Below are 115,343 nucleotides of genomic sequence, written 5' to 3' on the forward strand. Positions count from 1 at the left end.
GCCGACGATGTACAGCTGGATCAGCCGGGTCGAGTCGGCTCCGTAGATCCAGACCAGCAGGATCGCCGCGCCGGCCAGCAGCACGATGCCGTTGGAGAAGGCGAGCCGGTCGCCGCGGGTGTGGAGCTGGCGGGGCAGGTAGCGGTCCTGCGCCAGGATCGAGCCGAGCAGCGGGAAGCCGTTGTACGCGGTGTTGGCGGCCAGGAAGAGGACGAGGGCGGTGGCCGCGGCGAGGATCACGAAGAAGAACGTGCCGTCGCCGAACACGGCGGCCGCGACCTGGGAGATCACCGGGTCCTGCACGAAGGACGAACCGACCGGGGTGCCGTGGTTGATCAGGTCCTGGGCCGGGTTCTCGGCCATCTTGACGTCGGTGGCCATGGCCAGCCCGATGATGCCGCAGAACATGGTGACGGCCAGCAGGCCCATCATCGCGAGGGTCGTCGCGGCGTTCTTGCTCTTGGGCTTGCGGAAGGCCGGGACGCCGTTGCTGATGGCCTCGACACCGGTCAGGGCCGCACAGCCGGAGGAGAACGCGCGCAGCAGAAGGAAGACGAGGGCGAAGCCCGCGAGGCCGCCGTGTTCGGCCTTGATCGTGTAGCCGGAGGTCGGGGCGTGCATGGTGTCGCCGAGGACGAGTCCGCGGAAGGCGCCCCACGCGATCATGATGAAGACGCCGGCCACGAAGAGGTAGGTGGGAATGGCGAAGAGCTTGCCGGACTCCTTGACGCCGCGCAGGTTCATCAGCGTCAGCAGCACGATGGCGGCGATGGCGCAGGACGTCTTGTGCTCGACGACGAAGGGCACCGCGGAGCCGAGGTTCTCCACCCCGGAGGCGATGGACACCGCGACGGTCAGCACGTAGTCGACCAGCAGCGCGCTGGCCACGGTCAGGCCGGCCTTGGGGCCGAGGTTGGTCGTGGCCACCTCGTAGTCGCCGCCACCGCTCGGGTACGCGTGCACGTTCTGCCGGTACGAGGCGACCACGGTGAACATCAGGACCACGACGGCGACCGCGATCCACGGGCTGAAGTGGTAGGCCGACACGCCCGCGATGGAGAGCACCAGGAGGACTTCTCCGGGCGCGTACGCCACCGAGGACAGCGGGTCGGATGCGAAGACGGGGAGGGCGATGCGCTTGGGGAGGAGCGTCTCCCCCAGTTTGTCGCTGCGCAGGGCCCTGCCGATCAGGATCCGTTTGGGCACGTCGGTCAGTTTGGACACGCTGAGGATCGTAAGGGTTCCGTACGCGCCCCACCCACCCACCACCCCCGTGGCCGCGCAATCTCCTGCTCCTGGCGGGAAAAGCCACGAAATCCTTAACGGAATCCTTGCACCGCCCCCGTCCGGAAGCCCCTCGGGACGATGTCCGAAAGGCGGCCCGGGCACTTCGCGGGACGTCGCCTTTGCCACAGTGCCCCCGGCATGAGCACACTCGAATGAGGCAACGCACCCGGCGCCGCTTAAGCTCGTCCTGGGCAACGGGAGGAACCGTTGCCCCATTGTTTGCCCGGCCAGCCGAGGAATGAGTGTGAGCAGGGTGTTTTCGCAGGTCAGCCGGACGACCAGGACTGCGAGGTAGGCGCAAGGTGCACATCGTCATCATGGGCTGCGGGCGAGTGGGGGCCGCTCTCGCGCAGACCCTGGAGCAGCAGGGGCACACGGTCGCCGTCATCGACCGGGACCCCACGGCGTTCCGGCGCCTCGGATCCGGCTTCGGCGGCCGTCGCGTCACGGGCGTCGGGTTCGACCAGGACACCCTTCGCGAGGCGGGTATCGAGGAAGCGGGCGCGTTCGCCGCGGTGAGCAGCGGCGACAACTCCAACATCATCGCCGCCCGCGTGGCGCGCGAGATGTTCGGCATCGAGAACGTCGCGGCCAGGATCTACGACCCCCGGCGTGCCGAGGTGTACCAGCGTCTGGGCATCCCCACGGTCGCCACCGTGCGCTGGACCGCCGACCAGATGCTGCGCCGCCTGCTGCCTTCGGGCGCGGAGCCGCTGTGGCGCGATCCGAGCGGAGGGGTGCAGCTCGCGGAGGTGCACACCACGCCGTCCTGGATCGGCCACAAGATCAGCACCCTGCAGGAGGAGACGGGCGTGCGCGTGGCCTTCCTCACCCGGTTGGGCGAAGCCATACTGCCGTCCTCGCAGACGGTGCTGCAGGAGGGCGACCTCGTCCACGTGATGATGCGTACGGACGAGATCGCGAAGGTCGAGGCGGCCTTCGCCGAGGGCCCCGAGGAGGGCGGTCACTGATGCGTGTCGCGATTGCCGGGGCCGGCGCGGTGGGCCGTTCCATCGCGGGCGAGCTGCTGGAGAACGGGCACGAGGTGCTGCTCGTGGACAAGGCGCCGACCGCCATCTCGGTGGAGCGGGTGCCGATGGCCGAGTGGCTGCTGGCGGACGCCTGCGAGATCACCTCGCTGGACGAGGCGGCGCTGCAGCGCTGCAACGTCGTGATCGCGGCGACCGGCGACGACAAGGTGAATTTGGTCGTCTCGCTGCTCGCCAAGACCGAGTACGGCGTGCCGCGCGTCGTCGCCCGGGTGAACAACCCGAAGAACGAGTGGCTGTTCAACGAGTCCTGGGGTGTCGATGTGGCAGTGTCCACGCCGCGTCTGATGTCGGCGCTGGTCGAGGAGGCGGTGAGTGTCGGCGATCTGGTCCGGCTCCTGCGCTTCAGCCACGGCGACGCGAACCTGGTCGAGCTGACTCTGCCGCCGGAGTCGGCGCTGGCGGGCACGCCGGTGGGGGAGGTCGCCTGGCCGGAGGACACCTCGCTGGTGACGATCATCCGCGGGCAGCGCGTGCTGACGCCGAGCGTCGAGGAGACCCTGGAGGCCGGGGACGAGCTGCTGTTCGTGGCCGCCCAGGCGCGTGAGGAGCAGTTGGAGGATCTGCTGTCGGTGCGCCAGGGCGACCCGGAGAGCTGAGCAGCGGACGTGAGCGAGAGGGGCCCGTTACCGCCGGTGGCGGTGACGGGCCCCTCTCGTTGCTCGAAGAAGTCCTGCTGAGGTTTTCCTGCTCAGAGGCTGCTCAGGGGTCCTGCTCAGAAGTCCTGGCTGCGGGCCGCTTCGGCGGCGGCGGCCTTACGGGCCTTCTCCGCCTGCTCCTCCGCCTCCATCTCGGCGAAGACGTCGATGGGCGGCGGCGCCTTGGCGAGGAAGACCCAGGTGAGGTAGACCGCCAGCAGGAACGGCGGGATCTTGAGAGCGATCAGGACCCAGCCGAACTGGGTGGTGTCGGCCCACCAGTACAGCGGGAAGAGGATCGCGCACTTGGCGAGCAGGATCAGTCCCCAGGCGTAGCTGGCCTTGGCGTAGGCCTTCTTCCGGCCGGGGTTCCGCGTGCGCCAGGAGAGGTTCTCCTTGAACACCGGGCCCAGGATGAGGCCGATCAGCGGGAGCCCCGCGAGCGTACTGATCAGGTAGGCGAGGGCCAGGCCGAGCGTGTAGATCATGCCCGGGAGGTAGAAGTCCTTGGCGTTGCCGGTCATCTTCGCGAAGACGACGCCGAAGGCCACCCCGAAGACGCCGCTGAAGGCGTGCTTGACGGTGTCCTTGCGGATCAGCCGGACGGCCACGAGCACCAGCGACACAGCCACGGCCGCGATGGCCGAGTTCGTGAGGTTCTTGTCGATGGTGAAGATCGTGACGAAGAGCAGTCCGGGCAGGACCGTCTCCACCATGCCCCGGATGCCACCGAAGGCCTCGAAGAGCGCGGCCTCGGTGACCGCCTTCGCGTCGGCCTGCTGCTGGTCGGTGGTGCGGTCCGTTTCGGACGTCGGCTTGTCGAGAGACGTCACCGGCTACTCCTTGCCGAGCGGTCGGAGTTCGTATTTGGGGTTGAACAGCACCCGGCGCCCGTGGCTCATGGAGATGCGGCCGGAGGCGATGAGCTTACGGCCCGGTTCGATGCCCACGATGGAGCGGCGGCCGAGCCAGACCACGTCGAGCGGCGCGGTGCCGTCGAAGAGCTCCGCCTCGAGGGCGGGCACTCCGGCGCGCGGTCGCAGGGTGACCGTCCGCAAGGTACCAGTGACCTTCACGATCTGGCGGTCGGTGCACTCGGAGATCCGGGTGCATCCGGACGCCTGCGAGTCCTCCTCCAGCTCTTCGCACTCCAGGTCCTCCTGGGAGCTGGAGAGCCGGTCGAGCATCCGCCGGAAGCGCCCGGACGGCCGATCGGCCTTCGGGGACTTCTCGAATCGAGGAACAGCACTCATACCCGAAGGGTACCGGTCTCCGGAGGTCCTGGACGGTGGCCGCCGTCTCACTCGAACGGATGAGGCGCGGCTCCGTCGGCGGGCCTGCGAGCCGGCTCGAAGCGATAGCCCATCCCGGGTTCGGTGACGAAGTGCCGGGGGTGCGAGGGGTCGGCCTCCAGCTTGCGCCTCAGCTGGGCCATGTAGACCCGCAGGTAGTTGGTCTCGGTGCCGTAGGAGGGCCCCCAGACCTCCTGGAGCAGCTGCTTCTGGCTGACCAGCCGGCCGCTGTTGCGGACGAGGACCTCCAGCAGATGCCACTCGGTGGGGGTGAGCCGTACGTCGCGTCCCTCGCGGTGGACCTTCTTCGCCGCGAGGTCGACGGTGAAGCCCTCGGTCTCCACGAGCACGACCGCGTCGCCGCCGTCCTGACCGACGGGCTCGGCCCGGCGTACCGCGGCGCGCAGCCGGGCCAGCAGCTCGTCCATGCCGAACGGCTTGGTGACGTAGTCGTCGGCCCCCGCGTCCAGGGCCTCGACCTTCTCGTCGGAGGTGTGCCGGGCCGAGAGCACCAGGATGGGTACCCGGGTCCAGCCGCGCAGCCCTCTGATCACCTCGACGCCGTCCATGTCGGGCAGGCCGAGGTCGAGGACGACGACGTCGGGGTGGCGTGCGGCGGCGAGCTGGAGCGCGGTGGCCCCGTCGGGCGCGGCGTCCACCTCGTACTTGCGCGCCTTCAGGTTGATCACGAGGGCGCGTACGATCTGCGGCTCGTCGTCGACCACAAGCACCCGGGTCATCGCGGTCCTGCCTTTCTGCTGTACGTGGGTCCGCGGAGGTCCCCGCGGATCATGAGGCGGCCCGTGCGGGCAGGTCCGGACCGGCCGGGACGTGTCCCGAGGCCGCCTTGAGGGTGAGGACCATGGTGAGGCCTCCGCCGGGGGTGTCCTCGGCGTCCAGCGTGCCGCCCATCGACTCGACGAAGCCGCGGGCCACCGCGAGGCCCAGGCCGACTCCGGCTCCGCGCGGGGCGTCGCCGTAGCGCTGGAAGGGCTCGAAGATCCGTTCCTTGGCCTCGTCGGGGACGCCCCGGCCGCCGTCGGCCACCCGTAGCTCGACCCGGGCGCCCAGCGCGCTGGCGGCCACGGTGACGCGTTCGCCGTCGGGGCTGTACTTGACCGCGTTCTCGACGATGTTCGCGACGGCCCGCTCCAGCAGCCCGGGGTCGACGGCGACCATGGGCAGCGTTTCGGGGATGTCCAGCTCGACGCTGTCCTCGGGGACGCCGCCCAGGGCCATGGGCACGACTTCGTCGAGGTCGATCTCGCGGATCAGCGGGGTGACGGTGCCGGTCTGGAGGCGGGACATGTCGAGGAGGTTGCCGACGAGATGGTCGAGGCGGTCGGCCCCGTTCTCGATGCCTTCGAGGAGTTCGGCCTCGTCTTCTTCGGACCAGGCGACGTCGTCCGAGCGCAGGGAGCTGACGGCGGCCTTGATGGCGGCGAGGGGGGTCCGCAGATCGTGGCTGACGGCGGCCAGCAGGGCGGTCCTGATCCGGTTCCCCTCGGCGAGTCGGCGGGCCTTCTCGGCCTCACCGACCAGGCGCTGGCGGTCCAGGACGACGGCGGCCTGGGCGGCGAAGGCACCGAGTACCCGACGGTCCTCGGCGGGCAGCACCCGGCCGGAGAGGGCCAGGGCCATGTGGTCACCGACGGGCATGTCCACATCGGCGTCCTCGGGCCGCGCGACCGGCGCCGGGCCGACGCTTCCGGCGCACGTCCACGGCTCGACGTCGCTCTGCCGCTCCAGCAGGGCCACGGACTCCATGCCGAAGGTCTCGCGGACCCGGTCCAGGATCGCGCCCAAGGTGGTCTCGCCGCGCAGCACACTGCCGGCCAGGAAGGAGAGGATCTCGGACTCGGCGCGCAGCCTGGCGGCCTGGTGGGTGCGCCGGGCCGCGAGGTCGACGACCGAGGCCACCGCCACGGCCACCGCGAAGAAGATCACGATGGCGACGAAGTTCTCGGGGTCCTGCACGGTCAGGGTGTGGGTGGGCGGGGTGAACCAGTAGTTCAGCAGCAGCGATCCCACGGCGGCGGACGCGAGGGCGGGCCGCAGTCCGCCGAGCAGGGCGGCGGCGACGGTCATGAAGAGGAAGAGCAGGACGTCGTTGGCGAGCCCGGGGCCGTTCTCCATGCCCTTGAGGAGCAGGGCGAGGAGCACCGGTCCCCCGACTCCGGCCAGCCAGCCCCAGATGATGCGGGCCCGGCCCAGCCGGGCGCCGCGGGCGATGGGAAGGCCGCGCCCCTTGGCGACTTCGTCGTGGGTGACGATGTGGACGTCCAGGTCGGTGCCGGAGTCGCGGGCCACGGTGGCGCCGACGCCGGGTCCGTAGATGTACTGCCAGGCCTTGCGGCGGCTGGAGCCGAGGACGATCTGCGTGGCGTTGACGCCCCGGGCGAATTCGAGGAGCGCGGAGGGTATGTCGTCGCCGATGACGTGGTGGAAGGTGCCGCCGAGGTCCTCGACGAGCGTGCGCTGGACGGTCAGTTCCTTCGGCGAGGCCGACGTCAGTCCGTCGCTGCGGGCGATGTAGACGGCGAGGATCTCGCTGCCGGAGCCCTTGGCCGCCATCCGGGAGGCGCGGCGGATGAGGGTGCGGCCCTCGGGACCGCCAGTGAGCCCGACGACGATGCGTTCGCGGGCCTGCCAGGTGGTGCGGATGTTGTGCTCGCCGCGGTACTGCTGGAGGTACTCGTCGACCCGGTCGGCGACCCAGAGCAGGGCCAGCTCGCGCAGGGCGGTGAGGTTGCCGGGACGGAAGTAGTTGGAGAGCGAGGCGTCGATCCGGTCCGGCTTGTAGATGTTGCCGTGGGCCATCCGCCGACGCAGGGCCTGGGGCGACATGTCGACCAGTTCGAGCTGGTCGGCGCGGCGGACGACTTCGTCCGGCACCGTCTCGCGCTGGCGTATGCCGGTTATGGACTCGACGACGTCCCCGAGCGACTCCAGGTGCTGGATGTTGACGGTGGACACGACATCGATGCCGGCCTGGAGGAGTTCCTCGACGTCCTGCCAGCGCTTGGCGTTGCGGGAGCCCGGCACGTTGGTGTGCGCGAGTTCGTCCACCAGGGCGACGGCCGGGGCCCGCTCCAGGACGGCGTCGACGTCCATCTCGCTGAACACCGCGGAGCGGTACTCGATCTCGCGGCGCCGGATCTGCTCGAGGCCGTGCAGCATGACCTCGGTGCGCGGGCGGTCGTGGTGCTCGACGAGACCGACGACGCAGTCCGTGCCCCGCTCGACCCGGCGGTGCGCCTCGGAGAGCATCGCGTACGTCTTGCCGACGCCCGGTGCCGCACCGAGGTAGATCCGAAGTTTGCCGCGCGCCATGGCCCCATCGTCTTTCCGAAACCGGGCTCTGTTCGCCGAGACCGGCGGCGGCCTGTGCGGCAGCCACCGTCGAAACTACCCCGTGGATTTCCGTCATATCGGGCGAGGGGGGCTGACACGGTCCCTTTTGACGTCATTCTGACGCCCGGGCGGCGGGGGCGCGGGCGCCCTCGTCCCTGCCCGGCGACGGAGGGTCGCGGGCGCCCTCGTCCCTGCCCGGCCGGCCGAGGGTCGCGAGCGCCCTCGTCCGTGCCTGCGGCAGCGGGGCGCCCGGTCAGTGCTCGATGATGTGCCCGTCGCTGAGCTCCAGGACCCGGTCGGCGAGGCCGAGCAGCTGGGCGTCGTGGGTGGCGACGAGTGCGGTGACGCCCTCGCTGTGGACGACGGCGCGCAGCAGTTCCATCACCGCGAGACCGGTCTCCGCGTCGAGCTGTCCGGTGGGCTCGTCGGCGATGAGGAGGGCCGGCCGGTTGGCGAGCGCGCGGGCGATCGCCACACGCTGCTGCTGGCCGCCGGAGAGCTCACCGGGCCGCTGGGCGGCGTGATCGGCGAGACCGACCAGGGACAGGAGCAGGGACACCCGCTCCTCGCGCTCGCGCGGATCGGCCTTGCGTAGCCGCAGGGGTACGCCGACGTTCTCCGCGGCCGTCAGGATCGGGAGCAGCCCGAACGACTGGAAGATGAAGCCGATCCGGTCGCGGCGCAGCTCCAGGAGCCCGTTCTCGCCGAGCGAGGAGAGGTCCGTGCCGTCGACGGTGATCCGCCCGCTGTCGGGGGTGTCGAGGCCGCCGACCAGGTTGAGCAGGGTCGTCTTGCCGGAACCCGATCGTCCCTTGAGCGCGACGAGCTCGCCGCGCGGCACCTCGAAGGACACCCCGCGCAGCGCGTGCACGGCGCCGGCGCCGGAGCCGTACGAGCGGTGCAGGTCCTCGATCCGGACCATCGGCCGCTCGGCGACGCGCACGCCGCTGCCCCCGCTCGCGGCCGTGGCGGCGGTGTTCTCGGTCATGTCGCTCCCCCGTATGTCCTTCTGTCCTTCGGTCTCCCGGCCGACAGTATGTGCAGGTGACACGGGACGGGGCAATGCCCGGGTCCGGCCGGGGGGGCGGACCCGGGCATGCGGTGCGTTCAGCGCGTTCCCCTGTCGTTCACCAGGTCGCGCAGCGCGATGTTGAGCCGGAGGACGTTGACGCGGGGCTCGCCGGCGAAGCCGAGGATGCGGCCGCCGGTGTGGTGGGCGACGAGCTTCTCGACCTGGGCGGCGTCGAGGTGATTGCGTGCGGCGACGCGGTTCACCTGGAGCTGTGCGTAGGCCGGGGAGATGTCGGGGTCGAGGCCCGAGCCGGAGGAGGTGACGGCGTCGGCCGGCACCTGGGACGGGCTGACGGGGTGGCCGGGCACGGAGTTGTCCTTGACGACGGCGGCCTTGGCGGTGGTGACCCAGTCGATGAGTTCCTCGTTGTCGGCGGAACGGTTGGTCGCGCCGGAGAGGATCAGCGAGTACCGGGTGTTGACGCTGTTGGTGCCGAGGCCGCGGGAGGGGCGGGGCTGGAACCACCTGAGGTCGGGGGCCGCGGTCTCCTGGCCCCTCTTCAGGGGCAGGTCGTAGCGCTGACCGATGAGTTCGGAGCCGACGACCTTGCCGTTGGCCGTGATCTCGGACCCGTTGGCGTGGCCGGGCATGAGTCCCTGAGCGACGCCGGTGACGGCGAGCGGGTAGATGACGCCGCAGACCAGGGTCAGGACGAGCAGGGCGCGCAGTCCCGCCCAGAGCAGTCGGGCGGAGTTTCCTACGGAGTTGTTCATGGCAGGTCAGCCGATTCCGGGGACGAGGGAGAGGACGAGGTCGATGATCTTGATGCCGATGAACGGGGCGATCAGCCCGCCGAGCCCGTAGACACCGAGGTTGCGCCGGAGCATGGAGTCCGCACCGCTGGGCCGGTAGCGGACGCCCTTCAGGGCGAGCGGCACCAGCGCGACGATGATCAGCGCGTTGAAGATCACGGCGGACAGGATCGCGGAGCGCGGTGAGGACAGGTCCATGATGTTGAGCTTGTCCAGGCCCGGATAGACCACGGCGAACATCGCGGGGATGATCGCGAAGTACTTCGCGACGTCGTTGGCGAGGGAGAACGTGGTCAGCGCGCCCCGGGTGATCAGCAGCTGTTTGCCGATCTCCACGATCTCGATCAGCTTGGTCGGGTCGGAGTCCAGGTCCACCATGTTCCCGGCCTCCTTGGCGGCCGAGGTCCCGGTGTTCATGGCCACGCCGACGTCGGCCTGGGCGAGCGCGGGGGCGTCGTTCGTGCCGTCGCCGGTCATCGCGACGAGCCTGCCGCCCGCCTGCTCCCGCCTGATGAGGGCCATCTTGTCCTCGGGGGTGGCTTCGGCGAGGAAGTCGTCGACGCCCGCCTCCTCGGCGATGGCCTTCGCGGTCAGCGGGTTGTCGCCGGTGATCATGACCGTGCGGATGCCCATCCGGCGCAGCTCACCGAACCGCTCCCGCATGCCCTCGTTGACGACGTCCTTGAGGTGGATGACGCCCAGCACCCGGGCCCCCTCGGCGTCCTCACGGGCCACCAGCAGCGGGGTGCCGCCGGCCTCGGAGATGCGGTCGGTGAGGGCCTGCGCGTCCGGGGGGACGCTGCCGCCCCGCTCCTTCACCCAGGCGACGACCGATCCGCTCGCGCCCTTGCGGACCCTGTGTCCGCCGGCGTCCACGCCCGACATCCGGGTCTGGGCGGTGAAGGCGACCCACTCGGCTTGGGCGAGCTCGCCCCGGTGGCGTGCGCGCAGCCCGTACTTCTCCTTGGCGAGGATCACCACGGACCGGCCCTCGGGCGTCTCGTCGGCCAGCGAGGAGAGCCGGGCGGCGTCCGCCAGTTCGGACTCCGTCACTCCCGCGACGGGGAGGAACGCGGCGGCCCGGCGGTTGCCGAGGGTGATGGTGCCGGTCTTGTCGAGCAGCAGCGTGGAGACGTCGCCCGCGGCCTCGACGGCCCGCCCGGACATGGCGAGCACATTGCGCTGGACGAGGCGGTCCATTCCGGCGATGCCGATCGCGGAGAGCAGTGCGCCGATGGTGGTCGGGATCAGACAGACCAGCAGGGCGGCCAGGACGATCATGGACTGCTCGCTGCCGGCGTAGATCGCGAACGGCTGCAGGGTGACGACCGCGAGCAGGAACACGACGGTGAGGGACGCCAGCAGGATGTTGAGGGCGATCTCGTTGGGCGTCTTCTGCCGGGCCGCGCCTTCGACCAGGGCGATCATCCGGTCGATGAAGGTCTCGCCCGGCTTGGTGGTGATCCTGACGACGACGCGGTCGGAGAGCACCTTCGTACCGCCGGTGACGGCGCTGCGGTCGCCGCCGGACTCCCGGATGACCGGGGCCGACTCGCCGGTGATCGCGGACTCGTCCACGCTCGCGACGCCCTCGACGACGTCTCCGTCGCCCGGGACGATGTCCCCGGCCTCGCAGACGACGAGATCACCGACGCGCAGCCCGGTGCCGGGTATCCGCTCCTCGCCGGCGCCGGTGACCCGGCGGGCGACGGTGTCCGTCTTCGCCTTGCGCAGGGTGGCGGCCTGGGCCTTGCCGCGGCCCTCGGCTACCGCCTCCGCCAGGTTGGCGAAGAGTGTCGTCAGCCACAGCCAGACGGCGATCGCCCATCCGAACCAGTCCGTCGGATCCAGTGCCGCGAGCACGGTGGTGAGCACCGAACCCACCAGCACCACGAACATCACCGGCGACTTGACCATCACCCGTGGGTCGAGTTTGCGTAGCGCGTCGGGGAAGGAGGCGAGCAGCATCCCGGCATCGAACAGCCCGGCGCCGACGCGCTCTTCGGGAGCGGGCCCGGCCGGCGTGTCCCGGTGCGGTGCGCGGGCCGGAGTGACTGTGGACATCGCGTCCTCTTGCTTCGTACGGATGGTCATGACGCCAGCCCCTCGGCCAGCGGCCCCAGAGCGAGGGCGGGGAAGTAGGTCAGACCGGCGATGATCATGATGGTGGCGACCAGCAGCCCGCTGAAGAGCGGTTTGTGGGTGCCGAGGGTGCCGACCGTCGCCGGTACGGGCCGCTGCCCGGCGAGCGAGCCGGCCAGGGCCAGGACGAACACCATGGGCAGGAACCGGCCGAGCAGCATCGCGAGCCCGGTCGTGGTGTTGAACCACTGGGTGTCCGCGTCGAGCCCGGCGAACGCCGAACCGTTGTTGTTGGCGGCGGATGTGTAGGCGTAGAGGATCTCCGAGAAGCCGTGCGCGCCCGAGTTGGTCATCGATTCGACCGGGGTGGGCAGGGCCATCGCCACGGCGGTGAAGCAGAGCACCAGGGCCGGTGTGATGAGGAGGTAGCAGGCGGCGAGCTTGATCTCGCGGGTGCCGATCTTCTTCCCCAGGTACTCCGGGGTGCGACCGACCATCAGACCGCCGAGGAACACCGCGATGACCGCCATGATCAGCATCCCGTAGAGGCCGGAGCCGGTGCCGCCGGGGGCGATCTCGCCGAGTTGCATGCCGAGCATCGTGAGGCCGCCGCCGAGCCCGGTGAAGGAGGAGTGGAACGAGTTGACCGCGCCGGTCGAGGTGAGGGTGGTGGCCACCGCGAAAATGGACGAGCCGCCGACGCCGAAGCGGTTCTCCTTGCCCTCCATCGCCCCGCCCGCGATGTCGAACGCGGGCCCGTGGTGGGCGAATTCGGTCCACATCATCAGCGCGGTGAAGCCGAGCCAGATGACGCCCATGGTGGCGAGGATCGCGTACCCCTGCCTGAGGGAGCCGACCATGCGGCCGAAGGTGCGCGTGAGGGCGGAGGGGATCACGAGGATCAGGAAGATCTCGAAGAGGTTGGAGAGCCCGTTCGGATTCTCGAAGGGATGGGCCGAGTTGGCGTTGAAGTAGCCGCCGCCGTTCGTGCCCAGCTCCTTGATGGCCTCCTGGGAGGCGACCGCGCCGCCGTTCCACTGCTGCGGCCCGCCGGTGAACTGCCCGACCTCGTGGATGCCGGAGAAGTTCTGGATCGCTCCGCAGGCGACCAGCACGAGCGCGCCGATCACCGCGATCGGCAGCAGGATCCGCACCGTGCCGCGCACCAGGTCCGCCCAGAAGTTGCCGAGTTCACCGGCACCGGTGGCCGCGAAGCCCCGTACGAGTGCCACCGCGACGGCGATGCCGACGGCGGCCGAGACGAAGTTCTGCACCGCCAGGCCGCCGGTCTGCACGACGTGGCCCATGGCCTGCTCGCCGTAGTAGGACTGCCAGTTGGTGTTCGCGACGAACGAGGCCGCCGTGTTGAACGCCTGGTCCGGGTCGATCGAGGAGAAGCCGAGGGAACCGGGCAGGGCGCCCTGGAGCCGCTGCAGCAGATACAGGAAGAGGACGCTCACGGCGGAGAAGGCGAGAACGGCGCGCAGGTAGGCGGGCCGGCGCATCTGCGTGGTCGGGTCGGCGCCGATGGCCCTGTAGATCCACCTCTCCACCCGCAGATGGCGGGTGGAGGTGTAGACGCGGGCCATGTGGTCGCCGAGCGGGCGGTACGCCAGACCGAGCGCCACGACGAGCGCGAGGACCTGGAGCACACCGGCGAGGACGGGGCTCATAGCGGGCTCAGAACCTCTCCGGGTACAGAAGGGCGAGGACGAGGTAGCCCAGCAGGGCCACGGCCACGACGAGGCCGGTCACGTTTTCGGCACTCACAGCTTCGCCACCCCCTTGGCGACGAGTGCCACCAGCGCGAAGAGCGCGATCGTGGTGACGACGAAGGCCAGATCGGCCATCGGATGCTCCTGGATGAGGTGCGGATTTCTCGGACCTCCTGAGCAAACCTCCCGCCCGCACCCTCATGACCTGCGTTGATGACTTCCTTACGGGAAGGGCCCCGGCCTTGACGGCGTCTGTACGTGCCCGATACGCGCCCCATACGCCCCCACCGCCCACGCAAAGAGCCGGTGGCCCGTACCCCTGCGAAGGGGTACGGGCCACCGGCCGGTGCTTACGGGGTGCGGGTCAGCGCACCTCGGTGATCTCGGGGCCGCGCTGGAGGCCCGCCATGCCACCGGAGAACTTGGAGCCCTCCTGCTCCTCCTGCTGAACGCCCTCGGGAACCATCTGGGCGTCGTTGGGGAGCTTGAGGACGATCGGGTCGCGCGGGGCCATCGGGCCGTCACCGCGGACGACCACGGTGTCCCGGAAGACCGTCTCCAGGAGACCGGCGGCCTCGGGCTGCACGGCGCCCTGCCCGGAGATCACTCCGCGCAGGAACCAGCGCGGGCCGTCGACGCCGACGAAGCGCACCATCTGCACGCCGTTCGCCCCGTCCGGGAGCTGTACGGGGACCTGCGCGCGCAGCTCCCAGCCCAGGGGGCCCTCGACCTCGTCGATGATGCCGCCCTGCTGGGTGATGCCGGAGGCGATCTCCTCGCGGACCTCGCCCCAGATGCCCTCCTTCTTGGGGGCGGCGAAGGCCTGCAGCTGGATCGCGCTGTCGCGCAGGACGACCGTGGCGGCGACGATCGCGTCACCGGCGACCTCTACGCGCAGCTCCATGCCCTCGACACCGGGCACGAAGATGCCGCCCAGGTCGACCCGGCCCTCGCCGGGCTGGGAGACCTCGGAGATGTCCCACGGTCCGTCGGGCCGCGGCGCCGGCGGAAGGTTCGTCCGGCGCGATCCGCTCCGGGCGTCATCGAGCCCGTCGACGACCTGCTCGGCCTCGCGCGCTTCGTCCGCCGTGTCATCGGCGGAACCACTGTTCTTGCGACGTCCGAACACGTCACTTTCCTTCCCGGTCGGATTCGACCGAAGCGTAGCTGTTCCCGCCCTGGGGAACCCCGCCCCGGACGCCATCAACATCAACGGCGGCATGACCGCCGGTGGACCCGAAGCCCCCTTCGGCCCGCGCCGAACCGGGAAGCTCCGACACTTCGTGGAAGCGCACCTTCTCGACCTGCTGCACGACCAGTTGGGCAATCCGGTCGAACCGTTCGAACCGCACGGACTCGCGCGGGTCGAGATTGATGACGATCACCTTGATCTCTCCACGGTACCCGGCATCCACCGTCCCCGGGGCATTCACGAGGGCGACTCCGCAGCGGGCGGCGAGGCCGGACCGGGGGTGCACGAAGGCGGCGTACCCGTCCGGCAGCGCGATCGACACCCCCGTCGGCAGCACGGCCCGCTCGCCGGGCGCCAGCTCGGCGGCCTCCGTGGTGACCAGGTCGGCCCCGGCGTCGCCAGGATGCCCGTACGCCGGAATCGGCACGTCGGGGTCGGTCCGGCGGATGAGGACGTCGACGGGGTGGCGCATCAGGGGTTCACCTCGAAGGCCCGGGCGCGCTTGACCTGGTCCGGGTCGGACATCGCCGCGCGGATCTCGGCCGGGCGGCCGTTGTCGATGAAGTGGTCGACCTTGACCTCGATGAACAGGGCCTCGGCACGGACCGCCACGGGTCCCTCCGGGCCGCCGATCCGGCCGGTCGCCCGGGAGTAGATCTTCCGCCCGTGCACGGCGGTGATCTCGGCGTCGAGGAACAGCACGGTGTCCACCGGCACGGGGCGGACGAAGTCCGTCTCCAGCCGGCCGGTCACCGCGATCACGCGCAGCAGCCAGTTCAGCGAGCCGAGCGTCTCGTCCAGCGCGGTGGCGAGCACCCCGCCGTGGGCGAGGCCCGGGGCGCCCTGGTGCGCGGCCTGGACGGTGAACTCGGCGGTCACGCCGACGCCCTCGCCGGCCCGCGCCTGGAGGTGCAGTCCGTGCGGCTGCCCGTCGCCGCAGCCGAAACAGTGTTCGTAGTGCGCGCCGAGCAGCTCGCCGGGTGCCGGGGCGTCGGGATGCCGGACCGGTTTCACCGCGTCGGCGGGGGGCTTCAGGGCCGCAGATGTTCCACTCACAGGCGCAGACCTTACCCGCGCGGCTACCCGCAGGTCGCGCCGTGCCAAGCTTGGGTTCATGCAGCCTCCCACCGCGCCGTTCGACGAACGTCTCACCGCACCCCGTTCGTGGTGGCTGATCGCCGCCCTGGTCGGTGTCGCCTGTGCGCTGATGCTCCTGCCGCTGGGCACCCTGCCGCTGCTCGCCGGGCTCGCGGGCGGCACCGCGCTGTCGGCGGTGGCGGTCAGTTCGTACGGCTCCGCACGGATCCGGGTGGTCGCCGGAGCTCTCGTCGCGGGCGATGCGCGGATCCCCGTGTCGGCTCTCGGCGAGGCCGAGGTGCTGGACGCCGAGGAGGCGCGCGCCTGGCGCTCGTACAAGGCGGACACCCGGGCCTTCATGCTGCTGCGCAGCTACATCCCCACGGCGGTGCGCGTGGAGGTCACGGATCCCGGGGACCCGACGCCGTACGTCTATCTGTCGACGCGTGAGCCGCAGGCGCTGGCGGCGGCCCTGAAGGCGGCGAACCCGGCCTGAGGGCTGTCCGCCTCAGGGTTCCTCGTTCGGATCCGGGGCGGTCTTCGGAGCCTCGGCGGCCGGCGGGTACTCGGTCGGGACCGGGTACGGGCTCTCGGGGCGTTCCAGCGGGGGAAGCTCCGTCAGGCGGTCCCAGGGGACCTGTCGCGCGCGCAGGTCCTTCCTGACCCGGTCGGCGAGCTTCCTGGTGTCACGCCGGTTCATCATCGCGCCCACGGCGGCGCCGATCATGAACGGGATGAGGTTGGGCAGATCGCGCGCGGTGCGCTTCATGATCTGCTGGCGCAGCTCGCGCTTCATCTGGCCGCCGAGCGCCGCGTTGACCGTCGTGGGGTGGCCGACGTCGATCCCGCGCTCCTGGGTCCAGGACGTGAGGTAGGCGGTGGAGCGCTGGGCGATGTTGCCGGGCGGGCGCAGGCCGTAGACCTCGTGCAGCTCCGCGACGAGCTTCATCTCGATCGCGGCCACGCCGGTGATCTCCGCGGCCAGCTCGGCGAGCATGGCGGGCGGTACGGGCATCATGGCCGCCGCGCCGATTCCGGCGCCGACGGTCGCGGTGGCCCTGCTGGCGCCGGCGATGAGCCGGTCGGCGACCTCCTCGGGCCCCAGGCCCGGGAAATGCCTGCGCAGCGTGGCGAGGTCGCGTACAGGGACGCGGGGAGCGATGTCGATGATTCTGTCGGCGATATGACCGATCGCCGCCTTGGCGCTCTCCCCGCCCTTGCGTACGCCCCGTTTCACTGATTTCAGACGGCCTGCCCCGGTCACGGGCTCCGTCCTGCCGACCTGTCCGGCCCTGTCGGCCGCGTCGGCCTCCGCTGCCGCCTCGATGGCCGCGACAGCTGCTTCGACTGCTTCGAGCGAGGCCGGGCGGCCTCGCTCGTCGTCCTGTTCGCCCGGCGTGGGTGGCAGGGCGGACCGCTCGGCAGGCGCTGCTACGCCCTTTGCCGGGCCTGTACCGCCCTGTTGCGCCTCCGGCGCTTCCTTGCGCCGGGAGCGCCGCTTCCGGAACGGTGTGTCCCCTGCCACGGCCGACCGGACCTCAGTCGCAGTCGCGGCAGATCGGCTGGCCGTTCTTCTCGCGGGCCAGCTGGCTGCGGTGGTGCACCAGGAAGCAGCTCATGCAGGTGAACTCGTCGGCCTGCTTGGGCAGGACCCTTACGGCCAGTTCTTCGTTGGACAGGTCTGCGCCGGGCAGTTCCAGTCCTTCGGCCGCGTCGAATTCGTCGACGTCGACGGCGGACGCCGTCTTGTCGCTCCGGCGAGCCTTGAGCTCTTCAAGGCTGTCCTGATCGACGTCGTCGTCGGTCTTGCGTGGGGTGTCGTAATCCGTTGCCATTGTCGCTCTCCCCCTCTGGGTGTCTGCGGTGTCTCAGCGCTCGTAACGCGTGAGAGGCCGGACTTGTGCCCGACCCGAGGCGGAGATTTTGCCTCACATCAAGGTCTGTTACTCAATCGACACCCAAAAGGACCGCTCGAGAGTGATCGGCTTGGGTGGCGATGGGGACCGTACACGGTCCCGGCGGCACTGTTCGCCAGCGCCACCCCGTGTACTTCCCGTGATACCGGGCCCCGAAAACCCGACTTTTACCGGTTTTCCGGTGGGATCCCTGATCACGGAGCGTGGACGGGCGAAAAATCGCTCCTGTGATCGATCACACACGGCCTCTCCGGGATCGAGTCCCGAAAATTCCGCTCAAAGCGAACAAAAATAATCCGTTCGCATCTCGCCCTTCCCAGCTTCTCAGACAGGCAGTGAGACGCGCATCACAAGACCACCGCCCTCGCGGGGCTCGGCGATGATACGGCCTCCGTGAGCGCGCGCCACGGAGCGCGCGATCGACAGGCCGAGGCCGACCCCCTTGTCGCTGCCCGTTCGCTCCGTACGGAGCCGCCTGAAGGGCTCGAAGAGGTTGTCGATCTCGTAGGCGGGGACCACCGGTCCGGTGTTCGTGACGACCATCAGGGCCTGCCCCGGCATCAGCTCGGTGCTGACCTCGACCCAGCCCTCCTCCGGGACGTTGTAGCGCACCGCGTTCTGGACGAGGTTCAGCGCGATCCGCTCCAGCAGGACGCCGTTGCCCTGGACGACGGCCGGGGCCAGCTCGGCCCGCATCTCCACGCCCTTCGCCTCGGCCTCGCCCCGGGCCTGGTCCAGCGCCCGGGAGGCCACCTCGGCCAGGTCGACGGGCTTGCGCTCGACGATCTGGTTGTCGCTGCGGGCGAGCAGCAGCAAGCCCTCCACGAGCTGCTCACTGCGTTCGTTGGTGGCCAGCAGCGTCTTGCCCAGCTGATGGAGCTCCGGCGGCGCCTCGGGGTCGGAGAGGTGGACCTCCAGCAGCGTGCGGTTGATCGCCAGCGGGGTGCGCAGCTCGTGCGACGCGTTCCCGACGAACCGCTGCTGCGCGGTGAAGGCCCGCTCCAGCCGGTCCAGCATGTCGTCGAAGGTGTCGGCCAGCTCCTTGAACTCGTCGTCCGGCCCGTCCAGCTCGATGCGGCGGGACAGGTCGGTTCCGGCCACCCTGCGGGCGATGCGGGTGATCCGGCCCAGCGGCGAGAGCACCCGCCCCGCCATGGCGTAGCCGAAGGCGAAGGCGATGACGCTCAGGCCCACGAGGGCCAGCAGCGACCGGTTGAGGAGCGTGTCGAGCGCCTGCTGGCGCTGGTGGTTGACGCAGGAGTTCATCGCCGCGTTGACGGCGCTCGGCGAGGTGCCCTCCCCCAGCAGGTTGCAGACCTCGCTGGACACATGACCGTCGACGATCTTGAACGGCAGTTCGCTGCCCACGTGCAGGGCCTGGGCCGCCAGCATGTAGATGATCGACAGCAGCAGAATGCCGGCGATCAGGAACATGCCGCCGTACAGCAGCGTGAGCCGTATCCGGATGGTCGGGCGCAGCCAGGGGTACGGGGGCTCCTGCTGCTTGGGCTCCCAGGTGGGTTTGGGGGGCGCCGACGCGGGCGGCGGGACGGTGGGCACGGCCCTCAGATCCGGTAGCCGGAGCCGGGCACCGTGACGATCACCGGGGGCTCGCCGAGCTTGCGCCGCAGTGTCATGACGGTCACCCGGACGACGTTGGTGAACGGGTCGGTGTTCTCGTCCCAGGCCTTCTCCAGGAGCTGCTCGGCCGAGACGACCGCGCCCTCGCTGCGCATCAGGACCTCCAGCACCGCGAACTCCTTGGGAGCGAGCTGCACCTCCTGGTCGCCGCGGAAGACCTCGCGCCGGTTCGGGTCGAGCTTGATCCCCGCCCGTTCCAGCACGGGCGGCAGCGCGACCGTGGTGCGGCGGCCGAGGGCCCTCACCCGCGCGGTCAGCTCGCTGAAGGCGAAGGGCTTGGGCAGGTAGTCGTCCGCGCCGAGCTCCAGGCCCTCCACCCGGTCGCTGACGTCCCCGGAGGCGGTGAGCATGAGCACCCGGGTCGGCATGCCCAGCTCGACGATCCGGCGGCAGACGTCGTCGCCGTGCACCAGCGGGAGGTCCCGGTCCAGGACCACGACGTCGTAGTCGTTGACCTCGATGCGCTCCAGGGCCGCCGCGCCGTCGTACACGACATCGACGGCCATGGCCTCACGGCGCAGCCCGGTGGCCACCGCATCGGCGAGCAGCTGCTCGTCCTCCACGACGAGTACGCGCACGGCGCTTCCTTCCTTAGAACTTCACAGCAGAACGTCACAGCAGGACTTCACAGCGGATCTTCATGTCTTCACGGCAGAGCCTCGCGGCAGAGTCCCGCCGCAGGGTCCCGCCACGTTCCGCACGGACCCGCGGGGCGTCCGGACGGACCCGTGGTCCATGATCCGGACCGCGTCCCAGCACGGTCTGTGCGGCTCCATCCTGCCCGTAACGCGTATAAACCGGCGGTAAGACGGCGCTGCCCGACCTGCGGCTTCACGGAATCCGGAGGATTTCCGGGCCAGTTGAGGTTTCTCTGAGGTTCGGGCCGGGGAGGACGAATTCACACCCGCGATCACGTCTTGTATGTGGCGTGCCACAGGCACCTCCATCCCCCGGAGAGTGCGTGATCACCCGCCCTACCGCCTCGGCGGAGGGAAACCCGGGCACACCCCCGTGCCACCGACCCACGATGAGGGGGCGCTTCATGGACGCTTTCACCGCAGGTCTGCTGCAACGCATCCAGACCACCGAGTCCGACCTCACGAAGGCACGCGAAACGGGCGACGACTTCCTCGCGGACGTCGAGCAGGGCGAGCTGGACGACCTGCTCCGCCTCGCTGCCGAGCACGGTGTTCACATCGGCGCCACAAGCGTCTGAGCCGCTACGGGAAGGCCCCGCGGATGCGCGTGCGCATCCGCGGGGCCTTCCCCCGGTTCCCGTGGCGCCCCCGGCCGGCTCAGCGGCGCTCACGGGCCGTGGGCGGCCGGCTCCTCAGTCGTGCCAGGCGCCCAGTTCCTCCAGCAGTGCCTGGAGGGGCTCGAAGACCCCCGGCGCCGCGGCCACCGTCAGCCCGCCGTCGGCGGGCAGTCCGGGGCGGCCGCCCGTCAGCGCGCCCGCTTCCCGGGCGATCAGGTCTCCGGCCGCGAGGTCCCACGGGTGGAGGCCGCGCTCGTAGTAGCCGTCGAGGCGGCCGGCGGCGACGTCGCAGAGATCGATCGCCGCGGAGCCGCCGCGCCGGATGTCGCGCAGCCGCGGGATCAGGACGCGCGCCACCTCCGCCTGGTGGGCGCGTACGCCGGCGACGTAGTTGAAGCCGGTCGACACGAGCGCCTGGTCGAGCGGCGGGGCCGGCCGGCAGCGCAGCCGGGCCCCTTCGCCGAACGCCCCGCCCTTCGCGTACGCACCGCCGCCGAGGACCGCGTGATAGGTCTCCCCGCGCATCGGGACCTCCACCACGCCCACGATCCGCTCTCCGTCGCGTTCCGCCGCGACGGAGACGGCCCAGGTGGGCAGGCCGTAGAGGTAGTTCACCGTGCCGTCGAGGGGGTCGATCACCCAGCGCACTCCGCTGCTGCCCTCCGAGCTGGCCCCCTCCTCGCCGAGGAAGCCGTCGTGCGGGCGGCGCTCGGACAGGAAGCCGGTGATCAGCTGCTCGGCGGCGATGTCCATCTCGGTGACGACGTCCACCGGACTGGACTTGGTCGCGGCCACTCCCAGGTCGGCGGGGCGGCCGTCGCGCAGCAGCGCACCGGCGCGCCGGGCCACGTCGAGGGCGAGATCGAGCAGTTCGGGCAGCAGGGGGTCGGTCACGGCTCTCCCAGGGGTGAGGGTGTCGGGGCGGAACGGGCGGGCGCTACGCGTACGGGCTGTCGGCCCCCGCGGCGGCCGGTTTGGGCGCCCGGGCCGGGCAGCAGCCCACCGGGCACAGGTCGTGGCTCGCCCCGAGGCTCCCGAGGGCGCACCGCTCGCGGCCGATTCCCTGTTCGGCGGCGGCGCGCTCCAGCAGCAGGTCGCGCACGGCGGCCGCGAACCGCGGATCGGCGCCGACCGTCGCGGAGCGGCGCACGGTGAGCCCCAGCTCGGCCGCCTTCGCGGTGGCCTCCGTGTCGAGGTCGTACAGGACCTCCATGTGGTCGGAGACGAACCCGATGGGCGCCATCACCACGGCGGGGACACCGTCCCCGTGCAGCGTCTCCAGGTGGTCGCAGATGTCGGGTTCCAGCCACGGGATGTGCGGGGCGCCGCTGCGCGACTGGTAGACGAGCTGCCAGGGATACGCGACGCCGGTCCGCTCGGCGACGGCGGCCACGACGAGCCGGGCGACGTCCAGGTGCTCGGCGACGTAGGCCCCGCCGTCGCCGTGGGCCTCCACCGGGCCGGAGGTGTCCGCAGCCGACGTGGGGATGGAGTGCGTCGTGAAGGCGAGGTGCGCGCCCTCCCGTTCCTCCGGCTTCAGCCCGGCCAGCGAGTCGAGGACCCCCTCCACCATGGGCTCGACGAAGCCGGGGTGGTTGAAGTAGTGCCGCAGCTTGTCGACGCGCGGCACGGGCAGCCCCTCGGCCTCCAGCACGGCGAGCGACTCGGCGAGGTTCTCGCGGTACTGCCGGCAGCCGGAGTACGAGGCGTAGGCGCTGGTCGCCAGGACGGCGATGCGGCGGTGCCCGGCCCGGGCCATCTCGCGCAGGGTCTCGGTGAGGTAGGGCGCCCAGTTGCGGTTGCCCCAGTAGACGGGCAGGTCGAGCCCGTGCTCGGCGAAGTCCTTGCGCAGGGCGTCGAGCAGCGCCCGGTTCTGGGCGTTGATCGGGCTGACTCCGCCGAAGAGGAAGTAGTGCTTGCCGACCTCCTTCAGCCGCTCCTCGGGGATGCCCCGGCCGCGGGTCACGTTCGCCAGGAACGGAACCACGTCGTCCGGGCCTTCGGGTCCACCGAAGGAGAGCAGCAGCAGGGCGTCGTAGGGAGCGGGATCGCGCAGATCGGACATGCGTCGATCCTGCCACCCGCCCGCGGCCGGGCTCCCACCGACACCGGCCACGGCCGCCCGGGCCCGCCTTCCGGGGCACGCGGCGGCAGGCAGGCGGGGCTCCGGGTGTCCGCTGTCGGACCTGCCGGCGCACCCGTAAGCTGTATCGGCCACGTTCACCCCTGACAACGCGTGTGACCACGCCGTAGCGGAGCCCTCCTTGCCCAGTCCCTACCGCGCGATCTTCGCCGCCCCCGGCACCAAGGGGTTCTCCTCGGCCGGCTTCTTCGGCCGGATGCCGATATCGATGATGGGCATCGGCGTGGTGACCATGGTGTCCCAGCTGACCGGCCGGTACGGGCTGGCGGGCGCGCTCTCCGCGACGCTGGCCATGTCGGCCGCCGTGGTCGGACCGCAGGTCTCCAGGCTGGTGGACCGGCACGGACAGCGCCGGGTGCTGCGCCCCGTGACGCTGGTCGCGCTGGCGGCGGTGGCCGGTCTGCTGGTCTGCGCGCAGCAGCGGCTGCCCGACTGGACCCTGTTCGTCTTCGCGGCGGGGGCGGGCTGCGTGCCCAGCGTCGGGTCGATGGTCAGGGCCCGCTGGGCGGAGATCTACCGCGGCTCGGCGCAGCAGCTGCACACCGCGTACGCGTGGGAGTCGATCGTCGACGAGGTCTGCTTCATCTTCGGTCCGATCATCTCGATCGGACTGTCCACCGCCTGGTTCCCGGAGGCCGGCCCGCTGCTGGCCGCCGGTTTCCTGCTGGTCGGGGTCTTCTGGCTGACCGCGCAGCGGGCCACCGAACCGGTGCCGCACCCGCACGCCCGGCACACCACCGGTTCGGCGCTCGGTTCGCGCGGGCTCCAGGTGCTCGTGGTGACCTTCGTGGCCACCGGGGCCATCTTCGGGGCGGTCGACGTGGTGACCGTGGCCTTCGCCGAGGAGCAGGGCCACAAGGCCGCGGCGAGCCTGGTGCTCGCGGTGTACGCGCTGGGGTCCTGTCTGGCCGGCGCGGTGTTCGGCCTGCTGCGCCTCAAGGGCCGGCCGTCCACCCGGTGGCTGGTGGGGGTGGGTGCGATGGCCGTGAGTATGATCCCCCTCCAACTGGCCGGGAACCTGCCGTTCCTGGCCGTGGCGCTCTTTGTCGCGGGCCTCGCCATCGCACCGACGATGGTCACCACCATGGCCCTCGTCGAACAGCACGTACCGCGCACCAGACTGACCGAGGGCATGACCTGGACCAGTACCGGGCTCGCCGTAGGCGTGGCGCTCGGCTCCTCGGCCGCCGGCTGGGTGGTCGACGCGTCCGGGGCGGAGGCGGGGTACGCGGTGCCCGCCGTGGCGGGAGCGCTCGCGGCCGCGGTGGCGTTCCTGGGGTACCGCCGGCTCACCGGGCCGGTTCCTACGGAAGGGCGCGGGGAAGATGACCGACACCTACGCACGGACGACGACGAGCACGTGGCGTAACTGGGCGGGGAACGTCACCGCGCGTCCGGTACGGGCCGTGTCCCCCGCCTCGGTGGACGAACTCGCCGAGGCGCTGCGCCGGGCGTCGGCGGACGGGCTGAAGGTGAAGCCGGTCGGCACCGGCCACTCGTTCACCGCGACCGCGGCCACCGACGGGCTGCTGATCCGCCCCGATCTGCTGACCGGCATCCGTGAGATCGACCGTGCGGCGATGACGGTCACCGTCGAGGCCGGCACCCCCCTGAAGCGGCTCAACACCGCCCTCGCCCGCGAGGGACTCTCGCTCACCAACATGGGCGACATCATGGAGCAGACGGTCGCCGGAGCCACCTCGACGGGCACCCACGGCACCGGCCGCGACTCGGCGTCCATATCCGCCCAGATCCGCGCCCTGGAACTGGTCACCGCGGACGGCACGGTGCTGACCTGTTCGCAGACCGAGAATCCCGAGGTCTTCGCCGTCGCCCGGATCGGGCTCGGCGCGCTGGGCGTCATCACGGCGATCACCTTCGCCGTGGAGCCGGTCTTCCTGCTGACGGCCCGCGAGGAGCCGATGGCCTTCGACAGGGTCACGGCGGACTTCGACCAGCTGGTGACGGAGAACGAACACTTCGAGTTCTACTGGTTCCCGCACACGGGGAACTGCAACACCAAGCGCAACAACCGCAGCGCCGGCCCCGCGGCCCCGCCCGGCAGGGTCAGCGGCTGGATCGAGGACGAGCTCCTCTCCAACGGCGTCTTCCAGGTGGCCTGCACGCTCGGCCGGGCGGTCCCCGCCACGATCCCCTCGATCGCCAAGATCTCCAGCCGGGCCCTGTCGGCGCGTACGTACACCGACATCCCGTACAAGGTCTTCACCAGTCCGCGCCGGGTGCGGTTCGTGGAGATGGAGTACGCCCTGCCGCGCGAGGCCGCCGTGGAGGCGCTGCGCGAGGTCAGGGCGATGGTGGACCGTTCCCCGCTGCGGATCAGTTTCCCGGTGGAGGTGCGCACGGCCCCGGCGGACGACATCGCGCTCTCCACGGCGTCGGGCCGGGAGAGCGCGTACATCGCCGTCCATCTGTACCGGGGCACGCCCTACCAGGCGTACTTCACGGCGGTCGAGCGGATCATGACCGCCCACGGCGGCCGGCCGCACTGGGGCAAGGTCAACACCCGCGACGCGGAGTACCTGGCGGGGGTGTACCCGCGCTTCGGCGAGTTCACCGCCGTACGGGACCGGCTGGACCCGGACCGGCTCTTCGCCAACGACTACCTGCGCCGGATTCTCGGCGACTGACCTCCGTACCGCCGTCTGGCGGCCGGCCACGGGCCGCGGCCGCTCACTCCCCGGTGCCCGTGCCGCCGGGAGCGGGGTCCTCCTGGGCGGGGGCGCTGCCCGTACCCGTCGGGTCGGGTGCGGAGCCGGTGCTGTCGCCGCCGGCCGTCCCGCTGGGCGCGGGCGTCGGAGCCGTACCGTCCCCGGCGGAGCCGGAGGGGCTGGGTGTGGGCGTCGGCCCGGCCGTGGAGGTTGCGCCCCGGTCCGGATCCGGGGTCGCGCTCCGTCCGTCCCGCGGGTCGGCGGCGGGAGCCGTGCCGTCGTCCTCGCCTGGCTCCGTGGTGTGCTGCTGCGGGCCGGTGCCCGGGGACGGCGCCGGGCCGGAGGAGCCGTGCTCGCCGCGCACGACGGAACCGACAGTGGTGCCCCGGCCGCCGCTCAGGTCGTTGCCGGAGACCAGCTCGAACGTGGTGATCCCCGCCATCGACACGGCGAACACCACGGCGGCGCCGATGGCCGAGCGCTTCCAGCCGCGGATGCGGGTGCCGTGTGTGGTCGCCGGCGTGAACACCTCGTCCGGCGCCGGTGCCGTCAGCCGCCGGGTCCCCTCCCCCTCCCCCGCCCCCGTGGGCCGGGTGCGGTCCGGGTCGGTGCTCACCTTGCGCAGCACGGTCGTGGCGTCCACCGGCCGCAGGATCGCCGTGGCGTCGGGGTCCTTCGGGGCGCCCGCGGCGGACGCGCCGGCGGGATCCACCTGTCGCAGGACGGTCGTGGCGTCCACCGCTCGCAGCAGCGCGGTGGCGTCGGCGGATCCATGGGGCTCGCCCGGCGCCGTGGCGTCGGATACGTGGGGCGCCACCGCTCGCAGGAGCGCGGTGGCGTCGGCGGATCCATGGGGCTCGCCCGGGGCGGTCCGCGCCCCGGAGGCCGTCGACCACGCGCCCGGGTCCCCGCCGTGACGCGGCCGGCGGGCGTGCACCGTCACCTCGCGGCCCGGATGCTTCACCTGGACCGTCACCTCGCGGATCTGCTCACCGGTGCGGCGGAAGAAGTGCTGGAAGACCGAGCCGCCGCAGGTCGCCACGATGCTCATCACTCCGGCGCCGAGAATCGTCCCGTACACGCCCAGTTGGGAGGCCGCCACGGCCGCGGCGACCGCCGCCATCGCACTGCCCGCCACCTGGGGCAGGCTCAGATCTATCCGCCTTTCTCCGGGTTGTATGTCGCTTTCCGGCTTCTGCACCATTTCCAGCCCTTGATTGACATCTCTCCCACCATGCAACAAGTAGGGACATCTGAGCGAAGCGGATAGTTCCGTTTGCGGTGGTTCTGTGAAGCAGGACACGCATTGCGGGCATCCCGTCCCCAACTGGGTATCTCCACTCCCGTGCCGCACGAGAACTCGGGCGGCGCGGCGTTCCACCCCCGTGGCCCGAATGGAGTACTGTGGCGAGCCCTGGGGCCGGACTCCCGCGCGGAAGTCCGGAACCTTCGGGAGGGGGCCGAAGGAGGCACTCGATCCGGCGGCGCCGCGGCATCGCACGGGGGCCAGCTACGAAGAGTGACGATCGGTTACTTTACGTTGCGCAAGAGGTCACCGTGTCATACCGGCGATCAAGGGCTCACGCCCGACACGCCGGGCAACACGGCAATGTTGTGGCAGGCTGCACCCGGGCAGGTCACACTCGACTAGCGGAAGCAGCGACGCACGTGACGTCGGCAGGCACCACCCGGGAGGTCCCCATGCCCGAACTGCGTGTCGTGGCCGTCTCCAATGACGGCACACGACTGGTGCTCAAGGCTGCCGACAGCACGGAGTACACGCTTCCGATCGACGAGCGGCTGCGCGCCGCCGTGCGCAACGACCGTGCGCGGCTCGGCCAGATCGAGATCGAGGTGGAGAGCCACCTCCGCCCTCGCGACATCCAGGCACGGATACGAGCCGGCGCCTCCGCGGAGGAGGTCGCCCAGTTCGCCGGGATCCCGGTCGACCGCGTCCGCCGATTCGAGGGCCCCGTGCTCGCGGAGCGCGCCTTCATGGCCGAGCGGGCCCGGAAGACCCCGGTGCGCCGTCCCGGCGAGAACACCGGCCCCCAGCTCGGCGAGGCGGTGCAGGAGCGCCTCCTGCTGCGCGGCGCCGACAAGGAAACCGTCCAGTGGGACTCCTGGCGCCGCGACGACGGCACCTGGGAGGTCCTCCTGGTGTACCGGGTCGCCGGCGAGCCCCACTCGGCCAGCTGGACCTACGACCCGCCGCGTCGGCTGGTCCAGGCCGTCGACGACGAGGCACGCTCGCTGATCGGCGAGACCGACGACGTCGCCGCGCCCGAGCCCAGTTTCCCCTTCGTCCCCCGGATCGCCCGGCTGCCGCGCGACCGGCCGCTGGACCGCGCCCTGGACCGGCAGATGGAGCGCCCCGCGCCGCCTCCGCCGCCGGAGCCGGAGGAGCGCATCGGCGGGGTCACCGCGAGCGAGCGCGATTCGCTCACCAGCCTGCTGGAGGCGGTTCCGAGCTTCCGCGGCGACATGGTCGTACCGGAAAGGCCCGCACCGCCCGAGCCCCCGGCGCTCGAACCCGCCGCCCCCGAGCCGGAGGTGGAGGAGCCGCCGGCCCCCGCGGCCTCGGCGGGCGCGGGTGCCGCCTACGCCGACGTCCTGATGCCGCGCGCGGTCGCGGGTCACCGCGACCGGCTCACCGGGACGACGGACCGTCAGGCCGAGGCGGACGGGGTCCGGCCCGGCCGGCGGGCCGCGGTGCCGAGCTGGGACGAGATCGTCTTCGGCACCCGCCGCAAGAAGCAGGACTGAGAGAGTCCGGGTGGCAGCAGCATGACGAGGGCCCGTACGCAGTCGCGTACGGGCCCTCGTGCGCTGCGGCGGGACGGGCCCGGACCGGCGGCCCCTCCGTTACCGCGGTTCGGGGCCGGTCGCGACCGGACGGGACTCGTCGCGCGTCCAGTGCGACCAGGAACCCGCGTAGAGGGCGGCGTCCGGGAACCCGGCGAGCTCCAGTGCCAGCACCTGGTGGGCGCCGGACACCCCCGACCCGCAGTAGACGCCGACCTCCCGGGCGCCCTCGGCGGCGCCCAGTTCGGTGAACCGGGAAGCCAGCACTCCGGCGGGGAGGAACCGTCCGTCCGCGCCGACGTTCTCCCCCGTGGGGGCCGACACCGCTCCCGGGATGTGGCCGCCCACCCGGTCGATCGGCTCCACGTCGCCCCGGTAGCGCTCCGCGGCCCGCGCGTCGAGCAGCAGGCCCGAGCGGGCCAGGGCCGCCGCGCCGTCCGCGTCCAGCAGGGGCAACGCGCCGGGGGCGGGGACGAAGTCCCCCTCCGCGGGGCTCGGAATCTCCTTCGTCAGCTCCCCGGTCCAGGCCGCGAGACCGCCGTCCAGCACGCGGACATCCCGGTGCCCCGTCCAGCGCAGCAGCCACCAGGCCCGCGCCGCCGCCCAGCCCTGGCCGCCGTCGTACACGACCACCGAGCTGTCCCGGCCGACGCCGGCACGGCGCATCACGGCACCGAATTCCACCGGATCGGGCAGCGGGTGGCGTCCGCCCTCACCGGCCGGACCGGCGAGCTCCGCCTCCAGATCGACGAAGACGGCGCCGGGGATGTGCCCGGCCTCGTAGTCGGGCCGGCCAGGAGGGCCGCCCAGCTGCCAACGGACGTCCAGGAGGACCGGCGGACGCGGCCCCGCCGACTCGCTCACGTATTCGGATGCGGAGATGATGGGCTTCATGCTTGCCATCCTCGCGCAGAGGCCTGCGCACGCGTAACGACCCCGAAACGGATGTTCCACCACAAACCGGACCTCCTCCGTCGAGATCCCGGAAAATGCGGCGCGGCCGGGACGCATCCCGCGCCGGGTGGTGCAAGCATCTGCACGGGGCGTACACATCCCGTACCGCACAACGGCGCGCCGGCCCCGTTTCCCCCGTACGGCCACCACGATGGTCCGAGGAGAGTGTGACGATGACCGAGGCTGCCGCCCGGCGTACACCCGGAACACCTTGCTGGGTGAGTCTGCTCGTGCACGGCCTGCACACGACCCAGGAGTTCTACGCCGGTCTGTTCGGCTGGGAGTTCGCCCCCGGCCCCGAGCAGCTCGGCCCCTACGTCCGGGCACTGGTCGACGGCAGGGAGGTCGCGGGCATCGGACAGCTGCCGCCCGACCGGCATCTCCCGGTCGCCTGGACGACCTATCTGGCCACCGACGACGCCGATGTGACGGCGGAGACGATCCGCGCCTGCGGCGGCACGGTCGGCGTCGGCCCGCTCGACGCCGGGGAGGCGGGCCGGATGGCCATCGCGTCCGACCCCGGCGGGGCCGTGTTCGGCATCTGGCAGGCCGCCGCGCACGTCGGCACCGCGCTGGCGGGCGCGCCGGGCACCCCGGTCTGGAACGAGCTGGTGACGCGGGAGACCTCGACGGTCGCCAAGTTCTACCAGGCGGTCTTCGGCTACGGCACCGAGGCGGTCGTCTCGGCCGACTTCGACTACCAGACCCTCCAGCTGGACGACCGCCCGGTGGCCTCGCTGCACGGTGTCGGCCACGCCCTGCCCCGCGACCGGGGCCCGCACTGGATGACGCACTTCGAGGTCGCCGACACGGACGAGGCCGCACGGCGGGTGGTGGAACTCGGCGGACACGTCCTGCAGCCGCCCAGGGAGGGAGCCGGCGGCCGGATGGCCACCGTCGCGGACCCGGAGGGCGCGACGTTCAGGATCGTGCGGTCGGCGGGGCGGTGAGGCGTTGCGTCCACCCGGCCTTCCACGCGTTGCCGTCGGCCGGCGGCGGTGCGTAACCCTCGTTTACGTACGGGCGGGGGCAGTTGACGTACCGACTGCCCGAGCTGCCGGCCGTAGCCTTCGAGGGACCTGGCGAACCGGGCGTGGAAGGCAGGCCTCTGGCGCATGGAACTTCACCGATTTCTCCCCGTGCAGCTCGCCCACACCGCGGCGCGCTCGCAACGGTGGCCCTGCGGGCAGCCGCGGGGCGGAGCGCGGCCAGGTGGGGGCCGCTGCCCGCGGTCATCGGGGAGGTGACGGTGGGGTTGCTGGTGGGGCCGGCTGTGCCCGCGCTGTTCGGCAGCGTGTTCTTCGAGGTGGTGCTGCCGGACTCGGTGCTGGGCCGTCTCAAGGTGGTCGGGCAGGCCGGCCTCGTGCTCCTCCTGGTGGGGCTGACGCACAGACTCCGGTCCGATGGGCGGCTGTCGTCCCGCCGGGCACTGTCCGCACTGGTCGGCGGGGCACTCGTACCGGCCCTGGCGGCGGGGGCGAACGAGCGGGGCCGGTCGGTCAGTTGCGGGTCCGGGCCCGGCGGCCGAACGCGAAGTAGAGGCCCAGCAGCACAGCGCCCACCACGGCGACGACAGCCGTGACCTTGCTCTCCGCCAGCGCGCCGACCACGATGACGACCAAGGCATAGAGGACGGGGAAGATCACGTTCGGGTTGGTGACTGCGGTCTGCGGTCGTTCGCTCATGGCGGTGTCCTCTGCTCACTTGTCGGCACGCCGTGCGTGTGGCAAGTGCGGCGTGTGAGGTGCTGAAACTCGCGTGATCATGACATCGCGGTCCGTGGGGCCGGTGGCACTTTGCGATCTCGTTGCCCAGGGCGCTCGCGCGGAACGGCCGGGAAGGCGAGGGCGACGGAACCCCGCCGAAGGACGATGGGGGGGCCGGCCAGCCGGGCGATCGGCCCGTCGGTTTCCGCGAGCAGCCGCTCGTACGTGCCCTGCTGGACGATCCTGCCGTCTCCCATGACCACGACGTGGTCCTCGTCCATCGCGACCGCGGGCGGTCAGTAGTCCTCCCACTCGTCCAGCACGTACTCCAGCACGGCGGGGTCCATCAGCGTGCTCGGCCGTACGTCCTGGCGGCGACGGTCCACGGGGAACACCGAGGCGGCCTTCAGGACCGCGTCGTCCAGGTAGTGCAGGCGCGGGGCCCTCGATGCCAGCCGCAGCGGCGGAGGCGGGCCGCCGCCCCGGGTGGCCAGGACGAAGCCCCAGTTGCCGAAGCTCGGCACGTCGACCTGGAACTCGGTGGTCGCGTAGCCCGCCGTCCCGATCGTCTTGGCGATCGACCAGAACGTCTTCGGCGCGAAGAACGGTGACCCGCTCTGCACCATCACCCGGCTCCGCGGCGTCAGCACCTGGCCGAGGAGGTGGTAGAACTCCACCGAGTACAGCTTGGCCAGCGCCGCCGAATCCGGGTCGGGGAAGTCGATGACGACCGCGTCGTACCGCTGCCGGGCCCCGCGCAGCCAGTTGAAGGCGTCGGCGTTGACCACCTTGACCCTCGGATCCTCGAACGCGTGCTGGTTGAGGTCGCGCAGGGGCTCGAAGTCGCGCGCGAGCCGGGTCATCGCCGGATCCAGTTCTACGAGAGTGACGTGCCGCACGTCGTCGTAGCGCAGCACCTCGCGCAGGGCGAGCCCGTCCCCGCCCCCCATGATCAGCACGCTGGCGCGGGAGCCGGCGAGCGCGGGGTGGACGAGGGACTCGTGGTAGCGGTACTCGTCGACGGAGCTGAACTGGAGATCGCCGTTGAGGAAGAGGCGGATATCCGGTTCGCCGGTGAAGGCGGTGGAGCGGGTGACGACGATCTCCTGGTACGGCGTCGTCTCCGCGTGCACGATCGGGTCCCGGTACATCTGCTGACGCGCGGTCACCTCCAGGTCCTCCGCGAGCGCGTACGCCGTCCCGAGCACGGCCAGGACCACCGCGACGCCGGCCAGCAGGGCGTGGCGCACCCAGCGCCGGATCTGCCGGCGGAAGATGAACACCACCACGATGACACCGGCCACCGCGTTGACCGCGCCGACCACCAGCGCACCCTTCAGCTGGCCGAACGTCGGCAGGAGCCACAGCGGGAAACCCAGGCCCCCCACCAGCGCCCCGATGTAGTCGACGGCGAACAGGTCGGCGACAGCGCTGCCCGCCTCCTGCCGCCGGATCCGCTGGAGCATGGTCATCAGCAGCGGGATCTCGGCGCCGATCAGCAGGCCGACGGCCACGGCGACCACGATCATCGCCGGCGTGTACACCTGGAGCCAGGCGAACGCCGCGTACAGGACCAGCACCGACAGCCCGCCGACCAGCGCCAGCACACCCTCCACGAGCGCGAACGCGCCCACCGCGCGGCGGCGCAGGGGTTTGGCGGCCAGGGAGCCCAGCCCCATGGCGCACACCATCACGGAGATCACCACGGAGGTCTGGAGCACCGAGTTGCCGATGAGGTAGCTGCCCAGCGCGGTCAGGGCCAGCTCGTAGACCAGGCCGCAGGCCGCGCAGAGGAACACGGCGAACAGCAGCAGGGTGCGGGCTCCCCGGGTGTGCCGGACGGCCGGAGGGCGGGAGGGCGTCGCCGTGGTCTCGCGACCCGGCGCGGTGGTGGTGCTCATCGAGGGGCGCCTTTTACGAGATCGCCGCGCCGACCATGAACCCGGTACCCAGGTACATGCCGGCCTGGACCCAGGCGGCGGGGTGCGGACGGCCGTCCTGGTCGTCCAGGACCACCGCACCCATCTGGCCCGGCGTGAACACGCCGATCACGATGCCGACGACGGTCATCACCAGTACCCCGGCCAGGCCGTACAGCAGCGTGCTGGCCAGCCCGTAGCCGAGGCCCTGCTCGGACTCGCTGGCCCCGATGGCCTTCATGATGACCAGGCCCACGGCCACGGACTGGCTGCCCAGCAGAACGGCTGCGCCGCGGTTCCGGTCGGTCCAAACCACGTGGTAGAGCTTGCCCGGGGTGACGAGGTCGAGGGCTATGAAGCCGACGGCCATCACGACGAGGCCCGCGATTCCGTAGAGCAGGGCCTGGCCTGTCGACTCGAAGATCTCGGTCACTGCGTTGCCTTTCCTGGCGGCGGGAACGGGGCGTGATCAGGTGCTGTGCGGGACGAGCGCGGGATGCGCGGGTGTGTGATCCGGGCGCTCACCGGGTGTCACTTGCCCTCGCCGGGGCCGCCGCCGCGGAAGCTCCCGCCGTCCGGGTCCGGCCAGTAGGTGAGGTGCTGCCGGTGGCGGTGGTAGCCGTTGCGGTAGTCCTCGATCTCGATCAGGCTGCCGCTCCGGTGCGGCGAGACGGTGACCATGTCGTCGCCGTAGCGCAGGAATTCCATGCTGCCGCCGGAGGCACGGTCCAGTTCCTCCCGCTCCGCGTGGATCTCTCGGGCGACCTCGCTCGGGGTGCCGGCCGGATCGAGCCAGCCCGTCCCGGTCGCGGTGTACGTCTTCCTGATCCACTCGCGCGGGACCGCGGTGTTGTCCCCGTCGCTGGAGCAGGCGGTCAGCAGGGTCGCGGCCAGCACTGCCGCCACCGTTGCGCTGACGAGTCGGGCGCTGTTCATCGGGCCTCCAGCCGACTGCACGTCGATACGATCTGGCCGTTCTGCGGATACGTGTGCCAGGTGCGCCAGACGAGCCTGGTGCCGTGCGGTCCCCCGGCCGGCTCGACGACCACGGCGGTGATCGCCCCCGGCAAGCCGGGGAAGACTCCGCACAGGCTGTGTTCGGCGTCGGTGGCCCGGCCCAGGACCCGCGCCGCCTCGGCACGGAACTCCTCGGGCGGCAGGACGCGCGTGGTGGCGCCGAACTCGTAGTCCCAGCCCGGCAGATGACGGGTGCGGGTCTCGGGCAGACCCCTCACCGCGCCCCGCAGGCAGGCCACCGTCTCCCTCACGGGACCGGCGAACACCTGGTGCGAGGCCCCCAGCAACCGCAGCCGCACGTCCAGCCCGCCGAGCGGCACCACACGTTCTGCCAGTGCCGGACGCTCCGTCAGGTCCAGCGAGAAGCAGAGTTGATCCGCGTCCGTGTCCAGGTAGGGAGCGTCCAGAGAAACGGCGTGCACACGGTCCCCCGGTCGTATTCAGCCATGATCGCGCCCGATTATGGCACGCGCGTTCGGGGTCGAGGGCTGGGGGTGCGAGGGACGGGGGGAGAGCCTGCCTGAAGTCCGCGCCCGTCAGTCGGAGGCCACCGGCAGAACGTCCGGCGAGAGCGCACCGGCGCGGGCGGAGTCGCTCGTCATGCGGCGGCGGTGGTGGCGCCGGCACAGGACCTCGTAGCCGGTCTCCGCTGCGGGGCGGCTCACGTCGCCGACGACGACCTGCTCACCCTCCACCACCATCTCGCCGCCCACCGTCCGGGCGTTGTGCGTGGCGCGGGCGCCGCACCAGCACAGGGCCTCCACCTGGAGTGCCTCTATGCGGTCGGCGAGCTCGATCAGCCGCTGGGAGCCGGGGAAGAGCCGGGTGCGGAAGTCCGTGGTGATACCGAAGGCGAAGACGTCCAGCTCCAGGTCGTCCACCACCCTCGCCAGCTGGTCGATCTGTTCCGGGGCGAGGAACTGCGCCTCGTCGACGATCACGTAGTCCACCCGGCCGCCGTGGGAGAGCAGACCGACCAGGTAGGCGTACAGGTCCATGCTCTCGGCCGCCTCGACCGCCTCCGTCACCAGGCCCAGCCGGGAGGACAGTTTCCCCTCCCCCGCCCGGTCGTCACGGGTGAAGATCACGCCCTGGAGCCCTCGCGCCGAACGGTTGTGGCCGATCTGAAGGGCCAGCGTGCTCTTTCCGCAGTCCATCGTTCCGGAGAAGAACACAAGCTCGGGCATGAGGGGTGGAGCACCTTTCGGGACAGGCGGAGCGGAAGGGGGAAGGAGGACTACGAGCGTACTTCGAGGAGCGGGACGAGCTGCTCGACGGGGGTCATCGAGCCGTGCATGCCGACCATCGCGGATTCGTGCGGCTCGTTGACGGACGCGGTGATCACCACGTCGTCACGGGCTGCCGCGACCACGTCGCCGATCCTGCCGCGCACCCGCTCGTCGATCCGCGGGCCGAACCAGCCCGCCTCGATGGCCTCGTCGCGGCCGGCCACCCAGAACTGCTCGCCGAGCACCTCGCGCCAGACGGTCAGCACATCGGCCTCGGCGCCCGGTACGGCGTAGACATGACGGGCCCGGCCCTCGCCGCCCAGCAGTGCGACGCCCGCGCGCAGCTCCCAGTCCTCGTCGAAGTCGATCCTGGACTGCTCGTCGAACGGGATGTCGATCATGCCGTGGTCGGCGGTGATGTACAGCGCGGAGCGCGGCGGGAGCTGTTCGGCGAGGCGCCGGGCCAGTCCGTCGACGTACATCAGCTGGCCGCGCCAGGCGTCGGAGTCGACGCCGAAGCGGTGCCCCTTGCCGTCGACCTCGCTGTAGTAGGTGTAGACGAGGGACCGGTCACCGGCGGCCAGCCGTTCGGCGGCGACGTCCATGCGTTCCTCGCCGGCGAGCCGGCCGAGGAACGACCCGCCGCTGAGCGCGACCTTGGTCAGCGGGGTCTGCTCGAAGGCGGGGGCGGACACCTGGGCGGTACGCACTCCGGCGGCGTCGGCCCGCTGGAAGACGGTCGGGTACGGCTGCCAGACCTTGGGCGGGGTCCACGGCTTCCAGCGGAGCTGGTTCATCAGCTCGCCGGTCTCCGGATTGCGGGTCGTGTAGCCGGTCAGGCCGTGTTCGCCCGGCGGCAGCCCGGTGCCGACGGACGCCAGCGAGGTCGCGGTCGTCGCCGGGAATCCCGCGGTGAGCGGCCGGCCGGTGCCGCCGCGCGAGGTGGGCAGGAGGGAGTGGAGGAACGGCGCCTCGTCCGGGTGCGCCTTGATCTGCTCCCAGCCGAGACCGTCGATCAGGAAGACGCAGTTGCGGTCGGCGGGGGTGAGCTCGGGGATCGCCGCGGTGAAACCGGGGACGCCCTGGCCCGCGGCGAGCGTCGGCAGCAGATCGGCCAGCGAGCCGCTGCCGTACTCGGGTACGGGGGCGGTGCCGACGGGCAGCAGTACGGGGTCGTCCCAGGCCGGCTGGGCCATCAGCGGCCGGCCGCGGCGGTCGCGGCCGTGGCCTCGGAGAGGGCCTGGGCGAACGCGAGCGTCTGGCGCACGGTGTCGGGGCCGTCGCCGGCCTCGCTGACCCGCAGGCTCAGGTCGTCGGCGGTGGAGCTTCCGGTGTAGCCGTGGTCGGCCTCGCAGTTGGGGTCGCCGCAGGCGGCGGGCTCCAGGTCGATCCGGGAGACCGCGCCCCAGCCGATGGTCAGGACGACCTCGCGGGGCAGTGTGCCGGGGACGTACTTCTCCGGGTTGGCCACGACGCGGCTGACCACGACGGAGGAGATCCGGTCGAGCTTGACGGACTCGGTGGACGTGGTGGCGTACGGCGTCGGGGAGCTGGTGTCCGCGTTCTGCTCGTCGGTGTGGCTGACGATGAAGCGGGTGTCCGTGAGCACCAGCACCGTGACGTGCCTGCGCACCTCGTTGGAGTCGAAGGTCGTCTCCTGGTGCACCAGGTACGAAGCGACCGGCTCACCGCCCACGGCGGCCTCCACCGCCTCGGCCACGAGGGCCGGGTAGTAGCCGCTGCGCTCGATCGCCGCGCGCAGCCCCTGGGTCGTCGTACCGGTCTTCGCCATACGCACCATCCTACGGGGGGCCGGTGACTGCCGGGGACGTCCTGCCGCGCCCGCCGGGCGGGGGCCGGCGGCGCGGGTCAGTAGTTGGACAGCCGGCGGGGGCCGAGGTCGGTCCGGGCCGGGGGCGGCGCGAGCCGGACGCTCGCTCCGAGGACGGTCAGTCCCTGGGTGGCGACCACGACCGGCTCCAGGGCGAGGGAGACCACCTCCGGGTGTTCGTCGACCAGCCGGGAGACCCGCAGCAGCAGTTCCTCCAGCGCGGCGGTGTCCACGGGGGCCGATCCGCGCCAGCCGAAGAGGACCGGGGCCGCCTTGATGGACCGGATCAGTTCGGCGGCGTCACGGTCGGTGGCGGGGACCAAACGGTGTGCGGTGTCGCCGAGGAGTTCGGAGGGTGCGCCGGCCAGGCCGAAGGAGAGGACGGCGCCGGCCGCCGGGTCGATGCTGGCCCGCACGACGGTGTCGACGCCGCGCGGAGCCATCGACTGCACGACCGGCCGGAGCTCGGCGGGCTTGCCGAGCAGGTCGGTCAGCTCGCCGTACGCCCGGCGCAGCGCGGCCTCGCCGTCGAGGTCCAGGCGGACTCCGCCGAGGTCGGCCCGGTGACGCAGATGGGGCGCGGTGGTCTTCAGCGCCACCGGGTAGCCGAGCCGCGCCGCCGCGGCCACGGCCTCCTCGGGGCCGGGGGCCGGCCGGGTCGGCCGGACCGTGATGCCGTAGCAGGCCAGGAGCTCGCGCGCCTCGTCGTGTTCCAGGGGCCTGCCGCGCGGATCGGGGTCCGGGCCGAGCAGGGTCTCGATGAGGGCGGCCGCGGCCGGCTCGTCGATGGTGTCGTCGAGGAACTCGGGCACCTTCCCCGGTACGGCGGTCTCGCGTCGCCACTGGGCGTACCGCACGGCCTCGGCGAGCGCCCGGACCGCGCGTTCGGCGGCGGGGTACGCGGGGATGCGGCCGACGGGGCGGGGGGCTTCGGGGCCGTCCTCGGGCGCGTCGTCGGGGGCTGCCCCAGCCGTGGTGGCGGCGGAACCGGTGCCCGTACCGGTGCCGACGGGCGGCGCCGGCGCCGCGAGGGCGGGCGGCTCCGGCGCCGGCCGCTGTTGCGCCACCGTGCTGGTCGCGGCGGCCAGCGCCTCCGCGAGTCCGCCGATCTCCACATGGACCACGGCGACCGGCTTGGCGGGGCCGGACGCCGCCGCCGCGTGCAGGGCCGTCGCCAGGACCTCCCCGTCGCCCGACTCCGCCTCGCCGTTCTCGCCCACCCACGGGATCGCCGTCACGACGACCGCGTCGCAGCCGCCGTCGGCCAGCGCCTCGGCCAGCGCCTCCCGGAAGTCCTGGGGGGTGGCCGCCGTGGTGAGGTCGATGGGCGGGCGCGGGCGCAGCCCTTCCGCCAGGCAGGCGTCGTACGTGAGCAGCCCGAGCGACTCCGAGTTGCCGAGGATCGCGACGCGCCCGCCCGCGGGGAGCGGCTGGTCGGCCAGGAGCAGTCCCGCGTCGACCATCTCCGTGACCGTGTCGACGCGGATCACGCCCGCCTGCCGCATCAGCGCGGAGACCGTCGCGTCGGGGATCCGGCTGACGGGGACCGCGTGGCCGGGCGGTGTGGAGCCGCTGTGCCGGGCGCCCTTCACCACGACCACCGGCTTCACGGCCGCGGTCCGCCGGGCGAGCCGGGTGAACTTGCGGGGGTTGCCGAGCGACTCCAGGTACAGCAGGGCGACATCGGTGTCCGGGTCCTCGAACCAGTACTGCAGGAAGTCGTTCCCGGAGATGTCGGCGCGGTTTCCTGCCGAGATGAAGGTGGAGAGCCCCGCTCCGCGCCGGTAGAGCCCGGAGAGCAGGGCGATGCCGATCGCGCCCGACTGGGTGAACAGGCCGATGCGCCCCGGGGCGGGCCGCTCGGGCGCGAGGGAGGCGTTGAGCCGGACCGCCTCGGAGTTGTTGATGACGCCGAAGGCGTTCGGGCCGATGATCCGCATGCCGTACGAGCGGGCCTGGCGCACCAGTTCGCGCTGACGTTCGCGGCCCTCGGCGCCCCACTCGGCGTACCCGGCGGACAGGACGACGAGTCCCTGGACTCCGTGTTCCCCGCAGTCCGCGACGGCCTCGGGCACCCGTTCCGCGGGGACGGCGACGACGGCGAGGTCGACGGACTCACCGATCTCGCCGAGGGAGCGGTGGGCGGGCACGCCGTCGATGGTGGCCTGGTCGGCGGCGAACGCGCTGTTCACGGCGTAGGTCCGGCCGGTGAAGCCGGCGCCCAGGAGGTTGCGCAGGACGGTGCGGCCGACACCGCCCGGGGTGCGGCCCGCGCCGATGACGGCGACCGAGCCCGGGGCGAGCAGCCGTTGCACGGAGCGGGCCTCGGCCCGCTGTTCCCGGGCGCGCTGGACGGCCAGCGACTCGGCGGTCGGTTCGAGGTCCAGGGTGAGGTGGACGGCGCCGTCCTCGAAGCTGCGCTGCTGGGTGTACCCGGCGTCCCGGAACACCTTGATCATCTTGTTGTTGGCGGGCAGCACCTCGGCCGCGAAGCGCCGGATGCCGCGCTCGCGGGCGACGGCCGCGATGTGTTCGAGCAGGGCCGAGGCCACGCCGCGGCCCTGGTGCGCGTCCTGGACGAGGAAGGCGACCTCGGCCTCGTCGGCCGGGGCCGTGGCGGGCCTGCCCTGTGCGTTGATCCGGTCGTAGCGGACCGTGGCGATGAACTCGCCGCCCACCGTGACGGCCAGCCCCACCCGGTCGACGTAGTCGTGATGGGTGAAGCGGTGGACGTCCTTGGCGGAGAGCCGGGGGTAGGGGGCGAAGAAGCGGTAGTACTTCGACTCGTCGGAGACCTGCTCGTAGAAGCTGACCAGCCGTTCGGCATCGCCCGTGGTGATGGGCCTGATGCGCGCGGTGCCGCCGTCGCGGAGCACCACGTCCGCCTCCCAGTGATCGGGGTAGGCGTGATGCGGACTCTGCTCCGGAGAGGGCTGCATGGCCAAAGCGTACGGCTCCGCCAGCGGTCGCGTGGGTGCCGGGGCCGGGGCAGTCTGAGGGTGGCCGGGCGAGGGTGCGGCGCGGTGGTGAAGGGGGCGGCGGGTCGGCCGGAGCATCGAGCACCGCATGAGAGACTGGTCTAGACAACCATTGATTCGTGAAGGGCAGAACCATGGCTGAGCGCCGCGTCAACGTCGGTTGGGCCGAGGGCCTGCACGCCCGCCCCGCTTCCATCTTCGTCCGTGCCGCCACGGCTTCCGGCGTCCCCGTCACCATCGCCAAGGCCGACGGCAACCCGGTGAACGCGGCCTCCATGCTCGCCGTGCTCGGCCTCGGCGCTCAGGGCGGCGAGGAGATCGTGCTCGCGTCCGATGCGGACAACGCCGAGGCCGCTCTGGACCGCCTGTCCAAGCTGGTCGCCGAGGGGCTCGACGAGCTTCCGGAGACCGTCTGATTCCGTCGGGCCATCACCGCGGGAATTCCCGCGCGAAAGCCGCGGCACCCTTGACCGGGAGCCGCGGCTTTTTCGTGCACGCGGAGGGCGATCAGACAATGGGCCCGGACCGAACGGCTTCGCAGCGCTGAATTCGGGCAGCAGAAAGAAAGCCCTGCGGAATGCCTGTCCTTTGTATACGGCGCACGTGTTAATGCCGGCCGCTCGGGGTGTTTACGACATGTTGCGAAGTCCTCACCCGGCCGGTGCGGGCGGCGTCCGGCCGGCCGGCGCGGCGCAGCCGGTACGCGGCGGTGGCCCGCTCGGCGTGCTGGGCGGTCAGCGCTCTGGCCCGCTCTGCGTCGCCGCGCGCCACGGCGTCCACGATCGCGCCGTGCTCCGCCCAGGAATCGACCGGCCGGGCCGGCTGCTCGATCGTGTACATCCAGGCGGTCTTGTGCCGGAGCTGGGTGAGCAGCGCGATCAGCCCGGGACTGCCGGAGGCCTGCGCGAGCGTCTCGTGGAACCAGCCGCCCAGGGAGCGCAGGTCCTCGCCCTCGCCCCGGCGGGCCCGCTCCTGACCGAGCCTCACCAGGCCGCGCAGCACTTTGAGGTGCGCGTCCGTGCGGCGGTGGGCGGCACGGGCGGCGCCGAGCGGCTCCAGCAGCGTCCGGACCTCCAGGAGGTCGGCGGCCTCCTGCTCGGTGGGCTCGGCGACGCAGGCTCCGGCGTGCCTGCGGGTGACCACGAATCCCTCGGACTCCAGGGTGCGCAGCGCCTCCCGCACCGGGACGCGGGAGACCCCGTACCGGCGTGCGAGCACCTCCTCGGTGAGCCGGCTGCCGCGTTCGAAGACACCCTGGACGATGTCGTCACGGATTGCCGTGCATACCGAATGCGCCGGAATGCGCATGTCCGAACCTCCGCCTTAATCCCCGCGAAACGCGGCCGATCGACGCCTGCCCTGCGACTCTATTGCAATGCGCTCGCATTTCCGACGGCGGGTGGAAATTCATGAATATCTTTTGGTCTCCGGCCGCCCGCGCACGCCGGTGTGCGCGGGCGGCCGGTACGCGGACACGGCGAAGGCCCCGGCGTGATGCCGGGGCCTTCGCGGGGGGTCTTCGAGGGCGGGCGTCCGGGGACCGGCCGCCTCCGGCCGGTCAGGAGGCTCAGACGGAGAGGCCGTGGGCCCGCAGGTAGGCGACCGGGTCCATGTCGGAGCCGTACGAGGGCGTCGTGCGGGCCTCGAAGTGGAGGTGCGGGCCGGTCGAGTTGCCGGTGGAGCCGGAGAGGCCGATCTGCTGTCCGGCGCCGACGCTCTGACCGACGGACACGCCGATCGACGAGAGGTGGCCGTACTGGGTGTACGTGCCGTCCGTCATCCGCAGCACGATGTTGTTGCCGTACGCCCCGCCCCAGCCGGCCTGGACGACCGTGCCCGCGCCGACGGCGACGACGGAGGTCCCGGAGGCGGCGTGGAAGTCGATGCCGGAGTGGCTCCCGGAGGACCAGAGCGAGCCGCTGGACTTGTAGCCCGTGGATACGTACGAACCGGCGACGGGAAGCTGGAAGGAGCCGAGCCGGGCGCGTTCGGCGGAGCGCGCGGCACGGGCGGCGCGCTCGCGGGCCTCCTCGGCGCGGGCGGTGGCCTTCGCCTTCGCGGCGGCCCTGGCCTCGGCCTTCGCCTTCGCCGCGGCCTTCGCCTTCTTCGCCTCGGCCTCGGCCTTCTTCTCGGCGACGTCGGCCTGGTGCCGCTGCGCGTCCGCCTGCGCGTCGATCCGGTCGGCGAGGACGTTCTCGATGGCGATGGCCTGGGTGAGGCCGGTCTCGGCGACGGCGGGGGTCTCGGTGTCCGCGGCCAGGGCCGGCGAGGCCAGTCCGCCGAGGACGCCGGTGGTGGCCAGGGTCGCGATGCCGACGGCCTTCGCGCCGCTGCGCGTCAGACGGCCCGGGGCACGGTGCTTCCCGGAGGCACGGGTGAACGCCATGGAGTGGCTGGTCCTTTCCTTCCTTCTCGCCTACCGGGTTAGCTGACGGGTTCGGAGCAGGAAGGTCTCCTACGGACTCCTCGGCCTCGTACGAGGCGCCGGCGTCCGATTCACCCCAGGGACTGCGTGGGTCCCCGGCTCCCCGGGCTCGCGCCTGACGGGGACTCGGCGATGACTGCCCGGTACGTCGCGGATGCGGCATACGAGTGACGAACAGCCGAGCCGACGCTAAGGGGGAGCACTTCCCCCCACCAAACGGACAGGCCCTTTTGTCGCGTATCCCACAGGGCAGACGGGCAACCTCTCCCCCAAAGCGGGCAAAAGCGAAGACTCTGACGGAGTCCGCTCCGTCAGAGTCTTCGCTTTGCCCCGCTATCGGGGGACCGGCCGTGCATGCGGACGCCCCCGTCGGCCGGCCGGGCCTCAGGCGTCGGCCGGCTGCGCGTCAGCCGTCAGCCGTCAGCCGTCAGCCGGAAACGACCGTCACCTCACCGATGCCGAGGGCCCTGACGGGCTCCGCGATCTGCGAGGCGTCGCCGACCAGGACCGTGACCAGCCGGTCGCCCGGGAAGGCGTTGACCACGGCCGCGGTCGCCTCGACCGTGCCGGTCTCCGCGAGGCGCGCGTACAGGTGTGCCTGGTAGTCGTCCGGGAGGTGCTGCTCGACCTGGTCCGCGAGGGTGCCCGCGACGGAGGCCGCCGTCTCGAACTTCAACGGGGCGACACCGACGAGGTTCTGCACGGCCGTCTCGCGTTCGGCGTCCGTCAGCCCTTCGGCGGCCAGGGTCCGCAGGACCTTCCACAGGTCCTCCAGGGCCGGGCCGGTGGACTCCGTGTCCACCGAACCGCTGATGGCGAGCATCGCGGCGCCCGTGGCCCCGGACGCGGAGTCCGGGGCCGAGGAGCGCAGGACCTGGGCGAAGGCCCGTACGCCGTAGGTGTAGCCCTTCTCCTCGCGCAGCACCCGGTCGAGCCGGGAGGTGAGCGTGCCACCCAGGCAGTAGGTGCCGAGCACCTGGGCCGGCCAGACGCTGTCGTGCCGGTCCGCGCCGATCCGGCCGATCAGCAGCTGCGTCTGGACCGCCCCGGGGCGGTCCACGATCACCACGCGGCCCGTGTCGTCGGCGGTGATCGGCGGGACGGGCCGGGGCTCGGCGGTGTTGCCCGACCAGTCGCCGAGGGTGTCGGCGAGCAGGGCGTCCAGGTCGATGCCCGTGAGGTCTCCGACGACCACGGCGGTCGCGGTCGACGGACGGACGTGCGCGTCGTAGAAGGCGCGCACGGCCGCGGAGTCGATCCGGGCCACGGTCTCCTCGGTGCCCTGGCGGGGGCGCGACATGCGGGCCGTGGCCGGGAAGAGCTCCTTGGAGAGCTGCTTGGCGGCACGGCGGGCCGGATTGGCCTGCTCGTGCGGGATCTCGTCCAGCCGGTTGCCCACCAGCCGCTCGATCTCGCTGTCGGTGAAGGCGGGCGCCCGCAGCGCCTCGGCGACCAGGCCGAGCGCCTTGGCCAGCCGGGAGGCCGGAACCTCCAGGGAGACCCGGACCCCGGGGTGGTCGGCGTGGGCGTCCAGGGTGGCGCCGCAGCGCTCGAGCTCGGCGGCGAACTCCTCGGCGCTCTGCTTGTCGGTGCCCTCGGACAGGGCGCGGGACATGATCGTGGCGACCCCGTCCAGGCCCTCGGGCTCGGCGTCCAGGGGGGCGTCGAGGAAGATCTCCACGGCGACGACCTGCTGGCCGGGGCGGTGGCAGCGCAGCACCGTGAGGCCGTTGGGCAGGGAGCCGCGCTCGGGCGCGGGGAAGGCCCAGGGCCTGGCCACGCCGGGGGCGGGCTGCGGGTGGTACTCCATCGAAACTCCAGTCGCGGCAGCGTCGGTCACTTGTCCGCTCCTTCGTGCACGTCGGTGTCGGTGGCGGCGTCCGCCTCTTCGGCGGTCTCGGCGGACTCGACCGGCTCGTAGACCAGCACCGCCCGGTTGTCGGGGCGCAGCTGGGCCCTGGCGGCCGCCCGGACCTCTTCGGCGGTCACGTCGAGCACCCGGTGCACGGCCGTCAGGGCGAGCTGGGGGTCGCCGAACAGCACGGCGTACCTGCAGAGTTCATCGGCGCGGCCCGCGACGGTGCCGAGGCGGTCCAGCCACTCGCGCTCCAACTGTGCCTGGGCACGCTCCATTTCCTCGGGCGTGGGGCCCTCCTCGGCGAACCGGGCCAGCTCCTCGTCGACCGCGGCCTCGATCTGCGCCACTTCGACCCCGCCGGACGTCTTGACGTCCAGCCAGCCGAGCGAGGGCGCGCCCGCGAGCCGCAGCAGCCCGAATCCGGCCGCGACGGCCGTCCGGTCGCGGCGGACCAGACGGTTGTGCAGCCGTGACGACTCGCCGCCGCCCAGCACGGTCAGTGCGAGGTCCGCGGCGTCGCATTCGCGCGTGCCGTCGTGCGGCAGCCGGTAGGCGGCCATCAGCGCACGCGCCGGGACCTCCTCGCGGACCTCCTCGCGCAACTGGCTGCCGATGATCTCGGGGAGCGTGCCGTCGCGCGGCGGCTGCTTGCCGTCGTGCGAGGGGATGCTGCCGAAGTACTTCTCGATCCAGGCGAGGGTCCGCTCGGGGTCGATGTCGCCGACGACGGAGAGCACCGCGTTGTTGGGCGCGTAGTACGTACGGAAGAAGGTCCGCGCGTCCTCGAGTGTCGCGGCGTCCAGGTCGGCCATCGAGCCGATCGGGGTGTGGTGGTACGGGTGGCCCTCCGGGTAGGCGAGGGCCGTCAGCTTCTCGAACGCCGTGCCGTACGGCACGTTGTCGTAGCGCTGGCGGCGCTCGTTCTTGACGACGTCACGCTGGTTCTCCATGGACTCGTCGTCGAGCGCGGCGAGCAGCGAGCCCATCCGGTCGGCCTCGAGCCACAGGGCCAGCTCCAGCTGGTGCGTCGGCATCGTCTCGAAGTAGTTGGTCCGCTCGAAGCTGGTGGTCCCGTTGAGGGAGCCGCCGGCGCCCTGCACCAGCTCGAAGTGCCCGTTCCCCTTGACCTGGCCGGAACCCTGGAACATCAGGTGCTCGAAGAGGTGAGCCAGACCGGTGCGTCCCTTGACCTCGTGGCGCGAACCGACGTCGTACCAGAGGCACACCGCGGCGACCGGGGTCAGATGGTCCTCCGAGAGCACCACGCGCAGGCCGTTGGCCAAGCGGTGCTCTGTCGCTGTCAAGCCGCCGGAGCCGGCCTCGGTTGTGGCCGTGTGACCCATGGGCATGTACGTCCCTTCGATCGCGATACTGGATGCTGATGTCGAGAAGTTGATTCGAGACCTGCCACTGTAAGCAAGCGCACCGGCACCTGGCGAAGTTCCCGTGTCGCGAAAGTTCGCGGGAAAGAGGGTCCCGGGCCCCTCGGGACGGGGTGCGGAACGCCCTTTGGGACGGGTCGAGGTCCGGGTTGTCAGTGGGGCGGTCCACAATGGTGCGCGTCAGAACCTGAGGTTGCCCGAACAGAATCCGTGAAGGAGTCGCAGCAGCGATGGCCCGCCGCAGCACGAAGACCCCGCCGCCGGTCGACTTCGAGGAGAACATCCTCGACATCGACGTCGTCGACGAAATGCAGGGCTCCTTCCTCGAGTACGCGTACTCGGTGATCTACTCACGGGCCCTGCCGGACGCCCGTGACGGTATGAAGCCGGTGCACCGCCGCATCGTCTACCAGATGAACGAGATGGGCCTGCGCCCGGACCGCGGCTTCGTGAAGTGCGCCCGCGTGGTGGGCGAAGTCATGGGCAAGCTGCACCCGCACGGCGACGCGTCGATCTACGACGCGCTGGTCCGGATGGCCCAGCCGTTCTCGATGCGGCTCCCCCTCGTCGACGGGCACGGGAACTTCGGCTCGCTCGGTAACGACGACCCGCCGGCCGCCATGCGGTACACCGAATGCCGGATGGCCGACGCGACGTCACTGATGACGGAGTCGATCGACGAGGACACCGTCGCCTTCCAGTCGAACTACGACGGCCAGGAGCAGGAGCCGGTCGTCCTTCCGGCCGCCTATCCGAACCTCCTGGTCAACGGGGCGACCGGGATCGCCGTCGGCATGGCGACCAACATGCCGCCGCACAACCTGGGCGAGGTCATCGCCGCCGCCCGGCACCTCATCAAGCATCCGGGTGCGGACCTGGAGACCCTGATGCGGTTCGTGCCCGGGCCCGACCTGCCGACCGGCGGGCGGATCGTGGGGCTCGGCGGCATCAAGGACGCGTACGCGGGCGGTCGCGGCTCGTTCAAGATCCGCGCCACCGTCGCCGTGGAGAACGTCACGCCGCGCCGCAAGGGCCTGGTCGTCACCGAACTGCCCTTCACCGTCGGTCCGGAGAAGGTGATCGCGAAGATCAAGGACCTGGTCTCGGCGAAGAAGCTCCAGGGCATCGCCGACGTCAAGGACCTCACCGACCGCTCGCACGGTCTGCGCCTGGTCATCGAGATCAAGAACGGCTTCGTCCCCGAGGCCGTGCTGGAGCAGCTCTACAAGCTGACGCCGATGGAGGAGTCCTTCGGCATCAACAACGTGGCGCTGGTCGACGGGCAGCCGCTCACGCTGGGCCTCAAGGAGCTGCTGGAGGTCTACCTCGACCACCGCTTCGACGTGGTGCGCCGGCGCAGTGAGTTCCGGCGGACCAAGCGCCGCAACCGGCTGCACCTGGTCGAGGGCCTCCTGATCGCCCTGATCGACATCGACGAGGTCATCCGCCTCATCCGTTCCAGCGACAACTCGGCGCAGGCCAAGGAGCGGCTCATCGAGCACTTCTCGCTGAGCGAGATCCAGACCCAGTACATCCTGGACACGCCGCTGCGCCGGCTGACCCGGTTCGACCGGATCGAGCTGGAGAGCGAGCGGGACCGGCTCGACGCCGAGATCGCCGAGCTGACCGCGATCCTCGAGTCGGACACCGAGCTGCGCAAGCTCGTCTCCACCGAACTGGCGGTGGTCGCGAAGAAGTTCGGCACCGACCGGCGCACGGTGCTGCTGGAGTCGGCCGGTTCACAGGTCGCGTCCGTCCCGCTCGAGGTGGCGGACGACCCGTGCCGGGTGCTGCTGTCCTCGACCGGGCTGCTCGCGCGTACGGCCAACGACGACCCGATCGTGTTCGCCGAGGACGCCAAGCGGGCCAAGCACGACGTGATCGTCTCGGCGGTGCCGGCGACGGCGCGCGGTGACGTCGGCGTGGTGACCACCACGGGGCGGCTGTTGCGGCTCGCGGTGATCGATCTGCCCCAGCTGCCGGACACCCATGCGGCGCCCAACCTGTCGGGCGGGGCGATGGTCGGCGAGTTCCTCACGCTGGGGGCGGACGAGGAGGTCGTCTGCCTCACCACGCTCGACGAGACCTCGCCCGGGCTGGCGATCGGCACCCTTCAGGGCGTCGTGAAGCGCGTGGTGCCCGACTACCCCGCCAACAAGGACGAGCTGGAGGTCATCACGCTCAAGGACGGGGACCGGATCGTCGGTGCGGCGGAGCTGCGGACGGGCGAGGAGGACCTGGTCTTCATCACCTCGGACGCACAGCTGCTGCGCTACCCGGCGGCGCAGGTGCGCCCGCAGGGGCGTCCGGCCGGCGGAATGGCGGGCGTGAAGCTCACCTCCGGGGCGGAGGTGCTCTCGTTCGCCGCGGTGGATCCCGCCGTGGACGCCATGGTGTTCACGGTCGCGGGCTCGCACGGCACGCTGGACGATTCGGTGCTGACGTGCAAGCTCACCCCGTTCGACCAGTATCCGCGCAAGGGCCGGGCCACCGGCGGGGTGCGCTGTCAGCGGTTCCTGAAGGGTGAGGACGTGCTGGTCTTCGCCTGGGCGGGTGCGACGCCCGCCAGGGCCGCGCAGAAGAACGGCACGCCCGCCTCGCTGCCCGAGCCCGATCCGCGGCGCGACGGTTCGGGGACGCCTCTGGAGAGCCCGGTCGCGGTGATCGCCGGCCCCGTGTAGAACGCGGGCCCGGCGGCTCCGGCGCTACGCGTCGTCGTCGCCGGGCCGGTGCACGTACCGCAGGACGCCCCACATGGATCGCTCGTGTGCGGCGTCCTGCGCCGTTTCCCGCCCCGGCTCCCCCGGCGTGCGACAGCCCTCCAGCTCCTTGCGCAGGGCCTGGGCGTCGATCCCGGAACCGATCAGCACCAGCCGGGTCAGCCGCTGCTCGCCGCGGGCCCAGGGCCTGGGGGCGAACCGCAGGAACCTGCCGACGGCGTGCACCCCGTACGCGTGGTCCGCGTCGCCCGCGCCGAAGTCGACGTAGCCCTTGATCCGGTAGAGACCGCCCGGCCGGGAGTCCAGGAACTCCATGAGCCGGCGGGGATCCATCGGCACATCGGAGGTGAAGTCGACGCTCTCGTACGCCGTGTGCAGATGCTCCGCGTGCTCCTCGCCGGCCTCCCGCGCCCGCTCCTCCAGGTACAGGTCCTCGAAGGTGAGCTGCCGCGCCTTCTCCTCACCGTCGGGCCGCAGTGCCGGGTCGAAGAGCAGCTCCGGGTCGACGCGTCCGTACGTGGCGGGCACGACCGCCGCCACGCTGCCGGTCGCCGCGACGGCCTCCCGGATGCGCGCCTGTTCCCCGTCCCCGGCCCGGTCCGTCTTGTTCAGCACGACGAGGTCGGCGACGGCGAGATGGCGGTCGATCTCCGGGTGGCGCCGACGGGTGGCCCCGAACTCGGCGGCGTCGACCACCTCGACCAGTCCCCCGTACAGGATGTGCGGGTTGTCGCTGGCCAGGAGCATCCGTACGAGCTCCTGGGGTTCCGCGAGGCCGCTCGCCTCGATGACGATCACGTCGAGGCGGGCGGACGGCCGGGTCAGCGTCTCCAGGTACGTGTCCAGTTCGCTCGCGTCGACCGCGCAGCACAGACAGCCGCCGCCCAGCGAGACGGTCGAGCCGACCTGGCCGGAGACGGTCATGGCGTCGATCTCGATGGACCCGAAGTCGTTGACGATCACACCGATGCGGTTTCCGGCGCGATGGCGCAGGAGGTGGTTGAGCAGCGTCGTCTTGCCGGATCCGAGGAACCCCGCGAGAACGATGACGGGGATCTGCTGGGCGCGGGACGGGGGCGACGCGTTCAACGGAGACCTTCCTGCGGTGTCACACGGCCGGGACCGGCTGGGGCGGGGGCGGGCCGACGTAGCGGGCCGCCGGGCGGATGATCTTCGAGTCCTCCGCCTGCTCCAGGATATTGGCGCTCCAGCCGACCACCCGCGCCGCGCAGAAGGTCGGGGTGAACATCTCGCGCGGCAGTCCGCAGAGCTCCATGACCACTCCTGCGTAGAACTCCACGTTGGTGTGCAGTTCGCGCCCCGGCTTGAGCTCGGCGAGGATCGCCTCGACCTGCCGTTCCACCTCCACGGCGAAGTCCACGAGCGGGCCGCCGAAGCCCTGGGCGATGGACCGCAGCATGCGGGAGCGCGGGTCCTCCGTGCGGTAGACCGGGTGCCCGAAGCCCATGATCCGGTCGCCGGCGAGGACGCGCTCGCGGATCCAGCCGTCGATGCGGTCGGGGGTGCCGATGGCATCGAGGGTGTCGAGGGCGCGGCTGGGCGCACCGCCGTGCAGCGGCCCGGAGAGAGCGCCGACGGCGGCCACCAGGCAGGCGGCGAGGTCCGCGCCGGTGGAGGCCACGACGCGGCCGGTGAAGGTCGAGGCGTTGAAGCCGTGGTCGACGGTGGAGATCAGGTACCGCTCGACGGCCCTGACCCGGTCGGCGTCCGGTACGGACCCGGTCAGCATGTAGAGGTAGTTCGCGGCGTGCGGCAGGTCGTCGCGCGGCTCCACCGGTTCGAGGCCCTGCCCGAGCCGGTACAGAGCGGTCAGCACGGTGGGGACGGCGGCACACGCGGTCAGGGCGTCGGCGCGGCGCCGCCCGGCGTCGATGTCGTACACGGGCCGGAATCCGGCCGAGGCGCCGAGCAGGGAGAGAGCCGTGCGCAGCCCCGCGAGCGGACCTGATGCGGCGCCCGCCCGCGCTATGGCGGGCAGGGCGTCACGGACCTCGGCGGGCAGGCGGCGCAGCCGGGCGGTGCGGGCGGCGAAGTCGGCGCGGGCCGCCGGACTGGGCAGCTCCCCCTCGGTCATGAGGTACCAGACGTCCTCGAAGCTGCGGCTCTGCGCCAGCTCGATCGCCGAGTACTGGCGGTAGTGGTAGAAGCCCTCGCGGCCCCGGACGTCACCGAGTGCGGTGTCGGTGACGACGACGCCCGCAAGGCCCCGGGGGATGTCGAGATGTGGTGTGGCTGTGGTGGTCGTCATTGCTTCCTCCATGGACCTTGCGCCGGGTGGTGTGCGTTCCGGCGATTGACCTGTGGCACCTTCTGGCATTGATTCGACTGTCCATGCTTGACTTGAGTTCTGTCAATGTTGATTGAATCAATATGGATACGGTGGACAACATGACGGATCAAGCAGACGCCGCCGGCCTCACCGGCTCCCCGGGCCCACGGCTCACCACGCGGGAGACGGCGGAACGCCTGGGCGTGAAGCCCGAGACGGTGTACGCGTACGTGAGCCGGGGCCAGCTCAGCAGCAACCGCGCCCCGGGGGGGCGGGGGAGCACGTTCGACGCGGCGGAGGTCGACGCCCTCGCGCGGCGCACCGGGCGCAGGGAACCCGCCGCCGCGGCCGGAGCCCTGTCGTTCCCGACCGGCATCACGCTCATCGGCGGGGACCGGTACTTCTTCCGGGGCGTGGACGCCATGGAGCTGGCCCGGCGATACGCGTACGAGGAGGTCGCGGAGTGGCTCTGGACCGGGGAACTCCGGCCCGGCATCCGCTTCACGGCGCCGGCCGAGGCGCTCGCCGCGGCCCGCCGGGCGGTCGGTGCGCTGCCGTCGCACTCCGGGTCCACGGACCGGCTGCGGGTGGCCGTCGTCGCGGCGGCGACGGCGGACCCGCTTCGGTTCGATTTGGCGCGGGAGGCGGTTCTGGGGGGTGCCCGGAGTCTGATCCCGACCCTGGTGGCAGCGCTGCCCACGGTCGCGGAGGGCGACGGAGGGGACGACGCGTCCGCCGGGCTGGCGCGTCAACTATGGCCGAAACTCACCGGGCTCCCGGCCGACGAGGCGTCCCTGGCCGTCCTGGACACCGCACTGGGCCTGCTGATCGACCACGATCTGGCCGCCTCCACCCTCGCGGCGCGGGTCGCCGCCTCCGCCCGCGCCCATCCGTACGCCGTGGTCTCAGCGGGCCTCGGGGTGCTGGAGGGCCCCCTGCACGGTGCCGCGAGCGGGCTGGCGCACCGTATGCTGACCGAGGTCCTGGAGCGGGGCGGAGCGGCCCCGGTGGTCGCGGACCATCTGCGCAGCGGACGCCGGGTGCCGGGACTCGGGCACCGGCTCTACACCGGCGAGGACCCCCGGGCCCGCACCCTGTTCGACCTGCTCGCCGGGGTGCCACGGGCCGCGCCCGCCCTGGCCGCCGCCCGCGACATCGTCGCCACGACCGCCCGGCACACGCCGCTGCACGCCAATGTCGACCTGGCGCTCGCCGTCCTGTCCGTCTCCTCGGGCATGGCCGTGGAAGCGGGAGAGACGGTGTTCGCGGTGGCCCGCACGGCCGGCTGGATCGCCCACGCCCTGGAGGAGTACGGGGAGCGTCCGCTGCGGATGCGCCCCAGCGGCCAGTACACCGGTCCCCAACCGCCCCAGCCGCTGCCCGTCGCCTCGCAATAGACGATTCTCTTAGCGCAAATCAGCGACGATCAGCGGGAAGCGCTGCGCGGGGGCTGCGCCGTCGAGCCGCGCACGACGAGCTCCGGCTCGAAGAGGAGTTCGTCGGACGGGACCTTGCGGCCGCCGATCTGCACGGAGAGCAGTTCGACGGCGGCCCGCCCCATGGCCTCGATCGGCTGGCGCACGGTCGTCAGCGGCGGCTCGGTGCAGTTCATGAACGCCGAGTCGTCGTAGCCCACGACGGAGACGTCCTCGGGGACCGAGAGGCCCCGGCGGCGCGCCGCCCGGACCGCTCCCAGGGCGAGCGGGTCGCTGGCGCAGATGAAGCCGGTGACCCCCTCCCCCAGGAGCCGCGTGGCCGCCGCCTGTCCGCCTTCCAGCGAGAACATCGCCCGGGCCACCCACGCGTCGGGGATGGTGGCGCCGGCCGCCTCGGCGAGCGCCCGGGCGGCGGCCAGCTTGCGCTGCGAGGGCATGTGGTCGGAGGGGCCGAGCACCAGACCGATGCGCTCGTGGCCCAGCGACACCAGATGACGCCACGCCTGCTCGACGGCCACGGAGTCGTCGCAGGAGACGCAGGGGAAGCCGAGGTGGGCGATGGCCGCGTTGATCAGGACGACGGGGATCTTGCGGTCGGCCAGCACCTTGTAATGGTCGTGCGGGGCGTCGGCCTGGGCGTAGAGCCCGCCGGCGAAGACCACGCCCGAGACCTGCTGCTGGAGCAGCAGCTCGACGTAGTCCGCCTCGGAGACCCCGCCCTTGGTCTGGGTGCACAGCACGGGGGTCAGGCCCTGCTGCGCGAGTGCGCCGCCGACCACCTCGGCGAAGGCCGGGAAGATCGGGTTCTGCAGCTCTGGGAGGACCAGGCCCACCAGGCGGGCCCGCTCACCGCGCAGCTGGGTCGGGCGCTCGTAACCGAGGACGTCCAGCGCGGACAGAACGGCCTGCCGGGTGGCGTCGGAGACGCCCGGCTTGCCGTTGAGTACCCGGCTGACCGTGGCCTCGCTGACCCCAACCTTCTGTGCCACCTGAGCAAGTCGTCGCGTCATGTGCGCAAGATTAGCGCAAGAAGCGCAAGCCGATTGCGTGGAGTGGGAAACGAGACGAATTTCGGAAAGCACCGGAATGCCCTCTACCGTTCATACGATGAGCGCCCCACCGCCCACGACCAGGAGACCGCGAAGGCTCGGCTGGCCCCAGCGGGTCTTCTCGCAGGTGCTGCTGATGCAGCTGGCCATCGCCACCGGCGTCACCGTACTCGCCACCGGCCTCTTTCTGGCACCCCTCAGCGCCCAACTCGACGACCAGGCGATGCGCCGGGCCCTGTCGATCGCGCAGAGCACGGCCGCCCAGCCGCAGATCGCCGAGGCCCTGCTCACCACCGACGCGACGCCCCATGGCCCGGTGCAGGCCGCCGCGGAGCGGATCAGGCGGGCCACGGACGCCGAGTACGTCGTCGTGATGGACCGCCGAGGGGTGCGCTGGTCCCATCCCGACGGTGCCCGGATCGGGCAGGTCGTCTCCACCGATCCCGGCAGGGCGCTCCAGGGGCGCGAGGTGATGGAGATCGACAGCGGCACGCTCGGACGCTCGGCCCGGGGCAAGGTGCCGTTGCGCGACGCGTCCGGCCACATCGCCGGCGCGGTCTCCGTCGGGATCGCGTACGACAACGTCCGCGCCCGGCTCCTCGCGGCGATCCCCGGCCTGCTCGCCTACGCGGGCGGGGCGCTCGCGGTGGGTGCGCTGGCCGCCTATCTGATCTCCCGGCGCCTGCAGCGCCAGACCCACGACCTGGCCTTCTCCGACATCGCCGCGCTGCTGACGGAGCGCGAGGCCATGCTGCACAGCATCCGGGAAGGGGTCGTCGCACTCGACCGCGGCGGCCGCATCCGCCTGCTGAACGACGAGGCGCAGCGGCTCCTCGGGGTCGGGTCCGAGGCTTCGGGCCGTCCGCTGGCCGAGGTGTTCGGCACCGGGCGGACCGCCGACGTACTGGCCGGTGACGTGGCGGGCGAGGACCTGCTGACCGTGCGCGGCAGCCGGGTTCTGCTCGCCAACCGCATGCCGACGGCCGACGGAGGAGCCGTCGTCACGCTTCGCGACCGCACGGAGCTCGAACACCTCGGCCGCGAACTCGACTCCACCCGGGGGCTGATCGACGCGCTGCGCGCCCAGGACCACGAGCACGCCAACCGGCTCCACACGCTGCTCGGCCTCCTGGAGCTGGAGCTGCACGAGGACGCGCGGGAGTTCGTCACCGAAGTCGTCGGCGTCCACCGGGCCACCGCGGAGCAGATCACCGAGAAGGTCCGTGACCCACTGCTCGCCGCGCTGCTGGTCGGCAAGGCGACGGTCGCCGCGGAGCGCGGGGTCGCGCTGCGTATGGCGCCGGGCACCCTGCTCCCGGACCGGCTCGTCGACCCGCGCGGGCTGGTGACGGTCGTCGGCAACCTGGTCGACAACGCCCTGGACGCGGCCGTCGGATCGGCCGGCGCCCTGATCGAGGTGGGCCTGCGGGCCGAGGACCGTACGGTGGTGCTGCGGGTGCGCGACAGCGGGCCCGGCATCCCGCCCGGCCAGCGGGAATCGATCTTCACGGAGGGCTGGTCGACCAAGGAACTTCCGGCGCACGGCAAGCGCGGCCTCGGCCTCGCGCTGGTGCGGCGGCTGGCCGAGCGGCAGGGTGGCAGCGTGACCGTGGCCCCCGCGGACGAGGGCGGGGCCGCGTTCACCGTCGTACTCCCCGAGGCCCTCTCCGAACCGGAATCCGACAAGGCGGGAGCGGCGCAGTGATCGAGGTCCTGGTCGTCGACGACGACGTCCGTGTCGCACGGATCAACGCGGCCTACGTCTCGAAGGTGCCCGGCTTCCGGGTGGCCGCGCAGGCGCACTGCGCGGCCGACGCGCTCGCCGCGGTCGAGGCGGGGCCGGTGGACCTGATCCTGCTCGACCACTACATGCCCGACCGCAGCGGGCTGGATGTGGTGCGGGAACTGCGCAGCCTCGGCCACCGCACCGACGTGATCATGGTGACGGCCGCGCGCGATGTCGCCACGGTCCGGGAGGCCATGCGCCAGGGCGCGCTGCAGTACCTGGTGAAGCCGTTCACGTATGCGGGGCTGCGGACCAAGCTGGAGGCCTACGCCGCGCTCCGCCACACCCTGGAGAGCGGCGGCGAGGCGGAGCAGGGCGAGGTGGACCGCCTCTTCGGGGCCCTCTGGACGGCGGGCGAGCCCGATCTCCCCAAAGGACACTCGGCCACGACGGCCGAACTCGTCCGCACGGCACTCCGCGGCGCGGAGGGCCCCCTCTCCGCCCAGGAGATCGCGGACAGCGCGGGAATGAGCCGGCAGACGGCCCAGCGCTACCTCAAGCTGCTGGAGCGATCGGGACGCGTCCGGCTGACCCTGCGGTACGGCGAGACGGGGCGCCCCGAGCACCGCTATGCGTGGGTCACCGGCGGCCGGTGACCGTGGCGGCTCGGCCGGTGACCGTGACAGCGAGGCCGTGGCGGCGGCCGCCCTGCACCTGTCCCGTGGCGAGGTGCGGGAAACCGGTCTCAACGCCGCACTCATCGCGCTCGCCGCGGTGACGGCATGGCTCGCCCCGACCTGGTGAGTCGGGGGCGGATGCCGTGAGCGCGGACGGATGCGTCAGGCGGGGGAGCTGTCGGGCACGGGCAGAGCTGTCAGGCGGGGCGAATGCGTCAGGCACGGGCGGGGCTGTCAGGCCCCGGGCGGCGGCCCTGACCGTGGGCCGAGCCGTCAGCCGCAGGCTGCGTGAGCCCCGGTCGGCGCCTCCGCCCATGCCATCCCGGCCCGGCCTCCGGCATCGAGCCTGCGGTCACACCGCTCCGGCTCCCGTCAGCGCACGCACCTCCGTCTCCGCGTGCTTGGCCTCGTCGGGCGGCTCGGCCGAGGTGACCGTGCCGGCCCAGCCGGCCAGGAAGCCCAGCGGGATGGAGACCAGACCGGGGTTCTCCAGCGGGAAGAGCTGGAAGTCCACCCCCGGGAACAGAGACGTGGCACTGCCCGAGACGACCGGCGAGAGCAGGACGAGCACGGCAGCGGGAATGAGACCGCCGTAGACGGACCACACCGCCCCGCGCGTGGTGAACTTCCGCCAGAACAGCGAGAAGATCAGCACCGGAAGGTTCGCGGATGCGGCGACCGCGAAGGCCAGACCCACCAGGAACGCCACGTTCAGATCCTGCGCGACGAGTCCCAGTCCGATGGCGGCCACCCCGATCCCGGCCGCGGCGACCCGCGCCACGGCGACCTCGCTGTACTGCCGGGAACCCGGCCGCCGGAGCGAGGCGTAGAGATCGTGGGCGACGGACGCGGACGAGGCGAGGGTGATACCGGCGACGACGGCGAGGATGGTCGCGAAGGCCACCGCGGCGACCACGGCGAACAGGATCGTTCCCCCCGTGGAGCCCTCACCACCGCCGAGGACCAGGGCGAGCAGCGGAACGGCCGTGTTGCCGGCCGGATTCGACTCGCGGACCTGTGCCGATCCGACCAGCGCCGCCGCTCCGAACCCGAGCACGATCGTCATCAGGTAGAAGCTGCCGATGAGGCCGATGGACCAGACGACGGACCGGCGGGCGGCCCGGGCGGTGGGCACGGTGTAGAAGCGCGACAGGATGTGCGGCAGGCCCGCCGTGCCGAGTACCAGGGCCAGCCCCAGGCTGATGAAGTCGACGCGTGCCGTCCAGCTCCCGCCGTAGCGCAGTCCGGGCGAGAGGAACTCCTTGCCGTGACCACTGCGGTCGGCGGCGGAGTTGAGCAACTCGTTGACGTTCCCGTGGAAGTGGACCAGGACCAGCACGGTGAGCACCACGGTGCCCGCCATCAGCAGGACCGCCTTGACGATCTGGATCCAGGTGGTGGCGCGCATTCCGCCCAGTGACACGTAGACCACCATGAGCGCCCCGACACCGACGACCGTCCAGGACCGCGCGGCGCCGCTCGTTCCCCCGAGGAGCAGGGCGACGAGGCTGCCCGCCCCCACCATCTGCGCCACCAGGTAGAGCACGGAGACGGTGACGGACGACGTCCCGGCCGCGATCCGGACGGGGCGCTCCGCCATGCGGGCCGCCACGACGTCGGCAAGGGTGAACCGCCCGCAGTTGCGGACGAGTTCCGCGACGAGCAGCAGGACGACGAGCCAGGCGACCAGGAAGCCGACCGAGTAGAGCATGCCGTCGTAGCCGTAGAGGGCGATCACCCCGGAGATACCGAGGAACGAAGCGGCCGACATGTAGTCACCCGCGATGGCGAAGCCGTTCTCCAGGGGCGAGAACAGCCGGCCGCCCGCGTAGAACTCCTCGGCCGAGCCCTGCCGGTTGCGGCTCACCCAGGTCGTGATGCCCAGGGTGACGGCGATGAAGGCGCTGAACAGCAGGAGCGCCAGGGTCTGGTGGTTCCCGCTCAACGTCCGATCCCCCGCGTCATCTCCTGGGTGTCCCAGCGCAGATCGAGCGCGGCCCGGTCCCTGCGCAGCCGTGCGTGCCGGGCGTACGCCCCGGTGAGCAGGAACGTGGTGAGGAACTGCCCCAGCCCGGCGACCATGGCGACGTTGACCGCCCCGGCCACCGGGCGGGCCATCAGGCCGGGTGCGGTGACCGCGGTGACGACGTAGGCGAGGTACCAGACGAGGAAGGCGAGGGTGGCGGGGACGACGAATCGCCGGTACCGGCGGCGCACCTCCTGGAAGGCCTCGCTGCGCTGCACCTCCAGGTAGATCTCCGCGGCACTGTGGCCCCGCACCGGTGCGGCGGCGCCGGGCGGCGCGGTGGGCGCGAAACCTCCCGTGCCGTCCAGTTCCCCCCATCCGGAGGCCAGTGCGTCGTACCACGGGTCGTCGAGCCGCATCCCTGCGGCCTCGCGCCCTGCTTCCTTCTCCACCGAACAACTCCCCTTGTCCACGGACCACTTCGGCCGCGTACCCAAGAATGGTCAGATCGGGAAGATCCCGGGCACTTCATTCCTCGGACTTCACCTCTTCAGGTGAAGGATGTCCCGGGCGGCTGTGCGATCCCTCGAACGTACGCATAGCGGACCGCCTGGGCCCGGTCTCGGAGCCCCGCCTTGGCGAACAGGTTGTTGATGTGGCTCTTCACGGTGGCCTGCGAGATGTGGAGGCTGCGGGCGATCTCCGCGTTGGACATCCCCTCGGCGATCAGGACGAGCACCTCGGCCTCGCGGGGAGTCATCCCGTCGGGCAGTTCCGGCTCACCGCCGTGAGCACGCGGCAGCGGCCCCTCGGTGACCTGCTCCAGCAGACGGCGCTGGATGGCGGGCGAGAGCCCCGCTTCGCCCGAGAGCACGGCATGGACGGCCCGTACGATCTCGTCGCCGCCGGCGTCCTTCGTCAGATAGCCGCGGGCCCCCGCCCGAAGCGCCGGGAAGAGCGAATCGTCGTCGGCGAAGGTCGTCAGCACCACCACCTGCGTGCCAGGGAAGTCCCTGCGGATGCGGCGCGTCGCCTCCACCCCGTCACAGCGGGGCATCCTCAGGTCCATCAGGACGACGTCCGGTGCGTGCTCCGCGACGAGGGCGACGGCCTCCTCCCCGTCCTTCGCCGATCCGACCACCTCGATCCCGGGCAGCAGCCCCAGCAGCATGACGATTCCCTCACGCACCACCGACTGATCGTCGGCGACCACCACCCGCGCGGTCACGCGGGCACTCGCAGACTCACCACGAAGCCCTCCTCGCCGGGACCGGCCTCCAGGCTGCCTCCCAGCAGTTCGGCGCGCTCCCTCATCCCCAGCAGACCGTAGCCGGAGCCACTGACAGCGAGGGCTCCGCCGGCACCGGCCCCGCCCGAATCGCTCACCTCCAGGGCGACCGCGTCCGGCTGGTACCGCAGTCTGATGAGCACCCTGGCCCCCGGGGCGTGCTTGCGCACATTGGTGAGCGCCTCCTGCGCGACGCGCCGGACCGTCTGCGAGGCCTCGGCGGTCAGGGTCCGCCGCTCACCCTCCACTCGGACCTCGACCGGCTCGGCCCCCACCAGCTGCCGCAGGAACTCCTCCACGGGTGACACCTCACCGCGGAGGGCGGACAGCGCCTGCCGGGTCTCCGCGAGTCCTTCGCGGGCCATGGAGCGGGCCGCGACGACCCGTTCCAGGACCTGGTCCCGGAACTCCCCCGCAGGCTCCCTCTCGATCAGCAGCCGCGCCGCCTCGAGGTGCACCAGCTGCGCCGAGAGGCTGTGCGCGAGCACGTCGTGGATCTCCCGGGCGATGCGGGACCGCTCGTCCAGCGCCGCCGTCTCGGCTTCCGCCGCCCGGGCCGCCCGCTCCTGGGCCAGGAGTCGCTGCGCGCTTCCCCGGGCCTCGGCGTCCAGACGCAGCACGTACCCCGCGAGACAGAGCCCGCCCGCGGTCAAGGCCGTGGTCCTCCAGTCGTCGCTCCCCACCACGGCGTACGCTCCGAGCACCACGGCAGCGGCCGGAACACCGGCCGAGAGCGGCAGCCGCTCCAGCGCCGCGACCGCGCAGCCGCACCAGAGCACCACCGCCGGCACGTCGGCCCCGGCCCCCTGCGCGCCGGACGCCGCCAGCAGGAGCAGGGCCAGCAGCCCGAGCGAGGGCCCCAGGCGGTGCTCCAGGGTGGTCCGGAAGAACGCCACGGCGGCCGCCGCGCATCCGGCGACGCAGGCCAGACCGCCCACCGTCTCCCACGGGCCGAACAGGCCGCCCGTGAAGGTCCCCCAGAGCATCGCGGTGAGCAGCCCGGCCCTCACGCACCACCCGATCACGGCCCGTGCTCGGGTCCGCGTCTCCCGTGAGAGCGCCTCCCTCGAAGGCCAGCTCGTCCATGCGGCGGGAGTCACACACGGTCCTTCATAGGCCGGACCAGCGCGCCCCCGGCGGGACCGGGGCTCGTGTCCTCGGCGGGAGCGGGGCCGGTCCGCGCCATCCCTGCCACCCGGAGGGCCAGCGCACCGCTGCGCACCAGCAGGGTGACCGCGAGAGCCGCCATCAGGGCCTGGCCGCCCTGGTGTATGCCCAGGGCCGCGCCGAGGCCGTACAAAGCCGCTCGCAGGACCAGTCCTCCGGTCCAGACGCAGACGGTCGCCTTGGTGCCCTTGCTCCACAGCGTGCCGTCCTCCGCGTGCCAGAGCCGGGTCGTCCAGGCCCAGCCCGCGCCGGTGACCAGTCCCACGGCCAGTTCGGCGCCCAGGACGACGACGGACAGCGCCTGATGGTGCGGATCCATGAGTCCGGGCTCGCGCAGAGCCATGACGAGCAGCACGCCCGGCAGGACCCACCAGCGGCGGTCGCCCGAGATCCGCTGGGCCGAGCACTGGCGGACCACGACGACGGCGATGACCGCGATGATCACCAGGACATTGACAGGCCCGGACATGGGCGCCTCCGTGTTGCGGGGAGTTCGTTCACCCCGACGCTACGGAAACGGCCCGCTCAGCGGATCGGCTCACGGGTGGACCACGGGTGGAGCCGTGGTCTCCACCCCAGGGTGCAGACCACGGCTCGGTCCGGCGGGATGCCGGGACGGACGCGGGCTCAGACGTCGATGCGCGAGCGGTCCAGCGTGGCCGCCGAGCTGGTGATGAACTCCTTGCGGGGCGCCACTTCGTTGCCCATCAGGAGATCGAAGACCTTCTCCGACGATTCCAGGTCGCCGATGTTGATCCGCCGCAGCGTGCGATGGCGCGGATCCATCGTCGTCTCCGCCAGCTGGTCGGCGTCCATCTCCCCCAGACCCTTGTAACGCTGGATCGAGTCCTTGTACCGGACGTTCTTACGCTGGAGCTCCAGCAGCCGCTGGCGCAGCTCGTTGTCCGAGTACGTGTAGATGTACTTGTCCTGGCCCTTCTTCGGCTGGACCAGCTCGATCCTGTGCAGCGGGGGCACCGCGGCGAAGACCCTCCCCGCCTCGACCATCGGGCGCATGTACCGCTGGAAGAGCGTCAGCAGCAGGATGCGGATGTGGGCGCCGTCCACGTCGGCGTCCACCAGCAGCACGATCTTGCCGTAGCGGGCGGCGTCGATGTCGAAGGTCCGGCCGGACCCCGCTCCTATGACCTGGATGATCGCCCCGCACTCGGCGTTCTTCAGCATGTCCGAGACGGATGCCTTCTGAACGTTGAGGATCTTGCCGCGAATCGGCAGGAGCGCCTGGAACTCGCTGTTGCGTGCCAGCTTGGCGGTACCCAGCGCGGAGTCGCCCTCCACGATGAACAGCTCGCTGCGCTCCACGTCGTCGCTGCGGCAGTCGGCGAGCTTCGCCGGCAGCGAGGAGGACTCCAGAGCCGTCTTGCGGCGCTGCGCGTCCTTGTGCTGACGGGCGGCGATCCGTGTGCGGGCGGCTGCCACCGCCTTCTCCAGAACGGCCCTGGCCTGGGCCTTGGCGTCCCGCTTGGTGGAGGTCAGGAAAGCCTTGAGCTCCTTGGCCACGACGTTGGCGACGATCCGGTTGGCCGCTGAGGTGCCCAGCACCTCCTTGGTCTGGCCCTCGAACTGCGGCTCCGCCAGCCGGACGGTCACGACCGCGGTGAGGCCCTCCAGTGCGTCGTCCTTGACGATGTCGTCCTCGGCGACGCGGAGCATCTTCGCGGACCGGAGCACCTCGTTGACCGTCCTGGTCACAGAACGTTCGAAGCCGGATACGTGCGTGCCGCCCTTGGGGGTGGCGATGATGTTGACGAAGGACTTCAGGTTGGTGTCGTATCCCGTGCCCCAGCGCATGGCGATGTCGACGACCAGCTCCCGGGTGACCTCGGTCGCCGTCATGTGCCCGACCTCGTCGAGCACCGGGACGGTCTCCTTGAAGGTGCCCTGTCCGCTCAGGCGCAGGACGTCGCAGACCGCCTTGTCCTGGGCGAGGTACTCGCAGAACTCGCTGATGCCGCCGTCGTAGCGGAACGTCTCCTCCGACTTGCCCTCTCCGTCCAGGCCCCGCTCGTCGCGCACGACGATGGTGAGGCCGGGGACGAGGAAGGCGGTCTGGCGTGCCCGCTGGTACAGCGTCTCCAGGTTGAGCTTGGCGTCCTTCAGGAAGATCTGCCGGTCCGCCCAGTACCGCACCCTCGTGCCGGTGCGGGTCTTGGGCACACGCTTGCCCTTGAGCAGCCCGTTGGCCGGGTCGAAGGGGCTGTCGGGCCCCTGCTCGGTGAACATGCCCGGAACCCCGCGCCGGAAGCTGATCGAGTGGGTCGCGCCGTTGAGGTCGACCTCGACGTCGAGCCGGGCGGAAAGGGCGTTGACGACAGAGGCGCCGACCCCGTGCAGACCGCCGGAGGCTGCGTAGGCGCCGCCACCGAACTTGCCTCCGGCGTGCAGCTTGGTCATGACGACCTCGACGCCGGACAGGCCGGTCTTGGGCTCGATGTCGACCGGGATGCCCCGGCCGTTGTCCCTGACCTCGACGGAGGCGTCGTCGTGAAGGATGACCTCGATGTGATCGCAGTACCCGCCGAGGGCCTCGTCGACGGAGTTGTCGATGATCTCCCAGAGGCAGTGCATGAGGCCGCGGCTGTCGGTGGACCCGATGTACATGCCGGGGCGCTTGCGAACCGCTTCAAGCCCCTCGAGTACGAGCAGGTGCCGCGCGGTGTAGTTGGAACCGTCTCGGTCTGCTCCGGTCAGCAGCGCAGTGGACGGCACGGACGTATCGGCGGTCACGCGGTTCGCTCCTCGCTGAATTTCATTTGGGGCCCAGTGGGTCACGGGCTCGGCTTCGGTTGCCGCTGAGAGGGTACCGAGGCCTGGTAGAGCGGGTGTAACGCCACCCTCGGAGAACGCTCACACTAGTCCAGCCTCGCATACACGTTCGATCACTCCTTGGAGTGACATGCACATCACGTTCCCTTCGAGGCATGAACCATTTAGGCTCCGGGCACGTCCTCATGAACAACCGGCAAGCCAGCCGGCGGGACCGACCAAGACAAGCAACGCGAAACCGTAGCGCCACGCAATACGGCACATTCGCCGCGAACCGGCAACAGACAGCCATCCTGAGAAGAATTTTCGAAAAATGCCACGAGCGGGAACGTTTTCGGCCTGGTTGGATGTTGACCCTGGTACGACAGCTCGTCGAGCTAGAGAAGAGGCGACGTGACTACTGTTCTGACCCCCGCGAGCCCGCTGACCGCAGCAGACCGCTGTGACCGTTGCGGCGCCCAGGCCTACCTGCGCGTCGTACTGATCAGCGGCGGTGAACTGCTCTTCTGCGCCCACCACGGGCGCAAGTTCGAGCCGGAACTCAAGAAGATCGCCGCGGAAATACAGGATGAGACGGACCGGCTGACGGCTGTGCAGGCCCAGGCCGCCGAAGAGGAACAACACTGACACCTCGCATCCACGACGAGCCAGGGGCCGGTCCCGACCGGCCGACGGGCGGCTCCCCCACGCGGGGAGCCGCCCGTTCTCGTACCCGTTCCGCCCGTGCCGGTCAGGCGGCGCCCTCCATCCACGTGAGGGCGGCGGAGACCCGCGTGTAGACCCCCGGGCTGCCCGCCCGCCCGCACCCGCTCCCCCAGGACACGAGGCCCACAAGCCTTCCCTGGGCCACCAAGGGCCCTCCACTGTCCCCCTGGCAGGCGTCGTAGCCGCCCTGGGGTTCCCCGGCGCAGAGCATCGCGGAGGCGTCGTACGAGCCGTTGACGCCCGCCGGGTAGGCCTCCTCGCACGCGCTGTCCGGGAGCACGGTCACGTCGGCGGACCGGAGCGACGACGCGTAGTCACCGTTCCCGGTCGTATCGCCCCACCCGTAGACGACCGCCGCGGCTCCGGGCTCGTACGCCGGGTCACCCGCCCCGGCCATGGGAACGACGCTGCTGTCCGGCAGCGCCTCGGCGAGGGTGAGCACCGCGACGTCACCGCTGTTGGTGGCGGGATCGAAACCGGGGTTGACCCACGTGCCGCTCACGGCGATCTCCTTGCCCCCGGTGCCGTTCAGCTCGTCCCGGCCCGAGACGACCCGCAGATCGCGGACCTGGCCGACATCGACGCCCAGCGCCTCGGGGCTCAGACAGTGCGCGGCCGTCAGGGCCTTCTTCGGCCCCACCACCACGGCACCGCAGAACTGCCCGGCGCGGGTTCCACCGAACCGGTCACGGCTGGACAGCGCCACCACCCAGGGGCTGTCCTTGACGTGAGCGGGCCGGCCTCCGATGACGATGCTGTCCGCGACTGCCGAGGCGGGCGACGCGAGCGGTATCGCGGCCGTTGCGGCGGTGAGGGCGAGAGCCCCGGTCATGGCGCGGAAGACGGTACGGGACATACCTGCTCCTGACTCTGTGATGGACGATGCCCACTCAGAGTCGTTCCGCGGACCGCGACCCGCACCCGCACGTGGCCGCCGCACCCGGTGGTCGCACACAGACCGAGGGCCCGGATCCCCACAGGATGCCGTTGGTCGATTCCAACGGCACCCCGGGGACCCGGGCCCTCGGTCTGTGCGCCTCGGCCGGCCTAGTCGAGATAGTCGCGCAGGACCTGCGAGCGCGACGGGTGGCGCAGCTTCGACATCGTCTTGGACTCGATCTGACGGATGCGCTCGCGCGTCACGCCGTAGACCTTGCCGATCTCGTCCAGCGTCTTCGGCTGCCCGTCGGTGAGACCGAAGCGCATGGAGACCACGCCCGCCTCACGCTCGGACAGAGTGTCGAGGACCGAGTGCAGCTGCTCCTGGAGGAGCGTGAAGCTGACCGCGTCCGCCGGGACGACGGCCTCGGAGTCCTCGATCAGGTCACCGAACTCGCTGTCCCCGTCCTCACCCAGCGGGGTGTGGAGGGAGATGGGCTCGCGGCCGTACTTCTGGACCTCGATGACCTTCTCGGGGGTCATGTCGAGTTCCTTGGCCAGTTCCTCCGGGGTGGGCTCACGGCCCAGGTCCTGGAGCATCTGGCGCTGCACGCGCGCGAGCTTGTTGATGACCTCGACCATGTGCACCGGGATACGGATGGTGCGGGCCTGGTCGGCCATGGCGCGGGTGATCGCCTGCCGGATCCACCAGGTGGCGTACGTGGAGAACTTGTAGCCCTTGGTGTAGTCGAACTTCTCGACGGCACGGATCAGGCCGAGGTTGCCCTCCTGGATCAGGTCCAGGAAGAGCATGCCGCGACCGGTGTAGCGCTTCGCCAGCGAGACCACGAGACGGAGGTTGGCCTCCAGCAGGTGGTTCTTGGCGCGGCGGCCGTCCTCGGCGATGATCTCCAGCTCGCGCTTGAGCTTGGGAGCGAGCTTGTCGGCGTTCGCCAGCTTGTCCTCGGCGAACAGACCCGCCTCGATGCGCTTGGCGAGCTCGACCTCCTGCTCGGCGTTGAGGAGCGGGACCTTGCCGATCTGCTTCAGGTAGTCCTTGACCGGGTCGGCCGTGGCGCCGGCGACGGCGACCTGCTGAGCAGGTGCGTCGTCCTCGTCGTCGTCGGAGAGGACGAAGCCCTTGTTCTCGCCCTCGCCCTCCTCTTCCTCACCCTTGGCGGCCTTGACTTCCTCGGCCGCGTCGTCGCCGTCGAGGATCTCGTCGTCCTGCTTGCCGGCCTTCTTGGACGCGGTCTTCTTCGCCGCCGTCTTCTTCACGGCGGTCTTCTTGGCAGCCGTCTTCTTGGCTGCCGCCTTCTTCGCAGGTGCGGCCACGGCGGCGTCGTCGGCCACCGCGTCCACGGTCTCGGCCGACGGGGCGGCCGCCGCGACGGTCCGCGTCACGGTCGGCTTGGCCGCGACGGTCTTGGTGGCGGTGCGCTTGACCGGGCTCTTCGCTGCGACGCTGCTCTTGCGGGCGCGCTTCGACGGCTCCGCGGCACTGACCATCAGCGTCACACCCTCTTCCTCGAGGATCTGGTTGAGGCTGCGCAGAACGTTCTTCCACTGGGTTGGCGGAATCTGGTCAGCCTCGAAGGCCCGACGCACGTCATCGCCGGCGATCTGCCCATCAGCCTTTCCCCGCTCGATGAGCGCCATGACAGATTCGGACTCGGCGATCTCCGGCGGGAGCGTACGGGATGTGCTGGCCGACACGAACAACCTCTCGGAACGATGGAAACGGCTTCCGGCCCGGCCCTGAGAGGGCTGGAACCGACGACCGTCGGGCTGGGAATGTACCGACGGCGCGGGCTACGCCTTAGAACTGCACAGCACACTGAACGGCTGCTGTATTCCTTCCGTGGCGGTCACCTCTTAAGTCATCGCGCTGTTTCGAGGAGTGTTACGCCCAATCCGCGTGGCCCGAGTCACACCCCGTTTGGTCACGAACGAGACAAGCGTGACATCTCTCCACAATTGTGCCGCCGGACCATGGGGGTCCGACGACACATGGCCCGTACACCCTGACCGCGCGCCGCGGTCAGTGCTCGCGCGGCGCCGGCACCACTCGCTCCACCTGCACCACGAGCAGCTGGCGCATGGCCGTCTCCGCGCCCGCGGAGTCGCCGGTCGCAAGGGCGTCGACGATCCGGGCGTGGTGGCCGAGCGATGCCTCATTGGGCCGGTCGCAGCCGGTCACCGGGCCGCCGGAAACCTGAAGTGCGGCCGAAACGATGCCGGAGAGGTGCTCCAGCATGCGGTTGCCTGCGGCCTGGATGAGCAAGGAGTGGAACTCCGCGTCGGCGCGGGCGCAGGTGATCACGTCGCCCTGCCCGAGCGCGTGCCCCATGATCTCGACCATGTCCCCGAGCCGCTGCTGAAGATCGTCGCGCTTGTGACCGGCGGCCAGCCGGGCGGCCAGAGGTTCGATCGTCCACCGGAGCTCCGCCAGCTCGCGGCGCTGATCGTCACGCTGCGGGCCGAAAGCGCGCCATTCGATGATGTCGGGGTCGAGCAGATTCCAGTCACTGACCGGCCGGACCCGGGTACCCACATTGGGGCGGGCGCTGACCAGGCCCTTGGCCTCCAGCACGCGCAGGGATTCCCGGACGACGGTGCGGGAGACCTCGAATCGCTGGCCGATCTCCTCCGGAACGAGAGGCCGGTCGGCGCCGAGGTCACCTGAAACGATCATCTGACCGAGCTGCTGAACAAGTTGGCCGTGCAGGCCGCGGCCGCGGCTGGCCGAGCCGCGCCGGCCCACCCGGCCGAGTTCGGTATCGGGATCACCCCAGGACCGGGCGGCGGCACGTTCGCCGGCCGGCGCGTCCGCGTGGGGGTAACGGTCGAGTTCGCCCGGGCCGGCGAGGCCGGTGTCGGCAGCGCGGGCGGCGGTCATCATGGCGTGCGCAAGGGTACTCACGCATCCTTTTTCGGCGCGGCTCAGCCACCCCTTGAGGTCTTTGGTGAAAAGCACACGAAAGGGTGATCGGCACTCGCCTGCCAATTGACGCCTTACTGGCGCAAATCAGGCATTTCTCATGGAGTTGTGGATCTTTATGGGTTCGAATTCCCTTCGGCGATCACCAACGCACTCTGCCGCGAAGGCTCGTGAACAGATACGCGCAGACAAGGACGGACAACGACACGGTCAGCGCCGTTCCCACGGGATGTGCCACGACCCGCACCAGCGCCAGCACCCACCGGTCTGCCTCGTGCGGCCACCGCAGCCAGGACAGTTCCCTGAGCCGGCCCGGAAGTCCGCTCATCGACCGGGCGGTCGGAGCCTTCGGCATCGCCTGGATCAGCGGAACCATCAGCACCGGAACGGCGAGTACGGCCGCGACGCCCGCCGCCGTCACCCGGAAGATCCCGGCGGCCAGCAATCCGGCCCAGGCGCAGCCGACCACCAGGCCCGACCAACTCATGGCCAGCGGCACGGCGTTCGAAGGCACCCTGACCAAGTCACCCCCGTAGACGACGCGGAGGGACTCCGCCGAGGCCAGCACGACGAACAGCGCCAGGAACAGAGCGACGCCCGCCGACACGGCCAGCTTGGCGAGGAGCAGCCCGAGCCGCCGGGGAACGGTGCCGCGGCCGGCGGCGAGCGCGGGATAGCGGAACTCGTCGCCGAAGGAGAGGGCGCCGAGCAGTCCGGCTCCCAGGGCGGCGGGCGGCAAGGGCAGCAGCGAAGGCCAGGCGACCAGCACGTGCGGCAGCGGCGTACGGCCGTTGCGGGCGAGCAGGACGGACAGCACGGCGGAGGCGACGAGGGTGACGGCGATGATCAGAGTCGTGGTCCTGACGCCGAAGAGACGGCGCAGTTCATAGCGCACCGGACGCAGCGGCCCACGCGCCGGGCGCCGTCTGATGGGCGGCGGCAGCTGCGCCCCGCCGGAGTTCGCGGCCGGCCCGGAGGCGTCCTGGGCGTCCGCAGCGCCCCTTGCGGGGGAAGCGGCGCCGGTGTCCGCGGCATCACCGAGGAGGCCGTCGCCGGGGGCGCGGGAGGCTGGGCCCGTGTCCCCGACCTCGTCGGCGAGCTGATGAACCGGAATCCGATGGCGGAAAGCCGCGTCGCCGACCTCCGCACAGCTGCTGCCGTACACGGACAGCCGGCTGCTGCTCTCCTCGGCGACGACTTCGACGGAGCGCCGGGCTACGCGTGCCTCGCGGCTGACGACCGCGGCGAGGCGGGCGGCGTGCGGGGAGCGGACCGCGACGCGGGGACGCAGACGGGTGCGGGAGAAGTCCGCACCGTCCTGGTCGGCGACCAGACGGCCGGCGTGGATGGTCACCACACGGCCGGCCGACCGCGCGGCTTCCTTGGGGTCCTGGGTGGTGTAGAGGACCGTCCCGCCCCGGCCGGCATGGGACCTGAGCATTCCGTGCAGCCAGTCGGCCTCGCGGGCGGCGAGGCCTTCCGCGGGTTCGTCGAGGATGAGCGTGTGCGGGTCGGCGAGCAGCGCGGAGGCAAGGGCCAGCCTGCGGTCCATGCCCAGGGAGAGCGTGCCGATGCGCTGGTCCCCCAGCCCGGCGAGACCGACGGCGTCCAGCACCTCGTCGGCCCGGGACGCGGGCACTCCCTGTGCGGCGCAGAGCATGCGGAGCTGCCCGCGAGCGGTACGTGCGGGGTGCCCCGGTACGTCCCCGAGGACCACGCCCACCTCCCGGGCCGGGTGGGCCACGCGATGCAGCGGCCTGCCCCGGAAATACGTGATGCCACGCCCCGGCTCGAGTTCGAGCATCAGGCGCAGGGCCGAGGTCTTGCCCGAGCCCGGTGGGCCCAGGAGTGCGGTCACGCAGCCGGATCCCGCTTCGAACGTGAGGTCGTCCACGGCGGGCGGAAGTCCGCGGTGGCGGGCACTGGTGAGTCCGATGGCCTGGAGCATCGCTTCTCTCGCAGGAGGTGAGGCCGCTCGACGGCAGGCGGTACCGCAGCAAGATAACCCGACATATCAGACTTTTCACGCAAGGGCGGATCCACGGCGTTCCGATGCTTCGCCGTACGCGGGCTCGGCAGACCACACCGGGTCAGGCGGCGGGAGCCGGCCTCCGGCGTCCGCACGCCAAGGGATCAGACCTCGGGCCGCAGCATCGGCGGATTCAGCACGGTGGCCGAACCGGAGCGGAACAGCTGGGCGGGGCGGCCGCCCTGCCTGGTGGTCGTGCCCCCGGCGGGCACCAGGAAGCCGGGGGTGCCGGTCACCTTGCGATGGAAGTTCCTCGGATCGAGCACCACGCCCCACACCGCTTCGTACACCCGGCGCAGCTCCCCGACGGTGAAAGCGGGCGGGCAGAACGCGGTGGCCAGGGAGGAGTACTCGATCTTGGAGCGCGCCCGTTCCACCCCGTCGGCGAGGATCCGGGCGTGGTCGAAGGCCAACGGCGCCTGACGTTCGCCGTCGCGCCCGTAGCCCTCCTGCGCACCGAGCAGGTCCTCGACGGGCGCCCAGCGGGCACTGTTCGCGTCCCCACCCGCCCGGGGGGCGGGCAGGTCGGGGGCCAGCGCGAGATGAGCGACGCTGACGACCCGCATACGGGGATCGCGCGCGGGGTCCCCGTACGTGGCCAGCTGTTCCAGATGGGCGCCGTTGCCGACCGCCGGATTGGCCGGGTCGTGGGCACACAGCCCGGTCTCCTCGACGAGTTCGCGCGCCGCCGCGGCACCGAGATCCTCGTCGGCCCGGACGAAACCGCCGGGCAGAGCCCATCGTCCCTGGAACGGCATCTCGCCCCGGCGGACCACCAGCGCACAGAGCGCGTGACGGCGCACCGTGAGCACGACCAGGTCGACGGTGACAGCGAAGGGCGGGAAGGTCGACGGGTCGTAGGGCGGCATGCCGTGATCATAGTCGTCTGCCTGACGATAAACACTCCCTTCGCGAGGGTCTTCCTCGCTCACCGCCCGCGGCGGAACCGGCGGTGCGGTGCCGGAATCCGGCACCGCACCGGTCTCACCGCCCGGTCCTGGTCCCCCGCCTGCCCTGAACGCGCGGCCGTGCGGTGCGGCGCCGGCCGGGCGCCGAGCCGGGACGGCCGGATCCGGGCCTCGTCCGGCGCCGCGCGGTCGCCTGGGCGCGTACGGAACGGGCCCCCGCGACCCGTCCGGTACCGTGCCCGCGCCCCACCGTCCGTGCACCGCGCTCACCGCGCTCACCGCGCTCACCGCGCAGGCAGCGCCGGAGCGTCTCCGGATCGAGGCCCTGGTTGCAGGCCTCGTGCAGCAGCTGGGCGAAGGTGTATCCGGGATCCAGCCTCAGGGCGAGGCCCAGCGCGACCCTCGCCGCCGGTTCGTCACCCGTCGACCACGAGACCCAGCCCGCCAAGGTGAGCGGCGCCGCCGCATGCTCCTCGTACGGTGCGACGCAGCGGCGCGCCAGCGCCCGCCACAGTCTCAGCGCGGACTGCGCCTCGGGCCCTTCCATCCACTCCGCGGCCCGGTCCCTGGTCTCCCGGTCCTGCAGGCCGAGGATCAACGCGGCGGCCTCTTCGTCGCCGATCAGCCGGTCGTCGTTGAGGTCGGACATGGAGGGCGTTGCCGCAGGGGCCCTTCCGAGGCGCTTCATGAGCCGGCGGGCGAGCTCCAGGGTCGTGCCGCCGACCTCCTTGCGGCTCTCCTCGTCGAGCAGCTTCGGCACCAGCGCGGACCCCGCCGCGTCCAGAGCCCGTTCCTGCTCCCGGCCTTCCGTGCCGGGCCGGGGCACCAGCCTGGCCTCCATCTCGCGCAGCGATCCCCGTACCTGGATGCCGGCGTAGGCCGCGGCCGCGGCCATCACCGAGGTGCCCTGCATGGCCAGCGGGTTTCCCTCGGCGGGGCAGCAGCGGGCGTCGGGGCAGACGTAGGACCAGAACCTGTCGCCGGAGATGCAGAGGGCTTCGAGCACCGGCACGTCCAGCGCCCCGCAGGCCGTGCGCAGCCGCTGGGCGAAGGGCCGCAGCCGCTCCATGGTCTGCCGGCCCGATTCTCCCTCTGCCGGATCCTGGCAGAGGAAGACGACGATCGCGTCGGGCCGTCCGCCACGCCGCTCGCTCCCCTTGATCAGGCACTCGGCCAGCTGCTCGGCCACCGACGGCCACTCGTGCGCGGACTGCGGGATGCCGAGCCTCAGCCGTCCGCCGAAGCGGCCACGGCCGCCGTGCAGCGCGACCATGACCACGCTGTCGTTCGGATGGAACCCCATGAGATACGGGAGGGCGTCCGCCAGCTCGGCGGGCCCTCGCAAGGTGATCTGCTGGTCGTCGGACGGTCCGGTGGGTTCGTGGTGCTTGTTCATGGGATGACCGTCCCCCGACGGGACAGATTCCGCGACCCCCTGTGGATAACTTATCCACAGGGACCGCGTGGGCGTTCGCGGTTTGTCGTACCCCTCGGGTTGCATGGGGGTATGACCCACGCAGATCGTGCAGAGCTCAGGCCTCGGCCGATTCCGTACTGGCACGCCTCGTCGGGGACGCCTCCGGCGCTGCCCGGGTGTGCGAGGACCAGTGGCGGGCCATCGAGGCGCTCGTCGCCGACAAGCGCAGGGCGCTGGTCGTCCAGCGGACGACCGGCTGGGGACAGTCCGGCGCGTACTTCGTCGCCACCCCGCTGCTGCTTGCGCAGGGCAGCGGGCCGACGGTGATCGTCTCGCCGTTGCCGGCACTGCTGCGCAACCAGGTGGCGGTCCCGGCCCGGGCCGGGATCCGATAAGCGCAGGTCGCGAACGGACGCACACACCGGGGGGAGAGCTACCCGGCCGCCACACAGGAGAGCGTTGCGGACGACGGCCCGGGCGGCGCCCCGCCCGGTCGTCGTTCGCGTCCGGAGCGGCGGTCCGGCCTGGCGGTCAGAGGCGGGAGAGCTCGTCGACCAGGTCGTCCAGGCCCAGGGAGCCTTGGGAGAGGGCGGCCATGTGCCAGGCCTTCAGATCGAAGGCCTCGCCTCTGCGCTGCTCGGCCCTTTTCCGGCCGAGCAGCCAGGCCCGTTCCCCGAGCTTGTAGCCGATCGCCTGCCCCGGCATCGTCAGATAGCGGATGAGCTGGCTCTCCACGTAGTCCGCTGGGCGGCTGCTGTGCGCGCCGATGAACTCCTGAGCGAGGACGGGCGTCCACCGCTCACCCGGATGGAACGGGGAGTCGGCCGGGATCTTCAACTCCAGGTGCATGCCGATGTCGACGATCACCCGGACCGCCCGCATCATCTGCGCGTCCAGATAGCCGAGCCGTTCCTCGGTGTCCGGAAGGAAGCCGAGTTCGTCCATCAGACGCTCGGCGTAGAGGGCCCAGCCCTCGATGTTGGCGCTGACTATGCCGACGGTCGCCTGGTAGCGGGAGAGGTCTCCTGAGACGTGTATCCACTGGGCGAGCTGGAGATGGTGGCCGGGGACGCCCTCGTGATACCAGGTCGACACCAGGTCGTACACCGGGAAGCGGGTCTGCCCCATGGTCGGCAGCCAGGTGCGGCCGGGTCGGGAGAAGTCCTCGGAGGGAGGGGTGTAGTACGGGCCTCCGCCGCCTCCGGAAGGCGCGATGCGAGACTCCACGCGTTTCACCCGGTCGGCGAGTTCGAAGTGGGTGCCGTCGAGGGCGGTGATCGCCTGGTCCATCAGGCCCTGGAGCCAGTCGCAGACCTCTTTCTCGCCCTCGATGTGCCGGCCGTGCTCGCTCAGCCGGGCCAGGGCGGTCCAGGGAGTGACCGCTCCGGGGAGGACGCGTTCGGCCTCGGCGCGCATATCGGCGAGTAGACGGTGGAACTCTGACCAGCCGTAGGCGTACGCCTCGTCGAGGTCGAGGTCGGTGCCGTTGTAGTAACGGGCCCAGCGGGCGTAACGCTCGCGGCCGACGGTGTCCGGGGCGCCTTGGACGGCGGGTTCGTACTCCTCGCGGATCCAGTCGCGCAGTCCGGCGACGGCGGCGGTGGCGGCATGGGCCGCATGGTCCAGCTCTCCGCGCAGCGCTTCGGGACCGCCGGTCGTGAACTCCTCGAACCAGCCGCGCCCCCGGCCGTCGGTGTCGGCCCATGCGTCGAGCTGGCCGGCGAAGGTGGCGGTGGAGCGGGGGGCCGCGTACAGCTCGCGCTCCAGACCGAGAGCGAGGGACTCGCGGTACCCGGCCAGCGCCCGGGGTACGGCCCGCAGGCGCTCGACGACGGCCGCCCAGTCCTCCTCGGTCCGGGTCGGCATCGCCGTGAACGCGTCGCGGACGAAGTGGGGCGGCGTGGCCATATTGCCCACGGCTCGCAGGTGCTCGCCAGCCTCGTGAACCGCGAGTTCGGCAGTCAGGCGTTCGCGCAACAGGCGGGCGCAGCGGCGCTCGGTCCCGCTGTCGGCTCCGGGCACTCGCTCAGCCTCGGTAAGGCGCGCGAGGGTCTCCCGCGCGAGGGCGGCGAGAGCGTCCGCGCCGGCCGGCGAGGTGTCGGGCAGGCGGCTGGAGCTCTCAGGCACGCCAAGGAAAGTACCCGTGATCGGGTCGAGTTCGATGAGGGCGTCGACGTACGCGTCGGCGACTTGACGAGGAAGCGAGATGTCAATCTGCGTCATGCCGTCATCCTCCCGCAGAACCCCGGCGGTCGGTCGTCGAGAGACCATGAAGACCGATCGCCGAATGCCACCGCCTCGCAGGAGGAGCTGGTGGCATTGCGAGGGCCGCTGGAGACGGATCATGCTCGGGAGCGTCTGACGGTTCAGCGGACCCCTCTCAACCAGACGCCGTGGTGCGTCAGTTGACCGGCTCTGTAACGTGGTGAAGCTCCTGGTGAACGGCGTCACGATCAAGATCCACCGCGCCCTCGCGGCCTTCGCGGATCGCGCCCGGCAGCCAGCCCGATGCCAACGGGCTCCACAGGTGACGGCGCACTCCACGCGGGCACCGCGCGATGTATGACGGAGTGAGCGGTCGGGAGCTGGCCTGTCCGGGTTCGCCGTAGGTGCCGTCGCGGCCCACGGTGAAGAGGGCGGCGGGCACGGCGCCGGGACGAGACCGGCGTAGACGGCGGAGGTGGCCGACGCGTGGGAAGGTGTTGCCGTCGCCGGCCTCGATCAGGATGCGGGCTCAGGTCGTCGCATCGATTCCCGGCATCGACTCCGAAGGCTGCGCCCTATTCGCTGCTGAGAACTGGACTGAGGCTCTGGCAGTGGGCTCAAGGTGCGCCAGCACGCCGACGGGCGAAGCGGGACGGGTACGCAGCTGCCGGCGACCACCAGGCCGACGACCCCCACGGCTACGACGAGGGCAACCTTCCACCTGTGTTCACACGTCAACTCCCCCACGAGCAAGCCGACCAACGACAACGACTGTCCTGATCATGATGCTGGGACGCACAAAGCCATGGCGGCCGGACGGTGATGGTCGGGCTGGGTCATCTCGTAGAGCGTTCCAGGGTCTACGGGATTTCAGCCCACCCTCGGAGGCATACCCGCTCGCCGCTTCAGGACAGAACCAACCATCGTCGGCCGTCGAGAAGTTCTCGTGCCGCATCGAGGTGGCCGGCATGGCAGGCCGTCTCTGTGATGACATGCAGCAGAACGTCTCGAAGGGTGTGCAGGTGCGGCTCGCCGAAGAGACGGTGCGGCCACCAGGCCAGGGAAGCGCCTGCGGCGGTGGCATTGACGATGCCGTCTGCGAGTTCGGCCTCGATTCGATATCGGGTGAGCACCTCGGCGGCCTGGACCTCTGGCCCCACCTGCCATGCGTCGCCGCCGTCGCCGAGGGACTTGATGACGTCCTCTTCGCCGTTGACCACCGCGCGGAACCAGAACCGCTCGACGTCGAGGGCGAGATGCTGGACGAGGCCCAGGCAGTTCCACCCTGAGGGCAGAACGGGTTCGCGCAGGGCGTCCGTGTCGAGGCCGTCGAGTATGCCGAGAACGTGCCGGCGCTGACCGTGCAGGAACGACAGGAGGGCCCGGATCTCGGGGTCCGAGGCGGCGGTCACTGGGCGATTTCCCAGATGTGGCCGCCGGGATCGCGGAAGCTGGCGGTACGTATGCCCCAGGGCCGGTCCACGGGGCCGTTGAGCAACGTGACGCCACGGGCAGCCAGCTCCTTGCACATGGCGTCCACGTCGGCCACCGGCAGCGTGAGTTGGAGACGGGAGCCGGTGTCCGCCTGGGCGACCTGAGCCGGCGCGATGAGCTCGGGCGCTGCGGTGATCTTCAGCAGGTTGATGATGGTGTTACCGAACTCGAAGACGGCCGAGTTGTCGTTCTCGTAGGCCACCGGCAGTCCGAAGACCTCCCGATAGAACCGCTTCGTGGCGTCGAGATCCTCCGTGAAGAGGGTGATCGCGCTGATGCCCGTGGGCCATGAGGCAGTGCTAACCATGTCTGTCACAGCTACAAAGGATCTACGAGCGGAAGAGCCACGTACAGATGTCGGGTCGAGCGGCTTCATGCGACAAGGACTTCGATGAGCCAGCGAGGTTGAAACCACTGGCGGCTCAGAGCCCCAGCCATCTTCGCTCGGCGTACAGCCGGCGGTTACGGAACGCCTCCAGCGCCCTACCCATCGACGCCGCCAGAGCAGCACCCGAGCGGCGGCCACCTTCATGCCGTCCCATGTCTCAGTGGCAAGTGGTAGAGCCCTGCACGACGGGTCGAACGCACCCCCGGCACCTGTCCGACCGCCTGGGTGGGCGTGCCGACCCGTCCGTGGAGGCGCGACGATGACATGTGGGCACTGCTGGCACAGCCGCCTGGTAGTCCGCGGTCAGCACCTCGACGGCGGCCACCTCCTTGCGGTGAGAGACCGCCTTACGCGGCCCGGCCGGTCGCACCGCCTCCCTCGGCAGCTGCCCCTCACCCGTCACGGCGAGCGTTTCCGTCCCACCCACGCATCCAGGACCGTCCGGCACGAGGGCAACATCCTCTTGTCGAGCCCGTCGAGTACGGACCCGGGCCGACCTGCTCCTGCGATTCTTTGCCGAACTCCTGTCGGACTCTCCGGGCCAGTTGGCTGGCACCCGCTCGCTCCAGCCGATGGTGCGACGCCGTCGACCTCCGCCGTGACGACTGTTCAACGCCCGAGCATGGCACCGCCATTGCTGTTCAGGAACTCACCCGTGATGTAGCGGGCCTCTGGCGAGGCCAGGAACGCAACTGCGGCCGCGATGTCGTCCGGCTCTCCTACCTCTCCGACAAGGGTCTGAGCTTGCCGTCTGGCGATCTCCTTCTCGTCAACGGGCTCGCCGAAGAACTCGGTGCCTGCGACGAAGCCGGGCACCACGACATTGGCCGTCACCCCATGCGGCCCCAACTGCTGTGCCAGCGTGTGGTTCCAAGCCAACAGGGCCGCCTTCATCGCGCCGTAGGCGCCGTTTCCCCGCAAGGCGGCGAGGGAACTGAGGGTGACGACCCTCCCGCCGGGGCGGGTCAGGCGTGGCAGAAGCGCCTCGGTGAGCAGGACTGCCGGCAAGACATTGGCATCGAAGTCCCGTCGCCACCGCTCGGCGACCTCCTTCAGGCCGCCGTCCCGCACGGGGGCGCCGCGACTGCCCGCATTGTTCACCAGGACATCGACACGTTCGGGGAGTTCACCCAGCTTCTCCTCAACGTCTTCGGGTACAGAAAGGTCGACCGTGACGACCTTCACCGGATGCGTGCCTGCGATCACCCGGGCCGCGGCGCGGAGGACATCAGCTCGTCTTCCCAGGATGGTCACCCTGTCGCCCTGCCCGGCGAATTTCGCGGCGATGGCGCGACCGATCCCGGTGCCACCGCCGCTGATCACTACCGAACGATCTGACGCGCCCATGAGTCCCCTCACCCCTGCCGCCCACGCAGCATCATGGCAGGAGTATCCGCCACCCTCCCCACGTCCGCCCCCGATGGACCACCGCACTCACATCGGTTCGAAAACTCTCACGGCCCTTGGAGTCCGGCGGCCATGGGACAGCAACTACGCATAGCGGGAGTGGAGTTCAGGTCCCTCCCGAGCGGTGGACCGGACACCGGCGAACAGGGGACGTCTCACGGCTCGTCCGTGTACTGATCCGCACAATAGTGGAATCCCTTCGCTATAGTGGAGAAATGAGTGGCGGCGGCATTTTCTCCAGCGGCCTGTCCATTGCCGAGCTGGGGTCCAGGATCCGTGGCGAGCGACGGGCTCGAAACATCAGCCTCGAACGGCTCGCCGAACTGAGCGGCGTGAGCCAGAGCATGGTGTCCGAGGTGGAACGCGGCGCGAAGACGCCGAGCGTCCTGGTTCTCGACCGCCTGGCGACCGCACTGGGCACCTCCATCGCCCGTCTGCTGGACGAACCGGTGCGTCCGGGCGTCGTGGTTCTGGCCGGTGACCGGCAACGGGTGGTACGGGACCCAGCGGGGTGGGAGCGGCGGACGCTTTCCCCCGTTCTGCCGGACATCGAGTTCGAGTTCATGCGCACCACCCTGGAACCGGGCGTCAACGCAGGAGAGTTCTCGCCACACACGCCGGGATCGCATGAGTACGTGGCAGTGGAACAAGGGCGTCTGCGGCTGACCATCGACGGCGTCACCCACCGGCTCCAGAGCGGGGACGCAGCCTACTTCCCCGGTAACCGCCGACACGCCTTCGCCAACGACTTCACCGAAGCGTGCGTGTACTACCTGGCTATGACACTGGCCCCGGCAGGCCAGGTCCACCGCCTGTCGGGAGGGCACGATGCATGACCTGCGGGCAGCAGCCCGTTCGGCAGCGGACCTCGCAGCCGAACACCTGGCGGGCGTGTCCAGGGGGCCCGTGTGGCGGCCGGTGTCCGAGGCGGACCGCACGTGGCTCACCCGCCAGTCACTGCCCACCGGCGGCCGCCCGCTGGCGGACCTGTTGGACGACGTGCGCGACCGGATCCTGCCGTACCCCATGGGCAACGGGCATCCGCGGTTCTTCGGCTGGGTCAACTCCCCGCCTTCCCCCGCCGGCGTCCTGGTGGCCCCCCTGGCCGCGGCCATGAACCCCAGCTGTGCGGGCGGAGACCACACTGGCGTTCTACTGGAGCGCACCGCCGTGCGGTGGCTGGCGGAGCTGGTGGGATTCCCCCACCCCCCGGGGGCCGGGCTACTGACCAGCGGGGCCTCCATGGCCACCATCACGGCACTGGCTGCGGCCCGCCACCGGGCATTCCGCGACCAGGGCCACGACGTGCGCGAGACCGGCCTGTACGGGCATCGCCCGATGTCGCTCTACGTGTCCGCCGAGGCGCACAGCTGTCTGCGCAAAGCGGCAGAGCTTCTCGGCCTGGGAACCCAGTACCTCCGCACCGTCCCGGTCGACTCGGCTTTCCGCATGGACACCGGCGAGCTGCGCCGTCTGATCGCGGCTGACCAGCGAGCCGGGGTGCGGCCGTTCTTCGTCGCCGCCAGCGCGGGAACGGTCAATACCGGAGCCGTCGATCCCCTGGACGACATCGCCGCGATCGCTCTCGAACACCGACTGTGGTTCCACGTCGACGGCGCCTACGGCGCGCTCGGCATCCTCGCCGCCGACGCCGCCCCCGGCTATGCCGGACTCGAAAGGGCGGACTCTCTGGCTCTGGACCCGCACAAGTGGCTTGGCGTCCCCGTTGATGCCGGCTGCATCCTCTTCCGCGAAGCGGCCGGCCCGCGCGACGCCTTCAGTCTGGTTCCCCCCTACCTGCGCGACGAGGGGGCCGGAGAGCTGGGCTGGTTCTCCGAGTACGGCACCGAACAGACCCGCCCGTTCCGGGCGCTGCGCGTATGGGCCACCCTCGCTCACCTCGGCCGGGACGGCATCGTTCACCTGGTACAGCACACCACTGGGCTCGCACGCACGCTCGCCGAGTTGATCGAAGCTTGCGACGACTTCGAGCTGCTCGCCCCCGTGGTCACTTCCATCACCACGTTCCGCCACTGCCCTCCGGGCGTCGACACAGACCGCACGGAAGCACTGAACGCGGCGATCCCGGCCGCCGTGCAACGCCGTGGGCACGCCTTCCTCACCGGCACGCGGATCTCGGGCGCCGCGGCCCTGCGCGCCTGCGTCCTCCACCCAGGCACCACGAAGGATGACCTGACCGTCCTGCTCGACGAAATCCGAGCCGCGGCGCGGGAGGTGACCACATGAGTCCTCAGTACCTGGTCGTCGACCTCGGTGGCGTGCTGTTCCGCTTCGACCACGCCCACCGCCTGCAATGCCTGGCCGATGTCTTCGCGCTCCCCGCAGATCGAATCGACGAGCTGCTGTGGCGGTCCGGGTTCGGCGCCGACTGCGATTCGGGCAAACGTGTACCCCGCGACCGGATGAGCTGGGGCTTCCACCGATCTGCGGCCCGGCGCTACCCGGGGTCGCCTCAACTGCCTGCCTGGCCACGGCGGGGGCCCGCAGCGTGCTCCTCCCGAGCGTGAAGGCCAAAGCCATAGCCAAAGCCCGGCTCTCCGCAACAGCAATCTTCGGGAACCGAAACGGCTATCCGGCGAGCGCCAAGACGAGGGGCAGTACTTGGTCTGCGCCGGCCTGGCGCAGGAGGCGTGCGCCCACCGCGAGGGTCCAGCCGGAGTCGGTGTAGTCGTCGACGAGCAGGACCGGGCCGGGGGCGGCGGTCAGGGCGGTGGCAACTGCGTCGGGCACCGTGAACGAGTCCGCCAGTGCGCGTAGCCGCTGGGCGGAGTTGCTGCGGTGCGCGGTGTGTTCGTCGGCTTGTGGGGTGTAGGCGAGGCTGCCCAGGAGGGGGAGGCGGCCGACCCTGGCCACTCCCTCGGCCAGTGAGCCGACCAGCTGAGGGCGTGTGCGGGACGGCATGGCCACGATGCCGACGGGCCGGGACACCGCGTCAGGAGTACCGCTGGCCCAGCCGCCCGGTGAACGGGCCCAGTCCGCCAGCACCGTCACCACAGCGTTCAGCACGTCGTCCGGGACGGGCCCGTCCGCCGCTGGCGCGGAAAGGAGCGGTCGCAGCCGGTTGCCCCAACCGATGTCCGACAACCTTCCCAGCGCCCGCCCCGTCAGCGCCTGCTGACCTGCGGGGATGCGGCCCTTGAGGTCCATGCCGACCGCGGCGAGGCCGGTCGGCCACATCTTGCGGGGCTCGACCTCGACGCCCGGCCGGTCCAGCTCGCCCGTCGCCGCCGCGAGAGCCGAGGACGAGACGGCGGGATCGAGCCAGGGTCCGGCGCAGTTGTCGCAGCGACCGCACGGGACCGCCTTCTCGTCGTCCAGCTGCCGTTGCAGGAACTCCATGCGGCAGTGGGGGGTCGCCACGTAGTCCCGCATGGCCTGCTGCTCCGCGGCCCGCTGCTTCGCGACCCAGGCGTACCGCTCCGCGTCATACGCCCACGGCTGCCCTGTGGCAGTCCAGCCGCCCTTCACACGCTTGACCGCCCCGTCCACGTCCAAAACCTTCAGCATCGACTCCAGACGCGAACGCCGAAGATCCACCAGAGGCTCCAGCGCCGGCAGCGACAACGGACGCCCCGCGCTCTCAAGCACATCCAGAGTGCGCCGCACCTGCTCCTCGGGCGGGAAGCCCACCGAAGCGAAGTAGGCCCAGATCGCCTCGTCCTCACGCCCCGGCAGCAGCAAGACATCCGCATGATCCACTCCACGCCCCGCGCGCCCCACCTGCTGGTAATAGGCGATCGGCGACGAAGGCGAGCCAAGGTGGACCACAAAGCCCAGGTCCGGCTTGTCGAAGCCCATGCCGAGCGCGGACGTGGCAACCAGGGCCTTGACCCGGTTCGCCAGCAGATCCTCCTCCGCCTGCAACCGGTCGGCATTCTCCGTCTTCCCCGTATAGGAAGCCACCGGAAACCCACGCTGCCGCAGGAACGCGGCAACCTCTTCAGCCGCCGCCACCGTCAGTGTGTAAATGATCCCCGAGCCCGGCAGATCCCCAAGCCGCTCCCCCAGCCACGCAAGCCGATGCGCCGCATTCGGCAGCTCCAGCACCCCCAGGCGAAGACTTTCCCGGTCCAGCGGCCCCCGCAACACCAGAGCGTCCTTGCCGCCGGTACCCAGCTGCTCCGCCACATCCGCAGTCACGCGGGCATTGGCGGTAGCTGTCGTGGCGAGCACGGGAACGCCCGCCGGCAGCTCCGCCAGCATGGTGCGCAGCCGCCGGTAGTCGGGCCGGAAATCATGGCCCCAGTCGGAAATGCAGTGCGCTTCGTCGACCACCAGAAGCCCGGTCGTCGCCGCCAGCTTCGGAAGCACCTGATCACGAAAGTCCACGGAATTGAGACGCTCCGGGCTCACGAGGAGAACGTCGGTCTCCCCGCGCTCCACCTCCCCATAGATCGTCTCCCACTCCTCCGGATTAGCCGAATTGATCGTGCGCGCCTGGATTCCTGCACGCGCCGCCGCCTCAACCTGGTTGCGCATCAACGCCAACAGCGGCGAAATGATCACCGTCGGGCCGGCCCCACGCCGACGCAGCAGAGCAGTGGCCACGAAGTAGACCGCCGACTTCCCCCACCCGGTGCGCTGCACGACCAGCGCCCGACGACGCTCCTCGACCAGGGCCGCCACGGCCTGCCACTGGTCCTCTCGCAGCCGCGCCGACCCCGCGGGGGCGCCGACCAGCTCAGCGAGAACGGTATCGGCTTCAGTGCGCAGTTCCAGAATGTCCATACCCCTATGCAACCCGATAGCGCCGACAATCCACGACTTCACCCTGCGTGGCCACGCGCTCACAGACGGTCCACAGGCCCCAGGCCGATCAGCGATGGCCGAAACCGGCCTTCCCACCCCGACTGCCACGTTTACGCAGATCAGGGCGCTGACGTCGCGGAGCAGCTGGGGACCGGTTCCGGTACGGACGCGCTCGTTCTGCGCGCTCCGCTGGACCGGGAGAGCCTGAGCCTCGGTGTCCTGCAACTGCCCCATGCCGCACGCCCGCCGGCCTGGCTCGGCGACCACTTCAAGGAGCTGCCCGGCTCGGGGATCATCTACCCCCTGACGGTCGCGGCGGCCGTGGAGGTCACCGCATACCTCCGCCCGTGCGGCCCCATCGTCGCCTCATACACCGGCCACCGAGAACGCCGACCGTGAGCAGGCCGAGGACGATCTGCTCGCCAACCGCGGCAAGGCGCTCGTGGCCGCCTCCGCGCCGGGCAGGGGTCGCGGTGGCGGCCCGGCTCCTGCGGCGGGCCGGGGCGACCGGCGTGTTTCCGCTGGTCCTCGCGGTTCGGGCGTGACGGATGGCGTCATCCGGTGCCCGGGCGGGCAGGGATATCCGTGTCATACCGGCTGATTACCGTCAGCCGCGCCAATTGCTCGTTGCCGCCTGCCGATACGCCAGGGAGAATTGGACTCGCTCCCCGCACGGTCTTTTCGCGGGCCCGGAAGGGCTGTGCCGCGGCGCGCCCTCACCCGACCCTGCCCGCATCGTGGGCGCGTATGCGAAGGGAGGACCGTGACCTTCGGATTCGCACCGTCCGCAGCCACTTCGATGTCGCCGGCCGCCGACTCCGCCAACCGCCTTGCCAGGATGCTCGAACCGGCCGAGTGGGCAGCGGCGGGCATACCCCTGCTGCGCAGCCCGCGCGAGGTGGTCAGCGGCCTGCACGCAAGGCACCGGCCGACCGCGCAGACCGCGGTCGTCGCCGTGCTCGACCACGAGGAACGCCTGACGGCCAGCGCCTCGTTCGCCCGTCGTTCGGTGACGGCGGACGGCTGGGAATTCCGTAACGCCCTGCTGGCGCACCTGCGTCGGGTGATCCCGCACGATCTCCGCCGCCGCACGCCCGTCCGTACCGCGGTACTGCTCTACTGCCGCGAGGGGGACGAGCGTTGGACGGAGGAGGACGGGGCCTGGATGTGGGGGCTGCGGGACGCCTGCACGCTGCACGGGCTGCGGTGCGGCGCGTACATCACACTGACCCGCGGCGGCTGGCAGGTGCTGGGAGAGGGACGCGGCGGCCGTCGCCCCCATTCCATGTCGGAGCCGTCCTCGCTCGCCGACACCGTTCTGGACCAGGATCCCGGCCCGCTGCGGACGGGCGGGGGCGCGGTGCAGGCGTTGCACCGCACCGCGGCTCGCTGACCCGGGCGGTGTGACCCGGCCGCCCTCAGGGGCAGCCGGGTCACCGGAGCGGTCCGGACGCACCGTCAATTCCGCCCGGGTCCGTCCGGACGCCCGCAACGAACGCACCGTCAGTCCGCCGGACCGGTCAGCCGCGCCGAGCCCGGCGTCACCACGCTCTGGCGTCAGACACCCGCACCGAGCACGGGATCAACCCCACTCAGCCCCGGACACCCGGACCGAGCACGGGCTCAACCCCGCTCGGGCTCAGACGCCCGCGCCGAGTACGGCGTCGACACGCTGCGGATCGCCGCAGACGATCAGCAGGGCTCCGGCACGACGCTGCGCCGCCGACAGCGCACGCGCGGCGGTGTCGTCGTCGCCACCGTTGACCGCGACGATCACCACCGGCCGTGACGTCAGCCGGTCCGCCGCCGCCGTGCCGGCGAAGAACACGTCGTCGCCCGCTTCGTGCTGGGCCCAGTAGGCGGCCTCGCCGAAGGAGAGCTCGTGCGTCGCCCACGGGTGCTGCTCGCCGGTGGTGAGCACCAGGATGTCGCCGGGTGCGCGGCCGGCGTCGAGCAGCAGGTCCACCGCCTCGTCGGCGGCGTCGAGCGCACCGTCGGCCGCGGCGGGGATCACCTGGAGCTGGGGTGCGGAACGATTCTCCGGCCGGGCCGCCTGGGGCTGGCCGGAGACGGGGTGCGGGCGCGGCGCCGGGGGCGCGGGCCTCGCGGGGCCGGGACCCGGACGACCGGGGCGCGGTGTGGCCGCGGAACGCGGGCCGGGTACGGGACGAGGGGTCGACGCGGTACGGCCGGTGGCCGGTGTGACGCGGGGACCCTGGGCGCTCTCGTGAATCTGAGGCTCCTCGGGGATGAGAGGCATGGGTGGTTGTCTATCAAACGCCGCTGCGCGAGGCATCGGCGGGTGGGCACATGTGCGCGATCAGAAGTCGAAGCCGAGCTGGCCCCCGCTTTCCAGTGCGGCCGCCTCGGCGGAGAAGCGGACCTTCTTCAGGTGCTGCCACCTGGGCAGCGCGTCGAGGTAGGACCACGAGAGGCGGTGGTGGGCCGTGGGGCCCCGCTCCTCCAGCGCGGCCCTGTGCACGGGGGACGGGTAGCCGGCGTTGGCGCCGAAGGCGAAGTCCGCGTACTCGCCGGATTCCGCGCCGAGCGCGGCCATCGCGGCGTCCCTGCGGACCTTCGCGATCACCGAAGCCGCGGCGACCGCGACGCAGGACTGATCGCCCTTGATGACCGTACGCACCTGCCAGGGCAGACCCAGGTAGTCGTGTTTGCCGTCCAGGATCACCGCGTCCGGTCGCACCGGCAGCGCCTCCAAGGCCCGCACCGCGGCGAGCCGGAGCGCCGCCGTCATCCCGAGCTCGTCGATCTCCTGCGGGGTGGCGTCGCCGAGGGCGTACGCGGTGACCCAGCTCTCCAGCAGCGGCGCGAGTTCCGCGCGGCGCTTGGGGCTGATCAGCTTGGAGTCGGTGAGTCCGGCGGGAGGCTTACGGAGGCCGGTGACCGCGGCACACACGGTGACCGGTCCCGCCCACGCTCCGCGTCCGACCTCGTCGACACCGGCGACGGTCTTGGCACCGGTGGTGGCGCGCAGTGAGCGCTCGACGGTGTGCGTGGGTGGTTCGTACGGCATGGCGCCAGCCAGCGTACGCCGATGACGGCGCGGGGAACACCCCGGGGCACACCTGAGCGCTCGCCCCCCGACGCCGAGCCGCTGGACGGCGGGGGGAACACGACCGGAAGGGCAACGGACGGCGCGCGGAACTCGACCGGAAGGGCAACGAACGGCGAGCGGAAAGGCACCTCGAAGGGCTCCGGAAGGGCGGCCGGAAGGCCCCGGCCGACTTTGCGGAGCGGGGCTCGGCGCCCCTGCGTCAGCGCGGCCCCGCACGGAAGAACGGCACCGCGACGTGATCGATCAGGTCGGCGATGTCCCCGTCGGTCCATTCACTGCCGCACACCTTGCTGCGATACATCATCATCGCCGGGATGACATCGAAGGCGATCCCGCACAGCGCGTCGGAGCGCACCTCACCCCGTTCGATCCCCCTGCTCACCACCTCTTTGATGAGCGCGGTCGTCGGCCCGATCACGCCGCTGAGGATCACCGACTGGAACCGCTCGGCCGTATCCGAGTCGCATTCGTGAAGGACAGCGCGCAGCGCGGACCCCGACTGGGAGAGCATGGCGTCGCGGAGCCGGCAGCACAGCTGGTAGAGGTCCTCGCGAATGTTCCCGTGATCCGGTGCGGCACCGATGGCCGGCAGGGCGCTGCGCAGCGCGTCCGCGACGAGGTCCTCCTTGGAGGGCCACCGCCGGTAGATCGCGGCCTTGCCGGTCTGGGCGCCGGCCGCGACCCCCTCCATCGTCAGTCCGCTCCAGCCGACCGTACTCAGCCCTTCCAGTGCGGCGTCGAGGATCGCGCGTTCCAGTACGGGTCCGCGGCGCCGCAGAGACACCACCGGCTGCCGGGCGGCGGCTGCCGATCGCGAAGTAACCATGAGCTTCTCTCCATCGGAACAGGTCAGCACGCCCGCACCGGCCGTCCGGCGCTCGGAACCGGGCGATCAGGGGCAGGGCGGGCGTCTCAACGGGTCGGCGCGGGACTGAGCAGGTCACGGCCGGGACGGTGGATCCGGGTTCGGCACGGCAACGAAGGATCCAGTGAACGCTTGCGTTCACTGAAGGGGACTCACTAACGTTGACGCGACAGTGAACGGATCCGTTCACTAACTCACTTGTGGGGGACCCATAGTGACAACCTCTCAGTTGCAGAAACCAAGCGCGCCGGGTGCGGCGCGACGACAAGGGCGCCCGGGGATCGCCCTGGCCGTCATCGCAGCCTGTCAGTTGATGGTTGTGCTCGACTCGACGATCGTCAACATCGCCCTCCCGCACATCCAGGATGCACTCGCGTTCTCGACGACCGATCTCTCCTGGGTCCTCAGCGCCTACACGCTCACCTTCGGGGGCCTGCTGCTGCTCGGCGGGCGGGCCGGGGACATCCTGGGCCGCCGCCGCGTCTTCATGACGGGCATCCTGGTCTTCACGCTGGCCTCGCTGCTGGGCGGTTTCGCCCAGGAACCCTGGCAGTTGCTCGCGGCCCGCGCGCTCCAGGGCATCGGCGGCGCCATCGCCTCACCGACCTCGCTGGCCCTGATCACCACCACCTTCCCCGAAGGCCCCGAGCGCAACCGCGCGTTCGGTGTGTTCGCTGCGGTGTCCGCCGGTGGCGGGGCCATCGGCCTGCTGGCGGGCGGGCTGCTCACCGAATGGCTCGACTGGCGCTGGGTCTTCTTCGTCAACGTACCGATCGGCGTGCTGATCGCCGTCCTGGCGCCGATGTACATCAACGAGTCCGAGAAGCACCCGGGCCGCTTCGACATCTCGGGGGCCCTGACCTCGACCCTCGGCATGGCCTCGCTCGTGTACGGGTTCATCCGGGCGTCCGAGGAAGGGTGGCGGGACTCCGTCACCCTGGGTTCGTTCGGCGCCGCGGTGATCCTGCTCGCCTCGTTCGTCCTCATCGAGATGCGGGCCAAGGAACCGATCACTCCGCTGCGCATGTTCGCCGACCGCAACCGTTCCGGCACGTACGTGATCATGCTCAGCCTGGCCGCGGCCATGTTCGGCATGTTCTTCTTCATCGTCCTGTTCGTGCAGAACGTCCTCGCGTACAGCCCCATCGAGTCGGGACTGGCGTTCCTGCCCGTGACGGTCGCGATCATCGTGGGAGCGGGTCTGTCCCAACGGTTCCTTCCGGTGCTCGGGCCCAAGCCGTTCATGGTCACGGGTTCGGCTCTCACCGGCCTGGGCCTGGGCTGGCTCACGTTCATCTCCCCCGACAGCTCCTACCTGTCCGGAGTCCTGGGGCCGATGCTCGTGTTCGGCTTCGGCATGGGGCTGAACTTCGTGACCCTCACGCTGACGGCGGTCTCCGGAGTCGCCCAGCACGAGGCCGGGGCCGCCTCCAGCCTGCTCAACGCCAGCCAGCAGGTCGGCGGTTCGCTGGGACTCTCCATCCTGGTCACCGTCTTCGGTACGGCGAGCCGCAACGAGGCGGAGAAGCAGGTTCCGCAGTTCCTGGCGCACGCCTCACCCGAGCAGAAGGCGGAATTCGCCAAGACGCACGAGCTGCCCGGCAGCTGGGGCCACGCGGTGCTCTCGCAGGGCATCTCGACCGCCTTCCTCGCCGCGGTGGCCATGGCCGGCCTCGCCCTGCTGACGGCGTTGCTGGTGATCCGGGTGCGCAAGAGCGATCTGGAGGCGCTGAGCGGAAGGGCGGCGGCGGGAGGACCGGTCGCGTAGCGTGCGGCCGCCGGCAGCGGGGGCTGCCGGGTGGAAGCCGTACGGACGACCGAAGCGGGCCGGCCCCGAGGGGACGGCCCGCTTCCGGGGTGACGCTCACGACCGCGATCAGGACCGGTCGTCCGCGATGACGCTCGCTACCGCGATCCGTACCGGTCGTCCGCGATACGCCCTCCAGCGATCAGTACGGGTCGTACGGGTCGTACGGCTCGTCCGGGTCGCCGCGTTCGCCGCCGTCCTCCCCCGACCCGAGACCGGGGCAGTCGCGCGCGCGGTAGCCGGGGTCCCAGTCGCCGAGGATGTCCCGCGCCCTCGCCTCTCCCCAACTCGTCGCGTACCAGGGCTCGTCCGAGTTCCGCAGTTCCCGCTGGATCTCCTCCAGGGCACACGAGCGCAGGGGCTCGGGGAGGGTGTCGAGCGCCGGTACGGCGTCGGCCGAGAGGCCGCGGAGGTACTCGATGTCGATCGAGTGGTGGCGGCTGTAGCGCTCGACGTTCTGTTCGGCGATCATGCCGTCGGGCGAGACGAGTCCGAACGCCAGGACGCCCACCGCCGCGCTCGCCGCGACGGCGCGCGGCAGCAGCTTCGCGCCGAAGACCCCCGCCGCCATGATCAGTACGAGGACCCCGCCGAGCCACAGTTCGACCGCCGCGACCGAGATCCGCAGCCTGGTCAGGCCGTACGCGTCGACGTACAAGTCCATGCGCCGCAGCGCGGAGGCGACGACGACGAGAGTCAGCAGGCACAGGGTGCCGAGCACGCCGCGTACGAGCGTGCGGTCGCGGGGTCCTCCGCGCGGCGCCCAGCGCAGCGCGAGTGCGATGACCAGGAGCGTAAGCAGCGTGGCCCAGAGTAGTTGCCAGAAGCCCTGGCGGGCGTACTCGGAGTAGCTGAGATCGGTCTCGGCCATCACCTTGTCGTACCCGCCGAGCAGCACCGTGAGCTGAATGGCGAGGAACGCGGCGAACAGCAGGTTCATGACGACCAGGGGCAGGGCCCACTCCAGGCGCCCGCGCGCCTTGCCCGGCCGTACCGTCAGACCGTCCCAGCGGACGGGCGCCGCCGCCGTGTACGCGGCGGCGAGCGCGCCGACGACGCCGAGCACGCCGAGGAAGAACCGCCACGGGCTGTCGCCGACCGACACATCGGGCAGCAGGCTGCCGAGCACGTCGGCGAACGCGGCGTCGGCGCTCGCGAAGAGCGTCCCGAACACGATGAGCAGGACGACCGCCACGAGCACGGAGCGGGAGACCACGCCCCAGCGCCCCCGGGAGCCGGCCATGCGCTCGCGTACCCCTCGCGCACCCCAGCCCAGTGATTCCGCGACGGATGTGAGCAGGCCCAGCGAACCGAGGAAGATCCCGAGCCAGCTGCGGCTGCCGTGCAGCGCGAGGGAGCCGAGAGCGAAGGCGGACACGATGGCCAGGAGGCTCGGCCAGCCGGCGTCGCGGAGCGCCGGGACGACGAGCAGGGCCGGCCCGCCGACGGCCCAGACAGCGGTCCACGGGCGCAGCCGACGGCCCGCGCCACGGGCGGCGAAGCAGGCGGCGAGAGCTGCCGGAACCGCCACCATGAGCAGATTCAGGCCAATACCCTCGCCGAGCAGCAGAGCACTGAGCACTCCGGTCGCCAGTACGGCCCAGAGGGTGGCGCCCGAGACGGCTCCCGGCTTGGCCGGGCGGAGCCGCGAGAGTTCCGACGGCGTCTGCCGGGGCTGTCCCCACGGGTTGGCCTGCGGCGGGCGCGCCCGCTGCGCGTAGGCGGGGATGCGCGGAGGCTGCGGTCCGGTGGTGTCCTGGGGCTGGGGTCCGCCGTGCCTCTGCTGCGGGACCGTAGGCGTCCCGGGCTCCGGCGCCCCGGCTGCCCGGGACCCGGCAGGATCCGGCTCCGCCCGGGACGTTCCCGAGGGCTCCGAAGCACCCGACGCACCCGACGCAGGCTCTTTGGGCTCCGGCGCCTCGGGCGCCACCCGTGTCCCCGGGGTCACCGGCACCCCCGGCGCAGGCGCCGGACGGGAGGATGGAGATTCCGGTGATTCCGGTGGTCCGGCTGATTCCGGTCCCGGTGATCCCGGTTCCGGCGGCGTGTGATCGTGATCTGGCACGAGACCCCTCCCCACCGAGGTCCGCTCACGCGAGCCCTGGGCAGCGCAGCCCCCCGGCGTCTCATTCGGTGCACGCCCGTCGTGATCATCACCCGGGCGGCGTGGCCGAAAGAGTAACCCCCCGTGACGGCCGTCGGCCGTACGGGGCAACGCTGTGGCAGTTCCGTGACAGTCGGGCGCCCGGGAGCGCCCCGCGTCCTACCCCGTCATCCAGTCGGGCAGCTCTTCCGTCTGTTCCGTCCACCGAGCGGGCGGCGCGCCCGCCGCGCCCGCCGCGACGACCCCGCCGACGATCGCGCACGTCGTGTCGACGTCGCCACCGGCCTGCGCGGTCACCCAGAAGGCCTGCTCGAAATCGCCCAGACCGCGTGCCGCGGACCAGAGGGCGAAGGGGACCGTGTCGTGCGCGCTCGTACGCCGGCCGTTGCCGAGGACGGCGGCGACCGTGCCCGCGTCGTTGTAGTCCAGCATGTCGCGCGCCCTGCGAAGTCCCGCGCCGACCGCGCTGCGGGGTACGAGCGCGATCACGCCGTCCAGGAGGTCCCCCGGCGTGGGCGGTCCGGCGGGTGAGGCCGCGAGCGAGGCGGCCGCCGCGACGGCCATCGCGCCGACGACGGCTTCCCGGTGCTGGTGGGTGGTGTACGAGGAGATCTCGGCCTGGTGCGTGGCCTGCTCGGGGTCGTCCGCGTACCAGGCGCCGAGCGGGGCGATGCGCATCGCCGAGCCGTTGCCCCACGAGCCCTGCCCCTGGAAGAGCGCCGAGGAGAGTTCGCGCCAGTCGCCGCCCTCCCGGACCAGCCTGAGCAGGCGGTTCACGGCGGGGCCGTATCCCCGGTCGAAGTCGTGGTGCTCGGCGAAGGAGCGGGCGAGGGCGTCCTGGTCGATACGGCCGTGCTGCGCCAGCACGGCCACCACCGAGGCGGCCATCTCGGTGTCGTCGGTCCACTGCCAGGGCCCCGGGGGCAGGGCCCGGTCCTTCAGGAGCGGATAGTTGACGGGCACGAAGAACTGGGAGCCCAGGGCGTCTCCTACGGAGAGGCCGCGCAGGCTGGCGAGGGCGCGTTCGAAGCGCGGGTCGGAAGCGGAATCGGTCATCACTTCCACTCTATCCGGTGATGCCGTACGGCTCAGGGGTGCGCCAGCGCTCGAACGGCCTGTCCAGCGTGTAGCGGCCGTCCTCGCCGAGCACCAGTGTCCGGGATTCCCCGTTGCGCGGGTTGGAGAGCGATTCGAATTCGGCTACGGACCAGTGGAACCAGCGCATGCAGAAGAGCCGCATGGTCAGTCCGTGCGTGACGAGCAGTACGTTGGGCGGGTGGTCGGGGTCCTCGAAGCTCCGGTGCAGGCTCTCCAGGAACGCGCCCACCCGATCGTAGACGTCCGCGCCGGACTCGCCCTGCGCGAAGCGGTAGAAGAAGTGCCCGTAGGCGTCCCGGTAGGCCTTCTGGAGGCGCACGTCGTCCCGGTCCTGCCAGTTCCCCCAGTCCTGCTCGCGCAGCCGGGGCTCCTCGCGCACCCGGACGCGTTCGAGGTCCAGCCCGAGGGACCGGAACGTCTCGTGCGTCCGGCGGTACGGCGAGACGTACACGCTGACCCGCTCCTCACCGAAGAGCTCCCGCAGCCTCACCCCTGTCTCGCGGGCCTGCCGCAGCCCGTTCGGGGTGAGCCTCAGTGCGTGGTCGGGCTCGCGCTCGTACACGGTGTCGTCGGCGTTTCCCTCGGACTCACCGTGTCGGACGAGGACAATGCGTTGCGGTCGTGCCATGTACCGACCCTAGAACGAGTCACGGGCGTTCGAGCACTTGTCCGGAACTCGACGGTCCATGTCGCCGCCGTCCGCGGCCGAGGCGGCCGGTCACACCGTCCAGGCCCGTTCGAGCTGGACGACGTCTCCGGCGAGCGAGGCCACGTCGTCCTCCGTCTGCGCCCGCTGGGAGAGCCGGTCGACGCTCGCCGGCCGGTACTTGCCGCGCTCGGCGCTCGACTGCCACATGGACAGGACCAGGAACTCGTGCCCCGGCGCCTCCCCGCACACGCCGCGCAGCATGCCGGGTGATCCGGCCATCGCGGGATTCCAGACCCGCTGCTGCATCAGCGCGAAGTGCTCCACACGGTCCTCGTGGACCCTGCTGTGCGCCACCCTGACCACATCGGCGTCCGTGAAATGGGGTTCGAAGCCGGTCTTCACATCGAAGCGGTACTCGAACAGCTTGACCTGGATGTCGTGGCACGTGCCGGCCTGAGCGGCGGCCAGGGCGTCGTGCCCGCGCGCCATGAACGAGTCGTAGAAGACCCGGTTCTCCCAGAACGCGAAGACGTGGGCCACGTCAGGGCGGCTGCGGCTCCAGCCGCCGCCCTGCCCCCTGAACCCCGGCTCACCCAGCAGCCCCGCCCACTTCCGCTGCCCCTGCTCGAAACCGCGACGGTCCCCCACATTGCAGCGAATCCACTTGACCAGCACAGCGCCATCGTACGGGTGACGGACGTGGCGTGGGTCACGCTCCGACGGAGTGAATCAGAACCGGTCACGGGTGATCCCACAGTGATCACCATGTCCTCGTTGCACACCAACCCGCTGTTCGACCGCCTCGATTCGGCGCAACGGATCCTCGTCGCCGGCGCGGGAGGAGGCTTCGACGTCTACGCGGGGCTTCCTCTCGCGCTCTCCCTGATCCACCGGAACAAACCGCGTTCCGGGACGAGGTCCGGCAGCGCGCGCCGCGGCGCATCCCGCACTGAGCCACCTGCCCGGCGGGATGGCCCGATTCCGCCGCTCTCCCCCAAGACGGTGGGTGCCAGGGGCCGTTACGGACACGATCGGGTGATAGAACCGGACCGACGGCCCCGCGCGAAGGAGCGAAGTCCGATGAGCACTCCCAACAAGGACCTCGAGAAGGTGGAGGTCAGGGTCAAGTGGGACCCCAGTCCCCACGGCGAGCCCGCCAACGACCTCGACATCATCGCGGCGACCTATCCGGCCGAGGAGCCGTACGGGAGCCCCGCGTACCTCGTGCACTTCGACAGCCGTGCGCCCGACGGCACCATCACGCTCAACCGCGACAGCAGGACCGGCCAGGGCCTGGGGTACGACGAGGTCATGACGCTGGAGCTGGACCGGCTCTCGGAGGCGTACTCCCGGGTCGTGGTCGGGGTCGCCATCCAGCAGGGCGACGGGCACAAGACGTTCGGGGCGATAGCGAACACCGGGGTGCAGATCCGGGAGGGCTACACCAGCCTCTCCGAGGACGATTTCTCCGGGGTCGGGACCTCGACGGCGGCCGTCGTCGCCGAGTTCGTACGGGACTCCTCGGGGATCTGGCGGTTCCACGACGCGGTGCGGGGATTCGACGGGGACGCCGACTCGTTCGCCGCGGCGATGGGAAGTCGTCCTTCCGGACGCTGAGGCAGCGAAAGGGGGCGGGCGGGAACTCCGTGACCGGAGTCCCGCCCGCCCCCTTCGGCTGAGCGGCAGCCCCTTCCGGGGCCGTGCGTGCGGTACTGGCGGAGACCACTTATTCCTGGCGTGCGCTATTCCTCGGCATCTGATCCACGATCGGGAAACGCACGCAGCCTCAACTGGGGCGCCCGGTGATCGGCAAGCCATCGCATCCGGTTGTCATCCGTCGCGAGCCCGGCACGTGCGGCCTGGGTCCACTCTTCTCGGTCGAGCACCTCAAGGTAGGTCGCCCGGAGCGCTTCCTGCTGCGCCGCAGTGCATCCCGCAGCCTCGGGAGGCTCTGTCGTCAGGTGCTGGGCGAGCAACGCGATCGTGAAATAGCGCTCGATCGTCGGGCTGAGCAGACCCACATGGCGAGCATGAGCTTCCAGGACCGTTCCCGAATGGGGGTAGTGAGCGAGGGTGAGTCCCATCCCCCCGCAGTCACTCATCTGATGGAGTAGACGACCGACGTGGTCGACCATCTCGCTGTCAGTGTCGAGGTCTGCCAGTGCCTCATGGAGTTTGGCGACTGTGGCGACGTTGCCGGCGAAGTATCCATTAAGGAAATCGCCGTCACAGGCTCTGCGAAGCAGCCAAGGCCGGGCAGTCGGATCGTCGAGTCTGCAGAGCGCTTCAACGACATAGACACGTCCCCAGCCGGTGACGCGCTCGGCCAACCAAAGCAGGGCCTCGACTCCCCCTGTCTGCCGCTCGAATGCGTGCGCCGCGAGTGGTCCGAAGCGGTTGGAAAGCAGCCCGATCGTCTGAATCAGCGGGATGTCGTCGGCCGTGCCCACGGCCGCCAGCAGGGCAAGTCCAACGGTGACCGCGCATCGATCGGTCCCGCATCGGACCAACCAGTGGCCCGTTTGGCGAACGCGTTCTCTGCCCGCCCGCTCAGCCGCGGCGGCAATGTGCCCGTTCTGGTGAATCGGGACGTAGACGTCGTGGAAGGCATCAGCCAATTCGCTGGGCAGGGCAGAAGCCTTGGCGAAATGCGTGTCCAGGACGAGGGCAACGTCCTTGCCGGCCAAGTGCCGGTCCTCAGGCGCTTTTGGGCCTCGCCGACGACGGTGCAACTCGTCGTCGGGATATGGTTCCCCGTCGCGCGGAAGTGGCTCCCTTGGAGCCAACTGATGTAGCTGGAGTGCGTGATCGAACAGCGATGTCGGTGACCCGGGCAGTCCTGTCCCGGTCGTCTCGCTCATCGGCGGACGGAGGACTCGATTCTCTTGATCATGGCTCGGAGCATGCCACGACAGCAATCGTCGCGACAAGCCCTCGACTCGGGGGCAGGTTGCATCAAACTCAACAGCCAGGCGTGACGCGCGTCAGGGCGGTGAAACCGCGAGATCGGCTCCACCGCCCTGACCAGCTACTTCACGCCCTCAAGGCGCTCGGTGTACTGGCGGAGGGCACCTATTTCGGACGTGCGTTATTCCCCCGCCCGAGGACGCCGAAGGTCGTCATCCTCTGACCGCGCAGCCAGGTAGACGGCCCAGTCCCGCTTCACATGACCAACCCACTCGACGGCTGTGTTGATGTGGATACCCAGCATCTCGCTCAAGATGGGTGCGGGCAGATCCGAGGCCAATGCCATCAGCGCGGTGTTGCGAGAAGCACGAACGTCGATCCCATGCCGGAGCAATCGCCCCGAGAGCTTGGGTCCGGTAACGGGACGACCAGCGAGTGCCCCTGGGAAGATCCAGCTAGCGGCTCCGGGGGTTACGCGCCCCACGAGGGACCGCGAGGTCGATTTTTCCATCTGCTCATTGAGTAGTCGGGCAAGCGCCGGTGGCAGCACGATTGGGTGCTTACCCATCTGAATATATTGGCCGCCCTCGCGGACCTGAATGTCCTGATGTGTCAATTGAGCAATGCGAGTTACGGACATGCCATATAGCAAAGTCAGGGCCCCCGCTGCCCGGACGTCCAACGGCAGACCGGAGTCGTGAACGCATCGGTGGAGTAAGGCCAGGTGCTCGTCCTCATCCAGAAAATTGGAGGGCTCTCCATCTGGCCGCCAAGGAACTCGGAGGTCGGCGATGAGACGGCATCGCCGAGCCCATCGCAGAAAGTCGCGCAGGTTGCACCGCGTGCTTGCGCCTGCAGCAAGCCACTGGTCCACATGTGGCTGCCGAACGTCCGCCAAGGAAAGCTGGCATCCTTCGACCCATTCCAGAAATGCGTGGGCCACGGAAACCTGCGTGCGGGCGTACTTGATGCTGGAAGCCGTGTTTCCCTTAGCATGCGCCTGATGCCGAACTCGCCGCAATACAACCCATTGCGCGTAGGGCTGCAGGATGCCCCGGTGCAGAGCTGCGGCAGCGGCCAAGTAATTCTGTAGCCAACGTTCCATTCCTGCAACGTGTTCGTCCCTTTCCGGGAGGACAGCAACGTGGACGAGTAACTGGCGCAAGTGGACTGCCGCCTGGCGGCCCGGAAACGTGTCGAGCAATTCGTGTGTGATCGGGTATCCCGAGATAAGGAGATTCCGGAGCATGGTCGCTCCGCTATTCTCCCTCCGCATCCAGAGCAAGACCGAGCGTGGTGTCTCTGCTGCGGCGAGAGCGCTGATGAGAGGTTCGAGGGATGTACCCTCGGTGGAGCCAAATTGCTCGTGTAGCTGGTCCCTGAGCACGCACCGAGCGCACTCGCCATCCCGATAGATGTCGCCTGCGTTGCCGCACGCGGAACACGGATAGGTCAGGTCAACGCCTACGCAGGGGCCGCAGACTTGGCGCTGGTGTTCGTCGACGCCAATCAGCGGGCGTCGCTCGCCGCAGGTGGCGCACTCGGCTGGATTCACACAGATGTAGCGGTAGCAGCTGCCGCAGACAGGCCCCATGGGCCAGCGTGCTGTCGCCGACCTCTGGCGACCGCACCGAGCGCATGTCCTCTGCGGCCGGTCACGGCAACTTCGACAGACTGGGTAATCTGATGTGACACGGAGGCAAGGACGCTCACGCCGACAGGAAGAGCAAGCCATAACCGGGCCTGGGTCGCAGTTGCCGCAAAGGTCCGGCTGTCCATCTCGCGCGCGGGTCTTAATACGACGGATACGGCCGCAGGAACCACATGGGCGCTGAGGATGAACATAGCAAGTAGTGCAGACAGGGCCGGCAGTCGTGTTTGCTTTGACCGGCCGCGTGTCACCACAGCGGACACATTGCCGTGTGGGGCGGGAATAGCAGTTCGCACAAAAGGGCTCCCCGTCCGGCCCGCGAACGGCTACGCGGCGCGCGTGCCCACACACCGTGCACGCCTCGTGTCGTGCGGGGTCGTTGCTGTAACAATTCCGGCAGATAACGCCCTCGGCATCTCGGTAGTTGACGGGCGCCGTCTTTCCGCATCGATTGCATGGGAGTGCGGTCGCACGCGCCTTGCACATCTGGCAGATGCGCGCGCCTTCGCTGTTGGTGAGGCGAAGCATGCGGCGCTTACCGCAGCCGGCGCAGAGCGGGACGACCACTTCCGTGCATCCCACGGACTCCAGTTCCGTCAACAGCCGGAACATAGCCATAGGCAGTCTTACGCTGCCGCTGGTCAAGGCATCAGAGTGCTTTTCGATGTGTTCTTGTAGCCAGTACAGCGCCTTCTCTGGTGCGATTCGGTCCACGACTTCACGAAGCTCGGACAACGGCAGTGAAGGCAGATGCGGAGCGAGGAGAGCAACAACCTGGTCCAGGCGCTGATGGCGTTTCACGAGAAGTCCGGGCGCCGAATCGAGGCCCGTCGTGGTTGAGGAAGTGCGCTTGTACCACTCGATGGCCCGGTACCAGTCTTGCGCACGGACTGCTCTGCCGTGGTCACCTCGATCAGTTCCTGGACGCCGCAGCTAAGGATGTCGCACAACGCCGCGAGGGTGTCCATGGACAAGCGCTGCGGTGGCTGCGTAACCAGGCGGTAGACCTGCTCGCGGGACAGGTGCACACCCCGCTCCGCGAGCAACGGCACCAGGTCACTGGTCTGGAACATTCCTTGCTTTGCCATGATTTGACGTAGGTGCCAGTGATACCCCATCTTCTTGATCATTACTGCGACTTCCAGAGGGACGCGTGACGCTGTTTCAATGATTGCTGTACCAAGCGGTTGCGGAACTCATCTGAGACTCCTGTATAGATCGCGGTGGTAGAAGCGTAGGAATGCCCAACCTGGTCTTGCACAAACTTCTCGGGATATCCGAACTCGACCAAGTGCGTTACATAAGAGTGCCGCAGGGAGTGCAAATCAAGCACTTCGGGAAGTCCAGCATCGATCCGAGCCTGCTCGAAGGCTTCGTTGATACCTCGCCAGGACAGCCGTCCACGGCGTTCGGTCACCCAAAGCGCGGCATGACTTCCTGGCGAAAGAAGCGGACGGGCCTCGGATACCCACTGTTGAAGCACTGGGACAACCCAATCCATTTCAGGGACAGTTAGTACTGTCCTGCGCTTAGGCTGACCTCCTCGCGATGACTTGCCAAAGCGCACGAACAATGCCCCGCAGGTCCCATAGTCGGCCGCTCTCGGATTCCTCCGCAGGTCAACCACATCCAGCCCCCAAGCTTCCCGTCGACGGAGGCCGAAGGCGTACACGGTCTTGAGTAACGCGGCGTCCCTCATGGCAGCCACCGTCCCTTTTCGGCGACGGGCTCGGATCTCCTCAACTCTGGCATCCGCAGCGTCCAGCAGTGCTTGCACTTCGTCGTACGTCAACGGCCGTCTGCCTGGATTTCCCTCGTACTCCGAGGTATGTACCACCGTGTTCCACTCGTGCAGGATTTGAGTGGGCATCGTGCCAAACCGCTCTTGGCACACCGAAGGCCAGGAGTATCGCGCATCTGTCACGTACTCCATGAACAGCCGCAGCCCATTCTGATAGCCCCGAGCCGTGGACACCATCAACGGCCGCGGGCCTGAACGCAGATGACTGATGAACTCTTCGACCTCCTGAGCCTGCCACTGCCAAGGATATTGGCCTGTGAAGCGGGCGAAGCGTCGCACGAGATCGATCCTTGCCTGGATCGTCCCCGCCTTGAGGAAACGGGCGCTTTGCTGTGTCGCCCACCCATCCAACATGGCCGCGAACATCGCCGGGGCCGGGTCTAGGTGCACCACACCATCGACGAGCAACGATCGCGCGGAGCCTGCCAGTTCAAGTGCTTTGGTCACGTTGCATTCAACGCAACATCGTTGAATCGGTTACGCGCATGGCCAGGCGCTAACAGTGAGTAGCCACCAAGCTGCCGCCTGACCTCAAGCGAGGTGCTACAAACTCCAGTTCACCTCGCAGGGTTCAGGCCGCCACGCGAAGCGCAGCTTCATACTCCCCCGGTTCCCCTAGATCCCAATATGTCCAGGTAGGCGGCATCCGGTCCCATGCATGGCCCAGCAAGAGCGCGCAAGCGGCCGGCATCGCCAGAAACAAGTGCACCTCTGGCGGCTTGAGTTGTCTGCGCAGCACTCTCAACTCCTCACGGAGCTGGAAGATCACCGCCTGGGCGTGTGCGAGGTCACTCAAGGCCGCACGTCCGGGATGCGGGACGCGCGCTCGCACGTGATGTACGTCCGGTAGCGACGCCCCAAGGAAACTCTCGACCTCTTCAGCGATGTCCACGGAGAAACTGACACTCACTGCCCAGGGCCTACCAACCGCGACGCTAGGATCTTGCACCGACGAGATCGTAAGGTCTGCCTGCGAGTTGGGCGACACCGACGACCACCACATGCCATCACGTGCCTGAGCGCCCACCGTGAAACCTGCTGTGCTCCCGAAATGCGCACCCACGGCAAACCACATGGGTAGCCTCATTGGACCGTCGACTTCTAGCGTCCGGATGCCCGCAGCCCGAAGCCGCTCACGGGATGTGGTCAAATCTCCCAGCACGAGAGGCCTGGCGAGCAACGGGGCAGAGAATCGCCTACGCGTGCGCGGCTCATCTCCGGCTAGGAGTTCTACCCAATCGATCGCATGGCTAGCAACCTGCGCTCGCGGGTTACCTTCCAGCGCTTGAATGACCAATAGGCCTGATGACTCGGTGGAACAAATTTCGAGAGAGCCAATTATTCTGGATAGATCGCCGGGAGAGAAGCGTTGCCGCGGGGCCTTTACCCAGTCACGAACACACTGAACCCCCAATGCAATCGCCGAATCATCAACTCGCACGCGGGCGCCGATGGCAGCGTCACGAACCTTTTCCCGCCACTCCTTCTCAGACTGGGCATGCCTGATCTCAAAGTAATCAAGAAAGTGAAGCAACTCCGCTTCAGAGACGCCAAGATGATCCGCCCACCGCGTGCGGGCCGTTGCTAGGATCCCGGTACCGTGGCGCAACGTTTCGACGATTCGGGCGTCCGTTGTCGCTCGGGCAGCAAGCACCTGGTCGGTAGCTTCGATGGCTTTGGTCGTAGCCAATACGATGTTTGGCCGTGGACCAAGATCCTGGCTCAGCTTCACCCAACTCGCATAAAGCCGTTGGAGCAGGCTCTGCTTATCCTTTTCCTTCTCGAAGAGCCATTCTTCGTTAAGTGGCGTGGATGCATTGACCGATGCCTTGATTTGCCAGTACTCCCGCTGCCCGCTGGCGTGCCGCAATGTCATATCATCAACATTGCCTGCGCTTGCCGCCTCAACAGCTAGGTCAACCACAGTAGCGCCTACCTGCTGAGTGCGCAGAACGTGGTACCAGACAATTAGGTGTTGAACATCATCACCAAGTAGGCGGGCGCCGCTTGCCGCCCGCGAATTCGAATTCGCCATTTAAGAAGCGGAACCGAATGGCCGGGTAGGAGGCGTTCGCGAAATGACTTCTTTCGCTATGGAGGAATTCACGGCTACACCACGGCGATAGGCAGAGAGAACAATCTCCGGAACCAAGCGCTGCCTCAGATCCGAGTAGGTGTAGGCGTAAGGCCAGACACCGTTTTCCGCCGTGGCGGTAGCAAGTGATTCAACATCGGAGATAGAAATCTCGGTGCCGGCCAGCAGGCGCAAAAGTAGAGCGGCACGCTGTTCATGGGACGGCCGGTTGAAGACTTGAATCGCAGCAGCTCGCCGCTGAACGGCAGGGTCAAGCGCATCAAGTCGATTCGTGCACAGAATCGTAAGCACGGGAATGCGATCTACTCGCAAGCCATCAATCCCACGGAGTAGCGCGTTCACACCCGCCCTGTCTTCATGGTGCATCTGCGCAAGTTCGCGTGACTGAGCCAGGGCGTCAGCCTCATCAATGAGTAGAACGCCAAGGCTGGATGCAGTTCCATCCTGTTTCCGGGCACAGGCAAAGTCAGAAGAAATACGCTCGAAAGCACGAGTCAGAAGGGTCGTCATCTCACCAACTGCACCTCGGCCTCTGGCACTGAGACTGAGAGGGTAGAGCGACACGTCGACATGCGCTCGGGTTGCGATTGCCTGACCAATGACTTCCGCTACCTCCGTCTTGCCGACCCCGACGTCGCCAGCGAATACGAACATGGGAGTCCGGTCAAGAACAGCGCTGACCGCGGGGATAATTTCCCCATGGACAGCCGTACTCCAACTCGCCATAGCGGAAGAGTCAAGCAATGCAATGGCGTCCACCACGAGCCGGTCAACGATCTCGTCCAACCCCACAAGCGAATTAAGACGCGCCTGCGCTGACGAGTTGGGGAACTCCTCTGTGCGCGTAAACAGGCCATCGATACTCACAACCAGCTCCGAAAAGTAGTCCTCTGCACCTCGACGCCGCCCGCCGAGTAGGTCCGATCAGTTATCCACTGGCCATGACCGTCGCTTGGCAGTGAACCTGTAGTTCGCACAAAGGGCAGCCTCGTATTCACGGAATCTCGTCCCGGCTCCCCGAGGAGGTACCAGCTGTTCGAAAAGGTCAGAAAGTTGAACCAATTCGCGTCGCTTACGTCCAAACCGTGGGGCACCCCGCCGGCGCTTCCGGCGCCCCCGAGTGAACCATCTGGCCCAACCTTGTACCGGAGTGACCACACAACCTGGTCGCTCTTCTCGAATCCGAACTGATACTCGGCGACGTATCCTCCGAGAAGAAGCTCTTCGAGCTCAAGCCGGTACTCATCGAGTCTGCCGCTGCTGGGAACTCCATAGAGAACATGACTTTGGCGTAGATCGGTTGCAACCCGACCTGCCAGACGACGGGCATGAACTCGAGTGAAGCTCTCAGCATAGGTGTAGCTGCTCACCCTGCCGCCTTAAAGCTCGGACCAAGGACGTCCTGCCACAGCTCCACTGCCTGACCCTGAGCAGGTTCGTAGTATGCCGTGGAGATGGCATCGAAGGCTGTCTGGGCTGCATTCACCAGCCGATCACGTTCTTGAAGCCCGTAATGCTCGGCCACGTTATTCTCGGGGTTCACTGGATCGAGGATCTGGATTGCACTGTCACCCCGCACAGGGAGCTCCGACTTGTGACCGAAGTCAGTGAAGGCGATTTGCGCATCGAAGCCGCCGCCGACAATAAAGGCGAAAAATGCCTCAAGCGCTTCGGGGTAGTTATGTAGCGCTTGCCCATTGTCGGCCAGATGCACCCAGATCAATTCAAGCATGAAGCTCTTACACTTGAATTCGCCGTCACGCCTCTTCTGCAGCCGAGCCCACCACTTCGTGAAGCGAATCAACTGCGCAAGGTGCGTGGGGTGCGCTTTCTTGCGACTGCGGATGAAATCCAGATGTTGTCGGACACTCGTCTTCAGCTTCTGACCGTTATGTTTGTTTACGAGATAGCCGACATCATTGGTCGCTCCCGCATAGAGCACGGGCACGACGTCGACTTCGAGACCGCTGGAAGCGAATCGTACCGTCACACAGTTCGTCTTGGGCATCACCTGGTCGGCAGAGAGCGCCGGATAGGCATCTGCCACACGATCAGCAACCCACTGGACGAGACCGGGCACATCCCCGGGAGCCTGTTCGGCTCTTACATACAATGCAAGGTCACGGTCATTGACGTTTCGGAGCGCCGTACCTTTGGCGACGGATCCGGCATGCAGGGATTTTACGAGGCCATAGCCTGGCGTCTCGGAGATTTTCGAGGCGATACGGTCGCGCAGCCTGTTCACTTGCGCGCGCTGATCATCAACCTCGGCCTTTCTCAGGTTCACCCTATCGCCCGCAAAGGCAACAAGATCGCGGTGCTCAACCTGGGGCATAAGCCCCCCTTCCCCCTGTTGCGTTTGACGCAACATTGATGCGCTTACATGCCCGAGCCGTTCCAACCTGGCGGGCAAGGCGTGGGGTGCCACAACTTGGTAGTTGTGGCACCCCACGCGACCTGGGGCTATCGTGCTACACGAAGGCTGCCGAATGTTGCGTTAGACGCAATTCCGCTCAGTTTCAGCTGCAACCGCTGGTGGAGCCGCAGCCCTCGCAGATGTAGCAGGAACCGGCGCGCTGCATCTTCGTACCGCAGGAGAAGCAGAGCGGGGCGTCGGCGCTGATGCCGAGCTGCATCTCGACGAGCTCCGCCGAGGTGTGCGCCGTCTTCGGAGCCGGAGTGCCGGCCTCCTCGACGGTGGTGACCACCTTCAGCGGCTCCGGCTGTGCGGTCGGAGCCGACTGGGCCATGCTCTCGGCCTCCAGCTGCTCCTCCTCGAACGTCGGCTCGTAGGAACCGGTGTCGAGGTGGCGCTGGCGCTCCTCGGCGGAGTGGATGCCGAGGGCCGAGCGGGTCTCGAAGGGCAGGAAGTCCAGCGCCAGGCGGCGGAAGATGTAGTCGACGATCGACTGCGCCATCCGCACGTCCGGGTCGTCCGTCATGCCGGCCGGCTCGAACCGCATGTTGGTGAACTTCGAGACGTACGTCTCCAGCGGGACGCCGTACTGCAGACCCACCGAGACGGCGATGGAGAAGGCGTCCATCATGCCCGCGAGGGTCGAGCCCTGCTTGGACATCTTCAGGAAGACCTCGCCGAGACCGTCGTCCGGGTAGGAGTTGGCGGTCATGTAACCCTCGGCGCCGCCCACCGTGAAGGAGGTGGTGATGCCGGGACGGCCCTTGGGCAGACGCTTGCGGACCGGGCGGTACTCGACGACCTTCTCGACCGCGGTACGGATGGTCTCCTCGGCCTTGGCGGTGACCGCCTCCTTCTCCTTCTCCTTGGTCTTCGCGGAGAGGGGCTGGCCGACCTTGCAGTTGTCGCGGTAGATCGCGAGCGCCTTGACGCCCATCTTCCACGCCTCGAAGTAGACCTCTTCGACGTCCTCGACGGTCGCCGTCTCCGGCAGGTTCACCGTCTTGGAGAGCGCGCCGGAGATCCACGGCTGGATGGCCGCCATCATGCGGACGTGGCCCATCGCGGAGATGGAACGCTCGCCCATCGCGCAGTCGAAGACCTCGTAGTGCTCGGTCTTCAGGCCGGGGGCGTCGATCACGTTGCCGTGCTCGGCGATGTGGGCGACGACCGCCTCGATCTGCTCCTCCTGGTAGCCCAGGCGGCGCAGGGCCTGCGGGACGGTGCCGTTGACGATCTGCATCGAACCGCCGCCGACCAGCTTCTTGAACTTGACCAGGGCGAGGTCGGGCTCGAGGCCGGTGGTGTCGCAGGACATCGCGAGACCGATGGTGCCGGTGGGCGCGATGACCGAGGCCTGCGCGTTGCGGAAGCCGTTCTTCGCGCCGAGGCGGATGACGTCCTGCCAGGCCTCCGTCGCGGCGGCCCAGACCGGGTTGTCCAGGTCGTCGGCGTGCACGGCCGCGGCGTTCGCGTCGGCGTGCTGCTTCATGACGCGCTGGTGCGGCTCGGCGTTGCGGGCGTAGCCGTCGTACGGGCCGACGACCGCGGCCAGCTCGGCGGAGCGCTTGTACGAGGTGCCGGTCATCAGCGAGGTGATGGCGCCGGCGAGGGCGCGGCCGCCGTCGCTGTCGTACGCGTGGCCGGTCGCCATCAGCAGGGCGCCGAGGTTGGCGTAGCCGATGCCGAGCTGACGGAAGGCGCGGGTGTTCTCGCCGATCTTCTCGGTCGGGAAGTCGGCGAAGCAGATGGAGATGTCCATCGCGGTGATGACCAGCTCGACGACCTTGGCGAAGCGCTCGGACTGGAAGGACTGGTTGCCCTTGCCGTCGTCCTTGAGGAACTTCATCAGGTTCAGCGAGGCGAGGTTGCACGAGGTGTTGTCCAGGTGCATGTACTCGCTGCACGGGTTCGAGCCGTTGATCCGGCCGGACTCCGGGCAGGTGTGCCACTGGTTGATCGTGTCGTCGTACTGGATGCCCGGGTCGGCGCAGGCCCAGGCCGCCTCGGCCATCTTGCGGAAGAGGGACTTGGCCTCGACCTCTTCGATGACCTCGCCGGTCATGCGGGCGCGCAGCCCGAACTTCCCGCCGGACTCGACGGCCTTCATGAACTCGTCGTTCACCCGGACCGAGTTGTTGGCGTTCTGGTACTGGACGGACGTGATGTCGTCGCCGCCCAGGTCCATGTCGAAGCCCGCGTCCCGCAGGGCGCGGATCTTCTCCTCCTCCTTCACCTTGGTCTCGATGAAGTTCTCGATGTCGGGGTGGTCGACGTCGAGAATGACCATCTTGGCCGCGCGACGGGTGGCTCCACCGGACTTGATCGTCCCGGCGGACGCGTCCGCGCCCCGCATGAAGGAGACCGGTCCGGAGGCGTTGCCACCGGAGGAGAGGAGCTCCTTGGAGGAGCGGATGCGGGAGAGGTTCAGGCCGGCGCCGGAGCCGCCCTTGAAGATCATGCCCTCTTCCTTGTACCAGTCGAGGATCGACTCCATGGAGTCGTCGACGGCCAGGATGAAGCAGGCGGAGACCTGCTGCGGCTGGGGCGTGCCGACGTTGAACCAGACCGGCGAGTTGAAGCTGAAGATCTGGTGCAGGAGGGCGTACGCCAGCTCGTGCTCGAAGATCTCGGCGTCCGCGGGGGAAGCGAAGTAGCTGTAGTCCTCGCCGGCCTTCCGGTACGTCTTCACGATCCGGTCGATCAGCTGTCGCAGACCGGTCTCGCGCTGAGGAGTGCCGACAGCCCCGCGGAAGTACTTGCTGGTGACGATGTTGACCGCGTTCACCGACCAGAAGTCGGGGAACTCGACGCCACGCTGCTCGAAGTTGATCGAGCCGTCGCGCCAGTTGGTCATGACGACGTCACGGCGCTCCCACGCCACCTCGTCGTACGGATGCACGCCGGGGGTGGTGTGGATGCGCTCGATACGCAGGCCCTGCTTGGTCGCAGTCGACTTGGTCCCCTTGGTGCGGGAACCTCGTGCCTGGCCGCTCGCCGTCTCTGTCATGCCGCCTCCCATATGTGGCATATGTGGGCAAAAACGCCCTGAAGTGCCGAGAACTTCCCCGGGCACCGTGTGTGTCTGATGCTTCGGACGCCGCGTACGCCTTGCGTCGCCCGGAGCAGGTCCAGGTGCCGGCCCGCGGCCGATCCTCGGATCAGCGGGGCCGGCGGGTGCCGCTCAGTCGGCGGCGACGGCGGGAACGGGGACCTCCAGGGTCTCGCCGGTCCCGCACCCTTGTGCGGGAGGCCGCCGCTCGCGGAGTTCCACGATGGCGGCCTCGAAGTCCTCGAGGCTGTTGAAGGCCCGGTACACGGACGCGAACCGCAGGTAGGCGACGAGGTCGAGTTCCTGCAGGGGGCCGAGGATGGCCAGACCCACGTCGTGCGTCGTCAGCTCGGCGCTCCCGGTGGCGCGCACCGCCTCCTCGACCCGCTGGCCGAGCTTGGCGAGGGCGTCCTCGGTGACCGGCCGCCCCTGGCACGCCTTGCGCACGCCGGAGATGACCTTGGTGCGGCTGAAGGGCTCGGTGACGCCGCTGCGCTTGACCACCATGAGCGAACAGGTCTCCACCGTCGTGAAACGGCGGGAGCAGTCGGGGCACTGGCGACGCCGTCGGATCGAGGTCCCGTCGTCGGTGGTGCGACTGTCGACGACCCGGCTGTCGGGGTGCCTGCAGAAGGGGCAGTGCATGGCTCCCAACCCTCCTTCTCAGCACGACTGAATAGCCTCTTCAGCCCCGGTGAGGGGCCTTCGAAGCGGTCTCAAGCATAGGCGATGGCCACACCCCCGATGGACGGGGACCACAACTTCTGGGTGGCCGAGGCAATCCAACCACTAGATCTTGGGTTTGGTCGCGCATCTGGCCCTAGCGCGTGTCGTGCGCCCCGGGCGGCCGGAAGGCAGCGTACGACCGACCAAGAGGGTACGGGAAGCGGACGGCGCGACCGAGTGCGGGGCGACGGCCGCGGGGCGGCGCGAACGACCGGAGGGAGGCACGGGGGACCACCCCCGCGCGTCGGCGCGGCGGGGGCGGAGGGTAGCGTCAGGGTCCGAATTGCCGGCCGGCCCGCCCGTTCAGGACAAGGGGCCGGCCGAGCGGCGGAACACTCCCGGCTTCGCTCATACACCCAGTACTGAACACACGGCAGACTTTTATTCGTTTTTCACTCGAACGTGTGTTTGGCGCAACCTTTCGAAAGCTACTACCGTTGTCCAGCTAGGGAGACCATTCGAGAGGGGCCGACGTGACCACCACCGCAGACAGTGCCATCATCACTGCCCAGGACCGCTCCCAGAGCCGACTCGAGCCGGTGCATGCCATGAATGACTCAGTCACGAACACGGAGGGGCCGGAGCCCGCGCGCCCAGCGCGCTCGCTGCCCGGACGACCTCCTGGAATCCGGGCGGACAGCTCGGGGCTCACGGACCGGCAGCGGCGAGTGATCGAGGTCATCCGGGACTCCGTACAACGGCGGGGCTACCCCCCGTCGATGCGGGAGATCGGTCAGGCGGTGGGCCTGTCCAGCACGTCCTCCGTCGCACATCAGCTGATGGCCCTGGAGCGCAAGGGGTTCCTGCGCCGCGACCCCCATCGCCCCCGGGCGTACGAGGTGCGTGGCTCGGACCAGCCCAGCACGCAGGCCACGGACACGACGGGCAAGCCCGCGGCGTCCTATGTGCCGCTGGTCGGCAGGATCGCGGCCGGTGGTCCGATCCTCGCCGAGGAATCGGTCGAGGACGTGTTCCCCCTCCCCCGCCAGCTGGTCGGGGACGGCGAGCTCTTCGTGCTGAAGGTCGTCGGTGACTCGATGATCGAAGCCGCGATCTGTGACGGCGACTGGGTCACCGTGCGCCGCCAGCCCGTGGCGGAGAACGGCGACATCGTGGCGGCGATGCTGGACGGCGAGGCCACGGTCAAGCGGTTCAAGCGCGAGGACGGCCATGTGTGGCTGCTGCCGCACAACTCCGCGTACCAGCCGATCCCCGGCGACGAGGCGACGATTCTCGGCAAGGTCGTGGCGGTACTGCGGCGGGTGTGAAGCCCCTCCCGGTCCCGTAGGGCCCCTGGATCCGTTGCCCGGATCCGGGGGCCCTGGTCGTGTCTCCACGGCCTGCGCCGGCCTACTTCCCTTCGGCCTTCGCCGCCGCATCGATCGCGGCGAGCGAGCGGCGCGCCTGGTTCGGGTCGGTCGTGTACCAGAAGTCCGGAAGCGAGGCGCGCAGATAGCTGCCGTACCGGGCATTGGCCAGACGTGGATCGAGCACGGCGACGACGCCCTTGTCCCCCGTGGCCCGCACCAGACGGCCGGCTCCCTGGGCCATCAGCAAGGCCGCGTGCGTGGCGGCCACGGCCATGAAGCCGTTGCCCCCCGCCTCCTCGACCGCCTTCTGGCGCGCGCTCATCAGCGGATCGTCGGGTCGCGGGAACGGGATCCGGTCCATGACCACGAGCTGGCAGCTGGGGCCGGGGACATCGACGCCCTGCCAGAGCGAGAGCGTGCCGAAGAGGCAGGTCTCGGGATCGGCCGCGAAGTTCTTGATCAGCTCCCCGAGGGTCTCCTCGCCCTGGAGGAGGATCGGCTTCTCCAGCCGGCCCCGCAGCTCCTCGGCGGCGGCCTGGGCCCCCCGCATGGAGGAGAACAGTCCGAGCGTGCGCCCGCCTGCGGCTTCCACCAGCTCGGCGAGCTCGTCCAGCATGTCGGTGCGGGCCCCCTCCCGGCCGGGGGTCGCCAGATGCCGGGCCACGTACAGGATTCCCTGTTTCGGGTAGTCGAAGGGCGAGCCGACGTCGAGGCCCTTCCACTGCGGGATGTCGTCGCCCGCGATGCCTTCCGGGGAGAGCCCGAGGGACGCCCCCACCCCGTTGAAGTCGCCGCCGAGCTTGAGGGTGGCCGAGGTGAGGACCACGGAGCGCTCGGCGAAGAGCTTCTCGCGCAGCAGTCCGGAGACCGAGAGCGGCGCGACGCGCACGGAGGCACCGAAGCGGTCGTGGCGCTCGAACCACACGACGTCGTACTCGGACCCCTGCGTGATGCGCTCGGCCACGCCGTGGATCGTCTCGACGGAGGCCAGCGCCTGCTTGCGGACCGCGTCCTCGTCCGCGACGGACTTGTCGCGGGTGGAGCCGAGCGCGGTGATCACCGTGCGAGCGGCGTCGCGCAGCGCCATCAGCGCGTACCCGAGGTCCTCGGGCACCTCCTCGAGTCGGCCCGGCAGAGCCAGCTCCATCACGCGCTCGAAGCCCTCGGACGCCGTCTGCAGGGCGTCGGCGGCCTTCTCGTTGACCAGCTTCGCCGCGCGGCGCACCGCGCGGTTGACCTGGCCGGGCGTGAGCTCGCCGGTGGCCACTCCGGTGACCCGGGAGACCAGTTCATGGGCCTCGTCGACGATCAGGACCTCGTGCTGGGGCAGCACCGGGGCACCCTCGATGGCATCGATGGCCAGCAGCGCGTGGTTCGTCACCACCACGTCGGCGAGCTTGGCCCGCTCCCGGGCCTGCTCGGCGAAGCACTCCGCCCCGTACGCGCACTTGGTCGCGCCCAGGCACTCCCGGGAGGAGACGGAGATCTGCGCCCAGGCCCGGTCCGAGACACCGGGGGTGAGGTCGTCCCGGTCGCCCGTCTCCGTCTCGTCCGCCCAGTCCCGCATGCGCAGGAGGTCCTGACCGAGCTTGCTCGACGGCGCCGCGGCCTCGAACTGGTCGAAGAGCCCCTCTTCCTCCTCCTGCGGCACGCCCTCGTGCAGGCGGTGCAGACAGAGGTAGTTCGACCGGCCCTTGAGCATGGCGAACTGGGGGCGGCGGCGCAGCAGCGGATGCAGGGCGTCGACCGTACGCGGAAGATCGCGCTCCACGAGCTGGCGCTGGAGGGCCAGGGTCGCCGTGGCCACCACGACGCGCTCGCCGTGGGCCAGGGCGGGCACCAGATAGCCGAGCGACTTACCGGTGCCGGTGCCGGCCTGGACGAGCAGGTGGGATTGGTCGTCCACGGCCTCGGCGACGGCCTCGGCCATGGCGGCCTGGCCGGGTCGCTCCGTGCCGCCGACGGCGGTCACGGCGGCGTGCAGGAGCTCGGGGAGGGATGGCTTCGTCATAGCCCGGCCAGCCTACGGGGCGCCACTGACAACGTCGCCCACCACCTGGCTCACGCGGAGGGGTGGAGCGGGTTGGGCACCGTGCCGTGGACGGCCGCGTGCGGCCGCTCGGGCCGGTCGCGGTAGCCGTCCAGGTGCAGCCGGTTGCGGTTGAGACAGAGGCGTTCGATGCGGGGCGTCAGCATGTCGAACATCTCGAACCTCTCCTTCAGCTCGGGGAAGCGGGCGTGGTGGCGCAGGATCTCCGCCCGGACGAGTGACCAGAAGACGCGCTCCGGGACGCCGAGCTGTTCCTCGCAGAGCGGGGACAGGAAGCGGAAGACTCCGGTGAAGAGACCGGAGTGGATGAACTGGGTGAGGAAGGCGGGCTCCTCGGTGAGCAGGACGCTGCGTACGTCCGGCGGCATGGTGTCGTGCTCGGGCAGCGGCCGGGCGCTGATGTTCACGTCGTCGACGAAGTCCTTGATCGCCAGGCGCACCGGGACGTCGTTCTCGTCGAAGACGACGATGGCGTTCTCGCCGTGCGGGGAGAAGACGGTGCCGTAGCGGTACAGGAAGTGCAGCAGCGGCGGGAGCAGCGCGGCGAAGAGCCGGGTGAGCCAGCCGGTCGGTGTGAGACCCGAGCGGGCGACCAGCTCGGCGGTGAACGCTCGTCCCCGCGGATCGGTGTGCAGCAGCGAGGCGAGGGTGCGGGCCCGCTCCCCGGGTGCGAGGCGCGGCAGGAGGGGCTCGCGCCAGATCGCCCCGAGGATCTCCTTGAACTGGTACGGCGTCTCGGGGAGGTGGTCGTAGAGCGGGTGCTCCACCGTGACGGAGGCGACCTCGCCGAGGAGGATGACGCCACAGGTGTCGCGGAGGAACGGATCGTTGTCGCGCATCCCCTGGACCCAGCTGGTGACGGCGGGCGCGGCGAGGGTGCGTTCGGTCGGCAGGCCCCGCCAGACCAGGGTGTTGAGGATAGACAGCGGCAGCTTGACGGTGTGCCGGTCCGGCCGGGACAGGTTGGCGAAGGTGCGGATGGACTGCTGTGGGAGCCGCAGGTCCGGGTCGGCGTGCAGGGGGACGATGTCGCCGGCGGCGATGGCCGGGGCGAACAGGGGCATGATCCACTCGTCCCACTGCCAGGGGTGGACGGGGAGGCAGTAGTAGCCGTCCGGGTCGAGGCCCCGGCGGCGCAGGACGGCGGCGAAGGACTCGCGGACCGCGGGGCCCAGCTCCTGGGCGTAGAGCCGGCCGGGATCGGCGAGCGCGCTCACGCCCCGGTAGGCGGCGATCCGTGAGGAGACGGCGATCCACGGCAGGGTGACCGGAGTGCGGGCCTCGGGGGTGAAGCGGGCCGCGTCCGTGGCGGAGAAGCCGAGCCGCCCCTTGTTGGCGACGATCCAGGGGTGGCCCGTCTGATGGCCCTCGAGCTCGGCGTAGTCGAGGTCGGCCAGCGCGGCGGCGTCGAGCGCGCCGTGGTCCAGACGGGCGTCGGCGGTCAGCGTGGTCGTGAGCTCGCGGACGAGGTGGCCGAGGGTGGCGCCGTCCAGCCCGATGAGGCGGCGGGCGCGGGCGAGGAACAGCAGCGGATCACGGAAGGGGATGCTGCCGGTGACCCGGCCCGGCTCCGCCGGGTCCACCGGGTCTGCCGGGTCCACCGGGTCTGCCGGGTCCGCCGGGTCCCCGGGCTCGGCTTCGGTCGCGCCCGCCTCCGCCCCCGAAGCCGCGCCACGCGATTGCCGGTCCGTCACGTCCGCCCCCGAGGCCGCGTCGCTCGCCCCACAGACTGCCGGGTCCGCCTCCATCGCCACGCTGCTCGCCCCACGGGCTGCCGGGTGGGCCTCCGTTGCCGTGTCGCTCGCCCCACGAACTGCCGGGTCCGCCCCCGAAGCCGCACTGCCCGCCCCACAGGCTGCCAGGTCGGCCTCCGTCGCCGCGCTGCTCGCCTCGCGGATCGAGTCGGGGTCGACGCGCCAACTGCCGTAGACCCCGCGCCGGGCGGTGAAGCTGAGGCTGCTGCCGTCGTCGAGCACCAGGATGTACGTATCGCCCCCGGCGGATCGTGGAACGGGCTGGATGACTTCCTCGTAGGCGAATTCGCCGAGCATCTTGGCGAGCATCCGGGCGGCGGCCCGGTCCCAGACCGCGCGGTTCAGTTCCGGGGTGCTGAGCAGCGTGGGCGGCTGGGCTGCGTCACTGCTCGCGGGATATTGCGTCACGGGGACTCCTCGGGAGGGAACCGGCGGGGTTCGAGCGGCGGGGGCAGGACAGCGGATCGTTCACAGCTGGGCGCGGTGGGGCCGGTCACGGACCATCAGCGCGGCCCGCTTCTCCGGGAGTTCGACCTCGGCGGCGTAGCGGAATCCGGCGCTCAGGAACGCGGAGACGGAGGGGGTGTTCCGGAGGTCGGGCTCGGCGACGACCCGTGTGCACCGGGGACGGTTGTCGAGGACGAGGTCGGAGACGGCGCGGATCAGGGTGCGCCCGATCCCGTGGCCCCGCTGGTCCGCGTCGCCGATGAGGAGGTGGACCCCGGTGTCGTGCGGCCGGATCCGGCAGTGCCGGGCCAGGGGGTCGAGGTCGGCCCGGTAGATCTCCCAGTAGCTCATCGGGACGCCCGAGAGCACGCCCAGACACGGGATGCTGCGTCCGTCTCCGTCGAGTTGGGGCCTCAGGTGCCGGGCGGTGACCGTCTCGTCCCCGGCGAGTTCCCAGAAGGCCGCGACGGCGGGGTCGTTCATCCAGCGGCTGATCACCGCGAGGTCGCGCTCCAGCCGCACGGGGACGAGCTGGAACACTCCGGCCTGCGTGCTGACGGGCTTCCATTCCGCGGGCCGGCCGAGCAGCGGACCGGAGTCCTCCGGCTCGTACCCGGACGACGACGCAGGGCCCTGGGAAGCGGGAGGCGGGGATACGGGGGCGCGGGATACGGGGGCGCGGGAAGGGCGGGTCCGGGAGGGGGCCCTGGAGGCGGGGCCCTCCTCCCCCAGGAGCGCGAGCAGCTCGGCGGTGAGGCGCAGATCGAGCGTGTCCTCGGCACCCGGGCGGGCCTGGGCGGCGGCGCCGGGCCCGGGGGTCGTGGGCGCATCGGTGGGAGGCACGGTGGCGCTCTCCTCTCTCGACGGTGGGCGTCCCGGCTGGGACGGGGGTGGGCCCCTCAGCCGCACAAGGGGTTGGTGACGGTGACGTAGACGGACTGGGTGTCCACGGGCCCGACGAGTTCGTCCAGGCCGCGCAGGCGCGTCAGCATGTTGGCCTTGCAGCGCAGGCGGGGGGATTCCAGCAGCTGCGCGGGGAGCGGGGATCCCAGCGCGGTGGCCGATCCCAGGAACCGGCGGAACGCGGCGAGGAGCACCTGCTCGTCGGCGAGCTGCTGGGAGCCGAACGCCCCGATCAGTCCGAACACGTTGTTGATGCCGAGGTAGTACGCGAAGCGTTCGTCGGTGACGGCGTCGGAGACGAAGGTGTCGCTGACCGATCCGATGCCGGGGAGTCTGCGTTCGAGCGCGGCGCGGTGGGACTCGCGGAAGTAGTAGCCCTGATTGTCGCGGTAGCGGCCGCCGACCGGCCAGCCCTCGGCGTCGAGCAGGACCAGCGTGTTCTGCTGATGCGCTTCGAGGGCGACGCCCGCCTGGCCGTCCAGCCAGAGGACCGGCCGCACCACGCGGTCCAGGTAGCGCAGGAACCACTCGGCGGCGACGGCCGTCGTGGTCCGGCCGGTGGCGGCCCCGAGGCGGCGGACGATGTCGGCGAGGCGGGAACACATGCCCGCCCGGTCCGGCCAGGGGCGCGGCGCGGTGAGCCCGGCGATGCAGACCGCGTCGTCGAACCGGTGGAAGGGGTTGTGGCGCAACATGACGTCGAGGCCCGGGATGTGCTCGCCCTCGGGGGTGTCGGCCGCCAGCCATGCGGGATCCCGGACGATGTCGAATGCGGGGTGGACCGCGTGCCATTGCCGGGCGAGTCCGGTGCGCAGGAGCCGGTGGACCTCCACGCCCCGGCGGAGTTCCTTACGGAGGTTCTCCCGGCGGGAGTTGGTGATGCGTACGCCGAGGGAGAGCTTGAGCATGAGGTCCGTGCCGGGCCGCTGCACGGTGCGCACGGAGGAGGTGGGGTACCAGCGCTCGCCGTAGGGGCCGAGGTCGTGGAGCAGGCCGGAGTCGGCCAGCGCGGCGACTTCGGGCCGCATCGCCAGTTCGCGGGCCTGCCAGGGGTGGAGCGGGATCGGCGTGGTGTGCGGGGGGTGGGCCAGGCCTTCGGCGTGGCGGGCCACGAGTTCCGCGGCCGGGACCGGCCGGCCGTGTTCGGTCCAGGCGGAGTCGGTGGCCAGGACGGACCGGTCGACGGCAATCCAGTGGAGGGGGAAGGAGCCGTAGGACTCCGGGGAGTAGAGGCGGGACTCGGCGTCGGAGAGACCTTCCCGGCTCTTGGGCGAGGGGTGGAGCGGATGGCCGAGGAGGAGCGACTGCTCCGCGGTGAGGAAGAGGTCGGCCTCGGGGGGCGCGGCGGGCCGGCGCCGTCGCTCCGCGATGAATCCGGCGGTCCGCCGTACCGAGTCGGCTACCCGGGCCACCATGTCGGTGCCGTCGTGGTGGTCCGCCTCCCGCCCCAGGAGGGCGGCGACGGTGACGGCGTCGACGGTGGGCGCGCCCTCGGGTGCCGCTTCCAGGAGGGGCGGCCCGAATCGGTGCCAGCCGGTGGCGGACCAGTGGCGGACGGGGATGAGCAGGGCGGTACCGCTGGCGGGGAGCGGGATGCGCAGGGTCTCCCCCTGCGGGCGGGGCAGGTCGCATTCGCGGACCCAGCAGCGCAGCAGATTCTCGGTGCCCGCCGCGTCGGCGGAGCGGAGAGGGTCGGGGTGGTCCAGCGGGTCGGAGTGCTCCAGCGGGGCGGGCGCCGGGGCGGCACAGGCGGTCGCCGTCCGGTGGGCGTGCCGCTGCGCGTGCGGCACCTCCTTCTGGCGCGGCACGGTCGACGCCTCGACGGCGAGGTGGCCGGAGGGCCCGGCCTCTCCCGGGTGGCGGCTGGAGTCGGGGCCGTCGGCCTCGGGCGCGGGGGTGGGGTTCACGGCGGTCTTTCCTGTGATGGTGCGGGTCAGCGGATCGACCCGGTCGCGGTCCGCCGGTGCGGTGAGCGCTCGGCGGCTGCCAGGGCGTCGGCGAGGCGGTCGACGACCGCTGTCGCCTGTTCGTCGGTGAGCGTGAGGGGTGGCAGCAGGCGTACGACGGTGGAGTGACGTCCGCCGAGTTCGACGATGAGCCCGCGGCGCAGACATTCCTGCTGGACGACCGTGGCGAGGACGGGGTCCGGCGGCGCCTCGCCGCCCGCGCCCACCGGGGCGGCCTCGGGGTCGACGAGTTCCACGCCGATCATCAGGCCCCGCCCGCGGACATCCCCGATGCTCGGGTGGTGGGCGACCAGTCCGCGCAGGCTGGCGAGCATCCTGGCCCCGAGTTCGGCGGCCCGGTGGGCGAGCCGGTTCTCCCGCACGTAGGCCAGGGTGGCGGTGCCGGCGGCCATGGCGAGCTGGTTGCCGCGGAAGGTTCCGGCGTGGGCCCCCGGCTGCCAGGTGTCGAGTTCGGAGCGGTAGACGATCACGGCGAGCGGGAGGGATCCGCCGATGGCCTTGGACAGCACCATCACGTCCGGCACGATGCCGCTGTGTTCGACGGCCCAGAAGGCGCCGGTCCGGCCGACGCCGGTCTGGACCTCGTCGGCGATCAGGGGGATGGACCGGGACCGGGTGATCTCCCGCATCCGGCGCATCCAGGCGTCGGGGGCGGGGTTGACCCCGCCCTCGCCCTGGACGGGTTCGAGGATCATGCCGGCCGGTGCGGGCGTTCCGCTCTTGGGGTCGTCCAGCACGCTCTCGGTCCAGCGGGCGGCGAGTTCCGCGCCCTGCTCACCGCCGGTGCCGAAGGGGCAGCGGTAGTCCTGCGGGAAGGGCAGCCGGGTCACTCGTACGTCTTCGGCGCCACCGGACGCGGCCAGGGCTCCGGCGGTCATGCCGTGGTAGGCGCCGGTGAAGGCGAGCAGGCCGCTGCGGCCGGTGGCGGCGCGGACCAGGGTGAAGGCCGCCTCGACCGCGTCGGTGCCGGCCGGTCCGCAGAACTGGATCCGGGCGTCGTCGGCGAATCCGCTCGGCAGGGTGGCGAACAGCTCCGTGGTGAAGGCGTCCTTGACGGGCGTGGCCAAGTCGAGCACGTGCAGGGGCGCACCGGAGTCGAGGACCTTCTTGATCGCTTCCAGGACCACCGGGTGGTTGTGCCCGAGGGCCAGGGTCCCGGCTCCGGAGAGGCAGTCGAGATA

General features: G+C 70.4%; 97 protein-coding genes, 2 pseudogenes and 1 riboswitch (2 of these 100 cut by a window edge). Of the genes and pseudogenes, 24 read left to right on the forward strand and 75 right to left on the reverse strand.

Features of this window, described 5'->3' with window-relative positions; all coding sequences use genetic code 11:
* Positions 1-1,224 carry the 5' portion of an APC family permease gene (locus E6R60_RS19100; RefSeq protein ID WP_136327805.1) on the reverse strand. The gene continues 825 nt to the left of window position 1, outside the view, so 1,224 of the gene's 2,049 nt are visible here — the first part of the coding sequence; it begins with the start codon at positions 1,222-1,224; its stop codon lies off the left edge, out of view.
* 365 nt (positions 1,225-1,589) lie between these two features.
* Here E6R60_RS19100 and E6R60_RS19105 point away from each other — a divergent pair, with 365 nt between their 5' ends.
* Together E6R60_RS19105 and E6R60_RS19110 are read left to right on the forward strand one after the other, a co-directional pair.
* A complete protein-coding gene (locus E6R60_RS19105; protein WP_114247122.1) occupies positions 1,590-2,258 on the forward strand; it encodes a TrkA family potassium uptake protein in 669 nt (222 codons plus the stop codon).
* Entirely contained in the window at positions 2,258-2,935 is a 678-nt protein-coding gene (locus E6R60_RS19110) for a TrkA family potassium uptake protein (RefSeq protein ID WP_136327806.1), read from the forward strand. Before E6R60_RS19105 ends, E6R60_RS19110 begins: the two co-directional genes overlap by 1 nt.
* Before the next feature lie 116 nt (positions 2,936-3,051).
* Here the strand turns inward: E6R60_RS19110 and E6R60_RS19115 are convergent, their stop codons facing one another.
* From E6R60_RS19115 to E6R60_RS19170, 12 genes are all read right to left on the reverse strand, one after another.
* Positions 3,052-3,807 carry a DUF3159 domain-containing protein gene (locus E6R60_RS19115; RefSeq protein ID WP_136327807.1) on the reverse strand — a complete coding sequence of 252 codons (756 nt, stop codon included), beginning with the start codon at positions 3,805-3,807 and terminating at the stop codon, positions 3,052-3,054.
* A 3-nt stretch (positions 3,808-3,810) separates the two neighbouring features.
* Positions 3,811-4,227 carry an OB-fold nucleic acid binding domain-containing protein gene (locus tag E6R60_RS19120; RefSeq protein WP_136327808.1) on the reverse strand — a complete coding sequence of 139 codons (417 nt, stop codon included), beginning with the start codon at positions 4,225-4,227 and terminating at the stop codon, positions 3,811-3,813.
* 47 nt (positions 4,228-4,274) lie between these two features.
* Entirely contained in the window at positions 4,275-5,006 is a 732-nt protein-coding gene (locus E6R60_RS19125; protein ID WP_136327809.1) for a response regulator, read from the reverse strand.
* A 49-nt stretch (positions 5,007-5,055) separates the two neighbouring features.
* Positions 5,056-7,599, reverse strand: coding sequence for a sensor histidine kinase KdpD (locus E6R60_RS19130; protein ID WP_136327810.1), 2,544 nt, complete (start codon positions 7,597-7,599; stop codon positions 5,056-5,058).
* Positions 7,600-7,873: 274 nt separating this feature from the next.
* Entirely contained in the window at positions 7,874-8,608 is a 735-nt protein-coding gene (locus E6R60_RS19135; protein WP_136327811.1) for an ABC transporter ATP-binding protein, read from the reverse strand.
* Positions 8,609-8,727: 119 nt separating this feature from the next.
* Positions 8,728-9,405: a potassium-transporting ATPase subunit C gene (locus E6R60_RS19140; RefSeq protein WP_136327812.1), complete on the reverse strand. Its 678-nt coding sequence runs from the start codon at positions 9,403-9,405 to the stop codon at positions 8,728-8,730.
* Between the two features lie 6 nt (positions 9,406-9,411).
* Positions 9,412-11,508, reverse strand: coding sequence for a potassium-transporting ATPase subunit KdpB (gene kdpB / locus E6R60_RS19145; protein WP_136327924.1), 2,097 nt, complete (start codon positions 11,506-11,508; stop codon positions 9,412-9,414).
* Positions 11,509-11,534: 26 nt separating this feature from the next.
* Positions 11,535-13,199: a potassium-transporting ATPase subunit KdpA gene (gene kdpA / locus E6R60_RS19150; RefSeq protein WP_136327813.1), complete on the reverse strand. Its 1,665-nt coding sequence runs from the start codon at positions 13,197-13,199 to the stop codon at positions 11,535-11,537.
* A gap of 7 nt (positions 13,200-13,206) precedes the next feature.
* On the reverse strand, positions 13,207-13,296 hold the full coding sequence (gene kdpF / locus E6R60_RS19155) for a K(+)-transporting ATPase subunit F (RefSeq protein WP_136327814.1): 90 nt from the start codon (positions 13,294-13,296) through the stop codon (positions 13,207-13,209).
* Between the two features lie 309 nt (positions 13,297-13,605).
* On the reverse strand, positions 13,606-14,370 hold the full coding sequence (locus E6R60_RS19160) for a DUF3710 domain-containing protein (RefSeq protein ID WP_136327815.1): 765 nt from the start codon (positions 14,368-14,370) through the stop codon (positions 13,606-13,608).
* Between the two features lies 1 nt (position 14,371).
* Entirely contained in the window at positions 14,372-14,905 is a 534-nt protein-coding gene (dut, locus tag E6R60_RS19165; protein WP_136327816.1) for a dUTP diphosphatase, read from the reverse strand.
* Positions 14,905-15,489 carry a PaaI family thioesterase gene (locus E6R60_RS19170; RefSeq protein ID WP_136327817.1) on the reverse strand — a complete coding sequence of 195 codons (585 nt, stop codon included), beginning with the start codon at positions 15,487-15,489 and terminating at the stop codon, positions 14,905-14,907. The genes dut and E6R60_RS19170 overlap by 1 nt, the downstream gene beginning before the upstream one ends.
* A 58-nt stretch (positions 15,490-15,547) precedes the next feature.
* Here E6R60_RS19170 and E6R60_RS19175 point away from each other — a divergent pair, with 58 nt between their 5' ends.
* Complete coding sequence (locus tag E6R60_RS19175; protein WP_136327818.1) at positions 15,548-16,006, forward strand: DUF3093 domain-containing protein; 459 nt, start codon at positions 15,548-15,550, stop codon at positions 16,004-16,006.
* Positions 16,007-16,018: 12 nt separating this feature from the next.
* Here the strand turns inward: E6R60_RS19175 and E6R60_RS19180 are convergent, their stop codons facing one another.
* From E6R60_RS19180 to E6R60_RS19195, 4 genes are all read right to left on the reverse strand, one after another.
* On the reverse strand, positions 16,019-17,035 hold the full coding sequence (locus E6R60_RS19180) for a hypothetical protein (protein ID WP_240802621.1): 1,017 nt from the start codon (positions 17,033-17,035) through the stop codon (positions 16,019-16,021).
* 13 nt (positions 17,036-17,048) lie between these two features.
* The gene (locus tag E6R60_RS19185) at positions 17,049-17,345 is read right to left on the reverse strand and encodes a DUF4193 domain-containing protein (RefSeq protein ID WP_003965732.1); all 297 of its coding nucleotides are present in this window, start codon (positions 17,343-17,345) and stop codon (positions 17,049-17,051) included.
* A 405-nt stretch (positions 17,346-17,750) separates the two neighbouring features.
* Positions 17,751-18,986: a HAMP domain-containing sensor histidine kinase gene (locus E6R60_RS19190; RefSeq protein ID WP_136327819.1), complete on the reverse strand. Its 1,236-nt coding sequence runs from the start codon at positions 18,984-18,986 to the stop codon at positions 17,751-17,753.
* Between the two features lie 5 nt (positions 18,987-18,991).
* The gene (locus E6R60_RS19195; protein WP_018551468.1) at positions 18,992-19,645 is read right to left on the reverse strand and encodes a response regulator transcription factor; all 654 of its coding nucleotides are present in this window, start codon (positions 19,643-19,645) and stop codon (positions 18,992-18,994) included.
* Positions 19,646-20,109: 464 nt separating this feature from the next.
* Between E6R60_RS19195 and E6R60_RS36770 the strand changes: the two genes are divergently transcribed.
* Positions 20,110-20,283, forward strand: a complete 174-nt coding sequence (locus E6R60_RS36770; RefSeq protein WP_168713644.1) for a hypothetical protein — start codon at positions 20,110-20,112, stop codon at positions 20,281-20,283.
* Positions 20,284-20,397: 114 nt separating this feature from the next.
* On the opposite strand, the gene E6R60_RS19200 is transcribed toward E6R60_RS36770, so the two are convergent.
* Together E6R60_RS19200 and E6R60_RS19205 are read right to left on the reverse strand one after the other, a co-directional pair.
* Positions 20,398-21,216 (reverse strand): inositol monophosphatase family protein, encoded by an 819-nt coding sequence (locus E6R60_RS19200; protein ID WP_136327820.1) that lies wholly within the window; start codon positions 21,214-21,216, stop codon positions 20,398-20,400.
* A 43-nt stretch (positions 21,217-21,259) separates the two neighbouring features.
* Positions 21,260-22,387 carry a ferrochelatase gene (locus E6R60_RS19205; protein WP_136327821.1) on the reverse strand — a complete coding sequence of 376 codons (1,128 nt, stop codon included), beginning with the start codon at positions 22,385-22,387 and terminating at the stop codon, positions 21,260-21,262.
* A 199-nt stretch (positions 22,388-22,586) separates the two neighbouring features.
* On the opposite strand from E6R60_RS19205, the gene E6R60_RS19210 reads away from it, so the two are divergent.
* Both E6R60_RS19210 and E6R60_RS19215 read left to right on the forward strand, forming a co-directional pair.
* Complete coding sequence (locus E6R60_RS19210; RefSeq protein WP_136327822.1) at positions 22,587-23,834, forward strand: MFS transporter; 1,248 nt, start codon at positions 22,587-22,589, stop codon at positions 23,832-23,834.
* The gene (locus E6R60_RS19215) at positions 23,791-25,113 is read left to right on the forward strand and encodes a D-arabinono-1,4-lactone oxidase (RefSeq protein WP_136327823.1); all 1,323 of its coding nucleotides are present in this window, start codon (positions 23,791-23,793) and stop codon (positions 25,111-25,113) included. Before E6R60_RS19210 ends, E6R60_RS19215 begins: the two co-directional genes overlap by 44 nt.
* A gap of 43 nt (positions 25,114-25,156) precedes the next feature.
* Here E6R60_RS19215 and E6R60_RS19220 read toward each other — a convergent pair whose 3' ends face one another.
* On the reverse strand, positions 25,157-26,338 hold the full coding sequence (locus E6R60_RS19220) for a hypothetical protein (RefSeq protein WP_136327824.1): 1,182 nt from the start codon (positions 26,336-26,338) through the stop codon (positions 25,157-25,159).
* 497 nt (positions 26,339-26,835) lie between these two features.
* Between E6R60_RS19220 and sepH the strand changes: the two genes are divergently transcribed.
* Positions 26,836-27,900, forward strand: a complete 1,065-nt coding sequence (sepH, locus tag E6R60_RS19225) for a septation protein SepH (RefSeq protein WP_136327825.1) — start codon at positions 26,836-26,838, stop codon at positions 27,898-27,900.
* Between the two features lie 99 nt (positions 27,901-27,999).
* Here the strand turns inward: sepH and E6R60_RS19230 are convergent, their stop codons facing one another.
* A complete protein-coding gene (locus tag E6R60_RS19230; RefSeq protein WP_136327826.1) occupies positions 28,000-28,833 on the reverse strand; it encodes a sulfurtransferase in 834 nt (277 codons plus the stop codon).
* A 233-nt stretch (positions 28,834-29,066) separates the two neighbouring features.
* Between E6R60_RS19230 and E6R60_RS19235 the strand changes: the two genes are divergently transcribed.
* Complete coding sequence (locus E6R60_RS19235; protein ID WP_206309455.1) at positions 29,067-29,843, forward strand: VOC family protein; 777 nt, start codon at positions 29,067-29,069, stop codon at positions 29,841-29,843.
* A 549-nt stretch (positions 29,844-30,392) separates the two neighbouring features.
* Here E6R60_RS19235 and E6R60_RS19240 read toward each other — a convergent pair.
* The 9 genes from E6R60_RS19240 to E6R60_RS19280 all read right to left on the reverse strand — a co-directional run bounded on the left by E6R60_RS19240 (position 30,393) and on the right by E6R60_RS19280 (position 39,534).
* Positions 30,393-30,578 carry a hypothetical protein gene (locus tag E6R60_RS19240; RefSeq protein ID WP_136327827.1) on the reverse strand — a complete coding sequence of 62 codons (186 nt, stop codon included), beginning with the start codon at positions 30,576-30,578 and terminating at the stop codon, positions 30,393-30,395.
* A 317-nt stretch (positions 30,579-30,895) separates the two neighbouring features.
* On the reverse strand, positions 30,896-32,500 hold the full coding sequence (locus E6R60_RS19245) for a polyamine aminopropyltransferase (protein WP_136327828.1): 1,605 nt from the start codon (positions 32,498-32,500) through the stop codon (positions 30,896-30,898).
* A gap of 13 nt (positions 32,501-32,513) precedes the next feature.
* The gene (locus tag E6R60_RS19250) at positions 32,514-32,951 is read right to left on the reverse strand and encodes a DUF350 domain-containing protein (RefSeq protein WP_136327829.1); all 438 of its coding nucleotides are present in this window, start codon (positions 32,949-32,951) and stop codon (positions 32,514-32,516) included.
* A gap of 98 nt (positions 32,952-33,049) precedes the next feature.
* Positions 33,050-33,454 carry a DUF4247 domain-containing protein gene (locus tag E6R60_RS19255; protein ID WP_136327830.1) on the reverse strand — a complete coding sequence of 135 codons (405 nt, stop codon included), beginning with the start codon at positions 33,452-33,454 and terminating at the stop codon, positions 33,050-33,052.
* Positions 33,451-33,957, reverse strand: a complete 507-nt coding sequence (locus tag E6R60_RS19260; protein ID WP_136327831.1) for a DUF2617 family protein — start codon at positions 33,955-33,957, stop codon at positions 33,451-33,453. Before E6R60_RS19260 ends, E6R60_RS19255 begins: the two co-directional genes overlap by 4 nt.
* 114 nt (positions 33,958-34,071) lie before the next feature.
* Positions 34,072-34,722, reverse strand: a complete 651-nt coding sequence (locus E6R60_RS19265; RefSeq protein WP_136327832.1) for a thymidine kinase — start codon at positions 34,720-34,722, stop codon at positions 34,072-34,074.
* A gap of 50 nt (positions 34,723-34,772) precedes the next feature.
* Positions 34,773-35,960: a nucleotide pyrophosphatase/phosphodiesterase family protein gene (locus E6R60_RS19270; RefSeq protein WP_136327833.1), complete on the reverse strand. Its 1,188-nt coding sequence runs from the start codon at positions 35,958-35,960 to the stop codon at positions 34,773-34,775.
* Positions 35,960-36,556, reverse strand: coding sequence for a DUF5998 family protein (locus E6R60_RS19275; RefSeq protein ID WP_136327834.1), 597 nt, complete (start codon positions 36,554-36,556; stop codon positions 35,960-35,962). Before E6R60_RS19275 ends, E6R60_RS19270 begins: the two co-directional genes overlap by 1 nt.
* A gap of 77 nt (positions 36,557-36,633) precedes the next feature.
* Entirely contained in the window at positions 36,634-39,534 is a 2,901-nt protein-coding gene (locus E6R60_RS19280) for a bifunctional GNAT family N-acetyltransferase/acetate--CoA ligase family protein (protein ID WP_136327835.1), read from the reverse strand.
* Between the two features lie 173 nt (positions 39,535-39,707).
* On the opposite strand from E6R60_RS19280, the gene E6R60_RS19285 reads away from it, so the two are divergent.
* Positions 39,708-39,989, forward strand: coding sequence for an HPr family phosphocarrier protein (locus E6R60_RS19285; RefSeq protein WP_136327836.1), 282 nt, complete (start codon positions 39,708-39,710; stop codon positions 39,987-39,989).
* 190 nt (positions 39,990-40,179) lie between these two features.
* On the opposite strand, the gene E6R60_RS19290 is transcribed toward E6R60_RS19285, so the two are convergent.
* The 4 genes from E6R60_RS19290 to E6R60_RS19305 all read right to left on the reverse strand — a co-directional run bounded on the left by E6R60_RS19290 (position 40,180) and on the right by E6R60_RS19305 (position 45,205).
* Positions 40,180-40,881, reverse strand: a complete 702-nt coding sequence (locus tag E6R60_RS19290; RefSeq protein WP_136327837.1) for a GntR family transcriptional regulator — start codon at positions 40,879-40,881, stop codon at positions 40,180-40,182.
* 259 nt (positions 40,882-41,140) lie between these two features.
* Positions 41,141-41,959 (reverse strand): M23 family metallopeptidase, encoded by an 819-nt coding sequence (locus E6R60_RS19295; RefSeq protein ID WP_136327838.1) that lies wholly within the window; start codon positions 41,957-41,959, stop codon positions 41,141-41,143.
* A 13-nt stretch (positions 41,960-41,972) separates the two neighbouring features.
* Positions 41,973-42,140, reverse strand: a riboswitch (cyclic di-AMP (ydaO/yuaA leader).
* Positions 42,141-42,425: 285 nt separating this feature from the next.
* Positions 42,426-43,808, reverse strand: coding sequence for a pitrilysin family protein (locus E6R60_RS19300; RefSeq protein WP_136327926.1), 1,383 nt, complete (start codon positions 43,806-43,808; stop codon positions 42,426-42,428).
* Between the two features lie 26 nt (positions 43,809-43,834).
* Positions 43,835-45,205 carry a pitrilysin family protein gene (locus tag E6R60_RS19305; protein ID WP_206309456.1) on the reverse strand — a complete coding sequence of 457 codons (1,371 nt, stop codon included), beginning with the start codon at positions 45,203-45,205 and terminating at the stop codon, positions 43,835-43,837.
* A gap of 263 nt (positions 45,206-45,468) precedes the next feature.
* Here E6R60_RS19305 and E6R60_RS19310 point away from each other — a divergent pair, with 263 nt between their 5' ends.
* On the forward strand, positions 45,469-47,919 hold the full coding sequence (locus E6R60_RS19310) for a DNA topoisomerase IV subunit A (protein WP_136327839.1): 2,451 nt from the start codon (positions 45,469-45,471) through the stop codon (positions 47,917-47,919).
* A gap of 24 nt (positions 47,920-47,943) precedes the next feature.
* Here E6R60_RS19310 and E6R60_RS19315 read toward each other — a convergent pair whose 3' ends face one another.
* On the reverse strand, positions 47,944-49,047 hold the full coding sequence (locus tag E6R60_RS19315) for a GTP-binding protein (RefSeq protein ID WP_136327840.1): 1,104 nt from the start codon (positions 49,045-49,047) through the stop codon (positions 47,944-47,946).
* 19 nt (positions 49,048-49,066) lie between these two features.
* Entirely contained in the window at positions 49,067-50,227 is a 1,161-nt protein-coding gene (locus E6R60_RS19320) for a citrate synthase/methylcitrate synthase (protein WP_136327841.1), read from the reverse strand.
* Between the two features lie 140 nt (positions 50,228-50,367).
* On the opposite strand from E6R60_RS19320, the gene E6R60_RS19325 reads away from it, so the two are divergent.
* A complete protein-coding gene (locus tag E6R60_RS19325) occupies positions 50,368-51,645 on the forward strand; it encodes a citrate synthase (protein ID WP_136327842.1) in 1,278 nt (425 codons plus the stop codon).
* A gap of 29 nt (positions 51,646-51,674) precedes the next feature.
* Here the strand turns inward: E6R60_RS19325 and E6R60_RS19330 are convergent, their stop codons facing one another.
* A complete protein-coding gene (locus tag E6R60_RS19330) occupies positions 51,675-52,694 on the reverse strand; it encodes a LacI family DNA-binding transcriptional regulator (protein WP_136327843.1) in 1,020 nt (339 codons plus the stop codon).
* A 97-nt stretch (positions 52,695-52,791) separates the two neighbouring features.
* Between E6R60_RS19330 and E6R60_RS19335 the strand changes: the two genes are divergently transcribed.
* From E6R60_RS19335 to E6R60_RS37030, 3 genes are read left to right on the forward strand one after another with little or no spacing between them, the layout of a single operon-like run.
* Positions 52,792-54,438, forward strand: a complete 1,647-nt coding sequence (locus E6R60_RS19335; RefSeq protein WP_136327844.1) for a sensor histidine kinase — start codon at positions 52,792-52,794, stop codon at positions 54,436-54,438.
* Positions 54,435-55,115 (forward strand): response regulator, encoded by a 681-nt coding sequence (locus E6R60_RS19340; RefSeq protein WP_136327845.1) that lies wholly within the window; start codon positions 54,435-54,437, stop codon positions 55,113-55,115. Before E6R60_RS19335 ends, E6R60_RS19340 begins: the two co-directional genes overlap by 4 nt.
* Entirely contained in the window at positions 55,090-55,263 is a 174-nt protein-coding gene (locus E6R60_RS37030; protein ID WP_206309457.1) for a hypothetical protein, read from the forward strand. The genes E6R60_RS19340 and E6R60_RS37030 overlap by 26 nt, the downstream gene beginning before the upstream one ends.
* A 225-nt stretch (positions 55,264-55,488) precedes the next feature.
* Here the strand turns inward: E6R60_RS37030 and E6R60_RS19350 are convergent, their stop codons facing one another.
* The 6 genes from E6R60_RS19350 to E6R60_RS19375 all read right to left on the reverse strand — a co-directional run bounded on the left by E6R60_RS19350 (position 55,489) and on the right by E6R60_RS19375 (position 62,305).
* Positions 55,489-57,081, reverse strand: coding sequence for a cation acetate symporter (locus E6R60_RS19350; RefSeq protein WP_136327846.1), 1,593 nt, complete (start codon positions 57,079-57,081; stop codon positions 55,489-55,491).
* On the reverse strand, positions 57,078-57,521 hold the full coding sequence (locus E6R60_RS19355; protein WP_136327928.1) for a DUF485 domain-containing protein: 444 nt from the start codon (positions 57,519-57,521) through the stop codon (positions 57,078-57,080). The genes E6R60_RS19350 and E6R60_RS19355 overlap by 4 nt, the downstream gene beginning before the upstream one ends.
* 131 nt (positions 57,522-57,652) lie before the next feature.
* Positions 57,653-58,330 (reverse strand): response regulator transcription factor, encoded by a 678-nt coding sequence (locus tag E6R60_RS19360; protein ID WP_136327847.1) that lies wholly within the window; start codon positions 58,328-58,330, stop codon positions 57,653-57,655.
* Positions 58,327-59,490: a histidine kinase gene (locus E6R60_RS19365; protein ID WP_136327848.1), complete on the reverse strand. Its 1,164-nt coding sequence runs from the start codon at positions 59,488-59,490 to the stop codon at positions 58,327-58,329. Before E6R60_RS19365 ends, E6R60_RS19360 begins: the two co-directional genes overlap by 4 nt.
* Positions 59,487-60,026, reverse strand: coding sequence for a DUF1453 family protein (locus E6R60_RS19370; protein WP_136327849.1), 540 nt, complete (start codon positions 60,024-60,026; stop codon positions 59,487-59,489). Before E6R60_RS19370 ends, E6R60_RS19365 begins: the two co-directional genes overlap by 4 nt.
* 158 nt (positions 60,027-60,184) lie before the next feature.
* Positions 60,185-62,305, reverse strand: a complete 2,121-nt coding sequence (locus tag E6R60_RS19375) for a DNA topoisomerase IV subunit B (protein ID WP_136327850.1) — start codon at positions 62,303-62,305, stop codon at positions 60,185-60,187.
* Between the two features lie 432 nt (positions 62,306-62,737).
* Between E6R60_RS19375 and E6R60_RS19380 the strand changes: the two genes are divergently transcribed.
* Positions 62,738-62,971 carry a hypothetical protein gene (locus tag E6R60_RS19380; protein ID WP_024489001.1) on the forward strand — a complete coding sequence of 78 codons (234 nt, stop codon included), beginning with the start codon at positions 62,738-62,740 and terminating at the stop codon, positions 62,969-62,971.
* 103 nt (positions 62,972-63,074) lie between these two features.
* Here E6R60_RS19380 and E6R60_RS19385 read toward each other — a convergent pair whose 3' ends face one another.
* The 6 genes from E6R60_RS19385 to E6R60_RS19410 form a co-directional block, all read right to left on the reverse strand.
* Entirely contained in the window at positions 63,075-63,905 is an 831-nt protein-coding gene (locus tag E6R60_RS19385) for a serine protease (RefSeq protein WP_136327851.1), read from the reverse strand.
* A 191-nt stretch (positions 63,906-64,096) separates the two neighbouring features.
* A complete protein-coding gene (locus E6R60_RS19390) occupies positions 64,097-65,644 on the reverse strand; it encodes an RNA polymerase sigma factor (RefSeq protein ID WP_136327852.1) in 1,548 nt (515 codons plus the stop codon).
* Positions 65,645-65,969: 325 nt separating this feature from the next.
* The gene (locus tag E6R60_RS19395; RefSeq protein WP_276613990.1) at positions 65,970-66,830 is read right to left on the reverse strand and encodes a FadR/GntR family transcriptional regulator; all 861 of its coding nucleotides are present in this window, start codon (positions 66,828-66,830) and stop codon (positions 65,970-65,972) included.
* A gap of 181 nt (positions 66,831-67,011) precedes the next feature.
* On the reverse strand, positions 67,012-68,817 hold the full coding sequence (locus tag E6R60_RS19400; protein ID WP_136327853.1) for an ABC transporter ATP-binding protein: 1,806 nt from the start codon (positions 68,815-68,817) through the stop codon (positions 67,012-67,014).
* Between the two features lie 185 nt (positions 68,818-69,002).
* Complete coding sequence (locus E6R60_RS19405) at positions 69,003-69,767, reverse strand: NUDIX domain-containing protein (RefSeq protein ID WP_136327854.1); 765 nt, start codon at positions 69,765-69,767, stop codon at positions 69,003-69,005.
* A gap of 115 nt (positions 69,768-69,882) precedes the next feature.
* On the reverse strand, positions 69,883-71,202 hold the full coding sequence (locus tag E6R60_RS19410; protein ID WP_136327855.1) for a DUF4192 domain-containing protein: 1,320 nt from the start codon (positions 71,200-71,202) through the stop codon (positions 69,883-69,885).
* A 111-nt stretch (positions 71,203-71,313) separates the two neighbouring features.
* Here E6R60_RS19410 and E6R60_RS19415 point away from each other — a divergent pair.
* Positions 71,314-71,612: pseudogene (locus tag E6R60_RS19415) on the forward strand (recombinase RecQ); the annotation flags it as partial.
* Between the two features lie 142 nt (positions 71,613-71,754).
* Here E6R60_RS19415 and E6R60_RS19420 read toward each other — a convergent pair.
* From E6R60_RS19420 to E6R60_RS19435, 4 genes are all read right to left on the reverse strand, one after another.
* Entirely contained in the window at positions 71,755-73,446 is a 1,692-nt protein-coding gene (locus E6R60_RS19420) for a DUF885 domain-containing protein (protein ID WP_136327856.1), read from the reverse strand.
* An 887-nt stretch (positions 73,447-74,333) separates the two neighbouring features.
* Positions 74,334-74,840, reverse strand: a complete 507-nt coding sequence (locus E6R60_RS19425; RefSeq protein WP_136327857.1) for a DinB family protein — start codon at positions 74,838-74,840, stop codon at positions 74,334-74,336.
* Positions 74,837-75,229, reverse strand: coding sequence for a VOC family protein (locus E6R60_RS19430; RefSeq protein WP_136327930.1), 393 nt, complete (start codon positions 75,227-75,229; stop codon positions 74,837-74,839). The genes E6R60_RS19425 and E6R60_RS19430 overlap by 4 nt, the downstream gene beginning before the upstream one ends.
* 690 nt (positions 75,230-75,919) lie before the next feature.
* Positions 75,920-76,657, reverse strand: coding sequence for an SDR family oxidoreductase (locus E6R60_RS19435; RefSeq protein ID WP_136327858.1), 738 nt, complete (start codon positions 76,655-76,657; stop codon positions 75,920-75,922).
* A gap of 275 nt (positions 76,658-76,932) precedes the next feature.
* Between E6R60_RS19435 and E6R60_RS19440 the strand changes: the two genes are divergently transcribed.
* From E6R60_RS19440 to E6R60_RS19450, 3 genes are read left to right on the forward strand one after another with little or no spacing between them, the layout of a single operon-like run.
* A complete protein-coding gene (locus E6R60_RS19440) occupies positions 76,933-77,553 on the forward strand; it encodes an XRE family transcriptional regulator (RefSeq protein ID WP_206309458.1) in 621 nt (206 codons plus the stop codon).
* Positions 77,546-78,964 carry a pyridoxal-dependent decarboxylase gene (locus E6R60_RS19445; RefSeq protein WP_136327859.1) on the forward strand — a complete coding sequence of 473 codons (1,419 nt, stop codon included), beginning with the start codon at positions 77,546-77,548 and terminating at the stop codon, positions 78,962-78,964. The genes E6R60_RS19440 and E6R60_RS19445 overlap by 8 nt, the downstream gene beginning before the upstream one ends.
* The gene (locus tag E6R60_RS19450; RefSeq protein WP_136327860.1) at positions 78,961-79,245 is read left to right on the forward strand and encodes a hypothetical protein; all 285 of its coding nucleotides are present in this window, start codon (positions 78,961-78,963) and stop codon (positions 79,243-79,245) included. Before E6R60_RS19445 ends, E6R60_RS19450 begins: the two co-directional genes overlap by 4 nt.
* Positions 79,246-79,306: 61 nt before the next feature.
* Here the strand turns inward: E6R60_RS19450 and E6R60_RS19455 are convergent, their stop codons facing one another.
* On the reverse strand, positions 79,307-81,466 hold the full coding sequence (locus E6R60_RS19455; RefSeq protein WP_136327861.1) for a RecQ family ATP-dependent DNA helicase: 2,160 nt from the start codon (positions 81,464-81,466) through the stop codon (positions 79,307-79,309).
* Between the two features lie 147 nt (positions 81,467-81,613).
* On the opposite strand from E6R60_RS19455, the pseudogene E6R60_RS19460 reads away from it, so the two are divergent.
* Both E6R60_RS19460 and E6R60_RS19465 read left to right on the forward strand, forming a co-directional pair.
* Positions 81,614-81,956: pseudogene (locus tag E6R60_RS19460) on the forward strand (recombinase RecQ); the annotation flags it as partial.
* Positions 81,957-82,250: 294 nt separating this feature from the next.
* On the forward strand, positions 82,251-82,880 hold the full coding sequence (locus tag E6R60_RS19465; RefSeq protein ID WP_136327862.1) for a hypothetical protein: 630 nt from the start codon (positions 82,251-82,253) through the stop codon (positions 82,878-82,880).
* 246 nt (positions 82,881-83,126) lie between these two features.
* Here E6R60_RS19465 and E6R60_RS19470 read toward each other — a convergent pair whose 3' ends face one another.
* The 3 genes from E6R60_RS19470 to E6R60_RS19480 all read right to left on the reverse strand — a co-directional run bounded on the left by E6R60_RS19470 (position 83,127) and on the right by E6R60_RS19480 (position 85,386).
* Positions 83,127-83,747 (reverse strand): hypothetical protein, encoded by a 621-nt coding sequence (locus tag E6R60_RS19470; protein ID WP_136327863.1) that lies wholly within the window; start codon positions 83,745-83,747, stop codon positions 83,127-83,129.
* A gap of 60 nt (positions 83,748-83,807) precedes the next feature.
* Positions 83,808-84,518, reverse strand: a complete 711-nt coding sequence (locus E6R60_RS19475; RefSeq protein WP_136327864.1) for a ribonuclease HII — start codon at positions 84,516-84,518, stop codon at positions 83,808-83,810.
* A 241-nt stretch (positions 84,519-84,759) separates the two neighbouring features.
* Positions 84,760-85,386 carry a TetR/AcrR family transcriptional regulator gene (locus E6R60_RS19480; protein WP_136327865.1) on the reverse strand — a complete coding sequence of 209 codons (627 nt, stop codon included), beginning with the start codon at positions 85,384-85,386 and terminating at the stop codon, positions 84,760-84,762.
* Between the two features lie 253 nt (positions 85,387-85,639).
* Between E6R60_RS19480 and E6R60_RS19485 the strand changes: the two genes are divergently transcribed.
* The gene (locus tag E6R60_RS19485; protein WP_136327866.1) at positions 85,640-87,193 is read left to right on the forward strand and encodes an MFS transporter; all 1,554 of its coding nucleotides are present in this window, start codon (positions 85,640-85,642) and stop codon (positions 87,191-87,193) included.
* A 181-nt stretch (positions 87,194-87,374) separates the two neighbouring features.
* On the opposite strand, the gene E6R60_RS19490 is transcribed toward E6R60_RS19485, so the two are convergent.
* From E6R60_RS19490 to E6R60_RS19505, 4 genes are all read right to left on the reverse strand, one after another.
* Positions 87,375-88,826, reverse strand: coding sequence for a DUF4173 domain-containing protein (locus E6R60_RS19490; protein WP_346766077.1), 1,452 nt, complete (start codon positions 88,824-88,826; stop codon positions 87,375-87,377).
* 669 nt (positions 88,827-89,495) lie between these two features.
* Positions 89,496-90,395 (reverse strand): ADP-ribosylglycohydrolase family protein, encoded by a 900-nt coding sequence (locus E6R60_RS19495; protein WP_136327867.1) that lies wholly within the window; start codon positions 90,393-90,395, stop codon positions 89,496-89,498.
* Between the two features lie 7 nt (positions 90,396-90,402).
* Positions 90,403-91,062 carry a histidine phosphatase family protein gene (locus tag E6R60_RS19500; protein ID WP_136327868.1) on the reverse strand — a complete coding sequence of 220 codons (660 nt, stop codon included), beginning with the start codon at positions 91,060-91,062 and terminating at the stop codon, positions 90,403-90,405.
* 90 nt (positions 91,063-91,152) lie between these two features.
* Entirely contained in the window at positions 91,153-91,758 is a 606-nt protein-coding gene (locus E6R60_RS19505) for a YdbC family protein (RefSeq protein ID WP_136327869.1), read from the reverse strand.
* Between the two features lie 405 nt (positions 91,759-92,163).
* Here E6R60_RS19505 and E6R60_RS19510 point away from each other — a divergent pair, with 405 nt between their 5' ends.
* Positions 92,164-92,700, forward strand: coding sequence for a TerD family protein (locus E6R60_RS19510; RefSeq protein WP_136327870.1), 537 nt, complete (start codon positions 92,164-92,166; stop codon positions 92,698-92,700).
* A gap of 125 nt (positions 92,701-92,825) precedes the next feature.
* Here E6R60_RS19510 and E6R60_RS19515 read toward each other — a convergent pair whose 3' ends face one another.
* The 9 genes from E6R60_RS19515 to nrdR all read right to left on the reverse strand — a co-directional run bounded on the left by E6R60_RS19515 (position 92,826) and on the right by nrdR (position 105,650).
* Positions 92,826-93,770 (reverse strand): transposase, encoded by a 945-nt coding sequence (locus E6R60_RS19515; protein WP_240802622.1) that lies wholly within the window; start codon positions 93,768-93,770, stop codon positions 92,826-92,828.
* Between the two features lie 2,668 nt (positions 93,771-96,438).
* A complete protein-coding gene (locus tag E6R60_RS19520; protein WP_136327871.1) occupies positions 96,439-96,771 on the reverse strand; it encodes a helix-turn-helix transcriptional regulator in 333 nt (110 codons plus the stop codon).
* Positions 96,771-97,889, reverse strand: a complete 1,119-nt coding sequence (locus E6R60_RS19525; protein ID WP_240802623.1) for a tyrosine-type recombinase/integrase — start codon at positions 97,887-97,889, stop codon at positions 96,771-96,773. Before E6R60_RS19525 ends, E6R60_RS19520 begins: the two co-directional genes overlap by 1 nt.
* Before the next feature lie 124 nt (positions 97,890-98,013).
* On the reverse strand, positions 98,014-99,477 hold the full coding sequence (locus E6R60_RS19530; RefSeq protein WP_136327872.1) for an SAVED domain-containing protein: 1,464 nt from the start codon (positions 99,475-99,477) through the stop codon (positions 98,014-98,016).
* On the reverse strand, positions 99,478-100,404 hold the full coding sequence (locus E6R60_RS19535; protein ID WP_136327873.1) for an ATP-binding protein: 927 nt from the start codon (positions 100,402-100,404) through the stop codon (positions 99,478-99,480).
* The gene (locus E6R60_RS19540) at positions 100,401-100,907 is read right to left on the reverse strand and encodes a hypothetical protein (RefSeq protein ID WP_136327874.1); all 507 of its coding nucleotides are present in this window, start codon (positions 100,905-100,907) and stop codon (positions 100,401-100,403) included. The genes E6R60_RS19535 and E6R60_RS19540 overlap by 4 nt, the downstream gene beginning before the upstream one ends.
* Positions 100,904-101,872 (reverse strand): CBASS oligonucleotide cyclase, encoded by a 969-nt coding sequence (locus E6R60_RS19545; RefSeq protein ID WP_168713645.1) that lies wholly within the window; start codon positions 101,870-101,872, stop codon positions 100,904-100,906. Before E6R60_RS19545 ends, E6R60_RS19540 begins: the two co-directional genes overlap by 4 nt.
* 184 nt (positions 101,873-102,056) lie before the next feature.
* The gene (locus E6R60_RS19550) at positions 102,057-104,963 is read right to left on the reverse strand and encodes a vitamin B12-dependent ribonucleotide reductase (RefSeq protein WP_136327876.1); all 2,907 of its coding nucleotides are present in this window, start codon (positions 104,961-104,963) and stop codon (positions 102,057-102,059) included.
* 174 nt (positions 104,964-105,137) lie between these two features.
* Positions 105,138-105,650 (reverse strand): transcriptional regulator NrdR, encoded by a 513-nt coding sequence (nrdR, locus tag E6R60_RS19555; protein ID WP_136327877.1) that lies wholly within the window; start codon positions 105,648-105,650, stop codon positions 105,138-105,140.
* A 554-nt stretch (positions 105,651-106,204) separates the two neighbouring features.
* On the opposite strand from nrdR, the gene lexA reads away from it, so the two are divergent.
* Entirely contained in the window at positions 106,205-106,999 is a 795-nt protein-coding gene (gene lexA, locus E6R60_RS19560; protein ID WP_136327878.1) for a transcriptional repressor LexA, read from the forward strand.
* Positions 107,000-107,081: 82 nt separating this feature from the next.
* Here the strand turns inward: lexA and E6R60_RS19565 are convergent, their stop codons facing one another.
* The 5 genes in view from E6R60_RS19565 to E6R60_RS19590 are tightly spaced (at most 60 nt apart) and all read right to left on the reverse strand, a layout consistent with a single transcriptional unit that may run on beyond the window.
* Positions 107,082-109,052, reverse strand: coding sequence for an ATP-dependent DNA helicase (locus tag E6R60_RS19565; RefSeq protein ID WP_136327879.1), 1,971 nt, complete (start codon positions 109,050-109,052; stop codon positions 107,082-107,084).
* A gap of 50 nt (positions 109,053-109,102) precedes the next feature.
* Positions 109,103-111,253, reverse strand: coding sequence for an IucA/IucC family protein (locus tag E6R60_RS19570; protein WP_240802624.1), 2,151 nt, complete (start codon positions 111,251-111,253; stop codon positions 109,103-109,105).
* 60 nt (positions 111,254-111,313) lie between these two features.
* Positions 111,314-112,135: a GNAT family N-acetyltransferase gene (locus E6R60_RS19580; RefSeq protein ID WP_240802625.1), complete on the reverse strand. Its 822-nt coding sequence runs from the start codon at positions 112,133-112,135 to the stop codon at positions 111,314-111,316.
* 56 nt (positions 112,136-112,191) lie between these two features.
* Positions 112,192-114,102 (reverse strand): IucA/IucC family protein, encoded by a 1,911-nt coding sequence (locus E6R60_RS19585; RefSeq protein ID WP_136327880.1) that lies wholly within the window; start codon positions 114,100-114,102, stop codon positions 112,192-112,194.
* A gap of 26 nt (positions 114,103-114,128) precedes the next feature.
* Positions 114,129-115,343: the 3' portion of a diaminobutyrate--2-oxoglutarate transaminase family protein gene (locus E6R60_RS19590; protein ID WP_136327881.1), read on the reverse strand. The gene runs 165 nt beyond the window's last position; the window shows 1,215 of its 1,380 coding nt (coding positions 166-1,380); its start codon lies beyond the right edge, outside the window; its stop codon occupies positions 114,129-114,131.

The organism is Streptomyces sp. A0642, assembly GCF_004795105.1.
GTDB lineage: Bacteria > Actinomycetota > Actinomycetes > Streptomycetales > Streptomycetaceae > Streptomyces.

Bases quoted from the DNA above. Each gene is read 5' to 3' on its own strand.
- E6R60_RS19110 (WP_136327806.1), top strand. From the start codon at position 2,258: ATGCGTGTCGCGATTGCCGGGGCCGGCGCGGTGGGCCGTTCCATCGCG.
- E6R60_RS19120 (WP_136327808.1), bottom strand. From the start codon at position 4,227: ATGAGTGCTGTTCCTCGATTCGAGAAGTCCCCGAAGGCCGATCGGCCG.
- E6R60_RS19125 (WP_136327809.1), bottom strand. From the start codon at position 5,006: ATGACCCGGGTGCTTGTGGTCGACGACGAGCCGCAGATCGTACGCGCC.
- E6R60_RS19130 (WP_136327810.1), bottom strand. From the start codon at position 7,599: ATGGCGCGCGGCAAACTTCGGATCTACCTCGGTGCGGCACCGGGCGTC.
- E6R60_RS19135 (WP_136327811.1), bottom strand. From the start codon at position 8,608: ATGACCGAGAACACCGCCGCCACGGCCGCGAGCGGGGGCAGCGGCGTG.
- E6R60_RS19140 (WP_136327812.1), bottom strand. From the start codon at position 9,405: ATGAACAACTCCGTAGGAAACTCCGCCCGACTGCTCTGGGCGGGACTG.
- kdpB (WP_136327924.1), bottom strand. From the start codon at position 11,508: ATGTCCACAGTCACTCCGGCCCGCGCACCGCACCGGGACACGCCGGCC.
- kdpA (WP_136327813.1), bottom strand. From the start codon at position 13,199: ATGAGCCCCGTCCTCGCCGGTGTGCTCCAGGTCCTCGCGCTCGTCGTG.
- dut (WP_136327816.1), bottom strand. From the start codon at position 14,905: ATGCGCCACCCCGTCGACGTCCTCATCCGCCGGACCGACCCCGACGTG.
- E6R60_RS19175 (WP_136327818.1), top strand. From the start codon at position 15,548: ATGCAGCCTCCCACCGCGCCGTTCGACGAACGTCTCACCGCACCCCGT.
- E6R60_RS19185 (WP_003965732.1), bottom strand. From the start codon at position 17,345: ATGGCAACGGATTACGACACCCCACGCAAGACCGACGACGACGTCGAT.
- E6R60_RS36770 (WP_168713644.1), top strand. From the start codon at position 20,110: ATGGACGCTTTCACCGCAGGTCTGCTGCAACGCATCCAGACCACCGAG.
- E6R60_RS19205 (WP_136327821.1), bottom strand. From the start codon at position 22,387: ATGTCCGATCTGCGCGATCCCGCTCCCTACGACGCCCTGCTGCTGCTC.
- E6R60_RS19215 (WP_136327823.1), top strand. From the start codon at position 23,791: ATGACCGACACCTACGCACGGACGACGACGAGCACGTGGCGTAACTGG.
- E6R60_RS19220 (WP_136327824.1), bottom strand. From the start codon at position 26,338: ATGGTGCAGAAGCCGGAAAGCGACATACAACCCGGAGAAAGGCGGATA.
- sepH (WP_136327825.1), top strand. From the start codon at position 26,836: ATGCCCGAACTGCGTGTCGTGGCCGTCTCCAATGACGGCACACGACTG.
- E6R60_RS19230 (WP_136327826.1), bottom strand. From the start codon at position 28,833: ATGAAGCCCATCATCTCCGCATCCGAATACGTGAGCGAGTCGGCGGGG.
- E6R60_RS19235 (WP_206309455.1), top strand. From the start codon at position 29,067: ATGACCGAGGCTGCCGCCCGGCGTACACCCGGAACACCTTGCTGGGTG.
- E6R60_RS19240 (WP_136327827.1), bottom strand. From the start codon at position 30,578: ATGAGCGAACGACCGCAGACCGCAGTCACCAACCCGAACGTGATCTTC.
- E6R60_RS19245 (WP_136327828.1), bottom strand. From the start codon at position 32,500: ATGAGCACCACCACCGCGCCGGGTCGCGAGACCACGGCGACGCCCTCC.
- E6R60_RS19255 (WP_136327830.1), bottom strand. From the start codon at position 33,454: ATGAACAGCGCCCGACTCGTCAGCGCAACGGTGGCGGCAGTGCTGGCC.
- E6R60_RS19265 (WP_136327832.1), bottom strand. From the start codon at position 34,722: ATGCCCGAGCTTGTGTTCTTCTCCGGAACGATGGACTGCGGAAAGAGC.
- E6R60_RS19270 (WP_136327833.1), bottom strand. From the start codon at position 35,960: ATGGCCCAGCCGGCCTGGGACGACCCCGTACTGCTGCCCGTCGGCACC.
- E6R60_RS19275 (WP_136327834.1), bottom strand. From the start codon at position 36,556: ATGGCGAAGACCGGTACGACGACCCAGGGGCTGCGCGCGGCGATCGAG.
- E6R60_RS19280 (WP_136327835.1), bottom strand. From the start codon at position 39,534: ATGCAGCCCTCTCCGGAGCAGAGTCCGCATCACGCCTACCCCGATCAC.
- E6R60_RS19285 (WP_136327836.1), top strand. From the start codon at position 39,708: ATGGCTGAGCGCCGCGTCAACGTCGGTTGGGCCGAGGGCCTGCACGCC.
- E6R60_RS19290 (WP_136327837.1), bottom strand. From the start codon at position 40,881: ATGCGCATTCCGGCGCATTCGGTATGCACGGCAATCCGTGACGACATC.
- E6R60_RS19295 (WP_136327838.1), bottom strand. From the start codon at position 41,959: ATGGCGTTCACCCGTGCCTCCGGGAAGCACCGTGCCCCGGGCCGTCTG.
- E6R60_RS19300 (WP_136327926.1), bottom strand. From the start codon at position 43,808: ATGGAGTACCACCCGCAGCCCGCCCCCGGCGTGGCCAGGCCCTGGGCC.
- E6R60_RS19305 (WP_206309456.1), bottom strand. From the start codon at position 45,205: ATGCCCATGGGTCACACGGCCACAACCGAGGCCGGCTCCGGCGGCTTG.
- E6R60_RS19310 (WP_136327839.1), top strand. From the start codon at position 45,469: ATGGCCCGCCGCAGCACGAAGACCCCGCCGCCGGTCGACTTCGAGGAG.
- E6R60_RS19320 (WP_136327841.1), bottom strand. From the start codon at position 50,227: ATGACGACCACCACAGCCACACCACATCTCGACATCCCCCGGGGCCTT.
- E6R60_RS19325 (WP_136327842.1), top strand. From the start codon at position 50,368: ATGACGGATCAAGCAGACGCCGCCGGCCTCACCGGCTCCCCGGGCCCA.
- E6R60_RS19330 (WP_136327843.1), bottom strand. From the start codon at position 52,694: ATGACGCGACGACTTGCTCAGGTGGCACAGAAGGTTGGGGTCAGCGAG.
- E6R60_RS19335 (WP_136327844.1), top strand. From the start codon at position 52,792: ATGAGCGCCCCACCGCCCACGACCAGGAGACCGCGAAGGCTCGGCTGG.
- E6R60_RS37030 (WP_206309457.1), top strand. From the start codon at position 55,090: ATGCGTGGGTCACCGGCGGCCGGTGACCGTGGCGGCTCGGCCGGTGAC.
- E6R60_RS19355 (WP_136327928.1), bottom strand. From the start codon at position 57,521: ATGCGGCTCGACGACCCGTGGTACGACGCACTGGCCTCCGGATGGGGG.
- E6R60_RS19370 (WP_136327849.1), bottom strand. From the start codon at position 60,026: ATGTCCGGGCCTGTCAATGTCCTGGTGATCATCGCGGTCATCGCCGTC.
- E6R60_RS19385 (WP_136327851.1), bottom strand. From the start codon at position 63,905: ATGTCCCGTACCGTCTTCCGCGCCATGACCGGGGCTCTCGCCCTCACC.
- E6R60_RS19395 (WP_276613990.1), bottom strand. From the start codon at position 66,830: ATGATGACCGCCGCCCGCGCTGCCGACACCGGCCTCGCCGGCCCGGGC.
- E6R60_RS19400 (WP_136327853.1), bottom strand. From the start codon at position 68,817: ATGCTCCAGGCCATCGGACTCACCAGTGCCCGCCACCGCGGACTTCCG.
- E6R60_RS19405 (WP_136327854.1), bottom strand. From the start codon at position 69,767: ATGCCGCCCTACGACCCGTCGACCTTCCCGCCCTTCGCTGTCACCGTC.
- E6R60_RS19410 (WP_136327855.1), bottom strand. From the start codon at position 71,202: ATGAACAAGCACCACGAACCCACCGGACCGTCCGACGACCAGCAGATC.
- E6R60_RS19420 (WP_136327856.1), bottom strand. From the start codon at position 73,446: ATGACGCAGATTGACATCTCGCTTCCTCGTCAAGTCGCCGACGCGTAC.
- E6R60_RS19430 (WP_136327930.1), bottom strand. From the start codon at position 75,229: ATGGTTAGCACTGCCTCATGGCCCACGGGCATCAGCGCGATCACCCTC.
- E6R60_RS19435 (WP_136327858.1), bottom strand. From the start codon at position 76,657: ATGGGCGCGTCAGATCGTTCGGTAGTGATCAGCGGCGGTGGCACCGGG.
- E6R60_RS19440 (WP_206309458.1), top strand. From the start codon at position 76,933: ATGAGTGGCGGCGGCATTTTCTCCAGCGGCCTGTCCATTGCCGAGCTG.
- E6R60_RS19445 (WP_136327859.1), top strand. From the start codon at position 77,546: ATGCATGACCTGCGGGCAGCAGCCCGTTCGGCAGCGGACCTCGCAGCC.
- E6R60_RS19450 (WP_136327860.1), top strand. From the start codon at position 78,961: ATGAGTCCTCAGTACCTGGTCGTCGACCTCGGTGGCGTGCTGTTCCGC.
- E6R60_RS19455 (WP_136327861.1), bottom strand. From the start codon at position 81,466: ATGGACATTCTGGAACTGCGCACTGAAGCCGATACCGTTCTCGCTGAG.
- E6R60_RS19470 (WP_136327863.1), bottom strand. From the start codon at position 83,747: ATGCCTCTCATCCCCGAGGAGCCTCAGATTCACGAGAGCGCCCAGGGT.
- E6R60_RS19475 (WP_136327864.1), bottom strand. From the start codon at position 84,518: ATGCCGTACGAACCACCCACGCACACCGTCGAGCGCTCACTGCGCGCC.
- E6R60_RS19480 (WP_136327865.1), bottom strand. From the start codon at position 85,386: ATGGTTACTTCGCGATCGGCAGCCGCCGCCCGGCAGCCGGTGGTGTCT.
- E6R60_RS19500 (WP_136327868.1), bottom strand. From the start codon at position 91,062: ATGGCACGACCGCAACGCATTGTCCTCGTCCGACACGGTGAGTCCGAG.
- E6R60_RS19510 (WP_136327870.1), top strand. From the start codon at position 92,164: ATGAGCACTCCCAACAAGGACCTCGAGAAGGTGGAGGTCAGGGTCAAG.
- E6R60_RS19520 (WP_136327871.1), bottom strand. From the start codon at position 96,771: ATGATCAAGAAGATGGGGTATCACTGGCACCTACGTCAAATCATGGCA.
- E6R60_RS19530 (WP_136327872.1), bottom strand. From the start codon at position 99,477: ATGGCGAATTCGAATTCGCGGGCGGCAAGCGGCGCCCGCCTACTTGGT.
- E6R60_RS19545 (WP_168713645.1), bottom strand. From the start codon at position 101,872: ATGCCCCAGGTTGAGCACCGCGATCTTGTTGCCTTTGCGGGCGATAGG.
- E6R60_RS19550 (WP_136327876.1), bottom strand. From the start codon at position 104,963: ATGACAGAGACGGCGAGCGGCCAGGCACGAGGTTCCCGCACCAAGGGG.
- nrdR (WP_136327877.1), bottom strand. From the start codon at position 105,650: ATGCACTGCCCCTTCTGCAGGCACCCCGACAGCCGGGTCGTCGACAGT.
- E6R60_RS19565 (WP_136327879.1), bottom strand. From the start codon at position 109,052: ATGACGAAGCCATCCCTCCCCGAGCTCCTGCACGCCGCCGTGACCGCC.